109 protein-coding genes, 1 pseudogene and 1 riboswitch (2 of these 111 only partly in view) are annotated in these 113,508 nt (G+C 61.3%); of the genes and pseudogenes, 58 read left to right on the plus strand and 52 right to left on the minus strand.

The window, feature by feature from the left end:
• A protein-coding gene (locus FHT75_RS23460) for a sensor histidine kinase (RefSeq protein ID WP_063475041.1) crosses the window boundary here: on the minus strand, positions 1-450 show its 5' portion. 1,086 nt of this gene lie to the left of the window's left edge; the window shows 450 of its 1,536 coding nt (coding positions 1-450); its start codon is at positions 448-450; its stop codon lies beyond the left edge, outside the window.
• A gap of 106 nt (positions 451-556) precedes the next feature.
• Here FHT75_RS23460 and FHT75_RS23465 point away from each other — a divergent pair, with 106 nt between their 5' ends.
• From FHT75_RS23465 to FHT75_RS23485, 5 genes are all read left to right on the plus strand, one after another.
• The gene (locus FHT75_RS23465; protein ID WP_097543688.1) at positions 557-1,114 is read left to right on the plus strand and encodes a thermonuclease family protein; all 558 of its coding nucleotides are present in this window, start codon (positions 557-559) and stop codon (positions 1,112-1,114) included.
• Between the two features lie 4 nt (positions 1,115-1,118).
• Positions 1,119-1,751: a uracil-DNA glycosylase family protein gene (locus FHT75_RS23470; RefSeq protein WP_047610204.1), complete on the plus strand. Its 633-nt coding sequence runs from the start codon at positions 1,119-1,121 to the stop codon at positions 1,749-1,751.
• A gap of 69 nt (positions 1,752-1,820) precedes the next feature.
• The gene (locus FHT75_RS23475) at positions 1,821-2,309 is read left to right on the plus strand and encodes an Lrp/AsnC family transcriptional regulator (protein ID WP_004678404.1); all 489 of its coding nucleotides are present in this window, start codon (positions 1,821-1,823) and stop codon (positions 2,307-2,309) included.
• 731 nt (positions 2,310-3,040) lie between these two features.
• Complete coding sequence (locus tag FHT75_RS23480) at positions 3,041-4,063, plus strand: porin (protein ID WP_047610200.1); 1,023 nt, start codon at positions 3,041-3,043, stop codon at positions 4,061-4,063.
• Positions 4,064-4,512: 449 nt separating this feature from the next.
• A complete protein-coding gene (locus FHT75_RS23485; RefSeq protein ID WP_047610198.1) occupies positions 4,513-5,409 on the plus strand; it encodes a LysR substrate-binding domain-containing protein in 897 nt (298 codons plus the stop codon).
• Between the two features lie 35 nt (positions 5,410-5,444).
• On the opposite strand, the gene FHT75_RS23490 is transcribed toward FHT75_RS23485, so the two are convergent.
• Both FHT75_RS23490 and FHT75_RS23495 read right to left on the minus strand, forming a co-directional pair.
• Positions 5,445-6,128: a DNA alkylation repair protein gene (locus tag FHT75_RS23490; RefSeq protein ID WP_047610196.1), complete on the minus strand. Its 684-nt coding sequence runs from the start codon at positions 6,126-6,128 to the stop codon at positions 5,445-5,447.
• Positions 6,125-6,994: an NAD(P)-dependent oxidoreductase gene (locus tag FHT75_RS23495; protein WP_047610195.1), complete on the minus strand. Its 870-nt coding sequence runs from the start codon at positions 6,992-6,994 to the stop codon at positions 6,125-6,127. The genes FHT75_RS23490 and FHT75_RS23495 overlap by 4 nt, the downstream gene beginning before the upstream one ends.
• Positions 6,995-7,156: 162 nt before the next feature.
• Here FHT75_RS23495 and FHT75_RS23500 point away from each other — a divergent pair, with 162 nt between their 5' ends.
• The 10 genes from FHT75_RS23500 (at position 7,157) to FHT75_RS23545 (ending at position 14,214) form a co-directional block, all read left to right on the plus strand.
• Positions 7,157-7,534 (plus strand): hypothetical protein, encoded by a 378-nt coding sequence (locus FHT75_RS23500; protein WP_047610193.1) that lies wholly within the window; start codon positions 7,157-7,159, stop codon positions 7,532-7,534.
• A gap of 188 nt (positions 7,535-7,722) precedes the next feature.
• A complete protein-coding gene (locus tag FHT75_RS23505; RefSeq protein ID WP_063475039.1) occupies positions 7,723-8,688 on the plus strand; it encodes an aliphatic sulfonate ABC transporter substrate-binding protein in 966 nt (321 codons plus the stop codon).
• A 362-nt stretch (positions 8,689-9,050) separates the two neighbouring features.
• Positions 9,051-10,226 carry an FMNH2-dependent alkanesulfonate monooxygenase gene (ssuD, locus tag FHT75_RS23510; RefSeq protein WP_047610189.1) on the plus strand — a complete coding sequence of 392 codons (1,176 nt, stop codon included), beginning with the start codon at positions 9,051-9,053 and terminating at the stop codon, positions 10,224-10,226.
• A gap of 85 nt (positions 10,227-10,311) precedes the next feature.
• Positions 10,312-11,148 (plus strand): ABC transporter permease subunit, encoded by an 837-nt coding sequence (locus FHT75_RS23515; RefSeq protein ID WP_047610188.1) that lies wholly within the window; start codon positions 10,312-10,314, stop codon positions 11,146-11,148.
• A gap of 10 nt (positions 11,149-11,158) precedes the next feature.
• Complete coding sequence (locus FHT75_RS23520; protein ID WP_063475038.1) at positions 11,159-11,983, plus strand: ATP-binding cassette domain-containing protein; 825 nt, start codon at positions 11,159-11,161, stop codon at positions 11,981-11,983.
• A gap of 247 nt (positions 11,984-12,230) precedes the next feature.
• Positions 12,231-12,554: an ArsR/SmtB family transcription factor gene (locus FHT75_RS23525; protein ID WP_047610184.1), complete on the plus strand. Its 324-nt coding sequence runs from the start codon at positions 12,231-12,233 to the stop codon at positions 12,552-12,554.
• Entirely contained in the window at positions 12,551-12,961 is a 411-nt protein-coding gene (locus FHT75_RS23530) for an SRPBCC domain-containing protein (RefSeq protein ID WP_047610183.1), read from the plus strand. Before FHT75_RS23525 ends, FHT75_RS23530 begins: the two co-directional genes overlap by 4 nt.
• Before the next feature lie 59 nt (positions 12,962-13,020).
• Positions 13,021-13,242 carry a hypothetical protein gene (locus FHT75_RS23535; protein ID WP_047610181.1) on the plus strand — a complete coding sequence of 74 codons (222 nt, stop codon included), beginning with the start codon at positions 13,021-13,023 and terminating at the stop codon, positions 13,240-13,242.
• Between the two features lie 11 nt (positions 13,243-13,253).
• Positions 13,254-13,724 (plus strand): DUF1801 domain-containing protein, encoded by a 471-nt coding sequence (locus FHT75_RS23540; protein WP_047611631.1) that lies wholly within the window; start codon positions 13,254-13,256, stop codon positions 13,722-13,724.
• A gap of 34 nt (positions 13,725-13,758) precedes the next feature.
• On the plus strand, positions 13,759-14,214 hold the full coding sequence (locus tag FHT75_RS23545; RefSeq protein WP_063475037.1) for a DUF1801 domain-containing protein: 456 nt from the start codon (positions 13,759-13,761) through the stop codon (positions 14,212-14,214).
• Positions 14,215-14,242: 28 nt separating this feature from the next.
• Here FHT75_RS23545 and FHT75_RS23550 read toward each other — a convergent pair whose 3' ends face one another.
• From FHT75_RS23550 to FHT75_RS23565, 4 genes are all read right to left on the minus strand, one after another.
• Positions 14,243-14,719, minus strand: a complete 477-nt coding sequence (locus FHT75_RS23550) for an SRPBCC family protein (protein WP_047610179.1) — start codon at positions 14,717-14,719, stop codon at positions 14,243-14,245.
• Positions 14,716-15,057: an ArsR/SmtB family transcription factor gene (locus tag FHT75_RS23555; protein ID WP_047610177.1), complete on the minus strand. Its 342-nt coding sequence runs from the start codon at positions 15,055-15,057 to the stop codon at positions 14,716-14,718. Before FHT75_RS23555 ends, FHT75_RS23550 begins: the two co-directional genes overlap by 4 nt.
• Entirely contained in the window at positions 15,054-15,740 is a 687-nt protein-coding gene (locus FHT75_RS23560) for a glutathione S-transferase family protein (RefSeq protein WP_047610174.1), read from the minus strand. The genes FHT75_RS23555 and FHT75_RS23560 overlap by 4 nt, the downstream gene beginning before the upstream one ends.
• A gap of 102 nt (positions 15,741-15,842) precedes the next feature.
• Entirely contained in the window at positions 15,843-16,661 is an 819-nt protein-coding gene (locus FHT75_RS23565; RefSeq protein WP_047610172.1) for a class I SAM-dependent DNA methyltransferase, read from the minus strand.
• Positions 16,662-16,776: 115 nt separating this feature from the next.
• Between FHT75_RS23565 and FHT75_RS23570 the strand changes: the two genes are divergently transcribed.
• Complete coding sequence (locus FHT75_RS23570; protein ID WP_063475036.1) at positions 16,777-17,499, plus strand: DUF2270 domain-containing protein; 723 nt, start codon at positions 16,777-16,779, stop codon at positions 17,497-17,499.
• Between the two features lie 60 nt (positions 17,500-17,559).
• Here FHT75_RS23570 and FHT75_RS23575 read toward each other — a convergent pair whose 3' ends face one another.
• From FHT75_RS23575 to FHT75_RS23590, 4 genes are all read right to left on the minus strand, one after another.
• Positions 17,560-17,826, minus strand: a complete 267-nt coding sequence (locus FHT75_RS23575) for an usg protein (protein ID WP_063475035.1) — start codon at positions 17,824-17,826, stop codon at positions 17,560-17,562.
• Positions 17,827-18,046: 220 nt separating this feature from the next.
• On the minus strand, positions 18,047-18,877 hold the full coding sequence (locus FHT75_RS23580) for an ABC transporter permease (protein ID WP_063475034.1): 831 nt from the start codon (positions 18,875-18,877) through the stop codon (positions 18,047-18,049).
• Positions 18,874-19,680 (minus strand): ABC transporter permease, encoded by an 807-nt coding sequence (locus tag FHT75_RS23585; protein WP_063475033.1) that lies wholly within the window; start codon positions 19,678-19,680, stop codon positions 18,874-18,876. The genes FHT75_RS23580 and FHT75_RS23585 overlap by 4 nt, the downstream gene beginning before the upstream one ends.
• Positions 19,681-19,793: 113 nt before the next feature.
• Complete coding sequence (locus FHT75_RS23590) at positions 19,794-20,567, minus strand: transporter substrate-binding domain-containing protein (protein ID WP_047610166.1); 774 nt, start codon at positions 20,565-20,567, stop codon at positions 19,794-19,796.
• Positions 20,568-20,898: 331 nt separating this feature from the next.
• Here FHT75_RS23590 and FHT75_RS23595 point away from each other — a divergent pair, with 331 nt between their 5' ends.
• On the plus strand, positions 20,899-23,091 hold the full coding sequence (locus tag FHT75_RS23595; RefSeq protein WP_063475032.1) for an OmpA family protein: 2,193 nt from the start codon (positions 20,899-20,901) through the stop codon (positions 23,089-23,091).
• A 166-nt stretch (positions 23,092-23,257) separates the two neighbouring features.
• On the opposite strand, the gene FHT75_RS23600 is transcribed toward FHT75_RS23595, so the two are convergent.
• The 11 genes from FHT75_RS23600 to FHT75_RS23650 form a co-directional block, all read right to left on the minus strand.
• Positions 23,258-24,346 (minus strand): ABC transporter ATP-binding protein, encoded by a 1,089-nt coding sequence (locus FHT75_RS23600; RefSeq protein ID WP_063475031.1) that lies wholly within the window; start codon positions 24,344-24,346, stop codon positions 23,258-23,260.
• Positions 24,347-24,463: 117 nt separating this feature from the next.
• Positions 24,464-25,918: an ABC transporter substrate-binding protein gene (locus FHT75_RS23605; protein ID WP_063475030.1), complete on the minus strand. Its 1,455-nt coding sequence runs from the start codon at positions 25,916-25,918 to the stop codon at positions 24,464-24,466.
• A 44-nt stretch (positions 25,919-25,962) separates the two neighbouring features.
• The gene (locus FHT75_RS23610; RefSeq protein WP_018480741.1) at positions 25,963-26,991 is read right to left on the minus strand and encodes a carbohydrate ABC transporter permease; all 1,029 of its coding nucleotides are present in this window, start codon (positions 26,989-26,991) and stop codon (positions 25,963-25,965) included.
• Complete coding sequence (locus FHT75_RS23615; protein ID WP_028758823.1) at positions 26,988-27,863, minus strand: carbohydrate ABC transporter permease; 876 nt, start codon at positions 27,861-27,863, stop codon at positions 26,988-26,990. The genes FHT75_RS23610 and FHT75_RS23615 overlap by 4 nt, the downstream gene beginning before the upstream one ends.
• Positions 27,860-28,792 carry a ribokinase gene (gene rbsK, locus FHT75_RS23620; protein ID WP_063475029.1) on the minus strand — a complete coding sequence of 311 codons (933 nt, stop codon included), beginning with the start codon at positions 28,790-28,792 and terminating at the stop codon, positions 27,860-27,862. The genes FHT75_RS23615 and rbsK overlap by 4 nt, the downstream gene beginning before the upstream one ends.
• A 12-nt stretch (positions 28,793-28,804) precedes the next feature.
• A complete protein-coding gene (locus tag FHT75_RS23625; RefSeq protein ID WP_063475028.1) occupies positions 28,805-29,260 on the minus strand; it encodes an RbsD/FucU family protein in 456 nt (151 codons plus the stop codon).
• A gap of 158 nt (positions 29,261-29,418) precedes the next feature.
• Positions 29,419-31,806: an aldehyde dehydrogenase family protein gene (locus FHT75_RS23630; RefSeq protein ID WP_063475027.1), complete on the minus strand. Its 2,388-nt coding sequence runs from the start codon at positions 31,804-31,806 to the stop codon at positions 29,419-29,421.
• Positions 31,807-31,811: 5 nt separating this feature from the next.
• The gene (gene deoC / locus FHT75_RS23635; protein WP_063475026.1) at positions 31,812-32,825 is read right to left on the minus strand and encodes a deoxyribose-phosphate aldolase; all 1,014 of its coding nucleotides are present in this window, start codon (positions 32,823-32,825) and stop codon (positions 31,812-31,814) included.
• A 179-nt stretch (positions 32,826-33,004) separates the two neighbouring features.
• Positions 33,005-33,727: a DeoR family transcriptional regulator gene (locus FHT75_RS23640; protein WP_028758701.1), complete on the minus strand. Its 723-nt coding sequence runs from the start codon at positions 33,725-33,727 to the stop codon at positions 33,005-33,007.
• Positions 33,728-34,096: 369 nt separating this feature from the next.
• Positions 34,097-34,855 (minus strand): alpha/beta fold hydrolase, encoded by a 759-nt coding sequence (locus FHT75_RS23645; RefSeq protein ID WP_183845003.1) that lies wholly within the window; start codon positions 34,853-34,855, stop codon positions 34,097-34,099.
• Positions 34,856-34,910: 55 nt separating this feature from the next.
• Positions 34,911-36,686, minus strand: a complete 1,776-nt coding sequence (locus FHT75_RS23650; RefSeq protein ID WP_063475024.1) for a cytochrome c biogenesis protein DipZ — start codon at positions 36,684-36,686, stop codon at positions 34,911-34,913.
• A gap of 357 nt (positions 36,687-37,043) precedes the next feature.
• Here FHT75_RS23650 and FHT75_RS23655 point away from each other — a divergent pair, with 357 nt between their 5' ends.
• From FHT75_RS23655 to maiA, 6 genes are all read left to right on the plus strand, one after another.
• Positions 37,044-38,090 carry an alpha/beta fold hydrolase gene (locus FHT75_RS23655; RefSeq protein WP_063475023.1) on the plus strand — a complete coding sequence of 349 codons (1,047 nt, stop codon included), beginning with the start codon at positions 37,044-37,046 and terminating at the stop codon, positions 38,088-38,090.
• A 123-nt stretch (positions 38,091-38,213) separates the two neighbouring features.
• Positions 38,214-38,954, plus strand: a complete 741-nt coding sequence (locus FHT75_RS23660; RefSeq protein WP_028758697.1) for a response regulator — start codon at positions 38,214-38,216, stop codon at positions 38,952-38,954.
• A complete protein-coding gene (locus tag FHT75_RS23665) occupies positions 38,951-40,273 on the plus strand; it encodes an ATP-binding protein (protein ID WP_097630993.1) in 1,323 nt (440 codons plus the stop codon). Before FHT75_RS23660 ends, FHT75_RS23665 begins: the two co-directional genes overlap by 4 nt.
• 191 nt (positions 40,274-40,464) lie before the next feature.
• Positions 40,465-40,881, plus strand: a complete 417-nt coding sequence (locus FHT75_RS23670) for an organic hydroperoxide resistance protein (RefSeq protein WP_028758695.1) — start codon at positions 40,465-40,467, stop codon at positions 40,879-40,881.
• 102 nt (positions 40,882-40,983) lie between these two features.
• A complete protein-coding gene (locus FHT75_RS23675) occupies positions 40,984-41,145 on the plus strand; it encodes a hypothetical protein (protein ID WP_179869523.1) in 162 nt (53 codons plus the stop codon).
• Positions 41,146-41,164: 19 nt separating this feature from the next.
• Positions 41,165-41,800, plus strand: a complete 636-nt coding sequence (gene maiA / locus FHT75_RS23680) for a maleylacetoacetate isomerase (protein WP_097543675.1) — start codon at positions 41,165-41,167, stop codon at positions 41,798-41,800.
• Positions 41,801-41,863: 63 nt separating this feature from the next.
• Here maiA and FHT75_RS23685 read toward each other — a convergent pair whose 3' ends face one another.
• Together FHT75_RS23685 and FHT75_RS23690 are read right to left on the minus strand one after the other, a co-directional pair.
• Entirely contained in the window at positions 41,864-42,853 is a 990-nt protein-coding gene (locus FHT75_RS23685) for an aldo/keto reductase (protein ID WP_097630992.1), read from the minus strand.
• A 14-nt stretch (positions 42,854-42,867) separates the two neighbouring features.
• Positions 42,868-43,263 carry a cupin domain-containing protein gene (locus FHT75_RS23690; RefSeq protein ID WP_097630991.1) on the minus strand — a complete coding sequence of 132 codons (396 nt, stop codon included), beginning with the start codon at positions 43,261-43,263 and terminating at the stop codon, positions 42,868-42,870.
• Positions 43,264-43,396: 133 nt separating this feature from the next.
• Here FHT75_RS23690 and FHT75_RS23695 point away from each other — a divergent pair, with 133 nt between their 5' ends.
• From FHT75_RS23695 to FHT75_RS23705, 3 genes are all read left to right on the plus strand, one after another.
• The gene (locus FHT75_RS23695) at positions 43,397-44,290 is read left to right on the plus strand and encodes a LysR family transcriptional regulator (protein WP_028758691.1); all 894 of its coding nucleotides are present in this window, start codon (positions 43,397-43,399) and stop codon (positions 44,288-44,290) included.
• A 153-nt stretch (positions 44,291-44,443) separates the two neighbouring features.
• Positions 44,444-45,955 (plus strand): ATPase domain-containing protein, encoded by a 1,512-nt coding sequence (locus FHT75_RS23700; protein WP_097630990.1) that lies wholly within the window; start codon positions 44,444-44,446, stop codon positions 45,953-45,955.
• Entirely contained in the window at positions 45,930-48,095 is a 2,166-nt protein-coding gene (locus FHT75_RS23705) for a hybrid sensor histidine kinase/response regulator (RefSeq protein WP_097630989.1), read from the plus strand. Before FHT75_RS23700 ends, FHT75_RS23705 begins: the two co-directional genes overlap by 26 nt.
• On the opposite strand, the gene mobB is transcribed toward FHT75_RS23705, so the two are convergent.
• The 3 genes from mobB to FHT75_RS23720 are packed head-to-tail and all read right to left on the minus strand — an operon-like array spanning position 48,027 to position 50,124.
• Complete coding sequence (mobB, locus tag FHT75_RS23710) at positions 48,027-48,548, minus strand: molybdopterin-guanine dinucleotide biosynthesis protein B (RefSeq protein ID WP_063475018.1); 522 nt, start codon at positions 48,546-48,548, stop codon at positions 48,027-48,029. The genes FHT75_RS23705 and mobB overlap by 69 nt on opposite strands.
• Complete coding sequence (gene mobA, locus FHT75_RS23715; RefSeq protein ID WP_097594426.1) at positions 48,545-49,174, minus strand: molybdenum cofactor guanylyltransferase MobA; 630 nt, start codon at positions 49,172-49,174, stop codon at positions 48,545-48,547. The genes mobB and mobA overlap by 4 nt, the downstream gene beginning before the upstream one ends.
• Before the next feature lie 41 nt (positions 49,175-49,215).
• Entirely contained in the window at positions 49,216-50,124 is a 909-nt protein-coding gene (locus tag FHT75_RS23720; RefSeq protein WP_097630988.1) for a DMT family transporter, read from the minus strand.
• A gap of 329 nt (positions 50,125-50,453) precedes the next feature.
• On the opposite strand from FHT75_RS23720, the gene FHT75_RS23725 reads away from it, so the two are divergent.
• Positions 50,454-51,221, plus strand: coding sequence for an SDR family oxidoreductase (locus FHT75_RS23725; protein WP_047611616.1), 768 nt, complete (start codon positions 50,454-50,456; stop codon positions 51,219-51,221).
• A gap of 97 nt (positions 51,222-51,318) precedes the next feature.
• Here the strand turns inward: FHT75_RS23725 and FHT75_RS23730 are convergent, their stop codons facing one another.
• The 6 genes from FHT75_RS23730 to FHT75_RS23755 form a co-directional block, all read right to left on the minus strand.
• Positions 51,319-52,101, minus strand: a complete 783-nt coding sequence (locus FHT75_RS23730; RefSeq protein WP_063475015.1) for an SDR family NAD(P)-dependent oxidoreductase — start codon at positions 52,099-52,101, stop codon at positions 51,319-51,321.
• Positions 52,102-52,174: 73 nt separating this feature from the next.
• Positions 52,175-52,357, minus strand: coding sequence for a hypothetical protein (locus FHT75_RS23735; protein WP_063475014.1), 183 nt, complete (start codon positions 52,355-52,357; stop codon positions 52,175-52,177).
• Between the two features lie 32 nt (positions 52,358-52,389).
• Positions 52,390-53,178: an SDR family oxidoreductase gene (locus FHT75_RS23740; RefSeq protein WP_183845004.1), complete on the minus strand. Its 789-nt coding sequence runs from the start codon at positions 53,176-53,178 to the stop codon at positions 52,390-52,392.
• Between the two features lie 78 nt (positions 53,179-53,256).
• Complete coding sequence (locus FHT75_RS23745) at positions 53,257-54,735, minus strand: sugar ABC transporter ATP-binding protein (RefSeq protein ID WP_047610121.1); 1,479 nt, start codon at positions 54,733-54,735, stop codon at positions 53,257-53,259.
• A gap of 28 nt (positions 54,736-54,763) precedes the next feature.
• The gene (locus FHT75_RS23750; RefSeq protein ID WP_003579719.1) at positions 54,764-55,693 is read right to left on the minus strand and encodes a sugar ABC transporter substrate-binding protein; all 930 of its coding nucleotides are present in this window, start codon (positions 55,691-55,693) and stop codon (positions 54,764-54,766) included.
• A gap of 116 nt (positions 55,694-55,809) precedes the next feature.
• The gene (locus tag FHT75_RS23755; RefSeq protein ID WP_097630987.1) at positions 55,810-56,790 is read right to left on the minus strand and encodes an ABC transporter permease; all 981 of its coding nucleotides are present in this window, start codon (positions 56,788-56,790) and stop codon (positions 55,810-55,812) included.
• 205 nt (positions 56,791-56,995) lie between these two features.
• Here FHT75_RS23755 and FHT75_RS23760 point away from each other — a divergent pair, with 205 nt between their 5' ends.
• The 4 genes from FHT75_RS23760 (at position 56,996) to FHT75_RS23775 (ending at position 61,269) form a co-directional block, all read left to right on the plus strand.
• Positions 56,996-57,805 carry a transketolase gene (locus FHT75_RS23760; protein ID WP_047611614.1) on the plus strand — a complete coding sequence of 270 codons (810 nt, stop codon included), beginning with the start codon at positions 56,996-56,998 and terminating at the stop codon, positions 57,803-57,805.
• Positions 57,805-58,761 carry a transketolase family protein gene (locus tag FHT75_RS23765; protein WP_047610117.1) on the plus strand — a complete coding sequence of 319 codons (957 nt, stop codon included), beginning with the start codon at positions 57,805-57,807 and terminating at the stop codon, positions 58,759-58,761. Before FHT75_RS23760 ends, FHT75_RS23765 begins: the two co-directional genes overlap by 1 nt.
• Before the next feature lie 69 nt (positions 58,762-58,830).
• Positions 58,831-60,297 carry an FGGY family carbohydrate kinase gene (locus FHT75_RS23770; RefSeq protein ID WP_183845005.1) on the plus strand — a complete coding sequence of 489 codons (1,467 nt, stop codon included), beginning with the start codon at positions 58,831-58,833 and terminating at the stop codon, positions 60,295-60,297.
• Between the two features lie 21 nt (positions 60,298-60,318).
• A complete protein-coding gene (locus FHT75_RS23775) occupies positions 60,319-61,269 on the plus strand; it encodes a sugar-binding transcriptional regulator (protein WP_047610113.1) in 951 nt (316 codons plus the stop codon).
• 266 nt (positions 61,270-61,535) lie between these two features.
• On the opposite strand, the gene moaA is transcribed toward FHT75_RS23775, so the two are convergent.
• The gene (gene moaA, locus FHT75_RS23780) at positions 61,536-62,582 is read right to left on the minus strand and encodes a GTP 3',8-cyclase MoaA (RefSeq protein WP_183845006.1); all 1,047 of its coding nucleotides are present in this window, start codon (positions 62,580-62,582) and stop codon (positions 61,536-61,538) included.
• A 136-nt stretch (positions 62,583-62,718) separates the two neighbouring features.
• Here moaA and FHT75_RS23785 point away from each other — a divergent pair, with 136 nt between their 5' ends.
• Both FHT75_RS23785 and FHT75_RS23790 read left to right on the plus strand, forming a co-directional pair.
• Positions 62,719-63,093: a gamma-butyrobetaine hydroxylase-like domain-containing protein gene (locus FHT75_RS23785; RefSeq protein ID WP_047611612.1), complete on the plus strand. Its 375-nt coding sequence runs from the start codon at positions 62,719-62,721 to the stop codon at positions 63,091-63,093.
• A 54-nt stretch (positions 63,094-63,147) separates the two neighbouring features.
• Entirely contained in the window at positions 63,148-64,338 is a 1,191-nt protein-coding gene (locus FHT75_RS23790) for a low temperature requirement protein A (protein ID WP_097630984.1), read from the plus strand.
• A gap of 109 nt (positions 64,339-64,447) precedes the next feature.
• On the opposite strand, the gene FHT75_RS23795 is transcribed toward FHT75_RS23790, so the two are convergent.
• On the minus strand, positions 64,448-64,915 hold the full coding sequence (locus FHT75_RS23795) for a MarR family winged helix-turn-helix transcriptional regulator (protein WP_028759204.1): 468 nt from the start codon (positions 64,913-64,915) through the stop codon (positions 64,448-64,450).
• Between the two features lie 47 nt (positions 64,916-64,962).
• Between FHT75_RS23795 and FHT75_RS23800 the strand changes: the two genes are divergently transcribed.
• Entirely contained in the window at positions 64,963-65,943 is a 981-nt protein-coding gene (locus FHT75_RS23800; protein WP_097630983.1) for an alpha/beta hydrolase, read from the plus strand.
• A gap of 36 nt (positions 65,944-65,979) precedes the next feature.
• Positions 65,980-66,591, plus strand: coding sequence for a pyridoxamine 5'-phosphate oxidase family protein (locus tag FHT75_RS23805; protein WP_097594337.1), 612 nt, complete (start codon positions 65,980-65,982; stop codon positions 66,589-66,591).
• 49 nt (positions 66,592-66,640) lie between these two features.
• Here FHT75_RS23805 and FHT75_RS23810 read toward each other — a convergent pair whose 3' ends face one another.
• A complete protein-coding gene (locus FHT75_RS23810; RefSeq protein ID WP_063475007.1) occupies positions 66,641-67,708 on the minus strand; it encodes a GGDEF domain-containing protein in 1,068 nt (355 codons plus the stop codon).
• Between the two features lie 347 nt (positions 67,709-68,055).
• Between FHT75_RS23810 and FHT75_RS36415 the strand changes: the two are divergent.
• Positions 68,056-68,260, plus strand: a pseudogene (locus tag FHT75_RS36415) (hypothetical protein).
• Positions 68,261-68,286: 26 nt separating this feature from the next.
• Here FHT75_RS36415 and FHT75_RS23820 read toward each other — a convergent pair.
• Complete coding sequence (locus FHT75_RS23820; RefSeq protein WP_097622377.1) at positions 68,287-69,894, minus strand: fumarate hydratase; 1,608 nt, start codon at positions 69,892-69,894, stop codon at positions 68,287-68,289.
• A gap of 246 nt (positions 69,895-70,140) precedes the next feature.
• On the opposite strand from FHT75_RS23820, the gene FHT75_RS23825 reads away from it, so the two are divergent.
• On the plus strand, positions 70,141-70,968 hold the full coding sequence (locus tag FHT75_RS23825) for an Ig-like domain-containing protein (protein WP_028758852.1): 828 nt from the start codon (positions 70,141-70,143) through the stop codon (positions 70,966-70,968).
• Positions 70,969-71,155: 187 nt separating this feature from the next.
• On the opposite strand, the gene fumC is transcribed toward FHT75_RS23825, so the two are convergent.
• Positions 71,156-72,547 (minus strand): class II fumarate hydratase, encoded by a 1,392-nt coding sequence (gene fumC, locus FHT75_RS23830; RefSeq protein ID WP_097594339.1) that lies wholly within the window; start codon positions 72,545-72,547, stop codon positions 71,156-71,158.
• A gap of 61 nt (positions 72,548-72,608) precedes the next feature.
• On the opposite strand from fumC, the gene FHT75_RS23835 reads away from it, so the two are divergent.
• Positions 72,609-72,875, plus strand: a complete 267-nt coding sequence (locus FHT75_RS23835) for a hypothetical protein (RefSeq protein WP_141677033.1) — start codon at positions 72,609-72,611, stop codon at positions 72,873-72,875.
• Positions 72,876-72,948: 73 nt separating this feature from the next.
• Positions 72,949-74,859, plus strand: a complete 1,911-nt coding sequence (locus tag FHT75_RS23840) for a murein L,D-transpeptidase (protein ID WP_097622378.1) — start codon at positions 72,949-72,951, stop codon at positions 74,857-74,859.
• Between the two features lie 143 nt (positions 74,860-75,002).
• On the opposite strand, the gene FHT75_RS23845 is transcribed toward FHT75_RS23840, so the two are convergent.
• Positions 75,003-75,719 carry an HAD family hydrolase gene (locus FHT75_RS23845; protein WP_176707370.1) on the minus strand — a complete coding sequence of 239 codons (717 nt, stop codon included), beginning with the start codon at positions 75,717-75,719 and terminating at the stop codon, positions 75,003-75,005.
• 246 nt (positions 75,720-75,965) lie between these two features.
• Here FHT75_RS23845 and rpiA point away from each other — a divergent pair, with 246 nt between their 5' ends.
• The 3 genes from rpiA to FHT75_RS23860 all read left to right on the plus strand — a co-directional run bounded on the left by rpiA (position 75,966) and on the right by FHT75_RS23860 (position 77,623).
• Positions 75,966-76,664, plus strand: a complete 699-nt coding sequence (gene rpiA, locus FHT75_RS23850) for a ribose-5-phosphate isomerase RpiA (RefSeq protein ID WP_028758547.1) — start codon at positions 75,966-75,968, stop codon at positions 76,662-76,664.
• 15 nt (positions 76,665-76,679) lie between these two features.
• Complete coding sequence (locus tag FHT75_RS23855; RefSeq protein ID WP_028758548.1) at positions 76,680-77,243, plus strand: DUF2059 domain-containing protein; 564 nt, start codon at positions 76,680-76,682, stop codon at positions 77,241-77,243.
• A 95-nt stretch (positions 77,244-77,338) separates the two neighbouring features.
• On the plus strand, positions 77,339-77,623 hold the full coding sequence (locus tag FHT75_RS23860) for an acylphosphatase (protein ID WP_028758549.1): 285 nt from the start codon (positions 77,339-77,341) through the stop codon (positions 77,621-77,623).
• Between the two features lie 34 nt (positions 77,624-77,657).
• Here the strand turns inward: FHT75_RS23860 and FHT75_RS23865 are convergent, their stop codons facing one another.
• Entirely contained in the window at positions 77,658-77,876 is a 219-nt protein-coding gene (locus FHT75_RS23865; RefSeq protein WP_047611608.1) for a hypothetical protein, read from the minus strand.
• A 248-nt stretch (positions 77,877-78,124) separates the two neighbouring features.
• Here FHT75_RS23865 and gor point away from each other — a divergent pair, with 248 nt between their 5' ends.
• Positions 78,125-79,513: a glutathione-disulfide reductase gene (gene gor / locus FHT75_RS23870; protein ID WP_063475002.1), complete on the plus strand. Its 1,389-nt coding sequence runs from the start codon at positions 78,125-78,127 to the stop codon at positions 79,511-79,513.
• A 67-nt stretch (positions 79,514-79,580) separates the two neighbouring features.
• Here the strand turns inward: gor and FHT75_RS23875 are convergent, their stop codons facing one another.
• The gene (locus tag FHT75_RS23875; protein WP_063475001.1) at positions 79,581-80,864 is read right to left on the minus strand and encodes a pilus assembly protein TadG-related protein; all 1,284 of its coding nucleotides are present in this window, start codon (positions 80,862-80,864) and stop codon (positions 79,581-79,583) included.
• A 218-nt stretch (positions 80,865-81,082) separates the two neighbouring features.
• Here FHT75_RS23875 and FHT75_RS23880 point away from each other — a divergent pair, with 218 nt between their 5' ends.
• Positions 81,083-82,456 (plus strand): class II 3-deoxy-7-phosphoheptulonate synthase, encoded by a 1,374-nt coding sequence (locus FHT75_RS23880; RefSeq protein ID WP_063475000.1) that lies wholly within the window; start codon positions 81,083-81,085, stop codon positions 82,454-82,456.
• Positions 82,457-82,530: 74 nt separating this feature from the next.
• Here the strand turns inward: FHT75_RS23880 and FHT75_RS23885 are convergent, their stop codons facing one another.
• Complete coding sequence (locus tag FHT75_RS23885; RefSeq protein WP_063474999.1) at positions 82,531-84,369, minus strand: ABC transporter ATP-binding protein; 1,839 nt, start codon at positions 84,367-84,369, stop codon at positions 82,531-82,533.
• A 295-nt stretch (positions 84,370-84,664) separates the two neighbouring features.
• Between FHT75_RS23885 and FHT75_RS23890 the strand changes: the two genes are divergently transcribed.
• Complete coding sequence (locus tag FHT75_RS23890; protein WP_063474998.1) at positions 84,665-85,087, plus strand: GFA family protein; 423 nt, start codon at positions 84,665-84,667, stop codon at positions 85,085-85,087.
• 101 nt (positions 85,088-85,188) lie between these two features.
• The gene (locus tag FHT75_RS23895; RefSeq protein WP_063475202.1) at positions 85,189-85,836 is read left to right on the plus strand and encodes a VOC family protein; all 648 of its coding nucleotides are present in this window, start codon (positions 85,189-85,191) and stop codon (positions 85,834-85,836) included.
• A gap of 22 nt (positions 85,837-85,858) precedes the next feature.
• Here the strand turns inward: FHT75_RS23895 and FHT75_RS23900 are convergent, their stop codons facing one another.
• Positions 85,859-86,389: a DUF1003 domain-containing protein gene (locus FHT75_RS23900; protein WP_028758558.1), complete on the minus strand. Its 531-nt coding sequence runs from the start codon at positions 86,387-86,389 to the stop codon at positions 85,859-85,861.
• Between the two features lie 192 nt (positions 86,390-86,581).
• On the opposite strand from FHT75_RS23900, the gene FHT75_RS23905 reads away from it, so the two are divergent.
• Together FHT75_RS23905 and FHT75_RS23910 are read left to right on the plus strand one after the other, a co-directional pair.
• Positions 86,582-88,261 carry an NAD+ synthase gene (locus tag FHT75_RS23905; protein WP_063474997.1) on the plus strand — a complete coding sequence of 560 codons (1,680 nt, stop codon included), beginning with the start codon at positions 86,582-86,584 and terminating at the stop codon, positions 88,259-88,261.
• Positions 88,262-88,323: 62 nt separating this feature from the next.
• Entirely contained in the window at positions 88,324-89,151 is an 828-nt protein-coding gene (locus FHT75_RS23910) for a TolB family protein (protein WP_047613965.1), read from the plus strand.
• Here the strand turns inward: FHT75_RS23910 and FHT75_RS23915 are convergent.
• From FHT75_RS23915 to FHT75_RS23930, 4 genes are all read right to left on the minus strand, one after another.
• Positions 89,148-90,212, minus strand: coding sequence for a 3-deoxy-7-phosphoheptulonate synthase (locus FHT75_RS23915; RefSeq protein ID WP_063474996.1), 1,065 nt, complete (start codon positions 90,210-90,212; stop codon positions 89,148-89,150). The two genes, FHT75_RS23910 and FHT75_RS23915, sit on opposite strands and share 4 nt — an antisense overlap.
• A 326-nt stretch (positions 90,213-90,538) precedes the next feature.
• A complete protein-coding gene (locus tag FHT75_RS23920; RefSeq protein WP_028758678.1) occupies positions 90,539-91,120 on the minus strand; it encodes a hypothetical protein in 582 nt (193 codons plus the stop codon).
• 60 nt (positions 91,121-91,180) lie between these two features.
• Entirely contained in the window at positions 91,181-93,055 is a 1,875-nt protein-coding gene (locus FHT75_RS23925) for a methyl-accepting chemotaxis protein (RefSeq protein ID WP_028758679.1), read from the minus strand.
• 231 nt (positions 93,056-93,286) lie between these two features.
• The gene (locus tag FHT75_RS23930) at positions 93,287-94,690 is read right to left on the minus strand and encodes an MFS transporter (RefSeq protein ID WP_063474995.1); all 1,404 of its coding nucleotides are present in this window, start codon (positions 94,688-94,690) and stop codon (positions 93,287-93,289) included.
• Between the two features lie 196 nt (positions 94,691-94,886).
• A riboswitch (cobalamin riboswitch) is annotated at positions 94,887-95,075 on the plus strand.
• A 40-nt stretch (positions 95,076-95,115) separates the two neighbouring features.
• Between FHT75_RS23930 and bluB the strand changes: the two genes are divergently transcribed.
• Positions 95,116-95,805: a 5,6-dimethylbenzimidazole synthase gene (gene bluB, locus FHT75_RS23935; RefSeq protein ID WP_063474994.1), complete on the plus strand. Its 690-nt coding sequence runs from the start codon at positions 95,116-95,118 to the stop codon at positions 95,803-95,805.
• Positions 95,806-95,808: 3 nt separating this feature from the next.
• On the opposite strand, the gene FHT75_RS23940 is transcribed toward bluB, so the two are convergent.
• Positions 95,809-96,900, minus strand: coding sequence for a DUF2865 domain-containing protein (locus tag FHT75_RS23940; protein WP_063475201.1), 1,092 nt, complete (start codon positions 96,898-96,900; stop codon positions 95,809-95,811).
• Positions 96,901-97,239: 339 nt separating this feature from the next.
• On the opposite strand from FHT75_RS23940, the gene FHT75_RS23945 reads away from it, so the two are divergent.
• Positions 97,240-97,776: a ribonuclease H gene (locus tag FHT75_RS23945; RefSeq protein ID WP_063474993.1), complete on the plus strand. Its 537-nt coding sequence runs from the start codon at positions 97,240-97,242 to the stop codon at positions 97,774-97,776.
• A 66-nt stretch (positions 97,777-97,842) separates the two neighbouring features.
• Here the strand turns inward: FHT75_RS23945 and FHT75_RS23950 are convergent, their stop codons facing one another.
• Positions 97,843-100,155: an NADP-dependent malic enzyme gene (locus FHT75_RS23950; RefSeq protein WP_063474992.1), complete on the minus strand. Its 2,313-nt coding sequence runs from the start codon at positions 100,153-100,155 to the stop codon at positions 97,843-97,845.
• A 222-nt stretch (positions 100,156-100,377) separates the two neighbouring features.
• On the opposite strand from FHT75_RS23950, the gene FHT75_RS23955 reads away from it, so the two are divergent.
• Positions 100,378-101,817, plus strand: coding sequence for an FAD-binding oxidoreductase (locus FHT75_RS23955; RefSeq protein WP_063475200.1), 1,440 nt, complete (start codon positions 100,378-100,380; stop codon positions 101,815-101,817).
• Between the two features lie 119 nt (positions 101,818-101,936).
• Here the strand turns inward: FHT75_RS23955 and FHT75_RS23960 are convergent, their stop codons facing one another.
• Positions 101,937-102,497 (minus strand): TetR/AcrR family transcriptional regulator, encoded by a 561-nt coding sequence (locus FHT75_RS23960; protein ID WP_047611603.1) that lies wholly within the window; start codon positions 102,495-102,497, stop codon positions 101,937-101,939.
• Between the two features lie 232 nt (positions 102,498-102,729).
• Between FHT75_RS23960 and FHT75_RS23965 the strand changes: the two genes are divergently transcribed.
• Positions 102,730-103,908 (plus strand): efflux RND transporter periplasmic adaptor subunit, encoded by a 1,179-nt coding sequence (locus FHT75_RS23965; protein WP_176707368.1) that lies wholly within the window; start codon positions 102,730-102,732, stop codon positions 103,906-103,908.
• Between the two features lie 5 nt (positions 103,909-103,913).
• The gene (locus FHT75_RS23970; RefSeq protein WP_183845008.1) at positions 103,914-107,066 is read left to right on the plus strand and encodes an efflux RND transporter permease subunit; all 3,153 of its coding nucleotides are present in this window, start codon (positions 103,914-103,916) and stop codon (positions 107,064-107,066) included.
• A gap of 95 nt (positions 107,067-107,161) precedes the next feature.
• Here the strand turns inward: FHT75_RS23970 and FHT75_RS23975 are convergent, their stop codons facing one another.
• Complete coding sequence (locus tag FHT75_RS23975) at positions 107,162-107,911, minus strand: histidine phosphatase family protein (protein ID WP_063474990.1); 750 nt, start codon at positions 107,909-107,911, stop codon at positions 107,162-107,164.
• A 287-nt stretch (positions 107,912-108,198) separates the two neighbouring features.
• On the opposite strand from FHT75_RS23975, the gene FHT75_RS23980 reads away from it, so the two are divergent.
• Together FHT75_RS23980 and FHT75_RS23985 are read left to right on the plus strand one after the other, a co-directional pair.
• Entirely contained in the window at positions 108,199-109,011 is an 813-nt protein-coding gene (locus FHT75_RS23980) for a UDP-2,3-diacylglucosamine diphosphatase (RefSeq protein WP_063474988.1), read from the plus strand.
• 179 nt (positions 109,012-109,190) lie between these two features.
• Positions 109,191-110,411, plus strand: coding sequence for an MFS transporter (locus FHT75_RS23985; RefSeq protein WP_063474987.1), 1,221 nt, complete (start codon positions 109,191-109,193; stop codon positions 110,409-110,411).
• Here FHT75_RS23985 and dgcA read toward each other — a convergent pair.
• Positions 110,363-111,346: an N-acetyl-D-Glu racemase DgcA gene (gene dgcA / locus FHT75_RS23990; RefSeq protein ID WP_047610067.1), complete on the minus strand. Its 984-nt coding sequence runs from the start codon at positions 111,344-111,346 to the stop codon at positions 110,363-110,365. The genes FHT75_RS23985 and dgcA overlap by 49 nt on opposite strands.
• 102 nt (positions 111,347-111,448) lie before the next feature.
• Between dgcA and FHT75_RS23995 the strand changes: the two genes are divergently transcribed.
• The 3 genes in view from FHT75_RS23995 to FHT75_RS24005 are tightly spaced (at most 9 nt apart) and all read left to right on the plus strand, a layout consistent with a single transcriptional unit that may run on beyond the window.
• Entirely contained in the window at positions 111,449-112,618 is a 1,170-nt protein-coding gene (locus tag FHT75_RS23995) for an ABC transporter permease (RefSeq protein ID WP_174824470.1), read from the plus strand.
• Position 112,619: 1 nt separating this feature from the next.
• Positions 112,620-113,459, plus strand: coding sequence for an ABC transporter ATP-binding protein (locus FHT75_RS24000; protein WP_063474986.1), 840 nt, complete (start codon positions 112,620-112,622; stop codon positions 113,457-113,459).
• A gap of 9 nt (positions 113,460-113,468) precedes the next feature.
• On the plus strand, positions 113,469-113,508 hold the 5' end (the start) of the coding sequence (locus tag FHT75_RS24005; protein ID WP_047613957.1) for an MlaD family protein. The gene runs 1,331 nt beyond the window's last position; 40 of the gene's 1,371 nt are visible here — the first part of the coding sequence; its start codon is at positions 113,469-113,471; its stop codon lies beyond the right edge, outside the window.

Raw genomic sequence — 113,508 nt, forward strand, 5'->3', positions numbered from 1 at the left:
GAAGCTCGACGGCTCGCAAGTGTCGCAGCCCTGCAGGGCGAAGACGGCCCAGCAGCAGCCGAGAAGGAACTGGCCGAGCAGCAGCATGCGGCGCCATTTGCGGGCGCTCTCGGGGGTGATTTCCTGCCGGCGCGCGCGCCGTGCGAGCAGGATATTGCCGGTGTGACAGGTGAGCGTCAGCAGCGCCCAGAAGAGCAATTGGGTGTTCTGGGTGAAATAGACGCCAAGCGCGGTGATGATGACAACAAACAGCGGCATGATCGTCGCGCCCTGCAGCATCGACGTCACATACATCTTGAGCACGTCACGGTCGAAGGAGGAATTGGACGCATGACCGGACTGAAGACGTTCGCGCGTTTGCCGCACGGCCTTGGAAACGGCCTTGTTGCGGTGGCTGCGCGACCTGTCGACGATGATCTTGTCGGTCGATGTGCTTACGCCGGTACTCATGTGCACGTTGAAACTTCATCCCAGGGTGGATAAGAGCTTAACCGGCAATTCTTAAGAAGATGTTTGCCATCTTTGCCAAGGATTTGTTTTTTAAGGAGGCAAAAGCGTGACACGGGGTCTGCGCCTGATTCGCGACGGCGTGACCGCTTTTGCCCTGCTGGTGCTCGTGGCGCTGATCGCCGCCAAGCTCAACGACGCAGCAAAGATCGAGCATATGGGTGCTTTCCACGCGGCCGACGGTGACAGTCTGACATTGGGAGCCGAACGTTTGCGCCTCGAAGGCATCGATGCGCCGGAACTCAATCAGAGCTGCCAGCGGGCAGGGAAGGCTTGGGCCTGCGGCCGGTCGGCGCGCGAGGCGCTGCAGGACATGATGCTGGCATCCGGAACGCTGTGCCAGGGCAGCCGGCGCGACCGCTACGACAGGCTGCTCGTCGTCTGCCGGAGCGAAGCGGACGGTGACATCAATGCCGCCATGGTGCGGCGGGGCATGGCCATCTCCTATGGCGGTTATGCTAAAGAAGAGGCCGAGGCGAAGGCTCGGAAGGCGGGCCTCTGGGCCGGGACCTTCGAGCGGCCGCGCGATGTGCGCGACCATGCGCGCCACAGTTCCGGTTTCGACGGCGTCCTGCGCTTCATCGGGCAGATTTCCGGATGGGAGTGAAGCCATGAACGATGAAGCCACGCTGGAGACGTTGCGGCGGGAGATCGCGTCCTGCCGAATCTGTCGTGACACGCCGGCGAAGGGGCCCGAATACCGGCTGCCGCACGAGCCGCGGCCGGTGGCGGTGATTTCGTCGAGCGCGCGCATCCTGATCGCCGGACAGGCGCCGGGACTTCGGGTGCATGAGAGCGGCCTGCCGTTCGACGATGCTTCCGGCGACCGGCTGCGGTCATGGCTCGGCGTTGACAGGGCAAGCTTCTACGACTGCGACCGATTCGCCATCGTTGGTATGGGCTTCTGTTTTCCTGGCTACGACGATAAGGGTGCCGATCTGCCGCCGCGGCGCGAATGCGCGCCGTTCTGGCGGCAAAGAGTGATCTCGGCCATGCCGCAGATCGAACTGGTGCTGGTCATCGGCCAATATGCGCAGGCCTGGCATATGACCGGTGAAAAGCGGGGCAATATGACCGAGACGGTGCGGGCGTGGCGTGACGGTCTTCTGTCCGGCCGATCGCCGACGGTGCTGCCGCTGCCGCATCCGAGCTGGCGTAACAGCGGGTGGCTGAAGCGCAATCCCTGGTTCGAGAAAGAATTGCTCCCGGTCTTGCAGGATCGGACGAAAAAGCTGCTTTCCTGAAACAAAATTCTTTTCGTCGCGCGGAATCGAGTTATACAAAGAAAATAATTCGAAAGGACTGTTGTGCGCATGGACCGCCTCGACCGAAAAATACTGCGTCTTCTGCAAGAAGATTCGACTCTTGCCGTTGCCGATCTCGCCAAGAAAGTGGGGCTCTCGACGACGCCATGCTGGCGGCGCATCCAGAAGATGGAAGAAGACGGCGTCATCAAGCGCCGAGTCGCCATCCTCGATCCGGAGAAGGTCAACACCAAGGTCACCGTCTTCGTGTCGATTCGCACTGCCACCCATTCGATCGAATGGTTGCGGCGCTTTTCCGAGGTGGTCGCCGAATTCCCCGAAGTGGTCGAATTCTACCGGATGAGCGGCGATGTCGACTATCTCCTGCGAGTCGTCGTGCCCGATATCGCCGCCTATGACGCCTTTTATAAGCGGATGATCGCCAAGATCGAGATTCGCGACGTCTCATCGGCCTTCGCGATGGAGCAGATCAAGTATTCGACGCAACTGCCGCTCGACTACATGATTCTCGAGAATGCCAAGTCCAACGAGGATTGAGTCTCCCGGCGCGATCGCCGATCGCGTGGGAAAGCGATAAGTTGCAACAAAGCGAGTCGTGCGGTCCGAGACCGCACGCGACATGCTCGATCGCACGCCGATTGCGGCCTGCTTGAGGCAGGCCCCGCCACATTTAAGTATACTCGCTCGGTAAGAGCTAAGAGTAAGACAATGTGGCTTCGGACTGCACAAAACCCCCAAAAATAGCAAAAAACGCCCAAATCGTGCTGGAATCCGCAAAATATATATAGCCTGGTAAGGATTGCGGAGTTATTATCCATCTCATCAGTGGGCGTTATGTCATTATTTCGTCGCATTGGTATCGAATTCAGAACACCATGTTCTAAGCCGCTGCCTTGTATGTGTTCATTGGCCGGCGGTAGAGTTTATGCGCTTCACCAGTGTGTTCGACGGGGGTCGAACGGTGGAGAATTTGACAAATGGGGCGTAGCGTTTGCGGCTTGCGATGGAGGATTTCCGTCGCGGAGCCGTTTGGTGTGTTTTCTTCCTAGTTAATTGAAATTGTTGTATAAAAATCACGTCCTCAGGGAAAGTTGCTCAACGGAACCCATCTGGCGTGTATCGAGAATTGCTTGATCAAGCCTTGTATGTGATGACGGTTTGGCGGTTCGATCGATCCGCACGCCGAGATGGCTGTTCAAACTGGGCCGGCTTCAAATCGACTACCCGATTGGAAGCCAGCCCCGATCGACAAAGGAATGGATTGGTAAATGAACATCAGAATGGTTTTGCTTGCATCAGCAGCAGCATTTGCTGCATCGACGCCGGTTCTTGCAGCTGACGCTATTGTTGCTGCTGAGCCGGAACCGGTTGAATATGTTCGCGTCTGCGACGCTTACGGCACCGGCTACTTCTACATCCCGGGCACCGAAACCTGCCTCAAGATCGAAGGCTACATCCGTTTCCAGGTCAACGTTGGCGAAGATGTCGGCGGCGATTCGGACTGGGATGCCGTCACCCGCGGTCAGGTTCAGTTCACGGCCAAGAGCGACACCGAGTATGGTCCGCTGACCGGCGTCATCGTCATGCAGTTCAATGCTGACAACGCCACCGATCAGGAAGCTATTCTCGACTCCGCTTACCTCGACGTCGCGGGCTTCCGCGCCGGTCTCTTCTACAGCTGGTGGGACGATGGTCTCTCCGGCGAAACCGACGACATCGGTTCGGTTGTAACGCTCCACAACTCCATCCGCTATCAGTATGAAAGCGGCACCTTCTACGCCGGCATCAGCGTCGACGAACTGGAAGATGGCGTTTACAAGGTTGGTGAAGAAGCCAACAACGTTGGCGTTGCTGTTGGTCTCGGCGGCACTGCCGGTGCGTTCAGCTACCAGATCACTGCCGGCTACGACGTCGACAATGAAGACGGTGCTGTCCGTGCAATGGGTACGGTTGACATCGGTCCCGGCACGCTCGGCCTCGCCGGCGTATACTCCACCGGCCCGAACTCCTACTACTCGACGGCTGAATGGGCTGTTGCTGCCGAATACGCAATCAAGGCAACCGACAAGCTCAAGATCACCCCGGCCGTTCAGTACTACGGCAACTACTTTGGCGGTTCCAAGGTTGTTCCGGATGACTTCGACGGTCTCGGCGATGCATGGAAGGTCGGTCTGACGGTTGATTACCAGATCGTCGACAACTTCTACGCCAAGGCTTCGGTTCAGTACCTCGATCCGGATGATGGCGACGACTCCACGACGGGCTACTTCCGTCTGCAGCGTTCGTTCTAATCCACTTGGTGGATGCTCCCGGTCTTCGGACCGGGAGCACTTAAATCAGTTTCTGATCCGAGTGACCTCCGATCAGCTACGGGGACGTGTCCGGTCTTCCCTGCCGGACCGTCCTTGCATTGTTTTTGGCGTGCAGTCTTCAACGCCGTCGATCACGATGGCCTTTCAGGTGAGCCGAACCGGCGCGTTGCGTATCGCAGGTCGGCATCCTGCCAGCCTTGTTTCCCGAGGCCCCCGTTTTTCCAATTTTTGAAATGAGCTGGTTCAGCCGATAGAAATACCGCACAGACGGCTGTCGATTGCTGTCCTGCTCGGCGTTGGTTGGCTTTGCCGCAACATGTCGTGAAAAGAAAGTCCAATGCCGACAATGTGATCACAGCTTTTTTGGAGAGAGGGTACAACCTTTGCAGGGGCTGGCCTTCATTCCTACTCTCGGATAGCTTGTGCTTATGGATGATCTCAACGATTATTATTATTTCGCCGCTGTCGTCTCCAGCGGCGGTTTTGCTTCTGCAAGTCGCGATCTCAAGATACCGCGTTCGAAACTGAGCAGGCGGGTCAGCCGGCTTGAGGACGGTCTTGGCGCAAGGCTTATAGAACGCTCGACCCGTCACTTCCGGGTGACAGAGATCGGCCAAGCTTTCTACGAAAGATGCCAGACCATCCTGCAGGAGGCCGATCGCGCCAAATCGCTCGTCAGCGAGGCTCAGTCCGACCCGCAAGGTGTGGTGCGGATGGCCTGTCCGCTCGGTCTCGTCGACATTTCGGTCGGGGGGATCCTGCCCGAATTCCTGGAACGTTATCCGAAGATCAAGCTGCAGATCATCGGCTCCGACCGGCGCGCCGACCTCATCAACGAACGGATCGACCTTGAGGTGAGGGCGACCAACGAGCCGGAGACGCAGACGAGCCTGACGATGCGCAAGCTCGACCGTATCAGGCGTATCCTGGTGGCAAGTCCCGCGCTCGTCGAGCGTACCGGTAGCTTGAATGGTGTGGATGATCTCGCCGATCTGCCGACGTTGGCGATGACGTCATGGGTGTCGTTCCATACCTGGGAATTGATCGGTCCAAATGACGTCAAACGAGTGATTCGGCATCAGCCGCGGCTTACCTGCCGCAGCATGACAGCCATCCTCGACGCGGCCCGTGCCGGCCTCGGCTTCGGGCTTTTGCTCGAGAGTGCCTGCGAGGCCGATCTCCGGGCGGGCAAACTGGTGCGGGTGCTGCCGGAATGGCAGTCGGAGGAGAGCCAGTTCTACATCGTCTTCACGACCGCCAAGGGCATGCCGCCGGCAGTCCGCGTGCTGATCGATTTCCTGGTCGAGAAATCCAGGCAGCATTGACGAAGAGGCGCGGCACCTTGGAGCCGGCCTCTGCCTTATTTCAGCCGCGCCAGCAGCTTTTCGCCGGCCAATTCCCTGACGGCATCCTTGCCGATCCAGCGGGCGGTCTTATCAGAGCTCTCCGCCAGGGTCGTTGCGAGCGCCAACGCCGGCGCATGGCAGGCGAGATTACGCTTGCCGATGCTGCGCAGCGCCCAATTCACCGCCTTGCGCACGAAGTTTCGTGGATCGCCGGAATGGACCTCGATCAGCGGCAACCAGGCAAGGATGGCCGCATCGGGCTCCTTCTTTCGATGGACGGCGGCACCTGATATCATGGCGAAGGCGGTGCGTCGGACGAATTCGCGCTCGTCGTCTGCGAAGTCCCGGACGAGGTCATCCAGCCGAGCCTCGACGAAGAGATCGGCGGCGCAATCGACGATTTCCCATGAGTCGAAATCATTGGCCCAATTTCGAGCCTCTTCCATCGTCAAGCGTTTCGGCTCGGCGGTGTAGAGGGCGAGCAGGCGGGCTTCGCGGATATCGCTTCGCCAGAGCTGCATCGCCCTGACGTGATCCTTCTTCGCCAGTCTGGCGACCGCCCTGATATCGGGATTGGAGATACCAAGGGCGCGGCCGGTGACGATACCAAAGCGCGCCATGGCGGCGACATTCTCCTCCGAGCGCAGCGTTTCGAGATGCGCGATCAATCCGGCCGCATCGGAGGAGGGGCCGATCATTTCTCGAGGCGGGCGAGCAGCGAGGATGTGTCCCAGCGATTGCCGCCCATCGCCTGAACGTCGCCATAAAACTGGTCGACGACGGCGGTGACAGGCAGCTTGGCGCCGTTGCGGCGAGCTTCGGTGAGCACGATGCCGAGATCCTTGCGCATCCAGTCGACCGCAAAGCCGAAATCATATTTGCCGGCGTTCATGGTCTTGTGGCGGTTTTCCATCTGCCAGGAGCCGGCTGCGCCCTTGGAGATCACCTCGACGACCTTTTCGATATCGAGGCCGGCGCGCTTGCCGAAATGCAGCGCTTCGGCAAGCCCCTGGACGAGGCCGGCGATGCAGATCTGGTTGACCATCTTGGTCAGCTGGCCCGAGCCTGCCGGCCCCATCAGACCGACCATGCGGGCATAGGCGTCGATCACAGGCCTGGCGCGTTCGAAGACGGCTTCGTCGCCGCCGCACATGACGGTCAGGACGCCGTTTTCAGCGCCGGCCTGGCCGCCGGAGACGGGAGCATCGATGAAATCGACGCCTCGTTCCTTTGCCGCCGCATAAAGTTCGCGGGCGACCTCGGCGCTGGCGGTGGTGTTGTCGATCAGCACCGAGCCTGGCTTCATACCGTGCAAGGCGCCGTTCTCGCCCGATGTCACCGATCGGAGATCTTCGTCATTGCCGACGCAAACGAAGACGAAATCGGCCCCAGTGGCAGCTTCTGCCGGGGTAGGGGCGGATTTTCCGGAGAATTTCTCGGCCCAGGCGGCGGCTTTTTCGGCAGTGCGATTGTAGACGGTAACATCGTGGCCGCCCTTCGTCTTCAGATGGCCTGCCATGGGAAACCCCATGACGCCGAGACCGATGAACGCGACTTTAGCCATATGTCCTATCCTTTTCCTCAAGTGCAGGCTTGAGGATTAACCGAAACGGTGGGAGCAGAAAAGCCCGTGAAGAAGGACTTGTTTCCGATTGGTGCATAGGAGGCTGGCCACCGTTCGGCCGAGCCCTAGATTGGGAAGAAGGCATTATGTTCCGAGGGTGACATGAGCGAAATTCCGACGATCAAGCCGCGGCGCAAAGGCCGCAGCGGAACGCAGGCGATGCTCATTCCATCGCAGCAGATGGTCGTAGAGCAGATTCGATCAGCGCCGGAAGGTGTGCTTACCGACATCGGCGTCCTCCGCCGCCGTCTCGCTGTCCAATACGGGGCGGATGCCTGTTGCCCGGTGACCGTGCAGCGGCATTTGCGTGCGATCGCCGAACTGTCCTTCGGTGCGCTGGAAAAGGACGAACCGGTTTCGACGCTCACGCCCTATTGGCGCATGGTCGATCCCGCAAGCCTGCTTGCCAAGCGCCTTGCCGGCGGCCCAACCTTCATCCGTGAGCGTCTGGCCGCCGAAGGCTGGGACGGGGTGGAATAGCAGCCGGCAAAGCGGACGCGCGAAAAAAATCCGCTTAACCGCGATATCCGGGCCGCAAAATTTCAGCAATGGCCGAATCTTGCAAATAAAATTGTCGATATAAATTATAGATTTCATCATCATGACACTCATCGCTGAAAGGTCGACCAGCCGAAAACAGGCTCGGCGCCATCAAAAAGGGGAAAGTCATGATTTCACGTCGACAAACTCTCGGGCTTTTCGCAGCAGCCGCGGCCACGGCAATTCTGCCAGCTGTCAGGCCGGCACGCGCTGCCGCCAGCGAGTTCCGTATCGGCTGGCAGAAGAACGGCGTGTTGGCGCTCGCCAAGCGTCGCAGCGCACTTGAGAAGCGGCTTGCCGATCGCGGCATTACCGTCGGCTGGTCGGAATTCACCTCCGGCCCGCCGCTGCTCGAAGCACTGGGCGCCGGCGCCCTCGATTTCGGCGCGACCGGCGATGTGCCGCCGCTCTTTGCCCAAGCGGCCGGCGGGCAGCTCTATTATGTCGGTCTCTACAAGGGTAGCCCGGCAGCCTCGGCCATCGTCGTGCGCAAGGATTCGCCGATCAAGACGCTTGAGGACCTCAAGGGTAAGAAGGTCGCCTTCAAGCGCGGCTCTAGCGCCCATAACGTAACCGTCAAGGTTTTGCGTAAGGCGGGCCTGAAGCCCGAAGATGTCGAGCAGCTCGACCTTTCGCCGCCGGATGCCGCCGCCGCCTTCAAGAATGGTAGCATCGATGCCTGGTCGATCTGGGATCCTTATCTGGCGATTGCCGAAGCCGATCCGGAGACGCGTATCCTGACGACCGCCGAAGGCATCGTCGACTCCTACAGTTTCTTCCTCGCCAACCGTGATTTCACCGACGCCAACGGGCAGGTGATCGTCGACGTGATCGACGAGCTTGCCAAGGTCGGCAAGTCGGCACAAAGCAATCTCGACGCGACGGTGAAGGAGCTTTCCGAGATCACCGGCGTGCCGGTTGAGGTGACGCGCGTGACATTGACGCGCAAGGGCGCCGACCTCGGCAGCGTCTCGACCATCACCGATGCCGCTGCCGCCTATCAGCAGTCGCTCGCCGATGAGTTCTACGGGCTCGGCATCCTGCCGAAGAAGCTTACGACCGGTGATATCGTCTGGCGTCCCAAGGCGAGCTGATTTTTCGCCGGGGGCCAAGTTTTTCGCGCGGCGACATGGAGTGGGCCTCCATGTCGCCGATCCGGAAAAATATTCTCCAAAACGGATTACAATAGCAAATTGATATTGTCGATCTAATTGGTGGTCTATGCCACTATTCTGGCGATCGGTGGGTGGGTGCCGGGAAGGTAGCCAGCCGATCGACAGGAATATTCAGATGCTCACGCACAGTCAGTCACCCGGCCTTCTCACGACCTGCGCCGCCACCGCGATCCTCCCAAGCATCCGTGCGGCGGCGCTGCGTAGGCAGACGGTTTGCGCTTGCCCGGGGGCCATCTCGACCGCGTGTTGATTTTCGAATTCGCAGCAAAGGACCGTCTTCCATGACCACCACCTCAAATCCCATCAATTTCCTCTGGTTCATCCCGACCTCAGGCGACGGCACCTATCTCGGCTCCTCCGAGCTCAACCGCGCGCCCGAGATCGGTTATCTCACGCAGATCGCCCAGGCCGTCGACCGGCTCGGCTATTCCGGCGTGCTGCTGCCGACTGGGGTTGCCTGCGAAGAATCCTTCGTGACGGCGGCAGCTCTTGCCGCCAAGACCGAGAAGCTGCAGTTCCTGGTGGCGATCCGCCCCGGCACGGCGTCTCCTGCCTACTATGCGCGTCTTGCGACGACGCTCGACCGCATCTCCAACGGCCGGCTGCTGCTCAACATCGTCGTCGGCGGCAGCCCGGCGGAGCTTGCCGGCGACGGCATCCATCTCGAGCATGACGAGCGCTATGCCCATGCCGAGGAGTTCTTCACCGTCTTCGAGGAATTGCTGGAAAAGGGAACGGCAAGCTTCGACGGCAAATACATCAAGGCGACCAATGCGCGCCTCGGCTTTCCTTCGGTGCAGAACCCGCGCCCGCCGCTTTATTTCGGCGGCTCGTCGGACGCCGGCATCGATTTCTCCGTCGGCCGTGTCGACAAATACCTGACCTGGGGCGAGCCGCCGGCACAGGTAGCCGAAAAGGTCGCCAAGGTGCGCAAGGCCGCCGGCGAGCGCGGTCGCGAGGTGAGCTTCGGCATCCGCCTGCACTTCATCGTGCGCGAAACCGATGAGGAGGCATGGGAGGCGGCCGAACGGCTGATCCGCCATCTCGACGACGATACGATTCGCGAGGCGCAGGAGCGCTTCGTCCACGAGTCCGACTCGGTCGGCCAGAAACGCATGGCCGCCCTTCATGGCGGGCGCCGCGATAAACTCGAAGTCTCGCCGAACCTCTGGGCCGGCGTCGGCCTGGTGCGCGCTGGTGCAGGCACCGCGCTTGTGGGGTCACCGAAGACGGTGGCCGCGCGCCTTCGCGAATATCAGGAGATCGGAATCGATACGGTGATCGGTTCCGGCTATCCGCATCTCGAAGAGGCCTATCGCGTCGCCGAGCTGCTTTTCCCCGAACTCGGCATCACCCGCGAGCAGCAGCGCCTGGGCTTCAACAATGAGTTCGGGCGCAAGCAGGTTTTCGCCGGCGGTAGCCATGGCGGCAATCTGAAAGTCGTCTCCGGTTCCTGAGTTCGACGAAGACGCAGAGCGCGACACCGTCGCAAGCCGTCTACGGCTTGCGACGTCCTGTTCCCGAAAAGCGTGAGGACATTGCATGTCGACTTTCGATACTCCGTTTGTACGGTCTGTCGCTTCCGAAAAGGCCGCGAAGGCGGGTTTACGCCTGCCGTTGCCCGGCCTGGAGAAGCTGACGCCTTACCTAGTGCCGGTGGTGATCGTGGCCTTCTGGCAGCTTGCCTCCTCTGTCGGCTGGATCTCGTCGCGCATCATGCCGTCGCCGGCCGATGTCGGCCTCGCCTTCTGGTCGACGACGGTTTCCGGCCAGTTGCCGAACGACGTGCTGGTGAGCGCCGGCCGCGCCTTTGCCGGCCTTCTCGTCGGCGGCTCGATCGGTTTCCTGCTCGGCATTGCCAATGGCGTGTCGCGCATTTCCGAACAGCTGACCGATACAACACTGCAGATGCTGCGCACCATTCCGCACCTGGCGATGATCCCGCTCGTCATCCTGTGGTTCGGGATCGGCGAGGAATCGAAGCTCTTTTTGACCTCGCTCGGCGTGCTTTTCCCGGTTTATCTCAACACCTATCATGGAGTGCGCAATGTCGATCGCGACCTGATCGAGATGGGCAAGGTCTATGGCATGGGCAATTGGACGCTGTTCCGCAAGGTGATCTTTCCAGGCGCGCTGCCGTCGATCTTCGTCGGCTTGAGATATGCGCTGGGCATCATGTGGCTGACGCTGATCGTATCGGAATCGATCGCTGCATCGTCCGGCATCGGTCACATGGCCAACAATGCTCGCGAATTCATGATGACTGACGTCGTCGTGCTCGCCCTTGTCATCTATGCCGTGCTCGGCAAGCTTGCCGATGTCATCGCCCGGGCGCTGGAGAAGCGGACGCTCGCCTGGAACCCGGTCTATCAGAAATAGGAGAGACGCCATGACATCGATTGCGCATGAGCGTTTTCACGCTGCCGGCGACGAGCCGGCCTATGAATCTGCGGCGAAACGCATCGCCCCCGCGGGGGCGGCGGCGATCAGCCTGACGGGGCTTGAAAAGAGTTTTGGGACCAACCGCGTGTTGCGCGGCATCAACCTGCATATTCCGGCCGGCCAGTTCGTTGCCGTGATCGGCAAGAGCGGCTGCGGCAAGAGCACGCTGCTGCGCATCCTGATGGGCCTTGACGAGCCGAGCGCCGGCGAATTGCATTTCGAGGATGCCGAGGGCGCACAGGCGAGCCCGAATGCGCGCATCGTTTTCCAGGAGCCGCGGTTGCTGCCCTGGCTCAGCGTCGCCGACAATGTCGTGGTCGGGCTCGGTGACGGCATCGACCGACGGGCGGCGCTGAAGGCGACTGAGGCCGTGCTTGCCGAAGTCCAGCTTGGCGAGAAGACCGGCGAATGGCCGGCGCGGCTCTCCGGCGGTCAGCGGCAGCGTGTGGCGCTGGCACGGGCGCTGGTGAGCCGGCCGGGTGTGCTGGCGCTGGATGAGCCGCTCGGCGCGCTCGATGCGCTGACGCGGATCAGCATGCAGGAACTCATCAATCGCGTGTGGCGCGAACTCGGTTTCACCACTGTGCTCGTCACCCACGATGTCAGCGAAGCGGTGCATCTCGCCGATCGGGTCATCGTGCTCGACGAGGGGCGGATCGCGCTCGATCTTCCCATTCCCTATCCGCATCCGCGCCGGCATGGTAACCCCGACCTTGCCGAGCTCGAAGGCCGGCTGCTCGCCGCGATCCTCGGCACCGGCGGCGGTCATTGATCCCAGCGCTGTTCGCGAAGTTGCATGATCTCGGCATAAGCGAGGCGTGTCGACGCGAGCAGGCATGAGCGATGGCGAAATTGATAGGCGCATGGGTATGAGAAATCACTGTTCTCTGCCGAGGCATGCTGCTGCATGCGCGTAACTCACCAATAATGGCTCCCTCAAGTCGTCTTGCGCCAACTTGACTCACTCATACCTCTATGGCTATACGTATGACTCATAGCTATTGAGGTATGGATCGTAGATGTCGAACGCTCAGGACATGCTCTTCAGAACGCTCGCCGACCCGACCCGGAGGGCGCTTTTCGAGCGGCTGTGCCGTGAAGGAGAAAAGACGGTCGGAGCTCTGACGGCGCGGGCAGGGGTCTCGCAACCAGTCGTTTCAAAACATCTCGGAATCCTGAAGCAGGCCGGATTGGTGCGCGACCGCCACGAAGGTCGCCAGACGCATTATAGTGCCCAGCTCGGTGCGCTGGCGCCACTGGTCGACTGGACAAGTGAGATGGCGGGCTTCTGGCAAAGCCGTTTCGACGCGCTCGAAGATTTGCTGAAGAGGATGGATCAATGACCTATATATCGACCGAAACACGTTCCGTCGTGATCGAACGGGAGATGCCTTTTCCCACGGACAAGATCTGGCGCGCGCTCACCCAGCCGCACCTGATCCAGGAGTGGCTGATGAAGAGTGACTTCAAACCGGTCGTCGACCACCGTTTCAACTTCAATGCCGATTGGGGCTCGGTCGACTGCCGGGTTCTGGAGGTCGAGCCGAACAAGACGCTCGCTTATAGCTGGGGCGCCTATGGCCTCGAAACCGTCGTCACCTGGACGCTCACGCCGACAGGCACGGGCACGCATCTGCGCATGGAACAGTCTGGTTTCCGGCCGGATCAGCGGCAGGCCTATGGAGGCGCCAGGAGCGGCTGGCCGCAGTTCTTCGAAAAGCTGGAGCAGGTTCTCGCGCGGACAGAGTGAGAGGCGCCCGCCCGGCAAGCAGCCCATCGTCAAGGCTCATTTCGAGGAGGAGGTCCCAATTGAACTGGAACAACTGGTTTCGGCAGATCCACCGATGGCTGTCCATTGCCTTTACGGTGGCGGTCATCGCCAATATCATCGCCATGGTGCGGGAGAAATCGTCCGTCTGGGTGGGCCTCTTGGCGCTGTTGCCGCTCACCTTGCTCCTGCTTACCGGTCTCTACTTGTTCGTCCTGCCATATGCCACCCGATGGCGCGGCGCGGGACGCAACGGCGGATAGGAGTGAAGGCGATGGCCGGCAAGACGTCCAAGACCGAAGCGAAGGTCACCAAGAAGGCAGCGGCCAAGCCGGCCACCGGGGAGCCGACGCTTCTCTCCGGCGGCAACCCTCAAATCGCCAAGGGTTACGGCGACGCTCCGGTGCAAGCCTATATCGCCGCCATGCCGGGCTGGAAAAGCGACGTCGGGCACCGCCTGGATGTGTTGATCACGCGCACGGTGCCCGGCGTATACAAGGCCGTCAAATGGAATTCGCCCCTTTACGGCATTGAAGGGCAGGGCTGGTTCCTCGGCGTTCATTGCTTCACGAAATACGTCAAGGTGGCTTTCTTCCGCGGCACGTCGCTGCATCCTCTGCCGCCCGGCCAATCCAAGCAGAAGGAAGTGCGCTACCTCGACATCCGCGAGAGCGACCAAATTGACGAAGCCCGGCTCGCCGCCTGGGTGGAGCAGGCCAGCCAATTGCCCGGCGAACGGATGTGAGCGGATGCCAGGCCGGCGTCCAGCAACGACAACCATGAAGAAAGCGACAGCAGTCATGAAGAAGAGCGATTCCGGGGAAGGAAACGAGGGAGCCTCTCCCTCTCAGCTGATCGATGCGAGGATCGAGGAACTGCACGATTGGCGGGGCGAGATGCTTGCCCGCGTCCGCATGCTCATCCGGCAGGCCGAGCCCGCGGTGGTCGAGGAATGGAAGTGGAGAGGCGTTCCGGTGTGGGAGCGCGCCGGCATCATCTGCACCGGCGAGACCTATAAGAGCGTGGTGAAGCTGACCTTCGCCAAAGGCGCCTCGCTGGCGGATCCCTCAGGCCTCTTCAATTCCAGCCTTGACGGCAACGTCAGGCGCGCCATCGATTTTCATGAGGGCGACGAGATCGACGAGGAGGCGTTGAAGGCGCTCATTCGGAGTGCCGTCACACTCAACACTTCAACTCGCCCCGCCGGCTCGCGGAAGAAATCAAGCAACGCTTGACCCCTGGCAAGATCGCTGACATGCGATTTCAATGAATCGGGCTTTCCTCGCGCTCGAGGAAGAGTTCCAGATTGTCGAGGCCGATTTCGGTGCCCTGGAGGCGGGCACCGTTGTCGGCGTAGCCGTCAAGGAAGACCACCTGCTCAGTGAAGACCATTCTGGTTCCGCCGGGTTCGGCGTCGAAGACGACGGTGGTCAACGACGCGGAGATGCGGGTTTCCCCGAGCTTCATTTCATAGGCATAGATGATGCGGGTATCGGGTACGATATCGATGTAATGGGCGTCATAGGCGTGCAGAAGGCCGTCGGTATCGGCGACGTGGTTTCTTTCCGTGCCGCCGGGGCGGAAATCGAGCCGGTAGTCGAGCGGCACCCAGTCACCATGGCAGGCAAACCATTGGCGCTTGGCCTCCGGCGCCGACCAGGCGCGGAAGACGCGGGCAACCGGCGCTTTCAAATGGCGCTCGATGACGAGGGTGGCATGTTCGGCGGATCGTGTCGTCATTCGGGAAGGCCCTTTGTTTCATCGGCGAGAAATTGATCCAGCCTGTCGAAGGCGGTGGTCCAGCGGACCTTTCGCTGTTCCACCCAGCGTTCGACGGTGGCAAGCGCATCCTGCTGCAGGCGATAGGTTCGCACCCGGCCGGATTTTTCGGAGAGCACGAGGCCGCTCTCCTCCAGCACCTGCAGATGTTTCATCACCGTCGGCAAGGCAACCGCGAGCGGTGCGGCCAGTTCGGTAACGGAGGCCGGGCCGCGGCCGAGGCGATCGATCATGCCGCGGCGGCTGCGATCGGAAAGCGCATGGAACATACGGTCGAGATCCGCCTGGCTTTCGATCATCCCGCCGTATCCTGGAAGCGGACCGGCAGCCTGTCTTTGTAGGGGTAGAACTTGAAGTAGGGGCGGGCCTCTTCCAGAACCCTTGCAAAGGACGGGCGCGCTAGCAGTCGATCATAATAGGCGCGAAGGTTCGGCTGTTGCTGAGTGAAGGGGATCAGCGTCTCGGCATAGAAGAGAGCAGGCGCTGCGGCGCAATCAGCCATGGTGAGGGCGTCGCCTGATATCCATTGCTTGTCGGCGAGCTGCTTTTCGATCATCGCATAGGCGGTGGCGAGCGTCGCCTTGGCGGCGGCCACCTCGATTTCGTCAGCCGCTCCCTCGGGCCGCCGGCGATTGCTGACGAGCGTCTGCATCGGCGCCTGAACATAATGGTCGAAGAAGCGGTCCCAGAGGCGGACCTGGAGCGCCCGGTCGATCTCCGGCGGCAGCAGGCGAACGGGGCCGGGATAATATTGCTCGAGATATTCGATGATGATCGATGTCTCGGGAATGGTGCTGTCGCGCGCCTCGTCCCGGAGCAGCGGCATCTTGCCGATCGGCCAGAAACGGAAAAGATCGGCGCGTGAGGTCTCATCGGAAAGATCGACGATGCGATTTTCGAAGGGGGTGGCGTTTTCATAAAGCGCGATCAGCACTTTGTGGCAGAAGGAGGCGAGCGGATGCCCATAGAGCACGAGCGACATGCGGCAACCTTTCCTATCGTTGCGGTAAACTTTACCGATCGACTAACTATCAGATTGCGACGTCTCAGGCAATAGATACTTCGCCAATCGTGCAAGTATCCGTCAGCCGATATAGCGAGCGATGACCAGATGGCCGGGTGTCGGCTGGCCGTCTTCCATACGCACGTTGATATCCGATATCTCGACGAGTTCGAAACCGGTGGCAGTCAGGCGTTCTCTTACATAGGCGTCGGCATGGGCGAAGCGCTGGTGCGGCCCGACCATGTAGGCGCGGCCGGCGAGGATTTCCTCGGGCAGGGTCTCCGAGGAGAAGATGAACAGGCCGCCCGGCGTCAGGTTCTCGGCGGCGCCGAAGAACAGCGGTTCGAGTGCGCCGAGATAGGGCAGCACGTCGGTGGCGGTGATGATGTCGAAGGCTTCCTCATCGTTGTCGTCGAGGAAATCCTCGACCTCGGCGACGAAGAGCGTCTCGTAAAGATCCTTCTCATGGGCGATCTCGACCATCTTCTCCGATAGATCGATGCCGGTCATGTCAGCGCAGAGATCGCGCAGTGCGCCGCCGGTGAGACCTGTGCCGCAGCCGAGATCGAGCAGTCGCTTGAACGGTCCGAGTTTCAGCGTCTGCAGTCGCTGGCGCACCAGCATCGGCACATGATAACCGAGCTGCTCGACGAGCACGTCCTCGAAAACCTCGGCATGCTGGTCGAACAAGGTCTCGACATAGGCGTCGGGCGCCCTGACCGGCGTCTCGCCGCGGCCCATCGCGGCGATGCGCACGGCCGCACCGCCGTGATCGTCGGGATCGATTGCCAAGACTTCCTCATAGGCTGCAACGGCCGCGTCGACATCGCCGGCCTTTTCCAGCGCCAGCGCCCGGTTATAGGCCTCGCCAAGGGCTTCTTCGTCGATCTTCTTTGCCATAGCAGTCCATCGTCCTTTTGTTTCAAGCATGCGTCTAAGGCTGCTTTCGATGTTTTGCAATGGCGCGCTTGCGGGCGCAGAATGGCTGAAAAGAAGACGAAGGGAGGAACGAGCCATGAAAATGAAGGAAGACAGGACGTCATTGGTACGGGAAGGAGAGGGCGCACGGCCTTTGCTGCCAAGTACACCAGGCGAGGTTACGAACACGCTCATTCATTATTACCGCGGTGAACTCGGACGGATGACAAGTTGGCGCGACCGCATCGACCGAACCTCCAACTGGGCGATCACCGTGGTCGCAGCACTGCTTTCGGTGTCGCTGTCGACGCCGACTTCGCATCATGGAGTGCTGCTGTTCGGGATGATGCTGGTGACGCTGCTGCTGATGATCGAGGCGCGGCGTTACCGCTTCTTCGATATCTACCGTGCCCGCATTCGCCAGATCGAGCGCTGCTATTTCGCCGAGATTCTGGCGCCGGAGGCCGGGGCCGGCGGCGAATGGGCGATGGTGGTCGCCCGTAGCCTGCGCAAACCGCGCTTCCTGCTCAGCTATCAGGAGGCGATGCACCGCCGGCTCAAACGCAATTACGGCTGGATGTATTTCATCCTGTTGCTCGCCTGGTGCCTGAAGATCTCGACGCCGAAACTGCAGACGGAGGGCATGCCGGCGCTGCAGGCGCAGTCATGGGCCTATGTCATCGACAATGCCGTGCTCGGGCCGGTTCCCGGCCTTGCGGTCATTGCCATTGTCGTCGCCTTCTATCTCGGCATGCTCGCTTTCGCGCTTCGCCCGGATCGCGACGAAGGCGAATTCGGCCATGGCGAGGCGCATGTCTGACGCGGTCATAACATGCCGCCCGAACCGCTCACACTTTTCGGCATCCTGCTGCAGAGCCGATCAGTGCAGGATGAACTCGCCCTTCAGCGCCCGCCACTCGGTTGCCGAGATCAGCTTGCGGTGGATGTAGCGCACCGAATGCAGCGGCCCGTCGAGCTTCTCTTCCCAGAATTTCAGGAAGCCGCGCATTTCGGGAAAATCGGGGGCGAGGTCGTAGTCCTGCCAGACATAGGTCTGCAGGATCGCCGGGTGGTCCGGCAGGTGGTAGAGGATCTGGGCGGTCGTCAGACCGTAGCCCTGCAATTGTCTTTCCATGTCCTTGTGCATCGCATTCCACTTCTTCTTGTTCCCACTCGCGCGCTTATTAGCGCTACGTGATATGGAAACATGCGAGTGGTTAATGAAATCTTTACAGATACCTCATAAAAGGACAATTTATTTTTTATATCAATGACTTGGCAGCATCATACCGAGAGTGCTGCCAAATCGGCTTTGTCTCATGCACGCGCTTATCCCAAAACTGCGACATGCGTTTCGGCGTCACGCATCAGCGCTTGAGATGCCGGGTCAGGCGGCGTTCGATCCAGGCCCAGAGATGGCGTAAGGCCTCGACGATGACGAGATAGAAGATCGCCGCCCAGAGATAGGTCTGGTAGTCGAAGGTGCGGGAGAAGGCGTAGCGGGTTTCGCCCATCAGGTCGAGGACGGTAATGATGGCGACGACCGCCGAGCCCTTGATCAGAAGGATGATCTCGTTGCCATAAGGGCGAAGCGCGACGATGAGAGCCTGTGGCAGGATGATTTTCCGGAAAGCGATGAACTTGTGGATTCCGAGTGCGGCGGCCGCCTCGTGCTGGCCATGCGATACGCTTTCGATCGCGCCGCGCAGAATTTCGGCCTGATAGGCCGCGGTATTGATGGTCATGGCAAAGAGGCCGCAGTACCAGGCATCGCGGAAGAACCACCAGATGCCGACGGCCTCAAGCTGCGGCCGGAATATGCCGAGGCCGTAATAGACCAGGAACAGTTGGGCAAGCAGCGGCGTGCCGCGGAAGAAATAGATGTAGCTGTAGGCCAGCGCATTCAGTACCCGGTTCTTCGACATGCGCGCCACGGCAAGCGGCAGCGACAGGATGGCGCCGCAGATGACGGAAATGAAAACGAGGCTCAGCGTTATCCAGAGACCATGGAGGTAGCGCGGACCGTAACGGGTGAATTTTTCCGGATCCCAGCCATTGACGACGGAAAAGACAAGAAGCGCCGCCAGCAGAGCCCAGACGGCGACGAAGATATAGCCGGCCATGCGCGCCGGCGTCATCGGTTTCATCACCTCGCGGGGCGCGGGCTGCGGTGGAATCAGCGTTTCGGCATAGCTCATCGACTGATCTCCGAACGCTTGGCCCAACGCTCGACATAGACGAGCAGGAAGGAGGAGAGGATGGCGAGCACCAGATAGAGGCAACAGGCCAGGCCATAGAAGAAGAAGGGTTCCTTGGTCACGCGCACGGCGACACTCGTCTGGCGGAGGACATCGGCAAGGCTGATGATCGAGACGTAGGAGGTGTCTTTCAGCAGCACCATCCAGAGGTTCGTCAGGCCCGGGAGCGCGATGCGCACGAGTTGCGGCAGGATGACCAGGCGCAGCGTGCGGCCGCGATGCAGGCCGAGCGAATCTCCCGCCTCATATTGTCCCTTGGGAATGGCGCGGAAGGCCGAGAGCAGCACCTCCGAACAGTAGGCGGAGAAGACGACCGAAAGCGCGATGACACCGGCGAGGAAGGCATTGATCTCGACGGGCGGCCCGTCATAGCCGACGAAGGTCAGCAGAGACTGGATGAGCATCTGCATGCCGTAATAGATGATGAAGAGCGTCAGAAGCTCCGGCAGGCCACGGAAGATCGTCGTGTAGATGCCGGCCGCCAGCCGCAGCGACTTTTCCTCCGACTGCTGGCCGAGCGCCACCAGGAAGCCGATGACGAGGCCGATCGGCAGGGTGACGATCGCCACCGAAATCGTGACCTGCAGGCCAAGCGCGATCTCATCGCCCCAGCCGGTATCTCCACAGGCAAGAATCGTCGACTGACCCAACCAGGTAAAGATGCCAACGGGTCCGCATAGCGGATCGAAAATGTGCACAATCCAGCTCCAGAAGGAGCCGAGCGCGGAAAATAATCCGCCCATGCGTAAATTCCCCTCACGGCTTTTGCCGTTTTGATCTTGCCATCTTTGTCAAACAAAAATGGCGGAAGAGCAAGCCTTCCGCCATTACCTTCCTCGGCCAGATACCGAATTTCTTATTCGCCGTAAACGTCGAAGTCGAAGTACTTGTCCTGGATCTTCTTGTATTCACCGCTGGCGCGGATCGCGGCGATCGCCGTGTTCAGCTTTTCCTTGAGCGGATCGCCCTGACGGATGGCGATGCCTGCGCCGTTGCCGTTGATTTCCTTGTCGACCGGCAGGGTCGTCAGGATCTTGCAGCAGGCGCCGGCGTCGGACTTGACCCATTCGGAGAGAACGACGACGTCGTCGATGACGGCATCGACACGGCCGCTCGCAACGTCCAGCTTGTATTCATCAGCCGTCGGGTAGAGCTTCAGCTCGGTGTCGGCGAGATGCTTCTCGGCATAGTTGGCGTGAGTCGTCGAGGTCTGCGCGCCGATCACCTTGCCCTTCAGGCCGGCGACATCCGCTATCGTCGAATCCTTCGGCACGGCGATTGCCGGCGGGGTGTTGTAGTACTTGTTGGAGAAGTCGACGAGCTTCAGACGCTCCGGTGTGATCGACATGGAGGAAACGATCATGTCGAACTTCTTGGCGTTGAGCGCCGGGATGATGCCATCCCAGTCGGTGCTGACGAAGGTACATTCCGCCTTCATCTCGGCGCAGAGCGCCTTGGCAATGTCGATGTCAAAACCCTGGATCGTGCCGCTGGCATCGACGAATTCGAAGGGCGGATAGGTCGAATCGGTGCCGATCACATACTTCTCGCCATCGGCCATGGCCGAGCCGGCAAAAAGGGACATCGCCGCGATCGAGGCTGCCGCGAAAATACGGGTGGAGATATGCATGAGGATCCTCTCTGTTGGTAGCCGTCGCTCCTTTTTCTCTTGGGCTGACGGCCGCAGTTCAACGGTGCTGAGACCGCCTTGCGGCGATAATCAGACTTTTTTTCATGGAATTGCAACACAAATCCCACCGCAATTGGGCGGTGCAAATAGCGGGCGAGATGAACGTCGGCAGACTGCAACATTCACGCGAGGTTAATCCCGACCTCCCTAGAACCGGAACAAATCGGCGGCTGGGCGATTGCCATTCCGCCGTTTCGCCTCAATGCGAAGCTAGGGGCGGAACCAGGGCCTTGCGGCCTTCAAGAAGCTCAAACAGGATCGAGGAAACCCGATGGGCATGAAATCAAGATTGTTCGCGAGCGCGGCTTTTCCGCTGCTTTCTCTTTCGCTGGCGCTGCAGCCGGCATCGGCGATGGCGGCCGTACGCGACGTTGCGACGCAGGCCGCGGCCGTGCGGCAGGTCGAGCCGGGTAGCTTCGAGGTGGCGCAGGATGCGCCGTCCGAGGAGGAGTTGCTGAAGAAGAAAAAGCACAAGGAACAGGGGGAAGCCCCGGCCGAACAGGCGCCGGCCGCCGAGAAGCCGGCGCAGCCGGAAGCGCCCGCCGAAAAGCCGAAGGCCGAGCGGAAGGAAGCACCTGAACCCAAGGCAGAGCCGGAAGCGCCGAAGGCGGAGGCACCGAAGGAGGCACCCGCGGAGCAGCCTGAAAGCAAGCCCGAGCGGAAAGCCAAACAGCAGGCCCAGCCCGAGGCAAAGCCGGAGGCCGCGCCGCAGCAGGAAGAGCAGCCGGTAACGCAGGAAAAGCCGAAGAAGCCGAAGAAGCAGGAGACGCAGCAGGCCGAGCCGGAGGCTCAGCCTCAGCCCGAACAGCAGCCGGCAGCAAAGGAAGCTCAGCCGGAAACGGAACAGGCACAACCTGAAGCCAAGCCGGAAGGCGGCAAGCGGGAGAAGGGGCAGGATAAGGCCCAGGGCAAAGATAAAGGCAAGGGCAAGGCTGAGACTGCCGCTCCCGAGGCGGTGACACCGACCGAAGAACAGGCCAAGCCCGAAGCGAAGCCAGAGATGAAACCCGCAGCCGAGGCGCCTGCCAAGCAGAAGCCGACAAAGGGCGAGACTGCAACACCTGCAGAAAATGCCCCTGCGGCTAAGACGACCGAAGACAAGGCGGCAGCACCGGAAGCCGCGCCCGCCGAGAAGCCGAAGGACGGCACGGCGGCAAAGCCCACCGGTGAACAGCCCGCCGGCGCCCCGCCGACCGCGCCCGCGACTGACACTGCCCAGCCGCAGCCGGACGCCAGCGGTGGCCAGCAGGTGGAGCAGGCTATTCCGGCACCGGAAAAGGTTTCGCCCGAGGAACTGGAGCGCCGCAAGAAGATCGCTGCAGATCCGGCCAAGAGCAATGAGACCGTCGTTCTGCCGGTCGAGAACGGCGCAGCCGTGCTCGACAGCGACAAGGATGCCGACCGCAGCAAGGGCCGCGAAGGCCGCCGCGACCGCGACCGGCAGCGCGCCGACAGCCAGGAAGTGAAGGTGCCGACCTCGGATGCCGATGCGCAGGCTGCCACCGGCGGCCAGGCGACGGCGCCGGTCAAGCTCGAGGCGGTGACCCGCGAGAAGGGCAGGAAGCTCGATGAGCGGCCGCAATTCGTCCGTCCCGACGGCGCGCGCTTCGACGACCGCGGCGACGGCGACAGCCGGGTGATCATCCAGTACGACAACAGGACGATCGTGCGCGGCGACGACGACCGGCGCTTCCTGCGCGACGGCGAGCGGCCGAGCTACGAGGAGCTTTCAGGTGACCGCTACCGTGAGACGATCACGCGGCCGGAAGGCTACCGCATCGTGACGATCCGCAACCGCTACGGCGACATCATCCAGCGGTCGCGCGTCGACGCCCGTGGGCGCGAGGACGTGCTCTATTATTCGCAGGACCTCTATGACGATCCGGACCGCGACTATTTCGAGGATCCGGGCGCCGACCTGCCGCCGATGCGGCTGCGCGTACCGCTCAGCGACTACATCATCGACACGCGCAGCGACCCGAACCGGGACTATTACGAGTTCCTGAGCGAGCCGCCAGTCGAGCCTGTGGAACGCGTCTACTCGCTTGATGAGGTGAAGTATTCGGCCCGTATCCGCGACAAGGTGCGCCGCATCGACCTCGACACGATCACCTTCGCGACCGGTAGCGCCGAGATTCCGATGACCCAGGCGCGCACGTTGCGCAAGGTCGCCGACGCGATCAGCCAGGTGCTCCAGAAGGATCCGAGCGAGACCTTCCTGATCGAGGGGCATACCGATGCTGTTGGCTCAGACCAGAGCAACCTCCTCCTGTCCGACCAGCGGGCGGAATCGGTCGCCAACGTGCTCACCGACGTCTACGGCATCGCGCCGGAGAACCTCGCGACGCAGGGTTATGGTGAGCAGTATCTGAAGGTCAACACGTCGGGCCCCGAGCAGGAAAACCGCCGCGTCACCATCCGCCGCGTCACCCCGCTGGTCCGCCCAGTCGCGGCCAACAGGTAATGATGTCGCCCCTCTCCAGTCTCGGAGAGGGGCATTCTTCCTTTTGCGCGACGCGCTTTCGCGCTTATGCAGCGCTGCCAATGCCACGCATCTTTGAATTCATACCGAGCAGATCGCGATCTCCGCATGTCCTTTGATGGATCGCTGCATAGGGTCGCGGTGGTTCTTAGCCGACCGTGTCTCCGGTACTTTTAAGGAAGAAGTGCATTTTTGGGGGATCAATTGGAACGCTGATCCTGTCATCCGGGCCAACGCGCGAGGATGCGTCGATTTGGGCAGTAAAGGCTGCTGACCCGACCTTGCCGATCGCCAGTGTGTATGGACCGAGGGGCTCGATATCGGCGACATGGAGGCTCACAGTCGAAGCGTTTGGATCCCTGACCATCGTATGTTCCGGTCGGATTCCGAGAACCACGGACTGTCCCACTGCCGCCGAAAGGCGCTCGGCTCTTTGCGCAGGAATCGCAATGTCGACGTCACCCTCGGCTTGGAAGGCAATTCCACCGGAGGTTTGCACAAGTCGGCCCTCGATGAAATTCATGCTGGGCGAGCCGATGAAGGCAGCGACAAAGAGGTTCTTCGGGGATTCATATAGGGTGATCGGATCAGCGGCCTGCTCGATCCGCCCTTGATTCATAACCACGACCCGATCTGCCATCGTCATCGCCTCTACCTGATCGTGCGTAACGTAGACGATCGTGGTTTTAAGTCGGCGGTGTAAGAGCTTGATTTCTGTTCGCATTTCAATGCGCAATTTAGCGTCGAGGTTGGACAATGGTTCGTCGAACAGGAACACATCCGGCTGGCGGACAATCGCCCGGCCAATCGCCACACGTTGGCGTTGACCACCCGAAAGCGCGTTCGGCTTGCGTTTCAAATAGGCACCGAGATTGAGAATGCGCGCCGCATTTGCAACGGCGGCATCGATGTCCTGCTTCGGCGTTCCGCGCACCTTCATGCCGTAGCCGATGTTTTCGGCGACTGTCATATGCGGATAGAGCGCATAATTCTGAAACACCATCGAGCAATTGCGCAGACCCGGGCGCAGCGCCGTAACGTCGCGCTCGCCGATCCGGATTTCCCCTGATGTCGTCTGTTCCAGCCCCGCGATCATCCGCAGGGTGGTTGTCTTCCCGCAGCCGGACGGCCCCACGAGAACCACGAATTCCTTGTCGGCAATTGCCAGATCGAGCGGAGGGATGACCTCAACGCTGCCAAAGGATTTGGTGACCTGATCCAAACGCACCTGGGACATGCTGTAACCTTTTCACGAGAATTCCATCGCCAGTTCTAAGCGGCGATCGTCTCCGTCTTCTTTCAACGATGCCTGATCCCATCCCGGCACTGCCGGGATGGGATGTTGCGGATGGGTTTATTTTGCAGGCAGGCCCATCGACGAACGATAGGCTGCCAGTTGCTTGTCGCGGCCAAACTCGTCCGTCAGCTTGTTCCATCCGGCAGCCACGGTATCCAGCGCCTGCTGCGGCGTCACTTCTCCTGCCAATGCCTTGGAAAGCTCGATCTCAAGAATTTCCGTATAGGAGAAATAGCCCGGCAGGCGCATGTCGAGCGCGGTGTTCTTGGCGGTTACCGCGTCCTTCTGGCTTCCAAGATATTCCTTTGCCTCACGCTCGGTGAATATCTTCGACCACAACGCCGTATTTGTAGTGTGCGATAGACGATAAGGATTGACGCCTGTGCCGCCGGTGATCGCCGCCTGACCGGAAACTGCCGGGCTCGTCAGGAACTGGATATAGTTCCAAGCCGCCTCCTGGTTCTTGGAAGACGACGGTACGGCTGCCTGCCAACCGCCGAAGGCCATGAAAGAGGTCTGGACGACGTGGTCGAACTTATCCCACTTCTTGGTCTTGTAGTTCCAGATTTCGTCCGATCCCGGCAGTGATGCCGAGCCGACGCTACCGGCAACCTTCGACTGCTTCGGATCGGCGGCAATGACGCCGGTATCGCCCCAGCCGATCGACTCGGCGACCTGGCCTCCGGCAAAGGCCGCGTTCACTTCGCCGAACGAGAAGTTCAGCGCATTTGGCGGGGCCAGTTTCGACGCGCGAATATATTCCTCCAGACCGCGCACCCAGCCCGGATTGTTGACCTGCGCATCCATCGTGTCGGGATCGAAGAACATGCCGCCGGGATTGTCGGGATGGCTGGTGTATCCGGCGACGTGACTGAACAGGAACCAGAATTGCTGGCCACCACGGCGAAAGGCTTCCGCGGTGCCCCAGAGGCCCTTGTCCGGCTGCTGGAAGAACTCGGCGATGTCGAGATATTCCTTCCAGGTTTTCGGCGGCGCGAGATCATGACCATACTTTGCCTTGAAGGCCTTCTGGTTGTCGGCGTTCTCGAAAAGGTCGATGCGGTAGGTATAGGTATGCGCGTCACCATCCATGGTCTGTGACAGCACTTTGCCGTTCCAGACCATCAGTTGCTCGCGGTAAACCGGAGCGATGTCGTCCCAATCGGCACCCGATTGCATCGCCTTGGGCATTTCCGAGAGAAAATCGGTGAAGTCTGGCGCCCAGGCTGGCGCGAAGGCGACCACGTCGAACGTGTCTTCGCCCGAGGTCAGCGAGGTGACGATCTTGGGATAGAGTTCCGACCACGGAAATTCCACCACATTAACCTTGCCGCAGGTCTTTTCCTCCCAGCCCTTGGCCGCGAGTTGCAGCGCAGAGGCGATATAAGGTCCCGTCTGCGTCGTGGCAGTCAGCGTGACACCGGTGTAGTCCGGTTCGCATGCGAGCGCGGATGTCGTGCCCGTTCCAGCAAGCAGTACCGCTGCCGTTGAACTCAGTAGTAATCTTCTCATGTTTTCCTCCCCGGAATTAAACAATGACTAGGGTTGTCGGACGGTCACTTTATTGCTCCCAAAAGCAGGCCGGACCGCATCAGCCTGCTCAAAATGCCCGCCATGACGACCATGGGTATGATCGCGACCAGGGCGGCTGCCGATATCGACCACCACTCGTCGCCGCGCTGGCTGTTTTGCCCTGCGACGAGAATGGGAAGGGTCTGCCATTTGGAACTGGTCAGGAAGAGCGCGAACAGGAACTCGTTCCAGACGAAGGCGAGGGTGATCATGAATGTCGCGATCAGGCCCGGCTTGGACATGGGCAGGACGATACCGAAGAAAATTCTCCACGACGGCACATTGTCGACCATCGCCGCCTCTTCGACTTCAACCGGCAGTGCCGCAAAGAAATCGCGCATCAGCCAGATCACGATCGGCAGTGAGAAGGCGACATAGGCGAAGGTGAGGCCTGTATAGGTGTCGACCAGCTTGAACCCCAACTTGCCCATTTCCGTATACATCAGGAACAAGGCAAAGGCGGCGACGATCGGCGGAAACATGCGCTGGCTCACAAACCAGAAGACGATATCATCATTGCCGAGGAGTGGCCCCGGAAGCTTGATACGGCTGGAGCCGATGGCGAGCGCAAGCGCTGCAACAAAAGCAAAGATCAGCGATATAGCCTGCCCGTAGCCCAGCACATGGCGGCCGAGCAGATATCCGCCGAAGGCAACGACGACGAAAATCACGCCGGACAGCAGCTTGACCTCGAAGGTGAAGCGCACCAGCGCATAGGCGGCCATCGATCCGATGAAGGTGGCCAGCACCGATGCGGACAGCCCGACGATCGTCGAGGCGATGAAGGTGTTGTAGAACTGGCCGCGTGCGCCCGACAGAAGCTCGCTCCAGGCTGTCAGCGTTGGGTCGAAGTCGACAAAGGGAATATAGGTCGGCCCGCCGACGACGCCGAGCGGCGACTTGAACGAGGTGATCGCGACCCAGTAAAGCGGAAAGAAGGTGAAGGCCAGCCAGAGCAGGCAGCCTGCAAGCGCCCACCAGCGGCCGGATCCCTTGAGGTCACGCACGCTCATTTGTGCTTCTCCAGATAGGGCTTCAGGATGGCGAGATAGACCAGCCCGATCACGGTGATGACGATCAGGAACAGGAAGGACAGGGCGGAAGTGTAGCCGAGGTTGAACTTCTTGAAGCCCTCCTGATACGCGAACAAGGTGAGCGTTTCTGTGGAAATGCCAGGCCCTCCGCCTGTCATGACGAACACCGTATCGATGATCTTGTAGCTTTCGATGAGGCGGATGAAGACCACAGCCACCGAAATCGGCAGCATCATCGGGAAGGTGATCCCCCAGAACTGCTGCCAGGGGCTGGCATTTTCAAGCGCGGCAGCCTCGTAGACGTCCTCCGGCAGGGTTTGCAGCCCGGCAAGCAGCATCAGGATGACGAAGGGTGTCCACTGCCACACTTCGACGGAAATGATGGCGCCGATAGCCCATCTGGTCTGCGTCAGAAACGGCAGATTGGGAAAGCCGAAGGCGGTCATCAACTCATTGAGCGGGCCCATCGTGGGATTGAGGATCTGGCGGGCGATGAGTGCAACGGCAACGGGCGCCACCAGCATCGGCACCAGGAAGCTCACCCGGAACAAACCTTCGCCAGGCACCCGGCGGTTGAGCGCCAGCGCCACGGAAAATCCGATGACATATTGCAGCGTCACCGCGACAAAAGCGATGATCGTCGTCGTCCAGGCGACATTCCAGAAGCGCGGATTCTGAAGCAGTTCCATATAGTTGCCGAAGCCGACGAAATGCGCGGGGATCGGCGGCACGAGCCGCAGGCTCATGAAGCTGGTGGTCAGCGAATAGATCAGCGGAAAGATCGAGATCACCAGCACGATCAGCAGTGCCGGCCAGATGAAGACGTGCTTGATCGGATCGTTGCGGGTCATGCCGCGCCTCCTTGCCGGAGAAGCGCCTCGATTTCCTCGATCTTCGGCATTGCAGGCGCGGTACCCCGCCGCGTCACCGCGATACCGGCGGTCGCGCAGCCGAAACGCACGGCCTCGACCGGAGTAGCGCCCCGCGAGAGTGCCGCCGAGAAGCCACCGACAAATGCGTCGCCGGCGCCTGTGGTATCAATGACTGCTCCCGACGAGACGGCCGGAACATGAACCGATTGCCCCGCCGTATGGTACAACACGCCGCGACCACCCAGCGTGATCAGCGCGGCTTTCACGCCCTTGGCAAGAAAGGCGTCGCCAGCCCGTCTGGCCTCGTCGAGCGTGTCGAGCGGAAAGCCGACGATAGCGGCTGCCTCGGTTTCGTTTGGCACGATATAGTCGCAGAGCGGATAGATCGTGTCCGGAAACGGCTCTGCCGGCGCCGGATTGAAAACTGTGGTCACGCCGGCCGCATGGGCGATTTCGAGGGCGCGCTGCGCCGCTTCGGCCGGTTGTTCGAGCTGGGTGACGAAAACCGCCGATTGCTCGATGGTTTCGCGTGCCGCCTCGACATCACCAACGCCGATGGTGCCCGCGGCACCTGGATAGACGATAATCGCATTGTCGCCGTTACCGTCATTGACGTAGATGAAGGCAGCGCCGGTCGGCATATCGTCCATCTGGACAAGCTTCGGCGTCACGCCCGCTTCCGCATAGGTCTTCAGCGCCATATCGCCGAACGTGTCGCGGCCGATCTTCGAGATGAAGGAGACTGTTCCCCCGGCGCGGGCTGCGGCGACAGCCTGGTTGGATCCCTTGCCGCCCGGGCCTACTGCAAAACCGGTCCCGGTGATTGTCTCGCCAATGTTTGGCATGCGCTTGGCCAGATAGGCCGTATCGGCGACGAAAATCCCGAGGATCGAAACACCCACCTTCATTATCGTTTCCCTTCAAACGGCTTCCGGCGGAATCACGCCTTTGGTGAACAGGAAGCAGCCGTAGAAGCGGTTTTCGCCCGTGGTGATGACGCAATAAGCCTTTTTGGCTTCCTCATAGAAGGCGAAACGCTCGATGCCATACATCGGCGCCGGCTTGCCCTCGGCGCTGTCGATGACGGCCTGGACTTCCTCCTGCACTGGAGGGATCTCGTCCGGCGCGCCCATGATTTCCATTCGCCCGGCAGACGGCTGCAGCGGCGTATCCAGCGGCATCACCGAAAGAATAGCCTCGACGGCGCGGGCAGCGGACACATTGTCTATCCGCAACAGCTTGCCGAGCACCGTTTGCCGGGCAATCGAATCCGAAGGGAAATTGGTGTCGGAAACAACGACCGTGTCGCCATGCCCCATGGACCGGAGCGCGTGCAGCACATCCGCGTTCAGAGCCGGATCGATATTCTTCAGCATGGAAGTCCTCCCTTAATTGCACTATTTCGCGGCTCGTCGTGCCGCGGAACAGACCCCACAATCGCAGCTCCGTTACAGCTCTGCGATTCCCTCAAATTCCGTTGTTCTCGCCTGCCGGTGCGGTTCTCCTCCCGCCCGGATGACTAGAGCTGGAGCCCTTATTCTCCGTAGGGTATCCAGATATTCTTCACATCCACAGCGCGGCGAAGGTATAGCGCGCCCTCGGCAGCGGCTCGGTCCATCCAGTCCGTCGCCTTGCCATTGTCCACGAAGGTTCGCTTGAGATTGCCCGAAGACAGCTTCTCCACCGTCGTCGACAATTCCGCGGAGCCGAAGGCCCACAACGCATCAACGTCGTTGTGGGCGGCAAGGATCTTTGCCAGTTCCATCGCCGACCCGGTGACGATATTGACGACACCGGCAGGCACATCCGACGTTTCCAGAACGGAATAGAAATCCGTCGCCGAAAGCGGGAAGGGCTCGCTCGGCACCGCGACGACACGATTGCCGGTGGCAATCAACGGCGCAACCAGACTGATAAAGCCGAGCAGCGGCGCTTCCGGCGGGCAAATGACGCCTACGACGCCGATGGCTTCCGGCATGGCCAGGGCAACGCCGCGAAGCGGCGGCTGGTGAATGCCGCCTTCATATTTGTCCGCCCAGGCTGCGTAGGTGAAGAGGCGCGAAATCGCGGCGTCGACCTCGGCATTTGCATTGGCTGCGGACGCTCCGGTCATCGCTGTTATCCGCGAGGCGAACTCATCGGCGCGACCATTGAGGTTTTCGGCGATGTAATAGAGGATCTGAGCGCGGTTATGCGTGGTGGCATTCGACCAGGCGGAGGCGGCCTGTGCGGCAACCACGGCATTGCGGATGTCCTTGCGGTTGCCCTCGCCGACCTCTCCGACCGCCTTGCCTTTGGGGGAGGCGATGACACGGGAATAATTGCCGTCCGGGCGCGCCTGCTTGCCGCCGATGAAGAGCTTTGCCGTCCGGTCGATGGTTGGCAGGGCAAAATCGCCGGCAACCGGCTTCACTTGCGAAAGTGCGGGCATTGCTGCGCGCGCCTTGCGACCGACCCAAGCCTTCGGCTTCAGATATTCGTAGCAACCTTCCCGTCCGCCTTCACGGCCGAACCCGGACTCGCGCTTGCCACCAAAACCGACGGCGGCGTCAAAAAGATTGGTGGCATTCACCCAGACCACGCCGGCTGCGAGCTTTGCCGCAACGTTCAGCGCCAAGCCGATCGTCTCACTCCAGACACTGGCGGCGAGGCCGTAGCGGGTATGATTGGCAAGCTGGACGGCTTCTTCCGGTGTGCGGAAAGTCATGGAGACCGCAACCGGCCCGAAGATTTCCTCGGTCGCGACGATCGATGTCGGCTGCACGCCGCTGAGAAGCGTCGGCGGGTAGAAGCTGCCGCCTTTCGGCAGGTCGATCTTCGCCTGATGCAGCGTCGCGCCTTCTGAAACTCCCTTTTTCACCAGGGTTTCGATACGCGTCAATTGCACGGGTGCGATGATCGCACCCATATCGATGCACTTGTCCAAAGGCTGACCGACCCGCAATGTCTGCATGCGGCGCTTCAGCCGCTCATGGAAAAGATCGGCAATGCCTTCCTGGACCAGAAGCCGCGAACCCGCGCAGCAAACCTGCCCCTGGTTGAACCAGATCGCGTCGACCACGCCTTCCACGGCGCCGTCGATATCGGCGTCGTCAAAAACGACGAAAGGTGACTTGCCGCCGAGTTCCAGCGTCAATGATTTGCCGCTGCCTGCGGTACGCTCGCGAATAACGCGCCCGACTTCGGTCGATCCGGTAAAGGCAATTTTGTCGATATCCTCATGCCCGACGAGCAGCGCGCCGGTTTCGCCTTCTCCCGTCACGATATTGAGCACGCCCGGCGGAAGGCCCGCCGCAGATGCCAGTTCGGCAAAGAGAAGCGCCGTCAGCGACGTGAATTCGGCAGGTTTCAGGATGACGGTATTGCCGAGCGCCAAAGCCGGCGCCACTTTCCAGGCCAGCATAAGGAACGGGAAATTCCAGGGGATAATCTGGCCGACGACGCCCACCGGCACATGGTCGGCGAATTCCGTGTCCTGGATTTGCGCCCATCCGGCGTGATGATAGAAATGACGGGCTGCCAGCGGCACGTCGAGATCGCGGGTTTCGCGGATCGGCTTGCCGTTGTCGATGGCCTCGACCACAGCAATCAGACGTGCATGGCGCTGGATCATCCGGGCAAGTGCATAGAGATGGCGCGCCCGCGCGTGGCCCGGCAATCGCGCCCATGACGCCTGCGCCTTGCGGGCCGCAGCAACCGCGTTGTCCACATCCGCCGCACCGCCGTTGGCGAGCTTCGCCAGGACCTTGCCGGTGGCTGGCTCGAACGTGTCGAAACTCTTGCCCGATACCGAGGGCACGAACGCGCCATTGATGAAGTGACCGAAACCGGAAGCGTGGCGCGCCAGCCAGTCGCGCGCTTCGATATCGGATTCAGGGGCAGGGCCATAGGACATTTCGTCGAAATACTTGGCAACAGTCATCTGGATCATCCAATCGGGTGTCTGTTGAGGGCCGAATAGGCACCGGTGACATGATGCTCCAGCTGCCGTTCGATATCAGCAAGCAAGCTCGATGCACCGATGCGGAAGAGATCGGGCTCCAGCCATTCTCGCCCCAGTTCATCCTTCATCAGGAACTGGTAGTTTAACACGTCCTTCGCCGCGGAAATGCCACCGGCCGGCTTGTAGCCGATCTTGATGCCGGTGCGCTCGTAATAGGCGCGGATCGCCCGCAGCATGGTCAATGTCACGGCCAGCGTCGCATTGACGCCTTCCTTGCCGGTCGAGGTCTTGATGAAATCGGCGCCTGCCATCATGCAGACCAGCGAGGCCCTGGCGACATTGCGCAACGTCTTCAGGTCGCCGGTCGCCAGAATGGCCTTGACATGCGCATCACCGCAGGCGGCGCGGTATTCTTTCATTTCCTCGTAGAGTGCCGTCCAGTTGCCGGTCAGCACATGCTCGCGGGTGATGACGATGTCGATTTCCTTGGCGCCATCGGCAACCGATGCCTCGATTTCCTTGACCTTGAGGTGGTGCGGGCTGAGGCCGGCGGGGAAACCGGTCGAAACCGCTGCGACCGGAATGCCGGAATCGCCGAGCGCCTCGACGGCTGTTGCAACAAAACGATGGTAGACGCAGATGGCGCCGGTCGTGATCGAACGGCCGCTCATGCCAAGCGAATCGAGAAGGTCGGCGCGTACCGGATTCATCGCCTTCGCGCACAACCGCTTGACGCGCTCGGGGGTATCGTCGCCGTTCAACGTCGTCAGATCGATGCAGGTAACCGCCTTCAGGAGCCAAGCCGCCTGTGCGTCTTTTTTGACAGTCCGGCGTCCGGGAAGCGAGGCTATGCGGCGCTCGGTGGCAGACAGGTTGACCCTTGCATCGAGAACCCAAGAGAGATCGAGTTCCATGCCGGCATTGCGCGGCCGGTTATGGGTGCGCTCCGGCGATTGCGAGGGGGCGTTTGCCGCATTGTGAACAGCAACGGTTTCCAAACAGAATCCTCCCGGGCAGAGTGTGAAGATCCTGTTGCTCTCTGTGCAGATGCACGCAGCGAAAGACGGTCTTCACAATCAACGAAAATGTTAGTTTTTTTTCATTGTTTGTGAGAGTTGCATCACCTGGCTGTCGCGTCAAGTTAGATTTCGACAGGCGCAGAAAAAATGCGGATTTGTCAGTCGAAATCGCTCATGCCGTTTTCGGTAATGACCGCATCGAACGCCTTCATCTCGCTGAAAAAGGCTGGCTTCAGCTTGCCGATCTTGCTGCTGTCGGCGAGAAGAATATTCTTCCGTGCGCGGGACATCGCCTTTTTCTTGATCTCCGCTTCGTGGAAATGCGCGCATGTCGCGCCACGCCGGGCATCGATACCGGCTGCAGAAAGGAACGCCACGTTGATCACCAGCGAATCGAGCATTTCCAGCCCCGAGGCACCGGAAAAGCTTGCCGATGCGGGGTGATAGAGACCGCCGAGCATAACAAGGCGAACGTTGGGTTTTCGCGTCAGACGATCGGCGACGTTCAGCGCGTAACAGATCGCCGTTATATGAATCTTGTCTGGGAGAAGATCGACCAGATAGGGCAAGGTGGTGCCGCAATCGAAAAAAACGGTATCGTCATCGTGAATGTAATCAATGGCTTGTGTGCAGATCTGTCGTTTTGCCGCGGCATGGCTGTCGGCTGCCCTGGAAATTTCATAGGCATCGTTCTCCGCTTCGACAGCCGGAACGATATGGCCGCCCAGGAACGCGAACTGGCCTGCATTGGCGCTGACATCACGCCGAACCGTCATTTCCGAGACGCCCAGGATCTCGGCAGCATTCTTGATGTGCAGAATGCGATGTTGTGAAAGGGCCTCGGATAAGACTGCGATGCGCCGGCCCCTGCGACTATCCATATCGCGCGTCTCCCTTATCGTTTACACTGGAATAGTGTTCTGACGAAAATTTAACAAGGACTGCCATTCTCGAGTCTCGTTCGGCCGTGGACCTGCGATTCGGCATTTGCGCCGAGACACAGTTTCTGCACCAGCCGGTTGCGCCCGACATGGCATATCGCTTCAATTTTATAGGGAACCTCCTCAATTTGAAATGAGAATTTGTGATTGATCTTCCATTTTTTGATGGAATAGTCACAAAACTGTATAAATGGCGCCGACTTGGCCGCGGGAGCGGGTCCCGGCCGGCAGGGCGGGCCTCCGGTCGGGCGGACGCCCGACCGGAGGCATCATCCTCGCGACTGCTTAGGAACATTTCCTGGCTGCGCGCTACTTGCCGGCTTGTCTTGCCGCCTTTTCGATCGCATCGGCGACCTTTTCCGCTTGGGAGGCGAAGACGGCGTGGCTGGCCTTGATTTCGGTCACTTCGCCGCCGGCGCGTTTTGCCATGTCACGCTCCAGATCGGGGTTGATGGAGCGATCCTCGGTGGCGACGATCGACCAGCTTTTTTTTGTTCGCCATGCCGGCTGGGTGATCTTGGCCGAGAAAGCCTGCTTCGAGGCGAAGACCTGCGACCTTGCCATGAAATCGGTTTCGGCTTGCGGAAGGTCTGCTGCGAAAGCCGCAGCGAAGGCGCCGGGATCGAGATAGAGATATTTGCCGTCCTTCGTTTCCTTGATATCCATGCTGCCGGCGGGCTTCGAGCTGGCGAGGCTGAGCAGGCTTTCGCCCTTGTCGGGCTGGAAGGCGGCGACATAGACGAGCCCGGCGACATTGGGATCATTGCCCGCTTCGGTGATAACCATGCCGCCATAGCTGTGGCCGATGAGTAGGCTTGGTCCTTGCTGCAAGTCGAGAACGCGCTTGGTCGCCGCCACATCGTCCTCGAGCGAGGTGATGGGCTGCTGGACGATGGTGACGTTGAAGCCGCGTTTTTCGAGAATGTCGGTCGCCCTACGCCATCCCGAGCCGTCGGCCAGCGCGCCGTGGACGATCACGATGTTTTTCACCTCGGCAGCCTCTGCCGCGAATGCGATGACGGTGGTGGCAAATGCAAGCGCTGCGGTGAACATAAGACGTCTATTCATGACTATTACTCCTGTGGGTCAATGTTAAGGGTCGGGATATTGATGCGTCCCGGGTTCAGCCGAATGTGAAAGCGTAGGCTTGCACCCCGGGATCGAGGAAGCTGATTTCGAAATTGCGGGCGACGACCGGGCCGGACTGGCGGACAAGCTGGTAAAGCCTGGTCGCGGTCACCGTGCCGTTGCCGTCGGCATCGATGTCTGCACCGTGGTCAGGCCCCGGCGCCTTGCCGTCGATCTTCACCTGGAAGCGGATCGGCTTGCCACCGGCGCCAGGCCCGAGAACGAGATGCAGATCGCGGGCGCTGAAGCGATAAGTGATGCCGCCGCCCGGCTGATCAAGGGTCACCTGACCCGGGCCGACGATCCAGGCTCCGGAGAGGCCCCATTCGTTGAGGCCCGGTTCGCCGATCGTATAATTTTGCGCCAGGTCGGCCTGCAGCCCTTCCGGAGAGGCGAAGTTCGCCGCCTGTTCGTAGCCGAGATAGGTCTCGCCGGAGCGGATATTGCGGAGATCAGGGCTTGCTTCCACGCCCTTGGCATCCGGCGCGACCGGCGCGCTTGCCGTCGTCTGGCCGCCAGCCTCACGCAACAAGTCCTGAATGGCCTTTTCGGTCCTGTCGTAATTGCCTTCGCCGAAATGGTGGTAACGGATCTGGCCCTTGGCATCGATCAGATAGGCGGCAGGCCAGTAGCTGTTCTGGAAGGCGCGCCAGATTTTGTAATCATTGTCGATCGCAACGGGATAGCCGATCTTGAAATCGTCGATTGCGCTTTTGACGTTGTCGATCTTCTTCTCGAAGGCAAATTCCGGGGCGTGGACGCCGATCACCACGAGGCCCTGGTCCGCATATTTTTCCGCCCAGGCCCTGACATAGGGGATGGTGCGAATGCAGTTGATGCAGGAATAGGTCCAGAAGTCGACGAGAACCACTTTGCCCCGCAACTGCTCTGATGTCAGCGGCTTCGAGTTCAGCCATTCGACCGCGCCGTCGAGCGAAGGCGCGTCACCTTCGACGGGCAGATCGCTGCGGAAGGGCTTCTTCGTGTCGGCGGCGGCGATCACCATGTCTTTGCTCGCCAGCTCGGAGGATGCGCCACTCAGCGGCCTTGCATGCAGCCTGTTGAGCACGGCTTGTTCCAGCGATGCGGTGCTGGCGTAGGAGAGCCGGGCGAGCAGGCTGGTATCGAGGCCGAGCGCGATGACGGCGACACCCGCCAGCACGGCAGCGCCGAGCCCTTGACGAATCCGGTCGCCGAGGCCGAGAGAGCGCTTCATGGCGGTGAATATCCTGCCGCCGACCAGCAGGGCGACGGCAAGGGACGTCGCAGCACCGGCGGCATAGGCGATCAGCAGGAATGTCGTCTGCAGATTGGCGCCCTGCAAGGCCGCCCCCGTCAGAACGAGGCCGAGGATCGGTCCGGCGCAGGGGGCCCAGAGCAGACCGGTGGCGATGCCGAGAATGAGCGCGCTCTTTGCCGTCGGGGCGGCGCGTCCGCCGCCGCTGGCATTTAGCAGGTTGTTTCCAAGGTCGACGACCGGCCGGGCAAGCGTGCTTGCGAAGCGTGGTGAAAGCAGGCTCAGGCCAAAGAGCCCAAGCAGGACGATGGCGGCAAGGCGGCCATATTCATTGGCGCGAATGGCCCAGCTGCCGCCGACTGCGGCAAGCGTGGCGACCAGCGCGAAAGTGGCGGCCATGCCCGCCAGCATGGGCAGTGTGCTCCTGACGAAGGGCTGTCCCGCACGGGCAAAGACGAAGGGGAGGATGGGGAGGATGCAGGGGCTGAGGATCGTCAGCGCGCCTCCGAGATAGGCTATGATCAGAAGTGTCATCATCGTTTCCTTTGAAACCGATTGATCGGGCTCTGGACGGCGATGGGGCCCGAACCAGCAACGGCGGGGATATGGCCGGGCGGACGTATCCTCGATGTGTCCGGTTTCGCGGGGAAATGTACCGAACTATTGCGGTCGCGGCGGGCGATACAAAGCGATACAAACTGCCGCCCAGCGGTGGGCTGTGACGAAAGCGCCGGGGCCGGCGCGAGGCTTTGCTCGGTCGGCGCGATTGTATCAGAATGTATCCCGGCGGCCGAAATCTACATCCGCATGCAAAACCGACGGCTTGCGACATATGAGGGATACAAGCGCAACCTCATTTCAGCACCGTGATCCATTCGACAGGAGAGACCGATGTCAGAGCAAATCAATCATCACCGCCGCCGCTTCTTCGGCATGACGGCCGTCGCCCTTGCGGCGGTCGAGTTCGGCGTGGCCGGCAAGGCCGCCGCTCAATCAGCGCCCGCCGCATCCGTGCCTGACGTCAAGGTGGGAACCCACACGTCCTTCGAAGCGCTGAAGCAGGTGAAAGCCGGCGTGCTCGATATCGGTTATGCCGAGGCGGGGAAGGCGGACGGTCCTGTCGTGCTTCTGCTGCATGGCTGGCCCTATGACATCTATAGTTTCGTCGATGTCGCACCGCTGCTTGCCTCGGCAGGCTACAGGGTGATCGTGCCCTATCTGCGCGGTTACGGCACGACCCGCTTCCTGGACGACCAGACGCCGCGCAACGGCCAGCCGTCAGCACTCGCCGCCGATATGATCGCGCTACTCGATACGCTCGATATCGAGAAGGCGGTCATTGCCGGCTATGACTGGGGCGGGCGGACCGCCAACATCATGGCGGCGCTCTGGCCGGAGCGTTGCAAGGCGATGGTCTCGGTGAGCGGCTACCTGATCGGCAGCCAGGAGGCCAACAAGAAGCCGCTGCCGCCGAAGGCCGAACTTGCCTGGTGGTATCAGTTCTATTTCGCCACCGAACGCGGCCGTCTGGGTTACGAGAGCAACACCCATGATTTCGCAAAGCTTATCTGGCAGACGGCTTCGCCGAAGTGGAACTTCGACGATGCGACATTCGGCAGATCGGCCGCCGCCTTCGACAACCCCGACCACGTCGCCATCGTCATTCACAATTATCGCTGGCGCCTGGGGCTTGTCGAAGGCGAGGCCAAGTACGATGCCTATGAACAGACGCTTGCGGGAGCGCCTGTCATTTCGGTGCCGACGATCACCATGGAGGGCGATGCAAACGGTGCACCGCATCCGGAGCCTTCCGCCTATGCCGGAAAGTTCTCCGGCAGATACGAGCATCGCACGATCGGCGGCGGCATCGGCCATAACCTGCCTCAGGAGGCGCCGCAGGCCTTCGCGCAGGCGGTCATAGACGTCGATCGCTTCTAAGCCGACGGTGTCGTGCCGCAGGGCCTCGTTGCTCCGGCCGGCGGAATATGCGTAGGTCGCGTCAACCGCTTCGATATCTAGGCGGCGGGCGCGGCCGCCTTTACGGGTGAGGAACCGGGAAATATGGATCATGTCGATCACATCCTGATTGTCGATGACGATCGCGAAATCCGCGAGCTGGTCTCGGGCTATCTGCAGAAGAACGGTCTCAGGACGAGCGTTGCCGCCGACGGGCGCCAGATGCGCAGTTTTATCGAGGCCAATGCCGTCGACCTGATCGTGCTCGATGTTATGATGCCGGGCGACGATGGGCTGGTGCTGTGCCGCGAACTGCGTGCCGGCCGGCACAAGGCGATCCCGATCCTGATGCTGACGGCCCGCACCGACGAGATGGACCGGATCCTCGGCCTGGAGATGGGCGCCGACGACTATCTTGCCAAACCGTTTGCAGCGCGCGAGCTGCTCGCCCGCATCAAGGCGGTGCTGCGGCGGACGCGCATGCTGCCGCCCAATCTGCAGATCAGCGAGGCCGGACAGTTGCTGACCTTCGGCGACTGGCGGCTCGATACGGTCGCCCGGCATCTTCTCGACAAGGAGGGGACCGCGATTGCGCTCAGCGGCGCCGAATACCGTCTGCTTCGCGTCTTCATCGACCATCCGCAGCGGGTGCTCAATCGCGACCAGCTTCTGAGTCTGACACAGGGCCGCGACGCCGATCTTTTCGATCGCTCGATCGATCTCCTGGTCAGCCGACTGCGTCAGCGGCTGGGCGACGACGCACGCGAGCCGACCTATATCAAGACGGTGCGCAGCGAAGGTTATGTGTTTTCAGTTCCGGTCGAAATCTCGGAGCTGCGCCAATGAAGTCGGTGGTCCCTTTGCGCCCGGGTTTGGCCTGGCCGAGCACGTTGCGCTCGCGGATATTTCTGATCCTGCTGATTGGCTTGGCTGTGGCCTACGGGCTGTCCTTCAGCGTTCTTTATATGGAGCGCTATATGTCGGCAAAGGCCGTGATGCTCGGCACGCTGGAAAACGACGTTGCAACGTCGATTGCCGTTCTCGACCGACTTCCGCCAGGCGAACGTGGCGATCTGCTGGACCGGCTGAGCCGTGGCAACTACCGTTTCGTGTTGGGACCCGGCCTTGCCGGCGTGCCTGACACGTCAAGCAAGGGCGCCGAGATATCAGGCAAGATCGAGGAGGCGATCGGGCACCGCTTTCCAATCCGTATCGAACGGATTCCTGGCGATGTGAACCGGTTGCAGGCGCATCTGACGCTCAGCGACGGAAGCCCGTTGACGATCGACGTCACGCCGAAGGGGGTCATGCCGATCGCCGCGTGGCTGCCCTATGTCTTCGTCATCCAGATGGCACTGCTCATTCTTTGTACCTGGTTTGCGGTTCGTCAGGCGATCCGGCCGCTCGGCGCGCTTGCCGCCGCCGCCGATGCCCTCGACCCGAACAGGGATGGTCCGGCCTTGAGCGAGGCGGGGCCGAGCGAGGTCGCGCATGCGGCAAGGGCGTTCAACGCGATGCGGGAGAGGATTGCCCATTACCTCGAAGAGCGCGTCCAGATCCTGGCGGCAATCTCGCATGACCTGCAGACGCCGATCACCCGCATGCGGCTGCGCGCCGACATGGCGGAGGATTCGCCGGAGAAAGACAAGCTGGTGCATGATCTCGGCGAGATCCAGCGTCTCGTCCAGGACGGGATTGCCTATGCGCGCAGCGCGCATGGCGACGGCGAGAAGAACGCCCGCATTGATCTCGCCTCGTTCATCGACAGCATAGCCTATGATTACCAGGATACCGGAAAGGCCGTCACCGTCGTCGGGCTGGTTCACGGCGCCGCCTTCACCAAGCCGCATGCGCTTCGCCGAATCCTGTCGAACTTCATCGACAATGCGCTGAAGTTCGCCGGCGCTGCCGAGATCAGCGTCGAGCGCAGCGCCGAGAACGATATCGTCATCACAGTCATGGATCGCGGGCCGGGAATTCCGGACGATCTGCTGGAAGCCGCCATGCAGCCTTTCTTCCGGTTGGAACAATCCCGCAACCGGGAGACCGGCGGCACCGGTCTCGGACTTGCGATCGCCCAGCAGCTGACGGCCAAGATCGGCGGGTCGCTCCGGCTCTACAATCGCGCCGACGGCGGACTGTCGGCGGAAGTCACCATCCATTGACATCGGCAGCCGCCGCAAAATTTCGCGATGTTTGTATGGAAAGATGTCCTCGATATCGGATGCTACGTTTTGTGACATTTCAGGCGATTTCGGAAACATGGCGGATATATCCGTCGGTCAAAACACACTCCGTCAACCCGGCCGCGCAGCGCGGCCAGTCGCCTGAAGCGACGCAACACAAGGAGTGTTCCATGACAAAGATCGACAAGGTTCTCTATACCGGCAAGACCCATACGACGGGCGGGCGCGACGGCGCTTCGCACAGCGACGACGGCCAGCTGGATATCAAGCTTTCGCCTCCGGGCAGCAACCGGGCCGGCACCAATCCCGAACAGCTTTTCGCCGCCGGCTGGTCTGCCTGCTTCATCGGCGCGATCGGCTTTGCCGCGGCCAATCAAAAGGTCAGGCTCCCCGCCGATCTCGCCGTCGACACCGAGGTCGATTTGGGAACGGCCGATGGCGGCTATTTCCTGCAGGCCCGTCTCAAGGTCAGCCTGCCGGGGATCGAAGCGGATGTGGCAAGAGCGCTCATTGAAGAAGCGCACCAGACCTGCCCTTACTCGAAGGCCACGCGCGGCAATATCCATGTCGAATTGAGCGTTGCCTGACGAATGCATTGCCCGCCGAAGGCCATTGGCCGCGGCGGGCAAAGGACAGCAGCCGAAAGCTAACAGGACGAGGCCGACCGGGCCTCGTCGTTGGAGGATCTGATGAGATTGATGATCATCTGCATTCTGGGAGCGGCGGTCTTCGTCGCGCCCTGCATCTACGACGTAAGCTCGCAGGAGCCTTCGCCGCTTGCGGGCCTCGTGACGGCAGCATCCGCAGCGTCGTCTTCCGGGGCGCCGCGGCCGTTCCAACCCCTCTTTTAGGTCACTAGGGAGAAGACCCGTGAAGCTCTATCAGAATGAAATTTCCTCGGCGACGTCGAGAGTCCGTATCGCGCTCGCCCTCAAGGGATTGACGGCGGAAACACTGCCGGTGACCATCCTCGGCGAAAATGCCGAGAGCCGGCAGGCCGGATATCGCAGCGTCAATCCGCAAGGGCTGGTCCCGGCCTTGCTGACGGATGGCGGCGTCCTCATCACCCAGTCGCTGGCGATCGTCGAATATCTCGACGAGATTCAGCCCGAACCGGCGCTGCTGCCTGGAACGGCGGAGGACAGGGCGCTGGCGCGGTCGATCGCGCTTGCGATCGCCGCCGAGATCCATGCGCTGCTGCCGCCGCGGATCGGCCTGCATCTCGGCAAGACCTTCCAGGCGGATGCCGATGCCGTTGCCGCCTGGAATCGTCATTGGGTCGGCGAGGGAATGGCCGCGATCGAGACGATGATCGCCGGCCGCAGGCAGGGGGCTTTCGCCGTTGGGGATCAGCCGTGTGTTGCCGATATCTTCCTTTTTCCTCAGGCGATCAGCGCCCGGCGTATGGGCTTCGATCTCGCCCAATGGCCAAATATCGCGGAGATTGTCGCTCGGCTGGAAGCGATACCGGCCTTCCAGGAGAACGCGCCGGCACCGAGACGATGATGCGATCGACGAAGAAGCGGCCGCAAATGACTGCGGTCGCTCCTTTTCCATTGTTGGCGGCCCTCAGCGATTGACCCTTGCCTGCAGATGCGCGGGATAACGATCGCCTTCCACCTTGATGGTGGCGAGCGCGTTTTCGATGCTGCCAAGATCCTCGGCCGTCAGTTCGATCTCGGCGGCCTGAATGTTCTCCTCGAGGCGATGCAGCTTGGTGGTGCCGGGGATCGGCACGATCCAGGGTTTTTGTGCCAGCAACCATGCCAGGGCGACCTGGGCGGCGGTTGCCTTCTTGTGGGCGGCGATGTCCGCGAGCAGATCGACGAGTGCCTGGTTGGCCTTGCGCGCTTCCTGGGAAAAGCGCGGCACGATGTTGCGGAAGTCCTTGCTGTCGAAGGTCGTCGTTTCGCTGATCGCGCCGGTGAGGAAGCCCTTGCCGAGCGGGCTGAAGGGCACGAAACCGATGCCGAGCTCTTCGAGCACCGGCAGGATTTCCTGCTCGGGTTCGCGCCACCACAGCGAATATTCACTCTGCAGTGCCGCCACCGGCTGGATCGCATGGGCGCGACGGATCGTCTGGGCGCCTGCTTCCGAGAGGCCGAAATGCCTGACCTTGCCCTCGGCGATCAGCGCCTTGACCGTGCCGGCCACATCTTCGATCGGGACATCGGGGTCGACACGATGCTGATAGAAGAGGTCGATGACATCGGTCTTCAAACGCTTCAGCGCCTGGTCAGCAACCGCGCGGATCTGTTCCGGCCGGCTGTTCATGCCGCTCTGGCCGCCATTGGCATCGAAGTTGAAACCGAATTTCGTGGCGATCACCACTTCGCTGCGGAAAGGCGCCAGGGCCTCTCCCAGAAGCTCTTCGTTCTTATAGGGGCCATAGGCCTCGGCCGTGTCGAAGAAGGTCACGCCGCGTTCGAACGCGCGGCGGATCAGCGCGATCGCCTCCGGAATTGCTGTCGCCGGGCCATACCCATAACTCAGCCCCATGCAGCCGAGACCGATGGCCGAGACTTGAAGCCCGCTCTTTCCGAGTTCACGTTTCTGCATTGCCGTTTCCTTTTCTAACCCTGGTACTGCGTGTCGGTGACATGCTCCATCCAGTCGACGACCTTGCCGTCGAGCTGTTCCTGGATGGCGATATGGGTCATCGCCGTGGTCGGCGATGCGCCGTGCCAATGACGTTCACCCGGGGCGAAGCTGACGACGTCGCCGGCGCGGATCTCCTCGATGGGGCCACCTTCGCGCTGCACACGACCGCAGCCCGATGTGATGATCAGCGTCTGGCCGAGCGGATGGGTGTGCCAAGCGGTGTGGGCGCCGGGCTCGAAGGTGACGCTGGCGCCAGCCGCGCGTGCCGGGCTGGTCACGGCAAACAGCGGGTCGACACGCACATTGCCGGTGAACCAGTCGGCCGGTCCCTTGGCCGAAGGCTGCGAACCGCTTCGCTTTATATCCATCCTTGTCTTCCTTTCGATGTCGGGCTTTCGATGTCGGGTGGACGTGTCCACTCGCGTAACAAGGTATTTAGGGCGTGCGCCTGGTTGCGATTAGATGGTATAAACGGCAAGAACCCATGAGGATTTTTCATAAATGTCACGCCCTGCCGTCAACGATCTCATCGCTTTCCTCGCCGTTGCGCGTGCACAGAGCTTCACCAAGGCGGCGGGCAAGCTGGGTGTGTCGCAGTCGGCGCTCAGCCACACCATCCGCGGGCTTGAGGAGCGGCTTGGATTGCGATTGCTGACACGTACGACACGCAGCGTCTCACCGACGGAGGCTGGTGAACGGCTGCTCGTCTCCATCGGACCGCGGCTCGATGAGATCGAGAGCGAACTGGCTGCCTTGAGCGCGTTCCGGGAGAAGCCGGCGGGCACCATCCGCATCAATGCCGGCGAGCACGCGGCCGATGCCGTCCTTTGGCCCGCCCTGGAAAAGCTGCTGCCCGATTATCCCGATATCAATGTGGAAATCATCGTCGACTACGGCCTCACCGACATCGTCGCGGAGCGTTACGATGCCGGGGTGCGGCTCGGAGAGCAGGTGGCGAAGGACATGATCGCGGTGCGCATCGGCCCAGACATGCGCATGGCCGTGGTCGGCACTCCCGCCTATTTCACCACCAGGCCGAAGCCGCTGACGCCGCAGGATCTTACGGATCACAATTGCATCAATCTGCGTCTGCCGACCTATGGCGGCGTCTATGCATGGGAGTTCGAGAAGGACGGGCGCGAGCTCAGGGTTCGCGTCGAGGGCCAGCTGGTTTTCAACAATATAGCCCTGCGGCTGAGCGCCGTGCTGGCCGGTCTCGGGCTGGCCTACATGCCGGAGAACCTGGTCGAGGGGCATCTTGCCGATGGACGGCTGGTGCGGGTCCTCGAGGACTGGTGCCTGCCGTTTTCCGGCTACCATCTCTACTACCCAAGCCGTCGGCACACGTCACCGGCATTCGCCCTCGTCGTCGATGCGCTTCGCTATCGAGGATAGAGGCCCATCATTCGAGCTGCGCGAACCGGCAGATATCCGAGCCATGGAGACGTTCAATCGATCGGCTCTTGCCCGAAGCGAAGTCATGCCTTCAGCGATTTGACATTCCATCACTCGCCACTAATTCACACTTGATATCGAAGGAAACAGTGAATGAATACTGCGGCACCTGCCACGAAAGCCCGGACCGGTGTGTCCGGTTTGGACACAGTTCTGGCGGGCGGCCTTTCCACGGGCCACGTGTTTCTCCTGGAGGGAAATCCAGGGGCGGGCAAAACGACCATCGCGCTGCAGTTTCTGATCGAAGGTGCGCGGCTCGGCGAGCAGGGGCTCTACATCACCCTTTCAGAAACCGAGAGCGAACTCCGGGCCGGCGCCGCATCGCATGGCATGGTGATCGACGGCAATATCGAGGTCTTCGAGGTCGTGCCTCCGGAAAGCCTGTTGGATGCCGACCAGCAGCAGAGCCTGCTTTATTCATCGGACCTAGAACTTGGAGAGACGACAAAGGAAATCTTTGCCGCTTTCGAGAAGATCAAGCCACGTCGCGTGGTTCTCGACAGCCTGTCGGAGATAAGGCTGCTCGCGCAAAGCTCGCTGCGCTACCGCCGGCAGATCCTCGCGCTCAAACACTATTTTGCCCGACAGGGGGCGACAGTCCTTCTGCTCGACGATCTGACGTCCGACGTGCTCGACAAGACGGTGCACAGCGTCGTGCACGGTGTCATCCATCTTGAGGAACTGGCGCCGAACTATGGCTCCGAACGCCGACGTCTGAGGGTCATGAAATACCGCGGGCAGGCCTTCCGCGGCGGCTATCATGATTTCATCATCCAGACCGGTGGCGTGATCGTGTTTCCGCGTCTCGTCGCTGCCGAACACAGGTCCAGCTATGTCCGCGATCAGATTTCCTGTGATATTGCGGAGCTGGATCTTCTTCTCGGCGGCGGCCTCGAGCGGGGTTCCAGTACCCTGATCCTCGGTCCTGCCGGCACAGGCAAGAGCACCTTCTCGTTTCAATTCCTGATGGCGGCGGTGGCGCGCGGCGAGAAAGTGGCGGCCTTCATTTTCGACGAAGAGCTAGGCCTGCTCTTCACGCGGCTGAAAGCGCTCGGAATGGATCTCGAAGCCATGAGGGATGCGGGTCTTATCCACATCGAACAGCTCGATGCCGCCGAACTGTCGCCCGGCGAATTTGCTGATCGCGTGCGCAAGTGCGTCGACAAGTCGGATGCGAAAACCGTCATCATCGACAGTATCAACGGTTATCAGGCTTCGATGCCGGATGAGAATTCGCTGATCCTTCATATGCATGAGCTGCTGCAATATCTGAACAGGCAAGGCGCCAATACCTTCCTGACCGTTGCGCAGCACGGGCTGGTTGGCGACATGAAGGCTCCCGTCGACGTCACCTATCTCGCCGATACCGTCATTCTGCTGCGCTATTTCGAGGCTGCGGGTAAGGTGCGTCGGGCGGTCTCCGTGATCAAGAAGAGGACCGGCTTTCACGAGGATACCATCCGTGAGTACCGCATCGACGCTTCCGGCTTGAGATTCGGCGATCCTCTCACCGGGTTCCAGGGCGTGCTTCGCGGCGTTCCCGAATTTATCGCGCCCTTGGCGCCGCTCCTGTCGACCAATGGCGGGGATAGCGGCAATTCCTAATTCCAGCAAACCGAAAGCATTGATCTACGCCCCCGCCGGTCGCGATGCCTGGGTGGCGAGATCGCTGGTCGATGAGGCCGGATTGACATCGATTGCCGCCGCCGACCTGTCTATGTTCGCGTCATCGCTCAGCGATGACATCGCGCTTGGCGTGCTGACGGAAGAGGCCGTTCGCTCGAGCGATCTCAAGCCGATCGCCGCCTGGGTCTCGGCCCAGCCGAGCTGGTCAGACCTGCCGTTCATCGTACTCACCATACGTGGCGGCGGGCCTGAACGAAATCCGGCCGCTGCCAGGCTTTCCGAGGTTCTGGGCAACGTCACCTTCCTGGAAAGGCCGTTCCATGCGACCTCCTTCATCAGCGTTGCCCGGACCGCGTTGAAGGGGCGCCTGCGCCAATATGAAGCGCGCGCCCGGCTTGAGGCTCTCAGCGAAGGAGAACGACGGTTGCAGACGGCGCTCGCCGCCGGTCGTCTCGGGGCCTGGGAGCTGGAGCTGTCCTCGATGGCCTTGTTCGCCTCGGCGACCTGCAAAGCGGTCTTCGGTCGAGCGCCGGATGATGAGGTTACGCGTGACGATCTGATTGCGAGCATCCACCCCGACGACCGGGACATTGTGCTGGCACGCCTGCGCCGTACGATTGATACCGGACTCGACTATTCGATCGAGCACAGAACGATCTGGCCGGATGGATCACTGCATTGGACCGAGGTCCATGCGCAGCTCTACACCGACAGATATGGTTCCGCCAGAAAGCTCGTCGGGGTCTGCTCCGATACCACCGCCCGCAAGACCATCGAGGAAAATCTGCGACGGCTCAATGAAAACCTCGAGGAGCGCGTGAGGGAACGGACCAGGGAGGTCAACGCCGCCCACCAAACCCTGCTCGAGGAAGTCGCCCAGCGTGAAAGAGCCGAGGAGCAGCTTCGCCAGTCGCAGAAGATGGAAGCGATCGGTCAGCTGACCGGCGGCGTCGCCCACGACTTCAACAACCTGCTGATGGTCGTTCTCGGAAATCTGGAGCTGCTCGGCAAGCACGCGGCCGGAGATGCCAAAGCGACGCGTCTGATCGACGGGGCGCTTCAGGGTGCGCGGCGCGGGGCGGCGCTGACACAGCGGCTGCTGGCTTTTGCCAGGCAGCAGGATCTGCAGGTCAAGCCCGTCGATCTGGCCGAGCTGGTCTCCGGCATGAAAGACCTGTTGCGGCGCTCGGTCGGATCCTCGATCAGCATCGAAACCATGCTGCCGACGACCCTGCCGCCGGCGCTGGTCGATGCGAACCAGCTCGAATTGGCGCTGCTCAACCTTGCGGTCAACGCCCGTGATGCGATGCCGGATGGGGGGACGCTGTCTATTTCGCTGCGCCAGGAACAGGTTGGCGGCAATAACGGCGATCTCGGCGAGGGGACCTATCTGGTGTTGGCGGTGGCCGACAGCGGCACCGGCATGGACACGGAGACGCTGAAGAAGGCGGTCGATCCGTTTTTCTCGACCAAGGAGATCGGAAAGGGCACGGGCCTCGGCTTATCAATGATCCACGGGCTTGCGGTCCAGCTCAATGGCGCACTTCTTCTGACAAGCGAGCTTGGGGTGGGAACAACAGCCGAATTGTGGCTCCCGGCCACCGAACGACGCCCCGAGCGGCCGGCCGAGGCCGAGCTGCCCGTGGCGCAAGCCGCATCCAGACTGAAGATCCTTCTGGTCGATGACGATGCCTTGATTGCGATGAGTTCGGTCGACATGCTTGAAGATCTCGGCCATGAGGTCATCGAAGCAAATTCAGGCTTGCAGGCGCTGGAGTTGATCAGCAGCGGTCAGCATTTCGACTTGATCATCACCGACTATTCGATGCCTGGTATGACCGGCGCACAGCTCGCTCAGGCCGCGCGGGACATTCATCCGGCGGTGCCGATCGTCCTGGCGACAGGTTACGCCGATCTTCCCGCGGGCACCGATATCGATCTTCCGAGATTGGGAAAGCCCTACAATCAGGCTCAACTTGCCAAGGAAATCGCCAAGGCGATGGCAGGCGAAACGGCTCCGACGCTCAGATCCGGCAGTGACGCAGCTGTCTTAGAGCCTCGCCTGTCCAAGGCCGACGATGTCAGCGATGAAATCGGCGATGGCGCCTGTGTCGTCTAGATCGAAGACCGGCAGGTTCGCATCCGTGACGGCGTGATCGGCGGCGATGGCGCAGATATGGGGATCGCTCGGCGCCAGCGGTTCACGATTGGCGGCCTCCAGGCGGCGGGCCTCGATCTTCGGGATCGGCTCGCGCTTGTAGCCTTCGATCAGCACCAGATCGCAGGGCGCGAGGCGGGCGAGGATTTCCTCGAACTCGGGTTCGGGGGCGCCGCGCAGCTCGTGCATGATGGCGTAGCGGGTGCCGGAGACGATGGTGACTTCATGGGCGCCGGCCTGGCGATGGCGATAACTGTCGGCTCCGACCTTGTCGATGTCGAAATCGTGATGGGCGTGCTTGATCGTCGAGATCCTGTAGCCGCGGCGGGTGAACTCCATCACCAGCCGGACCGCGAGCCCCGTCTTGCCTGAATTCTTCCAGCCGGCGATGCCGAAGATTTTCGGTGCGGTCATGCGTGAAGGGCCTCCAGCCAGCGTTCCGCCTCGACGAGATCGTCAGGCGTATTGATGTTGAAGAAGGGATCGAGCAGGCTGGCGCGGGTCGGATGCAGCGGGAACGCCACTTCCGTAACGTCATGCCGCAACAGGAAGTCGCGCACGCGGCGCTTCTCGTCGGTGGCGATCCAGGCTTCGAGATCAGCGGCCAGCGTCACCGGCCAGAGGCCGAAGACGGGATGGCTGCGGCCCTCGGAGGCGGCAATGGCGATCTGCGACGGGCGTTCGATCGCTGCCGCCAGCCGGGCGACGAGATCGGCCGGGAAGAACGGGCAATCCACCGAGACGGTGACGACATGGCTGATCGAGGGAAGGCCGGCGGCATAGACCATGGCCGCATGGATGCCGGCCATCGGCCCGGCCTTGCCGGGAAAACGGTCGGAAACGACAGGCACATCCTCGGCGGCGGCATCGGCGTTGACGGCAACGAGCAAGGTCTGTTGCGAGAGGCGGGTCAGCGCATGGCGGAGCAGGCTCTCGGTCCCGAGCATCACGCCCGCCTTGTCGCGGCCCATGCGCTGCGAGCGGCCGCCGGCCAGCACGACGCCTGCTATGTCGGATCTGTCCAGCGAGAATTCAGCCATCATCCTTCCTCAGCCATCATTTGTCTCAGCCATCATTTGTCTCAGACTGGCGCGCGCGGGGCGGATTCCTGCGCGATCGGCGATACGCGGCGCTTGGCCTCACGATAGAACGTATAGAGGCCGGAGGCGATGACGATCGCAGCGCCGATAAGCGTCCAGCTATCAGGCACTTCGGCGAAGAAGAAGACGCCGAGCAGGGAGGAGAAGATCAGGCTGGTATAGCGGAACGGCGCCACGAAGGAGATTTCGCCGGTGCGCATGGCAAGGATGACCGACTGGTAGCCGACGAGCACCAGCACCGAGGCGAGCGCCAGATGCCCGAGCGCGGTGGCGCTGACCGGTTGCCAGCCGCCGAGCACCGGGATCAGCAGCGCGCCGAAGAAGGAGGCAGACATGGCGGTGATGACGGTTATCATCAGCGAGGGAATTTCCGGGCTGATGCTCCGGGTGGCGAGATCGCGGCCGGCCGTCGTCAGCACCGCAGCGACGCAGAGGACGGCGGCGGGGGTGAATCCATCGGGGCCGGGACGGATGATGATCATCACGCCAATGAGGCCGACGAGGATCGCCGACCAGCGCCGCCAGCCGACCGGCTCGCCGAAGAAGAGCGCCGCACCGAAGGTGACGACCAAAGGCAGCGACTGCAGGATCGCCGAGGCATTGGCGATCGGCATCATGCCGAGCGCGGTGATATAGGTCACGGCGGAGAGCGTCTCGCAGATGATCCTGAAGATGATCATCGGCTGCAGCATGATGCGCCAGGAGCGCAGCGCGCCCATTTTCCAGGCAATCAGATAGACGAGCAGGCTGGTGAAGAGGCCGCGCAGAAACATGATCTCGCCGGCGTTCATATAGGCGATCACCGATTTGGACAGAGCGTCGCTTGCAGAAAAGCCGGCCATCGCCATGGTCATATAGATGGCGCCCTCAGTATTGCGTGACCGCGGCATGAAGAGATTCCCGTTACCTGTGCGCCCCTTTTAGTCGCGAAGATGCATCAAGGGAATCGGATGAATGTCACACCAGGCATAAATCGATGATGCGGTGCACAATGGCGCTGATGTCAACGCAGGCGTGTGGGCGGAAGTCCCGGCAAATCCGCGTTTTTTAAGTTGAATTCCGATATTTCCGACGCCGCAATCAAGGCGTCGATGGGGAATGCCATCGCGCCTGCCGGTTCGCCTCATTGGCGTTTTTCTCTTCCTGCGCGGGAAACGGGTGGCTGTATCGCCTGATGTTTGAGCATCTCGGTTATCGCAACAATCCAGGAGAAACCGATATGACACTTCTCAACGACAAGATCGCCATCATCACCGGCGCAAGCTCCGGCATCGGCCGCGCGGCGGCGAAACTCTTTGCGCGGGAAGGCGCCAAGCTCGTGGTCACCGGCCGCCGACAGGACGCGCTTGATGCCGTCATCACCGAAATCGAGGCGAAGGGCGGACAGGCGGTCGCCATATCGGGCGATGTCAGGGACGAGGCGCTGCAGGCACGGCTCGTCGAGACGGCAGTCTCGCGTTTCGGCCGGCTCGACATCGCCTTCAACAATGCCGGCATCCTCGGCGAGATGGGACCGGTCGCCGGGCTATCGCTGGAGGGCTGGCGCGAGACGATCGAGACCAATCTGACGGCAGCCTTCCTCGGCGCCAAGCACCAGTCGGCGGCGATGGGAAAAAGCGGCGGATCGCTGATCTTCACCTCGACTTTCGTCGGCCACACCGTCGGCATGCCCGGCATGGCCGCTTATGCGGCGAGCAAGGCGGGACTGATCGGCTTCGTGCAGGTGCTCGCCGCCGAACTCGGCAGGCAGAAGATCCGCGTCAACGCCCTGCTGCCCGGCGGCACTGACACACCCGCCAGCATCACCAACGCACCGGACGCGACACCCGAGGTGCTCGCCTTCGTGGAGGGGCTGCATGCGCTGAAACGCATGGCGCAGCCCGAAGAGATCGCCAAAGCCGCGCTGTTCCTCGCCTCCGACATGTCGAGCTTCGTGACCGGCACGGCGATGCTAGCGGATGGCGGGGTGTCGATCAGCCGGACATAGGTGGGGCGAGGGGCGGGGATCGGCAGTGTATGAGGTCGAGCCACCCGCCCTCGAAGGACGGGGCTGGCCGCCATGGCACCGTCGCCTCCGAGAGGGCTCAGGACATGATCAAACCACCGTCGACATTGATCGTCTGGCCGGTGATGTAGGCGGCGTCGTCGCTGGCGAGGAAGGTGACCAGGCCGGCGACGTCTTCTCCGGAGCCGGCCCGCTTCATCGGGATGCCCTCGACCCATTCCTTCATCAGCTCGCCGGGGGCGTAGTTGCCGAGCAGCTTACCCCAGGCCTGGTCGTTATAGGCCCACATATCGGTTTCGATGATGCCGGGGCAGAAGGCGTTGACGGTGATCTTCTCGGGCGCGACTTCCTTGGCCAGGCTCTGGGTGATGCCGACGACGCCCATTTTCGAGGCTGCATAATGCGGGGTATAGATGAAGCCGTCGCGGGCCTGGCCGGAGGCGGTGTTGATGATGCGGCCGCCGCGCTTGTGCTTGCGCATTCTTGATATCGCCTCCTGGGCGCAGAGGAAGACGCCCTTGGTGTTGACCGCCATCACCTTGTCCCACTCGTTTTCGGTCAGATCCTCGACGCGGGCAATGGTGATGACGCCGGCATTTTGAATTGAAATGTCGACCGTATCGAAGGCGTGTTCGGCGGCGTCATAGAGAGCCTTCACGCTCGCCTTGTCCGTGACATCGCCCACGAAAGAGATCGCCTTGCCGCCTTCGGCTATGATCTGCTCGGCGACTCCATGCACCGAATCTTCGTTTGCGGAGATGACGAGGTTGGCGCCTTCTTTCGCAAACCGCTTGGCGATCGCCGCTCCGATGCCGCGGCTACCCCCGGTAATGACGACAGTCTTTTGCTCAAAGCGTTTCATGCTCTTTCCTTCCCGGTATCCTGACATAAACAGCAAATCTGGGCGCGTTCTACCCTGCGATCATTATTGAAACTCAAGCGGCCGCCCCAGAGAATTTCGGCGAATTCAGGTGGTCTTGAGCGGCGATGGCGACGCCCAAGCCCTCCGCCCGTGCAATCGGCGTGAAGGGCGGGCAGACGACGATATTGCACGCCGTCATGCCCGTTGGTCCCCTCAGCGCCTCGATCTCAGCCAGGGAGGAAGCGAGACCGTTCATTTTCCAGCGGCGGCATTGCGCTTCTCATCGCATCACCAGCAGCAGAAACCGCCGTCGACGAGAAGATCGACGCCGGTCACGTAGCTGGCTGCATTCGACAGCAGGAACACCGCCGGACCCACCATCTCGTCGACCGTGGCCATACGCTGCATCGGCGTCTGCTCTTCAAAGAGCTTGGTCTGATGAACCATCTCGGGACGGGTATTCATGGGCGTTGCCGTGTATCCGGGGGAGATGGTGTTGACGCGGATGCCGCGGTCGACCCATTCCATCGCCATAGACTTCGACATATGGATCACGCCCGCCTTGGAGCCGTTATAATGCGCTTGGCTCAGCCCCCGGTTTACGATCACACCGGACATGGAAGCGATGTTGACGATGGAGCCGCGTCCATTCTTCAGCATGGCGCGGGCCTCCGCCTGGCAGGAAAGGAATACGCCTTTCAGGTTGATATCCATCAACGTCTGATACTGGTCCTCCTCCATCTCTTCCGCCGCGTTGGCGTTAGCAATGCCCGCAGCGTTGACTGCAAGCGTCAATGCGCCGAGATCTGCTTCGGTATGTGCGACTGCCTCTCCAAGGGACGATTTGCTCGTGACGTCAGCCGCGATCTGGATCGAACGGCGGCCGGCGGCGCGAATATATTCGGCCGTCCTGGCCAGTCCATCGTCGGTTCGACGGTCGAGCAGCGCCACGTCGGCGCCGCATTGCGCAAGGCCGATGGCAATGCGCTGCCCAATGCCGCTCCCGGCTCCGGTAACGATGGCAACCTGGCCGCTGAGATCGAAAAGCTTCGGGGCGTTCAGAGTGATGTCGGACACCGCTCTTCCTTTCTCTGTCTGTTTTGTTTTCACGCAATTCCTGACGCAAAACCGCTGCACACTTTTGCTAGAATTGCTTTAGATGGTGGCTAGCTCCATGACCGAAACGTCATTCGCCTCGTCACGATTGAGAATGCCTGCCTGTTTGCCTTGGGCAAGCACGAGAATGCGATTGGACACTCCGAGAACCTCCTCGAGGTCCGAGCTTACGACGATGACCGCCACGCCCCGTTTGGCAAGATTGACGATGATGTCGTAGATGCCCGCTCGGGCGCCGACGTCGATGCCTCTCGTCGGTTCGTCGAGTACGACGACCTTCGGATCGCGCATCAGCCATTTCGCGATGACGACCTTCTGCTGGTTGCCGCCGGACAGGTCCGAGGCATATTGCTCAGCACGGCCTTTTACGCCGAACTTGGTGACTGCCTTCTCCGCAAACGAGCGCTTGACGTGCGGCGTAATCCAACGCCCGCCCAGCTTGTCGAGATTGGCGTAGATAATGTTCTCGCTGATCCGGTGCCCTACAACGAGACCTTGCTCCTTGCGGTCTTCCGGGACCATCACGATGCCCTTGGCGATCGCGTCCGCCGGATCGCGCAGCCTGAGTTCTTCGCCTTCCAGCTTGATCGAACCCGCACTGATTGGGTCCGCGCCCGAAATGGCACGGACAAGTTCCGTGCGGCCGGCGCCGACCAATCCGGCGATCCCGAGAATTTCCCCGGCCCGCACTTCGAAGGTAACGTCACGGAACGAATTATCAGGCGAGCTCAGCCCGGACACCTGGAGTACCGGACGGTCTGTCGGAACCGGCAGGGTAGGGAACAAGCGGTCAAGCGGGCGTCCGACCATGCTCTCGACAATCGTTCGCACCGGGGTCGCGCTATCGGAGAATTCCTGCACGCGCTCGCCATCGCGAAGGACGACGATCCGGTCGGTTATTTTTTTGATCTCTTCCATGCGGTGGGAAATGTAGACAATGCCGACGCCCTCTGACCGAAGCTTTCTAACCTGTTCGAAGAGAGCCTCCGTCTCCGCGCCACCAAGGGCCGCGGTCGGTTCGTCCAGGATCAGGAGCTTTGCATTGAGAGCCAAGGCCTTGGCGATTTCGATGAGTTGTTGATTTGCAGTGGAAAGGCCGGCGACCTTCCGCGTTGCGGGTATGTGAAGGTTCAGGCGGGCGAGCTGCTCCTGGGCGCGGCGAACCATTTGGCCGCGGTCGACGACGCCGTTCTTCATCGGCCAGCGTCCGATGAAGACGTTTTCCGCGATCGACAGCTGCGGCAGCAGCTGCAGCTCCTGATGGATCAGGACAACGCCCTTGTCGATCGCTTCCCTCGGGGAGGCTGGGGCATAAGGCTGCCCCAGCCATGTCATTGATCCTTCGGACGGTGTGCGGGACCCGGCGATGATGCCGGATAGTGTCGACTTGCCCGCTCCGTTTTCACCGAGAAGTGCAACCACTTCACCGGGATAGACGTCCAAACTGACATTCTTCAGAACCTGCAGCGGCCCATACCACTTGGATATGCCCCTCAGGGAAAGAACTGGATCAGTCATGGCACACCTCCTCAAGACCTCGACTTCATTACGGATGGTTGGCAATGAAGCCGGCGACGTTTTCCTTGGTCGTCAGCGTGGCATCCAGGAGCTGGACCGGCGGCACCTTCTCTCCGGCGACAAGCTTGGCGGCGTTTTCAACCGCATCGCGGCCCATCTTCTGCGTCTGCTGGGTCGCAGTGACGTTGAAGACGCCCTTGCTGAGGGCTTCGAGAGCTGCAGTGTCGCCATCAAAGCCGCCAACCACGATCTTCTGGGACGGATTGGCGACCTTGATCGCCTGCGCGGCGCCAAGGGCGAGACCGTCGGCCTGGGCGAACACGATCGAAACGTCCGGATTGGCCTGCAGCATGTTCTGCATGATCTGGAAGCCTTCGTCCTGGCTCCAGATGTTCGAGAACTGCTCGGCGACAACCTTGACATCGGGGTATGCCTTGAGAGATTCAGCGCAGCCCTTCGAACGATCGACTTCCGGCGTCGTGCCCTTCTGGCCGTGGATGATGACCATCTTGCCCTTGCCGCCGGCTTCCTTCAGGATGTAGTCGCAGACCGCCTTGGCAGACGCGACGGAATCCGTTGCAAGGAAGGTGTCGCCGGGTGCTCCCTCGGCGTTGCGGTCAACGTTCACGACCGGAATGCCAGCGCTTTTCGCGAGTTTGACCGGAACGGTCGCAGCGGCCGCACCTGCCGGAATGTAGATCAGCGCGTCGATTTTCTGGGTCAGGAGATCCTGGATCTGATTGACCTGCGTCGGCCCGTCGCCCTTTGCGTCGACGGTGATGACTTCGATGCCGCGCTTCTTGGCTTCGGCTTCGACCGATTGCTTGATCTGGTTGAAGAAGTTTGCCTGAAGGTTGGCAACGGCCAGGCCGAGCTTCTTCAGTTCCGCCGCGTGTACGGGGCCGAGCGTGAGGCCGAGCAGTGCAGCAGACGCGAGCATGGTGCGCGCAATTTTCATTGTATTTCCTCCGTTGTTTGATGGAACCCTCGGGTATGTCCTCCCCCTCGGGGTATTGATCCGCCCCAAACTCTTGGAACGGAATTCCGGGCCGCCGACGCGGCGGACCCCGTTCGTCAGGCGCGACGCCGACGAATGGTCTCCGCGCCGACCGCGAGCACGATGACGATGCCGATGATCACCTGCTGCAGGAACGGCGAAACGTTGAGAAGATTGAGCCCGTTGCGAAGGACGCCGATGATCAGAACACCGATAAGCGTTCCCCCGATACCGCCTGCGCCGCCCGAGAGCGAGGTCCCGCCGATGACGACCGCAGCGATGGTGTCCAACTCATAGCCCAGACCGCTGGACGGCTGGACGGAATCCAGCCTGGCCGCAAGTACGATGCCTGCGAGCCCCGCAAGGACTGAACTTACGACGTAGACGCCAATCGTCACGAGCGGGACGTTGATGCCCGCCAGCCGAGCGACTTCCGGATTTCCGCCCACCGCGTAGAGCATGCGGCCTTCGGACCGGAAGTGCAGGAAAAGCCAGGCCGCAAGAACAACCGCAAGCATGAGAAACACGGTGGCTGTCAACACGCCGAAATGGCGATCTATCGCCAGCATCATGAACCAGTCGGGGAAGCCTACGATCTGCTGGCCGTCCGTGATCATATTTGCGACGCCGCGAGCCGCCGACATCATCGCAAGAGTGGCAATAAACGCTGGAACCCTGAACTGCGTCACCAGAAGTCCGACGATCAGCCCCGAAATTCCCGAAGCGACCAGAGCAAAAACGATCCCGACCGGCAGCGGCAGGCCGGCGACATTCGCGGTCCAGCCCATGACCATCATCGCCAGAGCGAGTGCCGAGCCGACGGAGAGGTCTATGCCGCCGATCAGAATGACGAATGTCATTCCGACGGCCATGATGCCGAGAACAGTGATCTGATCGAGGATGTTGAGGCCATTCCGAACCGAAAGAAACGTGTCGGTGCTGAAGCTCAGAAAGATGCAAAGCGCCAGCAGCCCCACGAGCGGCCCGGTGGCTCCCTTGAGCTTGCTCAACCAGGCGCCGGACGAAAGCCCGTTTTCATTGATATCGAGCGCCACCATTGTTCCTCCCTATGCCTAGGCTACCAGCTAGTTCATTCCAAGAATAAATATTCACTCATGCTGGAAAATTCATTAACAAGTTGCTTTCCTGCTGTCAACAGGGTTTATGGACTTCGGGCGGCCGGTGTGCCGCTTAAAGGGCTTGACTAATCGGCTTCTTGTGCAAGAATATTGATAAATGAATATTTATGCACATGAGGAATCCATGAATACGATAGAACTCGAGCGGGTCGCTCGCGAGATTCGATTGCGCGATCTCCAGGCGGTCTTTGAAGCGGGCGCCGGCCATATTGGCGGGGAAATGTCGGTCATCGACATTTTGACAGCCCTCTATTTTCGTGTGCTGAATGTTTGGCCCGATCAGCCGAAGCACCCCGACCGCGACAGGTTCGTTCTTTCGAAGGGGCATACTGCATGCGCTCTGTATGTGACGCTCGCAAAACGCGGCTTCATTCCGGAGGACGAGATATCCACCTTTCTGCAGCCGCATTCGAGGCTGAACGGACATCCAAATTGCAACAAGGTTCCTGGCGTCGAAACGAATACCGGGCCGCTCGGCCACGGTCTTCCTGTCGCAATAGGAATGGCGAAAGCTGCCAAGCTCTCGGGCGCGAAATATCACACCTACGTCGTCACCGGCGACGGTGAGATGCAGGAGGGCTCCAACTGGGAAGCGATCATGGCGGCCGCGCAGTTCAAGCTCGATAACTTGACGCTGGTCATCGACCACAACAGGTTCCAGCAGGGCGCAGCCCTAGCTGAAACCAACGATCTCGCGCCGCTTCGTCCGAAGCTTGAAGCTTTCGATTGGGAGGTCACCGAGATCGACGGCAACAATATGAGCGAAGTCGTTTCGGCCCTCGAACACCGGGGATCGAGACCGCATTGCATCGTGGCCCATACCAACAAGGGGCATGGAATCTCGTTCATGCAGGACCGGGTCGACTGGCACCACAAGGTGCCGAACAAGGAACAATACGAAATCGCATTGGCAGAATTGTCGGAGGCATTGTAATGAACGCGCCAATACACGCACCCAAGCTCTACGATTGCCGCGACGCATTCGCCTCTACGCTTGAGCGGCTGGCAGCCGAAAACGAAACGATCGTCGCCGTCTGCAACGACTCCGTCGGTTCCTCCAAGCTCGGCGGCTTCAAGGCGAAGTTTGGGGAGCGCCTCGTCAATGTCGGTATCGCCGAGCAGAACATGGTCGGAGTTGGAGCAGGCCTCGCCAACGGCGGACGCCTTCCGTTCGTCTGCGCCGCCGCTCCATTTCTAACGGGACGGTCGCTGGAGCAAATCAAGGCCGATATTTCGTATTCGAACGCCAACGTCAAACTGGTCGGCATTTCTTCCGGGATGGCTTATGGCGAACTCGGCCCGACCCATCACTCGATCGAAGACTTCGCCTGGACGCGGGTTCTGCCTAATCTTCCGGTCATTGCGCCTTGTGACCGCATCGAAACAGCTGCTGCGGTGGAGTGGGCCGCGGCCTACAACGGCCCCTGTTTCCTGCGCCTGTCTCGCGTGGGTGTGCCGGATCTGCTCCCGGAGGGTCACAAGTTCGAACTTGGCAAGGCAAACCTCCTTCGCCAGGGTTCTGACGTCACCCTTATCGCAAACGGTACTTTGACTCATCGAATTCTGAAGGCTGCCGAGATCCTCGCAGAACGCGGCATCAACGCCAGGGTGCTCAACCTTGCAACGGTTCGTCCGATCGACGAGGACGCCATCATCGCTGCGGCGAAGGAAACCGGAGCGATCGTCACAGCCGAAGAGCATTCGATTTTTGGCGGTCTCGGGTCCGCGGTAGCAGAAGTGGTGGTCGACAATGCTCCGGTTCCGATGAAACGTCTCGGCGTTCCCGGCGTCTACGCTCCAACCGGTTCGGCGGAGTTTCTGCTCGACGAATTCGGGATGGCGCCGTCCGCGATCGCCGACGCCGCGCAGTCGCTGATCAGGCGCAAGTAACTGGGATCACGTGATCGGCCGGGACGCTTATTTGTCGTCCCGGCTGCCGTCTGATCCGAGGAGGATAGAATGCGGGCAATTCTGGCAATCGACCAGGGCACCACCAATTCGAAGGCAGTTGTCGTTTCCGAAAAGGGAGAAATTGTCGGCAGAGGTTCGGCTCCAGTCGGCATCGCCTATCCGAAGCCGGGCTGGGTCGAACAAGACCCACGCCGGCTCTACGCATCCGTCTGCGAGGCGATCGACGCCTGCCTGAAGGCCGCTCCCGACGTGGTTATCGAGGCCGTGGCGATTTCCAATCAGCGCGAGTCGGTCACGGCCTGGGACGCCGAAACGGGCGAACCACTTGGACCGGTGGTGAGCTGGCAGTGCCGTCGAACGGCACAGGATTGCGAACGTCTCATTGCCGAAGGCCACCTTGATCGCGTGCAGGCGCTCACAGGCCTGCCACTGGATCCGATGTTCCCGGGTTCGAAATTCCGATGGCTGCTCGACCGTATGCCGGCCGGGCGATCGGTGCGGCTGGGAACGATCGACAGTTGGCTCGTCCACTGCCTGACGGGTGGTCGCCGGCATGTCGGCGATGCTTCCAATGCCGCCAGGAGTCAGTTGTTCGATCTCCAGGAGCAGAGATGGAGCGAGGAACTGGGCGAGATTTTCGGCGTCGATATCGCACTCCTGCCCGAGGTGCTCGACAGTTCCGCCGAATTCGGCAGGACGCAAGGATTGCCAGGCGTGCCGGATGGAACGCCCATAATGGCCGCGATCGGAGACAGCCATGCTGCGCTGTTCGGTCATGGCGCATTCAAGCCGGGTGATGGCAAGGTAACCTTTGGAACCGGCTCTTCGGTGATGACGACGCTTGCGCGATTTATTCCCCCACGCAACGGCGTCACAACGACCGTGGCATGGCGTATCAAGGGAAAGCCGACGTTCGCTTTCGAAGGCAATATTCTCGTTTGCGCTGCCAGTCTCCCCTGGATGGCAGGCATTCTCGGCCTTTCGGACGTGGCGGCCCTTGTCGAACTTGCGGCAAGCGCCGAACCGGGCGGACCGGGCTTCGTGCCAGCATTCGTGGGATTGGGCGCGCCCTATTGGAACTCCGACGCCCGTGCCCTGTTCTCCCAGATCAATTTCAATACGACACGTGCGCAAATGGCGCGGTCGGTAACCGATTCGATCGCCTTCCAGGTGCACGACGTGATCGCAGCCATGCGAGCGCAAAGCGGCGGCGAGCTCGGGGCCCTCTATGTCGATGGCGGACCGAGCCAGAACCGATTCCTAATGCAGTGTGTCTCGAACCTCATCGAACATCCCGTGATCCAATGCGAAGCACCCGAGGCGTCGGCTTTGGGAGCTGCATATCTTGCGGGTCTCTCACTTGGCTTGTGGAGAGATCTCCCTGTTATCGCAGAGCTGCCCCGCAGCTCACAGATCATTGACCCGGAACCCGTGGATCGAGCGGTGCTTCTGGATAGCTGGAATGATGCACTTGCCCGCTCGACGTCACGCATTACAACGGCTAATGATGAATAAAAATTCACTCCAGGATTAGCGATGACTCGCCTCAACGAACTCCGCCTCATCTCAAGGGTCGCCCAGATGTACCACTTGGAGGGACGGCGACAGGCGGAGATCGCACAGCACCTTCGCCTGTCGCAGGCGACGGTGTCGCGCATGCTCAAGCGCGCCGAGGCTGAAGATATTGTGCGAACCAGCGTGACACCCCCCGCTGGCACCTACAGTGAGCTCGAGGGCGCTCTTCGCGAGAAATATGATTTGCCGGAGGCGATCGTCGTCGAGTGCACGGAAGATCGGGACGGAGCCATCATGGCCCGTATCGGAGAGGCAGCGGCTCATCTCCTGGAGGTGACGCTTGCGCCAGGGGAGATCATCGGCGTTTCGAGTTGGAGCCAGACCATCTCCAAGATGGTCGAGAACATTCATCCCCTGAAGAGCGCTCAGGCGAAGTACGTCGTCCAGACCCTTGGAGGCATGGGCGATCCTTCAGTGCAGACGCATGCGACGCAGCTTACCACGCGGCTTGCGCGGCTGACTGGCGCCGAACCGAAACTGCTCCCTGTGCAGGGCGTTACGACGTCCAGAGAGGCAAAGCTTCTTATGCAGGCCGACCCGTTCGTCCGCGAGACGATGGATCTGTTCGGCAGCATAACGCTTGCGATCGTCGGAATCGGGGCAGTCGAACCTTCCGAACTTCTCGCACGGTCCGGCAACATCTTTTCGTCTCGCGAACTGTCCGATCTCGCGGAAGCGGGAGCCGTCGGCGACATCTCGCTTCGCTTCTTCGATAGAAACGGCAAGCCGGTCAAGACACCCCTTGATGATCGGGTCATAGGGCTTCCACTTGAGGATCTCGAACGGGTGGACCGGGTCATTGCACTTGCCGGCGGGACCAAAAAGACGGACGCTATCGCCGGTGCGCTCCGCGTAGGCGTCATCGACATGCTTGTTACGGACAAGTTTACCGCGCAGCGATTGATCGACTGACAGGGCGGAGAGAAGCGCAGCGCCTGGTCGAGGTCGTGGATGGCGACCAGCATGATCATACCTTTGGTGCGGGCCAGACGGTGCCCGGATATCAACCCTTCCTCCCTCATTCCTGTGCTCGTCACAGGAATCCAGCCACAGCGCGTCGGCGCCGTGAATGACTCCCTACAGCAAGTGCGTTTTCCGCGCCCAGGGACTTGGGCGTACTGGATTCCTGTGACGAGCACAGGAATGCGGGCGGGTGGGGTGCGTACTACCCCTATTTTTCACCCACCGGTGACACTCATATGCCGGGCCACGGCCGGGCGGTTATGCGTGCGGTCGATGATGAAGTCGTGGCCTTTGGGTTTGCGGGTGATGGCCTCGTCGATGGCGGCGTGGAGGAGGGCGTCGTCTTCGGTGGCGCGCAGGGCTGCGCGCAGATCGGCGGCGTCGTTCTGGCCGAGGCACATATAGAGCGTACCGGTGCAGGTGAGGCGCACACGGTTGCAGCTCTCGCAGAAATTATGGGTCATCGGCGTGATGAAGCCGAGGCGGCCGCCGGTTTCTTCGACCCGGACATAACGCGCCGGGCCGCCGGTCTGGTAGTCGATGTCGGCAAGGGTGAACTGCTCCTCGAGATCGGCGCGCAGTTTCGAGAGCGGCAGGTACTGGTCGGTGCGGTCTTCTTCGATCTCGCCCATCGGCATGGTTTCGATGACGGTCAAATCCATGCCGCGGCCGTGGGCGAAGCGCAGAAGCTCCGGCATCTCGGCATCGTTGAAATCCTTCAGCGCCACGGCGTTGAGTTTGATCTTCAGCCCTGCCTTTTGAGCTGCGTCGATGCCTTCCATGACTTTGGCGAAATCGCCCCAGCGGGTGATCTTGCGGAACTTGTCGGGATCGAGCGTATCGAGCGAGACGTTGATGCGGCGCACGCCGCAATCATAAAGCTCCTCGGCGTGGCGGGAAAGCTGCGAGCCGTTGGTCGTCAGCGTCAACTCGTCGAGGCCGGAGCCGATCTTCTGGCCGAGCTGGCGCACCAGATACATGATGTTCTTGCGCACCAGGGGCTCGCCGCCGGTCAGCCTGATCTTGCTGACACCCTTGGCGATGAAGGCGGAACAGAGCCGGTCGAGCTCTTCCAGCGTCAGGAGATCCTTCTTCGGCAGGAAGGTCATATTCTCAGCCATGCAATAGGTGCAGCGGAAATCGCAGCGGTCGGTGACGGAGACGCGGAGATAGGTGACCGCCCGCCCGAAGGGGTCGATCATAGGGTGCGCACCTGCCACCAGCGGCGATGCATTGCCTATCGTTCCAACTCTAGTGTTCACCTGTATCTCCGTACTCCAGTCAATGTGGGCATATGCTATTGTCACGTCAAGGGAAACAGGTCGCGTGCGCATGCCAATTTCAGCTTGCGCTGAAAAAGATCAGCGCCTACTCCTCGCATGAGAAGAGGACAAAATGATGAGCGATATCTGGCCAACGGAACTCCGCGTCTCGAAAGACCGGCAGCGGCTGGTGGTGACCTTCAACGACGGTCAGAGTTTCGACCTGTCGGCCGAGCTCCTGCGCGTGCTGTCGCCCTCGGCCGAGGTTCAGGGCCACGGGCCGGGGCAGAAGGTGACGGTATCAGGCAAACGCAATGTCGCGATCATCTCGATGATGCCGACCGGCAATTACGCAGTCCGCATCGGCTTCGACGACATGCACGATACCGGCATCTACACCTGGACCTATCTGCGCGAACTCGGCGAACGGGGCGCTGAGCTGTTTTCGGCCTACGAGGACGAGCTGAAGGAAAAGGGCATGAACCGCGACACGGCCGAAAAGCCGCGCTGACCGGCGCCGTTATCACTCTCAATCCACGCATAATTCCAGCCATCGGGGGGCCATATGGCGAAGACGAACGGAAAGAACTGGCTGCGCGCCAAAGGGAGTGCTGCCGGCAGCAAGGTGACCTTCCTCGAACTGTTCTTCGACCTGGTCTTCGTCTTTTCGATCTCGCAGCTTTCGCATGCGCTCGCCGCCCACTACACGCCGCTCGGCGCCGCCGAGGCAGCGCTGATGACCTTCGCCGTCTGGTGGGTGTGGATCTTCACCGCCTGGGTGACGAACTGGCTCGATCCGGACAAGATGCCGGTGCGCGGCATGCTGGTGGCGCTGATGATGCTCGGTCTGCTGCTGTCTGCCTCGATTCCCGAGGCCTTCGGCGACAAGGGGCTGTTGTTTGCCGGCGCCTATGTGGCCATGCAGGTCGGGCGCTCGCTGTTTACGACCTATGCGATGACGCGCGTCGATCGCGCCAACACATTGAATTTCGTCCGCATCACCACCTGGCTGGTGGTTGCCGGGGTCTTCTGGATCGCCGGCGGGCTGCTCGAGCACGAGGCCCGGCTGATCGCCTGGGTGATCGCGCTTACGATCGAATATATCGGGCCGGCCGCGGGCTTTGCCGTGCCGGGGCTCGGCCGCTCGACGGCGCGGGATTGGGACGTTTCGGGTGCGCATATGGCCGAGCGCTGCGCGCTCTTCGTCATCATCTGCCTCGGCGAAGCGATTCTCGTTTCCGGACGCACCTTTTCGGAGCTGCCGTTTTCGGGGCTGACCAGCATTGTCTTCGTCATCGCCTTCATCGGCACGGTCGCCATGTGGTGGCTGTATTTCCGCTTCGGCCACGGCCGTGCTGCCCACCGCATCGAACATGAAGAGACGCCGGGCAGCTTGGCGCGGCAGGCCTTCACCTATGGGCATATTCCGATCCTTGCCGGCATCATCGTCCATGCGGTGGCCGTCGAGTTCATGTTCTCGCATCCGCATGAGACCGGCGATCTCGGCATCGCCGCGGCGGTGCTTGGCGGCTCCGGCCTGTTCCTGATCGGCAATCTCTGGTTCAAGGGCGCGACCAGCGGGCAGTTGCCGTTGTCGCATCTGGCCGGGCTGGTGCTTGTGATCCTGCTTGCCTTCGCAGCCCCCTTCATCGAGGTCTATTTGCTGGGCATTCTGGCGACGCTGGTGCTGATCATCGTTGCTGCCTGGGAGTACCGCTCGCTGGCCGGCACGACGGCAGCACCGACGCTGCATTGATCATCAAGCGCTCGCATCGAACTTGGTTCATGCGAGGCGCTTTAGGTCTTGGTTTTATGCATGTCGTCTTCCCAAAACCGCTGCACACTTTTGGGCGACATGCATTCGTCTAATCGTCGTCGCGCAACTCCTTGAGCAGCATGGCGATGATACGCTCCATCGAGGTGGCGGTCGCCATGCATTGCTCGATCGGCTCTTCCGAGAGCGTGCGCTCGATGAGATCGGTCTGGATCGCCATCGCTGCCTCAGTCAGCTTCCGGCCCTCCGGCGTCAAATGAAGGCGCAGCACGCGCTTGTCGCGCTCGTCGCCGCGTCGTTCGATCAGCCGGCGGTGTTCCATCTGCGGCAGCAGCATGCTCATGTTCGAGCGGCCGACCAGCAGCTTGCGCGCCAGCTCCTGCTGCGAGATTCCTTCGAAACGATAGATGTTGACCAGGATATCGAGGTGCGGCGGCTTGATGTCGAGATCGGCAAGCGAGCGGGACAGCGTTTGCTGCATCAGCTGACAGGCACGCGCCACCGCGATCCAGCTGCGAAAACGCGGATGATCCCAGGGAAGGGATTGATTTTTGTTCATCGTTGTACTTTATTGTTCAGTGTTGAACAGTCTTTTGGAATCTCACTATGGCAAACTTTGCGCTTGACGTCACCCGCCTCGCGTTTTCGGCCCTTCAGGCAGTTTCGGCTGACCTGGCAGGCAGAGCGGCATTCCAGCTGTTCTGCCGGACGCCATCGCCAATCCCGAAGGGAGCCAAGGCGAAGATGGCGCATGCAGCGGGAGCGGCTAGGCTTGCCGGCGCCGAACACTTCACCCTCAAGCTTGCAGGCGGGCGAGGGGCGCATGCCTATCGGCTGAACGGCGGGGCGAGGGGCAAGCGCAAACGCTATCTGGTGACGCATGGCTGGGGATCGAGCGCCGCCTATATGGCAGAGCTCGTCTCGATGCTTGCGGCATCAGGCGCCGAGGTCGTGGCGCTCGATTTTCCCGGCCACGGCCGTTCGGGCGGACGGTTCCTGCATATGGGGCTGGCGGTCGAGACGATCGCGGCGGCGGAGGCGCGTTTCGGCGCCTTCGATGCGGCAATCGGTCATTCCTTCGGCGGTGCGGCGCTGATGGTGTCGGCGGCAGGCTTGCTGCCTGGCGTGGCGCCTCTAACCGGCGAGCGCCTGGCGCTGATCGGCGCGCCCAGCGAAATGGGCTGGTTGTTTACCGATTTCGGCGGGATGATCGACCTTCGCCCGGCGGCGCAGGCGGCGCTGGGGAATGAGGTTTACCGTGTCACCGGACGGAGACTGGAGGATTTCGACGCCGGGGAGGCGGCCGGCGCGATCGGCCGGCCGGTGCTCGTCATCCATGCCGAGGATGACAAGGAGGTGTCGTCGCTCCATGCCAGGCGCTATGGCGCGGCCGGAAAGAGCGTCCGGCTTTACTGGGCGAACGGCTTCGGTCACCGGCGCATCATCGGCGCCGCGCCGGTTCTTGCGGCGATCGCGGCGTTTCTCGATGGCGATCGGGACGTGGGTGATGCGGCGGACGAAAGCATCAAAAAAGATGCAGAGATCATTCCGTTTTTTGAGCTTCCGGCAAGGCGCGCGGCATTGTAGCGTCCGTCCTGATATCAAGCCGCGGCGGGACGCCTCATGAAAATCATCAGCAGCATCGAAGAGCTCAACACGATCTATGGCGCCGGGCTTTCGCCGGCCTCGGTCAGCAAGGTGACGAAGCAATTGACCCCGCTTTATCGGGAGATGATCGAGATCTCACCTTTCGCGGCGCTTGCGACAGTCGGCCCCGAGGGTCTCGACTGTTCGCCGCGCGGCGATCTCGGTGGCGTCGTGCGCGTCGTCGACGACGAGACGCTGCATTTGCCGGACTGGCGCGGCAACAACCGCGTCGATTCACTTTCCAACATCGTGCGCGATCCACGTCTGGCGTTGATGTTCCTGATTCCCGGCTCCAATACGACGATGCGCATCAACGGCCGCGGTGTCGTCTCCGACGATGGGACGCTGCTTTCGAGCTTCGAAATGGACGGCAAACACCCGCGCACCGTCGTGGTGATTTCGATTGATGAGGTCTATTTCCAATGCGCGCGCGCCGTGATGCGGGCCGAGCTCTGGAATGGAGAGCACTTCGCCGATCCGGCGAAGCTGCCGACGCCCGGGCAGATGCTGAAGGCGGCGGTCGGCGATTTCGATCAGGAAACCTACGACCGGGAATGGCCGGGGCGGGCGGCGAAGACGATGTGGTAAAGCCGCCGTCACCTTATGGTGACAGCGTGCACACGGTGCGGAATTCCCGTCAGGTCTTGTAGATCAGCCAGCTCTTGGTGAAATCCTTCTGCATGCCGTCCTGATAGAGGATGGTGCAGTTGCGGCCGGCATTCTTGGCGCCGTAAAGCGCGATGTCGGTCTTGCTGTAGAGTTCGCCGGCATCGTCGGCGCTTGAGGCCATGCAGATGCCGATCGAGACGGTGACCGGACCGTAATTCACCCGCGTGCGGGAATTCTTGAAGGGCGTCGTCTCCAGGGTGCGGCGAATGCGCTCGGCGATTGCGATGACTTCCTCGGGCGTGTTGCCGTCGATGATGAGGGCGAATTCCTCGCCGCCGGTGCGGGCGACGAAGATGTCGCGGCGGACATTACTGCGGATGACGGAGGCGACGGTGGCGAGCACCTTGTCACCGACCGGATGGCCGTAGGTGTCATTGATCTTCTTGAAATTGTCGATGTCGCAAAGCAACAGCGCCGTCACCGGCCGCATGCCCGGATTGTCGAAGACGGCGGCGAGGCGGTCGTCGAAGGCGCGGCGGTTGGAAAGGCGCGTCAGCGAGTCGGTGTTGGCGATGCGCTTGTATTCGTCGAGTTCCTTGCGGACCTGGTCCATTTCCTGCGAGCGCTGGACGACATCCTCAACGGTGCGTTCGCCATGCGCCATGGTGTCGCCGGTCGCCTGGCTGAGGAGATCGATGGCGTTTTCGATCAGTTCGACGCTGGCATTGCTCTTGGACGTGATGCGCTTGTGGGTCTCGCCGAGCAGCCTGGTATAGCTTTCGAGCGAGTTCTGCTCCTGCCTGAGGATGCGCAACAGGCCGTCGAGTTCGCCAGCAAGACGCGTATGAGCGTCGTCGAAGATGCGGGCGGGACTGTGGGTGAAATGCTGCGCACCGAGCGCATCGAGCTCGGCCTGGGTCACCTGGCTGCCGAGCGCAGCAAGTTCGCGGGTGAGCGCCGGGTTGGACCCGATATAGGCCTCATAGAAGAGTTCGTAATTGCGCGGTATCGGCGCAACGCCCATGGAGCGCATGGCATAGGTGATCTGACCCGCAACATCGGGAACCGGCACCTTGGGCGCGACAGCCGTATTCATCCGGCGAACTCCTCATATATTCAAAGGCAATATTCTGTTTGTTAGCTTAAATTTCTTGGGAAAAGATTAAAGCGATATATACCAAAGATTACATACGACAAATGCCCGATGGGTCAATACTTCGATCAGGCCTATGATTCTCCACGGAAAAACGTATCTTCGGCGGGACAATGCATACCCGCTTTGCGGGAGCGGTGTCTAAAAAACTTACAGTTCTTCTTTGCGTGGAATCGTATTCATCTTGTCGACAGTTGGTTTTGGCCGTTTCGTATTTTGGTCCCGGCATTTCGGGGCGACATTTTCTGGCAGTGGACGCGATCGCAACGCGCAGACCGGGACGTGAGATCATGGAAACGCGCCCTCATGTTTCTTTCGCAATTCTGACCTTCACCGCCGTCGCGGCTGGCGCCCTGCTGCTGGAGCACACCGGCTTCTTCGCCGGTGCTTTCCGCAGGGAGATTTGGCAAGGGTCGATGCCGGGATGTGGTCAGTATCAGCGAGGCGGTGACGGCGCCGAACATCAGGGCATCGAATAAGGCGTCGGCACGATAAAGCAGGCTGCAACGCAGCCCGCCCGGTCAGCCCAAATTCAGTTCCTGGAAAAAGTCATTGCCCTTGTCGTCGATGACGATGAAGGCGGGGAAGTCTTCGACTTCGATCTTCCAGACCGCTTCCATGCCGAGTTCGGGATATTCGAAGACTTCGACCTTGCGGATACAGTCCTGGGCAAGACGGGCGGCGGGGCCGCCGATCGAACCCAGGTAGAATCCGCCGTGTTTCTTGCAGGCCTCGCGCACGGCGCGCGACCGGTTGCCCTTGGCGAGCATCACCATCGAGCCGCCGAAGGACTGGAACTGGTCGACGTAACTGTCCATCCGGCCGGCCGTCGTCGGGCCGAAGGAGCCGGAGGCGTAGCCGGCAGGCGTCTTGGCCGGGCCGGCATAATAGACGGGGTGGTTCTTCAGGTAATCGGGCATGCCTTCGCCCTTTTCCAGCCGTTCGCGGATCTTGGCATGGGCAAGATCGCGGGCAACGATGATGGTGCCGGTCAAGGACAGGCGCGTCTTGACGGGATGCCGGGAGAGTTCGGCAAGCACCTCGGCCATCGGCCGGTTGAGATCGATGCGCACCGTCGATTCCGACAGTTTCGCCTCGTCGATCTCGGGCATGTATTTCGACGGATCGCTTTCCAGCTGCTCGATGAAGATGCCGTCGCGGGTGATGCGACCCTTGGCCTGGCGGTCGGCGGAACAGGAGACACCGAGCCCGATCGGCAGCGACGCGCCGTGGCGGGGCAGGCGGATGACACGCACGTCGTGACAGAAATACTTGCCGCCGAACTGGGCGCCGACGCCCATCTGCTGCGTCAGCTTATGGATTTCCTTCTCCATCTCGATGTCGCGGAAGGCATGGCCGCTCTCGGAACCTTCGGTTGGCAGCGCGTCGAGATAGCGTGTAGAGGCGAGCTTGACGGTTTTCAGGTTCATCTCGGCCGACGTGCCGCCGATGACGATCGCCAGATGGTAGGGGGGACAGGCTGCCGTCCCTAACGTCAGGATCTTCTCCTTAAGGAAGTCGATCATCCGGTCATGCGTCAGCAGCGAGGGCGTGCCTTGGTAGAGAAAGGTCTTGTTGGCCGAGCCGCCGCCCTTGGCGACAAAGAGGAATTCATAGGCGTCGGTGCCTTCCTCATAAATGTCGATCTGGGCCGGGAGGTTATTCCTGGTATTCTTCTCCTCGAACATCTTGATGGGCGCGAGCTGCGAATATCGCAGGTTCTTCTTCTCGTAGGCATCCATGACACCGCGGGCCAACGCTGCACTATCCTCGCCCTCGGTCCAGACCCTGCGGCCCTTCTTGCCCATAATGATCGCCGTGCCGGTATCCTGGCACATAGGCAGCACGCCGCCGGCGGCGATATTGGCGTTCTTCAGCAGATCGTAGGCGACGAAACGATCATTGTCCGTCGCTTCCGGGTCATCGAGAATCGCGGCGAGCTGCTTCAGGTGGCCGGGGCGCAGCAGGTGGTTGATATCTGCAAAGGCGGTTTCGGCCAGCAGGCGGATGCCTTCCGGCTCGACGGTCAGAATCTCCTGGCCCTTGAACGTATCGACCGAGACATGGTCGCCGCTGATCTTGCGGTAGGGGGTGGCATCCTTGCCGAGCGGGAAGAGATCGTCAGCCATCGAAGTGACCTTTCTGGTAGGGCGTCGCTAAATTGGAACCGGTCTAAATCCGCTGCAGCGCAAATGCAATCGGGATACGGTCGCAGTCCCGCCGGTCGAGGCCATGGTCGCATATGTTTTCGCTGCCGGCGCGTAACGAGGTGAAATAGCGAAAAAGGCACGAGCTTCCGTTAAAGACGACTCAAAGTTGCCTTCGGTTCGCAGCCAGTCCATATTCCCGGCCGCGTTAACTTGCTGGAGCTTCCGATGACGAATGCAAAGCCAACTGCTAACGACGACCTCCGCATTTTCTTCGAGCACGACTGGATCCGAGGTGACTTGCTCCCCAATGACAGCGATCCCGAGGGATCGACGCTTTATCTTCGCTTTTTCGACGGTGTGCGCGTCGACGCGAAACATGGGCTCGCCCAGGAAACCATCATAAGAGGGGACTATGGAACCTTCACCGTGCGGCCGGACGGCCATTTCGAGTACGAGCTGGATTTTACGCTCGACGTGGTGAAGAACCTGCGGGCGCACGAACAACTGATCGAAGAAATCCGCTACAAGATCTCCGATGGCGCAGGCGGCACGGATGTCGGGGTTCTGACGCTCGCGATCGACGGCGTCAATGAAGAGGACAAATATCACGAAGTCCTCGATTTCGACGATATGGGCGTCACATCAAGGGCAGATAATTTCTTCCTCCCTGACTATCGGGGCTTTGCGCTCTCTGTGAACGGCAGTCATGAACTGACGCTTCTGAACGGTTATGTCTATGATACCATCCCGGGCGTCGACGCCATCACCGAGGATGGTTTCAGCGACACCGTTCTAGCCCCGGGTTCGGCGCCCGTCGTCTTGAAAATGCTCGATGGCGGTGAGTTCACCTTTCAGAGCGTTTCCATCGCCGAATTGTCGGCATCGCCCTTTCACCTGACGCTCACCGCGCTGAACGACGGCTTGATCGTCTATCAGCAGGAACTTGAGGTCACCGGCCCCAATCTCGAGGTCAATCTCGAAGACATCGAAGAAATCCGGTTCGACTTCATGGGCAATTCTGTCGTGATGGACAATTTTTCGCTGTTGGTTTGACGTTTCCCAGGTTTGCCGTGAGTTGCTCCCCCGGCAGGGCAGGCATGCGAAAGTGGGGTTTTCATCCGCTTTGGCAGGAGATTTCGGAGGGCGCTCCACTCATCCTCACTCAATTCTTGTGACATCGCTCGGGCAAAGCCCGAGGAAGGGAATGAGTGAGGGGAGCGGACAGGCCTTCTCAACCGTCCTACTTCGGCCCAATCATCGTTTCCGGCCGCACGATCGCGTCATACTCCTCCGATGTCACCAAGCCGCTCGCAAGTGCCTCTTCCTTCAGCGTCGTGCCGTTCTTGTGCGCCGTCTTGGCGATCTTGGCCGCCGCGTCGTAGCCGATCTTCGGGGCGAGTGCGGTCACCAGCATCAGCGAGCGTTCGAGGCCGGCCTTGATATTGTCCTCGCGCGCCTCGATGCCGACGACACAATTGTCGGTGAAGGAGACGGCGGCGTCGGCGAGCAATTGCACCGACTGCAGGAAATTATAGGCCATCATCGGATTGTAGACGTTGAGCTCGAAATGGCCCTGGCTGTCGGCGAAGGTCAGCGCCGCGTTGTTGCCGAAGATATGAATGCAGACCTGGGTCAGCGCCTCGCACTGGGTCGGATTGACCTTGCCGGGCATGATCGAGGAACCGGGCTCGTTTTCCGGCAGTGCCAGCTCGCCAAGGCCGGCGCGCGGGCCGGAACCGAGCAGGCGGATGTCGTTGGCGATCTTGAAGAGAGCGGCAGCCGCCGCATTGATGGCGCCATGGGAAAAGACCATGCTGTCATGCGAGGCGAGCGCCTCGAATTTGTTCGGCGCGGTGACGAAGGGCATGCCTGTGATGGCGGCGATCTCTTCGGCGACCTTTTCGGCAAAACCCACCGGCGCGTTGAGGCCGGTACCAACGGCAGTACCGCCCTGGGCCAGTTCGCAGAGGCCGGGCAGGGTCATTTCGATGCGCTTGATGGCGGAGCCGACCTGGGCGGCGTAACCCGAAAACTCCTGGCCGAGCGTCAGCGGCGTCGCGTCCTGGGTGTGGGTGCGTCCGATCTTGATGATGTGGCTGAATTCGGTGACCTTCATGTCGAGGGCGGCATGAAGGTGCTTGAGGGAGGGTAGCAGCTGGTGCGCAATCCGTTCGGCGCAGGCAATGTGCATCGCCGTCGGATAGGTGTCGTTCGACGACTGGCTCATATTGACGTGATCGTTCGGATGCACCGGCTTCTTGGAACCCATGACGCCGCCAAGCATTTCTATTGCGCGATTGGAGATCACTTCATTGGCATTCATATTGGACTGCGTGCCCGAACCGGTCTGCCAGACCACCAGCGGAAAATGCTCGTCGAGCTTGCCGTCGATCACTTCCTGGGCGGCATCGACAATGGCTTGGCCGAGGGCAGGATCGAGCTGGCCGAGCGACATGTTGGCGCGGGCGGCCGCCTGCTTGACGATGCCGAGTGCCCGCACGATCGACAGCGGCTGCTTTTCCCAGCCGATCTTGAAATTGCCGAGCGAACGCTCGGCCTGGGCGCCCCAATATCGGTCGGCGGCGACCTCGATCGGGCCAAAAGTATCGGTTTCGGTGCGGGTTGCGGTCATCGGCCTTGCCTTCCCTTTACATGCTGTTTTCGGGCATCTTCGAAAGATGAGGTCTTATAGGTTGGAAAGTCCGACAAGAAAACCGGATGCCGTGCGAAATATTGAAGATGACAGTCATGTTTGCGCGGGCTTTTCGGCGTGCCTTTTAGGCCACTTCGGAAATTTTATGCGTCCGGGCGTTTTTGCCCCACTGGTCTGTGGCCGAAAATTCGGTAAAAAATTAACTAATAATTTCATAATTTTGTGTGAACTGCTGCACGGCGCCGTGCAGGACCTCCGTCACACAAAATTGAGTCCGCCGGCGCTGGCGGCGCAGGCCGGTTTCTGATCAATGAGGCCCTACGCTGCTTGAGTTTCGCGGGATTTGATCTGAGAACAGCATGACCGGGACTGGAAGATATATGACGTTCGTTTTGAAAAGCGCGGCATCCGCATTGGCAATTTCCTGCGGCATAGCAGTGATGAGTGCCGCACCCGCGCATGCTTACACACTGATGGACATGCTGCGCGGCGACAGGCAGCGGAGCCAGAGCACCATCTTCATGGATCAGGCGCCCGGCCGACCGGTGCCGCGCGGCGCCGTCGGGGGCTCGCTCGGCGGGCTCGACCCGGAAGCGCCGCTGCCGAAGGTGAGCGGTCCGCGTTATTATACTTATAAAACCGAGACGCTGCAGCTCGTCGATACCGGCAAGTTCGCCGATCCCGTCGTCACCGGCGCGGTCGCCGATGTTTCGGCAAGCGGCGATGCCGGCGCCGAACCTGCGGTGCAGCGGCGTTTCCTGGCGCAGGCCAAGGTGCGCGCCAATGCCGACGTCGCAAAAGCGCTCGAAGCCTATTATGGCGACAGCCGCAATCCGCTCGTCTGGGTCGAAGGCAACCAGATCAACGACCGCGCGAAGGCGGCGATGACGGCACTTGCCGATGCGGCCTCCGTCGGTCTCGACCCTGCCGACTACGCCGTCCAGACGCCGGCGATCGACCCGGCCAATCCCGATCCCGCCTTCCGCGACCGGGCGCTGACGCAGTTCGAGCTAGAACTCTCCGCCAAGGTCCTTGCCTTCGTGCAGGACACGGAGCGCGGCCGCATCGATCCGAACAAGATCTCCGGCTATCACGACTTCCAGCGCAAGGTCGTTAACCTGACGCCGGTGCTGAAGCTTGCCCGCATGAGCCCCGATGTCGGTGCCTATATCGGCAACCGCTCTCCCGACAGTCCGCAGTTCCAGGCGTTGAAGACGGAGCTTGCAAAGCTTCGCGCCGCTGACGGCGGCAACGAGGAACAGATCGTCGTTTCGCTCGACAAGCTGCTGAGACCCGGCGACAGCTCGCCCGAGATCGCCAATATCGTCAAGGCGATCGGCAAGCACGGTTCCGAGACGCTCAGGACGGATCACGCGGCAACGCTTGCTGCTTACGCAGGCGGCATCGACTATTCGCCTGACATCGTTGCGCTGGTCGAGGATTTCCAGAAGGAGCGCGGCTTGAAGGCCGATGGCGTCATCGGCCAGGCGACGGTGCGCGCCATGACCGGCGGCGACACCAATGCCTCGAAGATCGACAAGCTGGTCGTCGCCATGGAGCAGGCGCGCTGGCTGCCGGAGGATCTCGGTTCCCGCTACGTCATGATCAACCAGCCGGCCTACATGGCCTACTACCACAATGACGGCAAGGAACAGCTGTCGATGCGCGTGGTGGTCGGCGGCAAGAACAACCAGACCTATTTCTTCGATGACGAGATCGAGACGGTGGAGTTCAACCCGTTCTGGGGCGTGCCGCAATCGATCATCATCAATGAGATGCTGCCGAAGCTGCGCTCGGACCCGAACTATCTCGACCAGCTCGGCTACGAGGTCGAGGTGAACGGCCATGCCGTCGCCTCATCCAGCGTCGACTGGTACGGCTCGACCGACAACGTCTCGGTGCGCCAGCCGCCGAGCAGCGACAATGCGCTCGGCGAACTGAAGATCCTGTTCCCGAACAGCCACGCGATCTACATGCACGACACGCCGTCGAAGAGCTTCTTCAAGCGCGATATGCGGGCTCTCAGCCACGGTTGCGTGCGCCTTGCCAATCCGCGTGCGATGGCGGCCGCCGTGCTCGGCACGACGGTTGACGACGTCGCCAAGCAGATCGCCAGTGGGCAGAACCATGCTGTGCGCGTGCCGCAGAGGATCCCGGTCTACGTCTCCTACTTCACCGCCTGGCCGAACAAGGACGGTGTGGTGGAATATTTTGACGACGTCTACGGCCGCGACGCCTATGTCGACAAGGCCTTCGACGCGACGACCAAGGCGCGTGGGGCGCAGATTTGACCTAGGTTTCTATAGGTATTTTGGCGGGCGGTCTTCGGGCCGCCCGTTTTGTTTTGGCGGTGAGCACGGAAACAAAGTCAAAGTAGAGAGGGCGTGCCGTGTTGCACTCCCCTCTGGAGGAATGGCGGAGGCGAGCGATCGCCTCAGACCGCAACCTTCGCCGCGAAATCGCGGATCAGCATCTCGACCAGTTCCGTCGTCAGCTCATCGAAATGGGTGATGATGTGGTCCGGTCCCAGCGTGTTCACCGGCACGTCGGAATAACCGAACGGCACGGCAATCGACGGAACGCCAGCGTTTCCGGCGACGGCGATGTCGTTGACGCTATCGCCGATCATCACGGCGCGGGCGATGTCGCCGCCGGCGCGGTCGATGGTGCCGGTGAGGTGGCGGGCGTCGGGTTTACGGTATTCGAAGGTGTCGCCGCCGGTGATGGCGTCGAAATATCGGGTGAGCTCAAGCTTGTCGAGCAGACCGAGCGCCAGGCTTTCCATCTTGTTGGTGCAGACGGCGAGTCGGTAACCCTGTGATTTGAGCCGGTCCATGGCGGCGACCAGGCCGGGATAGGGCTGGGTACGGCCGGGCATGTTGCCGGCATAATGGGCGACGAAGCGCTCGACCAGCGGCGGCAGAACATCGCTTTCAAGCGGATGGCCGCGCAGCCGGCAGGCGCGCTCGATCATCACGCGCGCGCCCTGACCGACGAGGTGGGTGAGATCGTCATAGCTGACGGGTTCGAGGTCGAGGGCTGCGATCGTATGGTTCAGACTCTCGACCAGATCCACATGGGTGTCGAGAAGTGTGCCGTCGAGATCGAAGACGACAAGCGCCGGGCGAGTGGGGGCAGGGGTCAAGGGCATGTCTCTTTGAGGGATGGATCGTCCTGAGATACAAAGGATCGTCCCGGGGAGCGACGGGGTCGCCCCGGGAACGACAGCTCGTTCCTGGGGTAGGCGATCGCGCGGCGGAAAGCAACGTCCAGCAATGGTCGGGAGGGCCGCAGGCATCTGTTTCGGCTTTTCATTTTCCGTGATGATTTTGACTTTCGTTTGCCAGGCGAGCCGTGTAAACAGCACATCCAACGCAATAATCGGAGCTGGCGGCGCATGGATGCCCGCGAAATGAAGATCAAGGCCGCCGAGGCCGCACTCGCTCATGTCGAAAGCGGGATGCGTCTCGGGATCGGCACCGGCAGCACGGCGGAGGAATTCGTTCGGCTGCTGGCAGAGAAGGTCGCTGGCGGCTTCAAAGTCGAAGGCGTTCCGACGTCGGAAAGGACCGCGCGGCTTTGCGTCGAACTCGGCGTACCGCTGAAGTCGCTTGACGAACTGCCGGCACTCGACCTGACGATCGATGGCGCCGACGAGGTCGATGCGGGGCTGAGACTGATCAAGGGCGGCGGCGGCGCGCTGCTGCGTGAAAAGATCGTCGCGGCCGCCTCCGAGCGAATGATCGTCATTGCCGACGAGAGCAAGCTGGTCGAGACGCTCGGCGCCTTCGCGCTGCCGATCGAGGTCAATCCGTTTGGGCTCGTCTCGACGCGGATCGCAATTGAGAAGGTCGCGGCCCGGCTTGGTCTTTCTGGTGAACTTAATCTGCGCCAGTCCGGTGACGGAGAGTTTACCACCGATGGCGGCCATCACATCATCGATGCATCTTTTGGCCGCATTCCTGATGCAGAGGCGCTTTCGAGCGAGCTGAATTCCATACCCGGCGTCGTTGAACACGGGCTCTTTATCAATATGGCGGCACTTGCGATCATTGCCGGTCCTGCGGGTGTGCGCACACTGCAGGCAAACAGATAACAGGAGCATATACTCATGATGAACATTGCAGGTCTTGGCCGTTTCGCCGCTGCGACCGTCGTTCTTTCCGGGCTTGCCTTCGGCTCTGCCGTCAAGGCGCAGGAGGTCTCCGAGGAGCAGCTGAAGGCGTCTCGCGCCGCGATCGACGCCATCGGCGCCACTGCCCAGTTCGACAACATCCTGCCTGGTCTCGCCGAGCGCCTGAAGGCCGGGCTGATCCAGGATTCGCCGAACTACCAGGACGTTATTTCCTCGACGGTCGACGCGCAGGCGCTAAAGCTGGCGCCGCGCCGTGGCGATCTGGAGAAGGAAGCAGCACTCACCTATGCCAAGACCTTTACCGTCGACGAGCTGAAGGCGATCGCCGATTTCTATAATTCCGACGTCGGCAAGAAGCTGCTGCGCGACGGCCCTGTCGCCTCGCGCGAGACGGCGAAGGCTGCCGACATCTGGGCGCAGGGCATTTCCCGCGATCTGGAAAAGCAGAGCAACGCCGAGCTTTCCAAGGTCATCAAGGCGCCGCCGCCGGCAACCGACAGCCCGGCCGCTCCGGCTCCCGCACCGGCAGCCCAGCAGTAAAGCCTGTCCCACCAAACTTGCGAAAGCCCGGCATCGTCCGGGCTTTTTTGCTATGATGCGGCAAATGCCGCCGGCGAGGTTTCAGGTGACTGCAGATGTCCGATCATGACAAGGCTGTCCGAGTGCGGATATCCGGCAAGGTCCAGGGTGTCGGTTTTCGCATGTGGACGCGCGATGAGGCGGTGCTCCTCGGTCTGACCGGCTGGGTACGCAATGAACAGGACGGGACCGTCGTCGCGTTGATCGCGGGACCGGATATCGCCATCGCGACAATGATCGAACGTCTCAGGCGGGGACCCGCGGGAGCGTCGGTTTCAGGCGTCGAAACGGAAGCAGCTAAACTCGAGACGACGCTGGCGGATTTCCGGATCACCCGCTGACAACGGCGATATCTGAAGAATACTCCCTGGCCGCTCAGCCCCAAGCATCCGAGTTCTTTGCCAGTTGCCACACACCCGTTTCATCCGGTTCCACGCGCTTGTTGCCGCGATAGAAGATCGGCAGCCCTGTTTTCTTGTCCATCGCGAACCGGCTTGGCGTAAATTTCTCATTCTCGTGGCCCTGGGTGGCGAGCCCGAGCGCTTCCTTGAATTTGCCGGCCTTGCACAGGTTGGCGAAGAGAGTCTGATCCATCTTTTGCTCCGGCATGCTTTCTATATCCCGTGGATTGCCTGCCAGCCCGAGGCGGCCGGGTCAACCGTAAACCGTGGCCGGGTCAACCGCAAACGGTGACGGGATCAACCGTAACGGTGACCGGATTGACCATTTGCCGCGAAGATTCGGCGATGGGAACGGGATGACGCAGGAGCGGGCTTTTGTTTTCGTGACGATCGCCCCTATATCAGGAACATCCTTCCTGCGATTCCCTCCCGGAGCTCCTCATGTCTTCCTACGACTACGACCTTTTCGTCATCGGCGGCGGTTCCGGAGGCGTGCGCGGCGCGCGTGTCGCTGCCTCGCTCGGCAAGAAAGTGGCGATCGCCGAGGAATACCGCTATGGCGGCACCTGCGTCATCCGCGGCTGCGTGCCGAAGAAGCTTTTCGTCTATGCCTCGCAGTTCCACGAGCATTTCGAGGATGCGGCGGGCTTCGGCTGGACGGTCGGCGAGAGCAGCTTCGACTGGAAGAAGCTGGTGGCGGCCAAGGATGTCGAAATCGCCCGGTTGGAAGGTCTCTACAAGAAGGGGCTCGCCGGCGCCAATGCCGAGATCCTGGAAACGCGCGCCGAACTCGTCGATGCCCATACGGTGCGGCTGCTGAAGACTGGACAGACGGTGACCGCAAAGACGATTGTGGTTGCCACCGGCGGACGGCCGAACCCGCATGCGGCCCTTCCCGGTCACGAGCTCTGCATCTCCTCCAACGAGGCCTTTCATCTCGAAGAACTGCCGAAATCGATCGTGATCGCTGGCGGCGGCTATATCGCCGTCGAATTCGCCAATATCTTCCATGGGCTTGGCGTCGAGACGACGCTGATCTATCGCGGTGCCGAGATCCTGTCACGCTTCGACGAGGATCTGAGACGCGGGCTGCACGAGGCAATGGTCGCCAAGGGCATCCGTATCCTCTGCCACGACATGCTGCAGAAGGTTTCGAAGGGTGAGGACGGCGGCCTCATTCTGGAGACACTGAACAGTGGCACGCTGCAGGCCGGCGTCGTCATGTTGGCGCTCGGGCGCGATCCGAATACGGAAGGCCTCGGTCTGGAGGCGGCCGGTGTCGCCGTCGACGAACGCGGCGCCGTTATCGTCGATGAATATTCCCGCACCAATGTCGAAAACATCTATGCGCTCGGTGATGTCACCAATCGGGTACAGCTGACGCCGGTGGCGATCCACGAGGCGATGTGCTTCATCGAAACCGAATACAAGAACAATCCGACCCGGCCGGACTACGAGCTGATCCCGACCGCCGTCTTCTCACAGCCGGAGATCGGTACCGTCGGTCTTTCGGAAGAGGAGGCGGGCAAACGTTATGGCGAACTCGAAGTCTATCGCGCGCAGTTCCGGCCGCTGAAGGCCACACTGTCCGGCCGGGCCGAGCGGATGATCATGAAGCTGATCGTCGATGCGGCGAGCCGCAAGGTCGTCGGCGCCCATATCCTCGGCCACGATGCCGGCGAAATGGCGCAGTTGCTCGGCATCACGCTGAAGGCTGGCTGCACCAAGGACGATTTCGACCGGACGATGGCTCTGCATCCGACGGCCGCCGAAGAGCTCGTCACCATGTATGCGCCGAGCTATCGGATCCACGACGGCAAGCGGCTTTAGGCCGCGAGGGGCTTTAGCCCTGCATGTCGTCGACCCGGAGCCGCGGCTCACTTCCGGGCGGCATGGATTAGCTGGTGATGCGGGGAGCGCGGATGACCTTGAGGAAGAGCGCTTTCATCGCGTCGGCGATACCTTGGGTCGGCGTCACCTCGAAATAGAGGCCGGGCGAGGCACATGCCTGCATCTTCGTCGGAATCTCGCTCTGGAAGGGACTGATCCATTTGTTGTACCAGTCGTTGGTCGGCAGCGGCAAATAGGTGGTGTAGAGCACGGCGATCTTGACGCCGCGATCCTTCAGCGGTTTGCAGAAGGAGGTGTCGATCGGTTCCTGACAGCGGCCGCCGGTGGTCTTCTTGGTGCATGTCGACGGCTTGTAGCTGTCGCCGACGCCATCGGAAACGAAGAAGAGGATCTTTTCAGGGCTGATATTCGACGTGCCGTCACCGGCCGGATCGATGATGGTATTCATCTGCGTCAGGGCGCTGTCGAAGCTGGTGAGCTGGTCCTGGTTGTAGTTCTGGTAAGGAATGGTCATCAGGTCGACGGCGTCGGTGTAATTCTTCACCTTCGTCAGATCGGAGGTTGGGCTGGAGATCGTCGTCAGCTTGGCGTCCTCAGCCTTGGTGCCGAATGTATAGACGCCCATGCGGAATTGGTCGCTGCTGACGCGTTCGGTCTTGGCCGTATCGGTCAGCGCCTGGGTTGCCTGGCGCACGACGTCGATGCGCATGGCGACGCCGAGGCTCTTGGCGATGGTGTAGTTGTTGGTGCTCTGGTCCATCTGATGGCAGGCGAAGGCGCAGCCTGTTTTAGCCTGCAGCTTGGAAACATCGGTCGCGGTGGCGCCGACGCCCATGGACGGCGTGTTGTCGAGCAGGATGTAGAAATCCATGAAAGCGGCGGTTTGATATTCCGCCGTCGCGGCGCCCGAGATCGTGATCGAGTCCCGACCGAGGATGCGCATGAAGGTGGTGGGCACGGTCGCGCTGAAGGAAACCTTCGAATTCAGCTTGTTGGCGGTCTTGGTGACGTCGATGCCGAGATCGACGTGAACGTCGGTCAGCTCCCCGGACATCTGGGACATGAAGATGTTGCGGGCATCGTCCTTGCCGAGCGAGATCGTGCCGTTGCCGCTCATCGTCATGGCGGCGGCGACCGCGCCGGATTTTTCGGCGATCGAACCGACGGCGGCGGCGTCGGCGGCGGCGAAAAGCTGTGTCCTCAGGCTGAGCGCGTGGGCGAAATCAACCGCCATGCCGGCAGCACCGAAGAGCGGCACCGCCAGCAGCGCCGTCATGATGCCGAAATTGCCCGAGCGGTCCGATATGAAACCGGACGGAAGGATCGCCATGCCATTACCCCGATGTTGAAACTCTCACCGGTTCTACATGGAAAGTCTAAAATATGGGGAAATCGACATGGTATATGCTGGTTTAACTGGAGAATGGCGGGCGGCGGCGGCGAGGCGACAACTGTCGGCGAATGGTCTTTGCAAGACTGACCTAAAGGTCTATAAGCCGCCGCATATTGAGGGCATCCTAAGGTATGGATGTGAGTGAGGTGAGTGAGATGGCAGAGAATTGGACCCCGAGCGGCTGGCGGCAGAAACCGATCCTGCAGGTTCCCGAATATCCCGACGCAGCCGCTTTGGCGGCAACGGAGGCCCAGCTCGCCAGCTATCCGCCGCTCGTCTTTGCCGGCGAGGCGCGCCGCCTGAAGAAGCATCTCGCCAATGTCGCCGAAGGCAACGGCTTCCTGCTGCAGGGTGGCGACTGTGCCGAGAGCTTCGCCGAACATGGCGCCGACAATATCCGCGACTTCTTCCGCGCCTTTCTGCAGATGGCTGTCGTGCTGACCTTCGGCGCGCAGCTGCCGGTCGTAAAGGTCGGCCGCATCGCCGGCCAGTTCGCCAAGCCGCGTTCCTCGAATGTCGAGAAGCAGGGCGACGTAACCTTGCCGGCCTATCGCGGTGACATCATCAACGGCATCGAGTTCACCGAGGAGTCGCGCATTCCGAACCCGGAGCGCCAGGCCATGGCCTACCGGCAGTCGGCTGCGACGCTGAACCTTCTGCGCGCCTTCGCGATGGGCGGCTACGCCAATCTCGAAAACGTGCATCAGTGGATGCTCGGCTTCGTCAAGGACAGCCCGCAGGGCGAGCGCTACCGCAAGCTTGCCGACCGCATCAGCGAAACCATGGATTTCATGAAGGCGATCGGCATCACCTCGGAAAACCAGCCGGCGCTGCGCGAAACCGATTTCTTCACCAGCCATGAGGCGCTGCTGCTCGGTTACGAGGAGGCGTTGACCCGCGTCGATTCCACCTCGGGCGACTGGTATGCAACGTCGGGCCACATGATCTGGATCGGTGACCGCACGCGCCAGGCCGACCATGCGCATGTCGAATATTGCCGCGGCATCAAGAACCCGATCGGTCTGAAATGCGGTCCGTCGCTGCAGGCCGACGATCTGTTACAGCTGATCGATATTCTAAATCCGGCTAATGAAGCCGGGCGCCTGACGCTGATTTGCCGCTTCGGCCACGAAAAGGTTGCCGAGAGCTTGCCGAAGCTTATCCGCGCCGTCGAGCGTGAAGGTCGCAAGGTCGTCTGGTCCTGCGACCCGATGCACGGCAACACGATCACGCTCAACAACTACAAGACCCGGCCCTTCGAGCGGATCCTGTCGGAAGTCGAAAGCTTCTTCCAGATCCACCGCGCCGAAGGCTCGCATCCCGGCGGTATCCATGTCGAGATGACCGGCAAGGACGTGACCGAGTGCACCGGCGGCGCCCGCGCCGTCACGGCCGATGATCTGCAGGATCGCTACCACACCCATTGCGACCCGCGTCTCAACTCCGACCAGGCGCTCGAGCTCGCCTTCCTGCTTGCCGAGCGCATGAAGGGCGGCCGCGATGAGAAGCGCCTGGTTGCCAACGGCTGATATCAGCCCGAAACGCTTCAAGAAAAGCCCGGCCGATGCCGGGCTTTTTTATTGCTGTGCTTGGGGATGGCGGCTCAGATGCTGGCCTGGATACTGTGCAGGCCGGCATAGACGCCGCCTTGTGCCATCAAGTCGTCATGGGTGCCCTGTTCGACGATGCCGTCAGCCGTCAGGACCAGGATGCGGTCGGCATGGCGGACGGTCGAAAGACGATGGGCGATGACCAGGGTGGTTCGACCATTTGCCAGGCTGAGCAGCGCCTGCTGCACCGCCCGTTCGCTCTCGTTGTCGAGCGCACTGGTCGCCTCGTCGAAGATCAGGATCTCCGGATCTTTGAGGAAGGCGCGGGCGATGGTAATGCGCTGGCGCTGGCCGCCCGAGAGCTTGACGCCGCGTTGGCCGATATCGGTGTCGTAGCCTTGGGGCAGGGCCATGATGAAGTCGTGCGCATTGGCGGCGCGCGCCGCCGCCTCTAGTTCGGCGTCGGTAGCGTCGGGCCGGCCGTAACGCAGGTTTTCCGCCACGGTACCGGCAAAGAGGTAGACATCCTGCTGCACCACGCCGACATGGCGGCGGAGCGAGGCCAGCGTCACCTCGCGGATATCGGTGCCGTCGATGCGGATCGCCCCGGCCTCGACATCGTAGAAGCGTGGTATGAGCGCACAAAGCGTGCTCTTGCCGACCCCCGAGGGGCCGACCAGGGCAACGAACTCTCCGGGCGCGATGGTCAGCGACAGCCTTTCGAGGACGCGCGGACCATCGGACTCGTAGCCGAAGGCAACATCGGAAAAGCTGATCTCGCCATTTGGCGCCGCCATTGGACGGGCGGCCGGCTGATCCGTGATATCGGGGGCGATCTCCAGGATCTCCATGGCCCTGATGAAGCCGGTGTAACCCTCCTGCCAGAGGCGTACGAAATTGGCGAGCCGCTGCACCGGATCGACCAGTACAGCGACGCAGAGCAGGAAGGTCAGCATATCGGGAACGGTCAGCTCCGCCGCCAAAATGCGCAGGCCGCCGACGATGATCACCAATATGGTGATGAGCTGGGCGAAGGTTTCGGTGCCGACCGAGAACCAGGCCTCGCTGCGGTAGCCTTCGGCGCGGCTTTGCAGGAAGCGCCGGTTCTGCTCGGCGAAGCGTTCGCGCTCCAGCGCCTCGTTGGCGAAGGACTGGACAACGCGGATGCCGGCGAGGGCATCCTCGACGCGCTCGTTGACGGCGGCGATCTGCCGTTTGCTGGCCTCGAGCGCGCGGTTCATGCGCCGGTTGAAATAGAGCGCATAGGCCACCGCCACCGGAGTGAGCAGCAGGATGATGCCTGCCAATGGCGGATCGATGAAGAACAACACCAGCATGGCCCCGCCATATTTGAGCACGGCGATGGAAAGATCCTCAGGACCATGGTGAAAGAGTTCGCCCAGCCACAGGCTATCATTGGTGATGCGGCTCATCAGCTGACCGGTGCGCTGGCGGTCGTAAAAGCTGAACGAGAGCTTCTGGCAATGCTCGAACAGTTCCTGCCGCACCGTGGCCTCGATGCGGGCGCCCATGACGTGGCCGCGATAGTCGACGAAGAAGATCGCAGCGATCTGGACCGCCAGAACCGCCAGCATGATGCCGCCCATCGCCAGGATCTGTGCGAAGGCCTGCGGTGCCTCGGGCAGAGCCAGAAGCCTGCTGGTGACGATGTTGGCGCAGAGCGGCAAGGCGACAGCGGTGCCGGCGACGAGGATGGCGCAAAGCAGATCCGCGAGCAGCAAAGGCAGATGCGGACGGTAGTAAGAGAGGAATTTGCGCATGCGCGACCAACGCCGGCCGCGGTCGGCGGCACTGGAATCGTCACGGAAAAGGTTCAGGAAGGAGTTATGGCGTCGCGAGCTTTTCCTCGCGCGAGAGAACGAAATATTCATGAAGCTGAATGTCCTTGTGGGGGATTTTTCCTTTCTGTTTGGACAGGGTCGCTCTCATGTCAGTCTCCCGGGGGTCGAGTGAATTGGACCTTAAGTATCGCCGACAACAGCCGGCGATTCAATGCCGGGATGAGATGAGGTTGGCGGCTGTTGTCGTCGAGCAACAGGTGCTCGAGCCGACCAAGCATGCATAAGGCCAGCGATTTTCAAGATTTCTGATGATTTCGTTGAACGGAATGGATTTGACGCCGGGGGCGATCGGCGGCAACGTTCCGTCATAAACGGGAGAGCGATCATGACCGGACGGCATACAGGCGGCTGCCTCTGCGGCGCCGTGCGATTTTCAACGATGGCGACGCCAGGACCAGTCGTTGGCTGCCATTGCTCGCAGTGCCGCCGGCAGACGGGATTTTATTACGCCGCGGTCAATGTGGCCCGCGCGGCTCTTTCGGTCGATGGCACTGAGGCGGTCCGTTGGTACCGGTCGAGTGACGAGGCGCAGCGCGGCTTCTGCTCGAATTGCGGCTCCGCGCTGTTCTGGCAGGCGGACGGATCGGCGGAGATTTCGGTGATGGCCGGCGCCTTCGACGCGCCGAGCGGCCTGACCTTCGGCCATCATATCTACTGTGCCGACAAGGGCGATTTCTACGAGATATCGGACGGCCTGCCGCAATACGCCGTGAATCCCCCATCGTCATCCTCGCCGGCCCGTGATTGACAAAGGTTGATCGCCGAGGCTAGGTTTACCGTGCTGCGTAGGGCGCTTCGTCGAATGTCGAAAGGGCAATGCCCGCCTACAATGTATCAACAGTTGCGCCCATGCCGAATCTCGAAAACCTCAAAAAGCAGGCCAAGCAGTATTTGCGATGGCACAGCGAAAGATACTATCCTGTTGCAGCCGAGATCAGAGCTGCGTTGCCGCGCTTCCGTCATCTCGATGACAGCCAGGTGCTGGAGGCGCGCTTCAAGCTTAGCGACGCGCAGGACCTGATCGCACGTCAAATGGGTTTCGAGGGATGGCAGGCGCTCAAGACAGGAGCCGCAGCCATGACAGATCCGAAAGAACAGCCAGCACCACAAGCCATCCTGAGTTCGCTATCCGCGCAGTTGTTCGTCACCGATATCAAAGCGTCGTGCGAATTCTTCACCGGCAAACTCGGCTTCAGGGTCGACTTCGTCTATGGCGACCCGCCGTTTTACGGACAGGTCATCCGCGACAATGCTCAACTCGCTCTGAGGCTGGTATGCGAGCCCGTGTTCGTCGGCGATATCAGGCAACGGGAGCATCTGCTTTCAGCCTCGATCACCGTCGGTACATCAGACGAGATCAAGCGCCTGTTCCTGGATTTCCAGGCCGCAGGCGTATCCTTCCATCAGCCCCTCAGGAAGGAGCCGTGGGGCGCCAGAAACTTCATCGTGCTGGATCCGGACGGAAATCTCATCCTGTTTGCCGGTCCGGGCGGCTGATCATTGCGCAATAAGCGCTGCCTCAGCTTCTGGCGGAAAGTTCGGCGCTGAGGCGGGCCACATCCTCGCGCAGCGCCGTCAGCTCGGTCAGCACGCTCATATCGATCTTCTGGTGCAGGGAGAGCACTTCGAGCTCGGCCTTGAGATTGACCTCATAATCCTTGGCGGCCTCGAAGCGGTCGCGCTCGGCCTGCCGGTTCTGCGACATCATGATGATCGGCGCCTGGATGGCGGCGATCATCGACAGGATCAGATTCAGAAAAATGAAGGGGTATGGGTCGAAGGGATTCGCCACCAGACCGATGGTGTTCAACAGTGTCCAGACGGCGAGAAAGGCGAGGAAGGCGAGTATGAAGGACCACGAGCCGCCGACGCGGGCAATGCCATCGGCGATACGCTCGCCGAAGGATGACTCGGCGGATAGAGCGGCATTGACGTCGGTCGAGATGATCTTGCGCGCGTGCGTTTTCGCCAGCACGCGCTTTTCGATATCGCCGAGTTCATCGGCCGGTTTGTCGAAATGATGGTGCACGAAATTCGAAAGATTAGACATTGCCTGTTTCCGATGCCGGTTATCGATGCGGTCGCTTTCGGCGCCAGTATTCCGCTCCGGAGGCAAATTGCAATGCGTATCGGTGCCGCGCGGAGCCACGCGTGATCCGTTCATAAAAATTTCGTCGTCGCGAGGTGCCGCTTTCGGCCCGAACGTGTTGCGGTCGTGAAAGGTGCAGGCTAAATAAATGACATGACACAGGAAAACGCTCTTTCTGATATCTTCCGCATCGCCATCGGCCAGCTCAATCCAACGGTCGGCGACGTCGCAGCCAATCTCGCCAAAGCGCGTGAGGCGCGCGCCGATGCGGGCAGGGAGGGTGCGCATCTGCTCGTCCTGACCGAGCTTTTCATCTCCGGCTACCCGCCTGAAGATTTGGTGCTGAAGCCCGCCTTCATCCGCGCCTGCTGGAAAGCGGTCGAGAGCCTGGCGGCCGATACCGCCGATGGCGGGCCGGGCGTCCTCATCGGCTTTCCCCGGCAGGACGAGACCGGGCGTTACAATTCAGTCGCCGTGCTCGACGGCGGCAAGGTGATTGCGGTGCGCGACAAGATCGACCTGCCGAATTACGGCGAGTTCGACGAGAAACGCGTGTTCGACCAGGGCGCCATGCCGGGTCCGGTGAATTTCCGCGGCGTGCGCATCGGCATTCCAATCTGCGAGGATATCTGGGGCGATCTCGGCGTCTGCGAGACGCTGGCCGAAAGCGGGGCAGAGATCCTGCTGTCGCCGAACGGTTCGCCCTATTATCGCGGCAAGGTGGATATCCGCCATCAGGTGGTGCTGAAGCAGGTGATCGAGACCGGCCTGCCGCTGATCTATGCCGCCCAGCTCGGCGGCCAGGACGAACTCGTCTTCGACGGTGCGAGTTTCGGCTTCAATGCCGACAAGTCGCTCGCCTTCCAGATGAGCCAGTTCGAAACCGCGCTGGCGGTGACGACATGGAAGCGTGGCGATGGCGGCTGGCATTGCGCCGAAGGGCCAATGGCGCACATTCCCGAGCGCGAGGAGGCCGATTACCGCGCCTGCCTGCTCGGGTTTCGCGACTACGTCAACAAGAACGGCTTTAAAACTGTGGTGCTCGGCCTTTCCGGCGGCATCGATTCGGCGATCTGTGCGGCGATTGCCGTCGATGCGCTCGGCGAGGAGCGGGTGCGCACCGTCATGCTGCCCTACCGCTACACCTCCGAGGATTCGTTGAAGGATGCGGCCGACTGCGCCAGGGCGCTCGGGTGCCGCTACGATATCGTGCCGATCGAACAGCCGGTGACGGGTTTCAGCAGCGCGCTCGCCAGCCTTTTCGAAGGCACGGATAGCGGCATCACCGAAGAGAACCTGCAGAGCCGGGCGCGCGGCGTCATCCTGATGGCGATCTCCAACAAATTCGGCTCGATGGTGGTGACGACTGGTAATAAGTCGGAAATGTCGGTCGGCTATGCGACACTCTACGGTGACATGAACGGCGGCTTCAACCCGATCAAGGACCTCTACAAGATGCAGGTCTATGCGCTTTCCCGCTGGCGCAACGAAAACGTGCCGCCGGGTGCGCTGGGGCCGTCGGGCGAGGTGATCCCGCAGAATATCATCGACAAGGCGCCGTCGGCCGAACTGCGTCCCGACCAGAAAGACCAGGATTCGCTGCCTCCCTATCCCGTGCTCGACGATATTCTCGAATGCCTAGTGGAGAAGGAGATGGCGGTCGAAGAGATCGTCGCGCGCGGCCATGACGTGGCGACCGTTCATCGGGTCGAGCACTTGCTCTATCTCGCCGAATACAAGCGCCGGCAGTCGGCGCCGGGCGTCAAGATCACCAAGAAGAATTTCGGCCGCGACCGGCGCTATCCCATCACCAATCGTTTCAGGGACCGCTGACGCAATCGGGATCGCTGGCGCAATCGAGATTGCTGACGTCATCACGTTTTTCGGGAGGAAACATGCGCAGCTCGGTTGAGATCTACAATGTCAGGACCGGCAGGGCCCGTGAGGTCTGGCAGACGGACAGACTGGTGGAGGCGCCGAACTTCTCGCCCGACGGTTCCTACCTGCTGCTGAACGGCGACGGACTGCTTTACCGGCTGCCGCTCGATGGCGGCGAAGTCACCAAGGTCGATACCGGCTTTGCCGTCAACTGCAACAATGATCATGGCATTTCGCCCGGCGGCACTGAGATCGTCATCTCCGACAAGACCGAATTCGGCAAATCGGCGATCTACATCCTGCCGATCGAAGGCGGCACGCCGCGGCTCGTCACGCAAAATCTGCCATCCTACTGGCACGGCTGGTCGCCGGATGGTCGTCAGCTTGCCTATTGCGGCATCCGCGACGACGTCTTCGATATCTACACGATTTCCGTCGACGGTGGCGCCGAGACGCGGTTGACGCATGGCGAGGGCCGCAACGACGGACCGGACTATTCGGCCGATGGGCAATGGATCTATTTCAATTCCAGCCGTACCGGGCTGATGCAGATCTGGCGCATCCATCCCGATGGCACGGGTCTCCACCAGGTGACATCGGACAATCAGGGTAACTGGTTCGCCCATCCGTCGCCTAAGAACGACAAGGTGCTGATCCTGTCCTACGACCCTTCGGTGTTCGACCATCCGCGCGATCTCGATGTGCGGCTGCGGCTGATGGACATGGATGGCGGCAATCTGAAGACGTTGTTCGAGCTTTTCGGCGGGCAGGGCACGATCAACGTGCCCTGCTGGTCTCCTGATGGCGAGGAATTCGCCTATGTCCGGTACTTTCCGGCGGGTTAGGCCGCCGCTGCCTTGCGACGATCGCGTGCCGATTTCGCCAGGTCTTCGAGCACCGCGACCGACATATCCCAATCGATGCAGCCATCGGTGATCGACTGACCGTAGACCAGCGGCTTGCCGGGCACGAGATCCTGGCGGCCTGCGACGAGGTTGCTTTCGATCATCATGCCCTTGATGTGGCGGTTTCCGGCAGCGATCTGTGCGGCGACGGATTTGGCGACGCGCGGCTGGTTCATCGGATCCTTGCCGCTGTTGGCATGGCTGGCATCGATGAGGATGCGCGGGGCCACGCCGAGCTTGACGGCTTCGGCGGTGACAGCTTCGACGTCGGCCGCCTCATAGTTGGGCCGCTTGCCGCCGCGCAGGATGATGTGGCAGTCCTCATTGCCCGTCGTAGAAGCGATCGCTGCCTGTCCGTCCTTCGTCACGGCCGGGAAGTGGTGCGGTTGCGAGGCGGCGAGGATCGCGTCGAGCGCCACGCGCGCTCCGCCGTCGGTGCCGTTCTTGAAGCCGATCGGGCAGGAGAGGCCGGAGGCAAGCTGCCGGTGGATCTGGCTTTCGGTCGTGCGCGCGCCGATCGCGCCCCAGCTGACGAGGTCGGCGATGTATTGCGGCGTAATCGTGTCGAGGAATTCGACGCCGGCCGGAAGACCCATGGCATTGATATCGAGCAGCAGGCGTCGCGCAATCCTCAACCCTTCCTCGATGCGGTAGCTGCCGTCGAGGTGCGGGTCGTTTATCAGACCCTTCCAGCCGACGGTCGTACGGGGCTTTTCGAAATAGACGCGCATGACGATCTCGAGATCACCGGCAAAGCGCCGCCGCTGTTCCTCCAGCCGCGCGGCGTACTCCCTGGCGGCAACCGGGTCATGGATTGAGCAGGGGCCGATGACGGCGATCAGGCGATCATCCTCGCCCCGGAGAATCTTGTGGATGGCATCACGGTTGCTGGTCACGGTGTCGGTGACGGCAGGATCGCGGTGGATTTCCGCGAGGATATCGGCGGGTTTGGTGAGGGGCGTGATCTCGAGGATACGAAGATCATCAATGGCATCAGACACGGTATGGCTCCTGTTTGGTCATACCGTGCGGAACAAAAAAGCCGCCAGGTAGACTAGCGGCTGTTCGGGTTGTCGTCGCGTCGAATTCAGTTACGCATAGACCCGCATCCGCTGTGAGTAGCGGTACCAATAAAATCGCGAGGCGTTGATTGACGTGATCGACATGCGGCGTGTTTAGCGCCAAGGCCGCGCGTTGTCACGTAGATTTTTCTGCCTAAAACCCGCGTTCCTTGGGAGAGCAACTGGTCTTGCGGGAGCGACACGCACGGGAGGCAGGCAGCACGCCGCACTCGATCTCACTCGTGCGGCGTGCTGGGTCTTTGAGATTAGAGGGCGTCGACGTTCACGCCGACGGTGATGGCGCCGATCGGTGTTCCCTTGTCGTCTGAAATCGTCACGCTTGCCTGCGACTGCAGCGTCTGGGTCGATTCATCCTTTTCGATCTCATCGACGAAGACGGCATCCTTGCCGGCGCCGAAGGACTTCTGGAACTTGCCTTCGTCGCCCTGCCAGTAATCTGACGTGACGTCGCTCTGGCCGACATTCAGGCCCTTTGCATCCATGACGAAGATCTCGGTAATCTTGCCGCCGGAGGCCTCCTTTTTCGCCTGAAGGAATTTCGACAGCGCATTGTTGAGCACGCCGTCGATCATCGAGTGGTCGGAACCATCGACTTCGGCGCGCCACTTCTTGTCGAGGGCGTCGATATCGGCTGCACTCAGGTTGGCGTTGGCGGCGTCCTGCGCCTTGACAGCCTCGATGATCGCGGGGTCGTTCAGCCAGGGCGTTACGTCGCTCTTCACGTAGTCGAAGATCGGGGCAAGCTTCGCATCCTCAGCCATGGATACGTCCATGGGCACGGCAAATGCGGTGCAGGCCAAAAGAAATGCGGGCACGAGTTTCTTCATAACTGTTTCCTTCCTGATTATAGGTTGCTGAGAACTAAGGCTTATCGGACGAAGGCGGCGTCAGAACTCTTCCCAGGCACCGGGAGCGGCGGCAACGGCGGCATTGCCTGCATGACGCTGCACGTAGGCTCGGGGTTCGGGACGAGATTGGCGGGCGGGTTGAACGGGTTTGGTCTGGCTGGCCGCGGCCGCGCCGACGACGAATCTGCCGGCCGAGTCCTGCAGTTGGCGTCCCTGCGACAGCAGTTCCTGGCAGGCCGCATTGGTTTCCTCGACCATTGCCGCGTTCTGTTGCGTCGCCTGATCCATCTGGTTGATCGCGCCATTGATTTCCTGCAGACCGGTCGCCTGTTCGCGATAGGACTGGACGATGGAGGCGATACTGTCGCTGATGCGGTTGATCTGCTCCTCGATCTTCAGGAGAGCGTCGCCGGTTTCGTTCACCAGCCCGACGCCTGCGGCAACCTCTTGGCCGGACACATTGATCAGGTTCTTGATTTCCTTGGCGGCATTTGCCGACCGCTGGGCGAGTTCACGCACCTCCTGCGCGACAACTGCAAAACCCTTGCCGGCTTCGCCCGCACGCGCCGCCTCGACGCCGGCGTTCAGCGCCAGCAGGTTCGTCTGGAAGGCGATTTCGTCGATGACGCCGATAATGCGGCCGATCTGGCTCGACGAGGTCTGAATACGGTCCATCGCGCCGATGGCATCACGCACCACCGTCGCCGAGACGTGAGCGCTGCGCTTCGTCTCCTCGACCAGCTTCCCGGTATTTTCGGCGCGCTGCGACGATGTTCGGACGGTGGTGGTCATCTCATCCAATGCGGCAGCGGTCTGTTCCAATGATGCCGCCTGTTGCTCGGTCCGCTTGGCGAGTTGATCCGCGGAGGAGGCAAGCTCGCTCGAGCCGCCTTCAACCGCCACGGAGGCGGCCTTGATCTCCGTCAGTGCGGCGGCGACGGCCTCGACCATGTTGTTGAAATCCTGCCGCAACTTATCGAATTCCGGACCGAGATCGGCCAGGTGTACGGAGAAGTCGCCTGCGGCGAGCTTTTCCAATGCATTTGCGAGAGCGGTCATGACCAGCCGCTGCGTATTGCTGGCCTCTTCCGTGAACAATGCGTTGCGCGCCCGTTCGGCATCGAGCGAAGCGCTCTGCTCGGCAGCGGCCTGCTCCCTTTCGACCTTCGCAATCGCCTCGTGGCGGAAAACTTCCAACGCACGCGCCAGGAAGCCGATCTCGTCGCCATTTTCCTTGTAGGTGACGGGAGAGGCCAGGTCGCCTTTCTGCAAGGCGCTGATCCGTTCGCTGATGATCCGGATGGGCCGGCCAACGAGGCTGCGCATGGCAAGAAGGAAGGCGATGACGGCCAATGCGGTGATCGCGGACTGCGTGAGCAGCGAAACGAGAACCTTCTGCTTGACTTCAGAAGCGATTTTTTCGACGGACCAGTTGGTGACAATATAACCGGTGACCTTGCCTGACTTATCCAGTGGAAGCGGTGCGGTGATCGTCACCACGCCGGCAGATAACCCGCCGTCATTGATGGTCGTCTTTTCCGGCTTTGCACTCAGGCCCTTCGCCAGATCGACCGCTGCGGGCAGACCGTTGATGCCGTCGCGTGTCCAGGTGTCGACGGCGACCGCCTCCGCATTGAATGCGGCAAACTGCACGAGATCGAGCGAGGGATCGTCGCGGTAGAGCGAATAAGCCTCTCGAACGGCATTCGCCTTGCCCCATTTCACGCCGCCCGCCGCCAGAGAGGCAAACTGCTCCGCATCCTTGGACCAGTTCGCCTTGGCGCCGTCGATCAGCGCTCGGGTTTCGTACATCCATGTGTAGGTAGCAAAGGCGGAAATGCCGCACAGATTGACGGCCACGATAATCGCCGCCAGCTTGGCTGTCAGAGGCATCGTTTTCAAAAATTGGAACATTCCGCGGGGGCCTAGAATTGCGGCTCAGTCGGACATGTTCCCGACCGGCGTATCAATACGGGCATCCACGCTGACGGTCACATCACGAGCGCTCATGCCCATGTCCTGATAGCGACCCAAAACGCGCAAACGCAGTGTGTATTTGATGTGTGAATAAATCATAAAGTAGAAAGGGATGCCGGAGCACACGCGTGTGATTTCGCTATCACGCCCGCTGGTGATCTGCCGCGATCAGCTGTTTTCCGCGATCGCCTCTTCGGGCTCCGTCTGCCGGTGTTTGCGGCGGCGCGTCGTCAGTTCCGCGCCGGCATCGCGCGGCAGCCGCAGGAAGGTGATGCAGGCGAGCGCCGAAATCGCCGAGACGCTGAAGAAGGCGACGTGGAAATCCGAGACCAGCAGCCGGCCGCCATGGAAGCTGCTCGAAATTTCGAGGATGCCGCCGGCGATCGCCACACCCATTGCCATGGAGATACGCTGGGCAACGGCATTGATCGCGGTTGCCTGGCTGCTGTCGGCGGCGTCGACATCGCCGAAGGCCATGGCGTTGACGCCCGAGAAAGCCATGGAGCGGAACAGGCCGCCGATCAGCAGGCAGGCCATGATCAGGAAAAGCGGGGTTTCGGCGGTGAACAGGCCGTTGATGCCGAGGAAGATCGCCGCCAGCAAGGTGGTGATTGATATGACGGTGCGGAAGCCGAAGGCATTGAAGGTGCGCGAGGCGGCGAATTTCGAGCCCATGGAGCCGAGTGCGCTGACGAAGGTGACCGAGCCCGATTGCAGCGGCGTCAGGCCGAAGCCGAGCTGCAGCATCAGCGGCATCAGGAAGGGCAGCGCGCCGAGCCCCATGCGGAAATTCGAGGCGCCGAGGATCGCCGCCCGGAACATCGGGTAGCGGAACATCTTCGGATCGAGAAGCGGATAGGGTGCGCGGCGGGCATGCAGGAGGTAGATGAGACCGGCAAGGATGCCGATCGCAACCGTGACATAACCGTAGATGACGGGCACGGCCGGCAGGCTGATCACCGAGACGCCGAAGACGAAGCCGGAGAAGCCGAGGCCGCACAGGAAGAAGCCCGGGAAATCCATCGGCCGCGGGCTGCGCGGCTCGACCGCCGGCAGGAAACGGGTGACGAGGATGATGCCGAGCACGCCGATTGGGACGTTGATCCAGAAGATCCAGTGCCAGGTGAGATAGGTGGTGAGGAAACCGCCGATCGGCGGCCCCATGATCGGGCCGATCAAGGCGGGAATGGTGAGCCAGGCCATGGCGTCGACGAGTTCGTGGCGCGGCGTTCCCCGGACCAAAAGCAAGCGGCTGACAGGCGTCATCATCGAGCCGCCGGCGCCCTGGATCAGCCGCGAGATGACAAAGGCCGTGATCGAGTTGGAGAAAGCGCAGGCGACCGAGCCGATCATGAAGACGAAGATCGCCATGCGGAAGATGTTGCGCGCACCGAACCGATCGGACATCCAGCCGCTGATCGGGATGAAGATCGCCAGTGCCACGAGATAGCTGGTAACGGCGAGCTTGAGCGCGATCGGCGAGGTGCCGATATCGGCTGCGATCGCCGGCAGGCTGGTGGCGATCACGGTCGAATCCATCTGTTCCATGAACAGGGCGACCGCAAGGATCATGGGCGTGAGGCGGGGCACGGGCAACCGGGATGCTGCGAGGGACTGTATCGTCCATACGCCTTCGGTGGTGATAAGGCCATAGAAACTATGGATGAAGGAGCTTGTCGAGCCGCTTCAAACCGACGCGGGAGGGTGCGTGGCTCAACGTGGTTCCCGACTGCGTCCTCGGGCCGGCTTGCCGTCGCCGCGCTTTCCTGAAATAGATGCGCCGTCAGGTGCCCGCCATCAACGCGGGAGAATCGGGAATCCGGTGCAAGGCCGGAACGTGCCCAACGCTGTAAGGCCGACGCTTGCCGCTTCATCTCGCCACTGGCTTCTCGCCGGGAAGGCTGCGGCAGACGGATGACGCCGAGTCAGAAGACCGGCCTGGCAAGATTGACCGATCCGCGCGGACGGCGGGCGGTTGCGTTGTTGGGGATTTGACGATGCGACCCTTTGATGAGGATGCCCTTTCGGCGGCGTCCGGTTTTTCCTTGGCCGAGCGCGAGGCCGTCTATCACGCGATCAAGACGCGGCGCGACGTTCGCAGCCAGTTCCTGCCCGATCCCTTGCCTGACGATGTCGTGGAGCGGCTGCTGACGGCCGCCCATCATGCGCCCTCCGTCGGCTTCATGCAGCCGTGGAATTTCATTCTGGTGAAAAGTGCCGCGGTCCGGGCGCGCGTCCAGGACGCCTTTGTGAAGGCCAATGAGGAGGCGGCGCTGATGTTTACCGGCGAGCGGCGGCAGGCATACCGCTCCCTCAAGCTCGAAGGCATCACCGAGGCACCGCTCGGCATAGGCGTGACCTGCGACCCCACCCGCAGCGGCAGCGTGGTGCTGGGGCGCACCCACAATCCCAGGATGGATAGCTATTCCACAGTCTGCGCCATCCAGAATCTCTGGCTTGCGGCGCGGGCGGAAGGGGTCGGCATCGGCTGGGTCAGCATTTTTCGCGAAGGCGATCTGAAAAGCATTCTCGGCATACCCGAGCATATCGAGGTGGTCGCTTGGCTCTGTGCCGGTTTCGTCGATCTGCTTTATGACGAGCCGGAACTGTCCGTCAAAGGCTGGCGGCAGCGTCTGCCGCTCCAAGAGCTCGTCTTCCATGACGGGTGGGGACGCAACGACCCGTAGCAATCACTGCTGTTGAGGCTGCGGCCCCGGCGTTGCCGGATTGGCGAGGTCTATCGAGCCTTGATCACCGGCAAGGAATTGCGGGCCGACCTGGCGGACCTTGTTCTGCACGGGATCGTAGGGGCGCTCCGGGACGGATGGTTGCGGTGGGGCTGCGGCAGCATCCTTCGCCGTGGGATTGGTGCGGATGGTGGTGATCGAACCTTGTTGCGGCGGTTCGCTTGACGGCTGCTTGCCGCGCATCTCATCGTAGTAGGCGGTGAGATTGCAGGCGCAGGAGGACTTTTCCCCCGGCGTGCGGTTCTTGTAGGCAAAGGCGTTTTTCATGGCGCTGTAGGGCGTGCCCGTTGCGACCGAGATCATGTTCGAGGCTTCGGTGCTCGTCACGTCACGATAGAACAGCTCGGTCTCGATACCCGGGCACATCTTGGCGCACGTCTGGGCGTCGCGGCCGAAATCGACCGAAGTGGCGTTCGAGCTGATCGGGAAGAAGCCGCCGTCGCAGGTGCGCACGCACATGGTGCTGACCGGCGAGAGCATTTCGGCCCGCGGCAGGCCGTAGCGCGGATCGACCTCTTCACCGCCGCCGAGCGGAATGAAGGTATCGGTGCGCATCGCCTGCTCCTCGATGCTCGGGGCGGGGTCGGCGGCGTTGCGATCGCTCGGGGCATAGAAGTTTTCGCTGTTGCAGCCATTGAGATCGAGCGCGGCGATCAGTTCACGGCGTGTCCCATCATCGCCGCTCTGGCCGGCCAGCTCGTTACGGCGGTCCTGGAGATATTGGATATTGTCGATCATGCGGGCTTCGGACTGCGAGAGTTCACCGCAATAATCGGCATTCTCGCCGCCGATCACGACCATGCTGCCCGAGGTGCAGCCATTGTTGCGCAGCTCGTTGCGAACCTTGCGCAGCTCGAGGTTCTGCTCGGCCATGGCGCTGGCATATTGGCGCGCCTCCCGGCCGTTGCTATTGCCGATCGATCGCGGCAGATCGGCGAGACGGCCGCGCAGGTCCTCGCAGACCGCGCTCGTCTGCGCGGCGGCGGGCGCTGCGAAGGCAAGGAGGAGGGCAAGAGACAGGTTTCGGCGTTTCACGGCGTCGTCCGGGGTGAGCAAAAAGTCGATCGGTCGATTGCGGCCTCGATCGCCGCGCATTGTCTCTTAAGGCGTTTCTCTTAATGAGCTTGGAGAAAATCCTAGCGCATTTTCGCGATCTTATCCAGCAGACGCGGGTAATCTTCCGTAAGGGGAGGTCGGGGCAGATTCATTGTCCATGATCCACATTGCCCTACAGTTCTCGGTCGGGGCGGGCGCTGTTGCCGCCACCATCGTCAATGGTTGACACAACGCAGAGGTACAGTTCGAATGTTCCGCTTCGGGGCGAGCAGGCAGTCGCAAATTGCGCTGGCGCAGCGAAGGCAAAAAGCGGAGAAAATGACGAGCATTTCCAACAAGCTTCACTTCCCTGCAACAACAGTCGGAATATCGGAAGGCCAACATGGCCTCCACCTCTTCGTCGACGGTTGCTACGAACCCGGTTCCGGGCATGGGGGCTGGGCTTTTGTCGCCTATCGCGATGCCGTGGAGATCGCCTCCGGCTTCGGCGGCGTCGAAGATTCCGCCAATAATTCGATGGAATTGGCCGCCGTCCTCAACGCGGCAATATGGATCAATAGCCAAACGACAGGCGAAGCTGCGACCATCTGGTCGGATTCCGTCTACGTCGTCAAAGGCTGCAACAGCCGGCGGCATATCTGGAAGAACAATGGCTGGAAGAAAAGCAGCCCGAATGGCAATGGCCGAAGCCGAACGATCGCCAATGCGGAACTCTGGAAAGCGGTTGACCTTCAGCTGTCCCAGAACGGTCTGGTGGCAATTGCCTGGTGCAAAGGCCATTTCGGCATCGCCGGCAACGAACGTGCGGATGCGCTTGCGGATAGAGGGCGCCTTTCGTTACAAGGCGCCCGATAGCTGTTTCATATCAACCGGTTGCAGATGCCCAGGACAAGCCTGAGCATGACGAAATGAGGAGCCGGCTTAGGCCGGCTGCGATGCTTCGACGACGGCGAGTGCCGCCATGTTGACGACGCCGCGGGAGGTGACCGAAGGGGCAAGGATGTGTGCGGGCAGGGCCGTGCCGAGCAGGATCGGTCCGACATGCAGGCCGTCGGTCATCGACTTGACGACACCAAGCGTGATGTTGGCGGCATCGAGGTTCGGGAAGACCAGAAGGTTCGCTTCGTCGTGCAAGGTCGTGTCCGGCATGACGCGCTTGCGCAGCGCTTCGGTGATGGCGCTTTCGCCGTGCATCTCGCCGTCGACTTCGAGATCGGGAGCGGCGTCGCGCACGAGCTGCAGAGCGCTGCGCATTTTCGTGGCGCTTTCGGATTCGCGCGAGCCGAAGTTCGAATGCGAGACGAGGGCGGCGCGCGGGGTGATGCCGAAACGGCGAATTTCCTCGGCCGCCAGCACCGTCGCCTCGGCAACCTCCTCGGCGGTCGGATTGAAGGTGACGTAGGTGTCGGTGAAGAAGGTGGCGCCGCGCTGCGAGATCATCAGGCTGAGTGCGGAGAAATCACGGACATCCTTGCGCTTGCCGATGATCAGGCGGACGTCGCGCAGATGCTTCTCGTAACGGCCTTCGAGGCCGCAGATCAGCGCATCGGCTTCACCGCGCCGCAGCGCCAGCGCGCCGATGACGGTGGTGTTGGTGCGCACGATGGTGCGGGCGGCTTCGGGAATGACGCCGCGACGGCCGACGAGCGAGAAATAGAGATCGACATATTCACGGAAGCGCGGATCGTCTTCCGGATTGATCACCTCGAAATCCTGCAGCGGGCGGATGCGCAGGCCATAGCGTTTGAGGCGCGTCTCGATGACCTGCGGGCGGCCGATCAGGATCGGTTCGGCGAGGCCTTCCTCGAGCAGCACCTGGGCGGCGCGCAGCACGCGTTCGTCCTCGCCTTCGGAGAAGATGACGCGCTTGCGCTCTGCAGCCTTGGCGGCGGTGAAGATCGGCTTCATGACGAAGCCGGAGCGGAAGACGAAGCGGTTCAGCTGGTCGAGGTAGGCGTCGAAATCCTGGATCGGGCGACGCGCCACGCCGCTCTGTTCTGCTGCCTTGGCGACCGCAGGCGCGATGCGCAGGATGAGGCGCGGATCGAAGGGCGAGGGGATGAGGTAATCCGGACCGAAGACCGGGGTCTCACCGGAATAGGCACGGGCGGCGACGTCGGACGGCTCTTCGCGGGCAAGCGCGGCGATGGCGCGCACCGCCGCCATCTTCATTTCCTCATTGATCGTCTCGGCGCCGCAATCGAGCGCGCCGCGGAAGATATAGGGGAAGCAGAGGACGTTGTTGACCTGGTTGGCGAAATCCGAGCGGCCGGTGCAGATCATCGCATCGGGGCGGGCGGCGCGGGCGAGATCCGGCATGATCTCCGGCGTCGGGTTGGCGAGCGCCATGATCAGCGGCTTGTCGGCCATCTGCGCCAGCAGCTCCGGCTTCAGGACGCCGGCGGCGGACAGGCCGAGGAAGACGTCGGCGCCGCCGATATTTTCGGCCAGCGTGCGCGTGTCGCTCTTCTGGGCATAGACGGATTTCCATTCGTCCATCAGCTCGGTGCGGCCCTCGTAGACGAGGCCTTCGAGATCGTGGACCCAGATGTTTTCGCGCTTCGCCCCGAGAATGACAAGCAGGTTGAGGCAGGCAAGGGCGGCAGCACCCGCGCCGGAGGCGACGATCTTGATGTCGGCGATGTTCTTGCCGGCGAGTTCCAGCCCGTTCAGAATCGCGGCGGCGACGATGATCGCCGTGCCGTGCTGATCGTCGTGGAAGACGGGGATCTTCATCTTCTCGCGCAGGCGCCGCTCGACCTCGAAACATTCCGGCGCCTTGATATCTTCGAGGTTGATGCCGCCGAAGGTCGGTTCCAGCGAGGAGACGGTCGAGACCATCTGCTCGACGCTTGCGGCATCGATCTCGATATCGAAGACGTCGATGCCGGCGAATTTCTTGAAGAGTACGGCCTTGCCCTCCATAACCGGCTTGGAGGCGAGCGGGCCGATATTGCCGAGGCCGAGCACGGCGGTGCCGTTGGAGATGACGGCGACGAGATTGGCGCGCGAGGTGTATTCGGCCGCCATTTCGGGATTGTCGCGGATGGCGAGGCAGGGCGCGGCAACACCCGGCGAATAGGCGAGCGCCAGGTCGCGCTGGTTGCCGAGTGGCTTGGTCGCCTGGATCTCCAACTTGCCCGGACGGGGATAGCGGTGGAAGAAAAGCGCCTGTTCGTCGAGATCGCCGCTCGTCAGGTTCTTTTCCGTCTTGGATTTATCCGGGTGATCCATTGCCGCCTCCGTGCACGTCTTTTTGGAGTTCCCTCCATACATCAATCGGATACGGGCGACAGTATGGAAATGGGGGATGGGAAAAGTTTTCGTGATGGGCGTGCCGTGGGGCCAAGCGGCGGCCCTGGTTAGCTAATCCTTTTGGAAAACTTGTTTGACGACCTCAACAGGCGCAGGATGCCGGCCGCGACGGTGCGGGGCGCCGGTCGCATGGAGGAAATCATGGACAATTTGAACCTGACGACTCTGCAAAGGGGTCAGACGATGGTCAATGACGTAGCCATCGATGCCTTTGCCGCCGGATTTCGCGGCAGTCTGCTGACCAGCAAGGATATGGATTACAACGATGCGCGGGCGATCTGGAATGCGATGATCGATCGCCGGCCCGGGCTTATCGCGCGTTGCGCCGGTGCAGCCGATGTCGTGCGGGCAGTGCGGTTTGCACGCGACAATAATCTGCTCGTTTCAGTGCGTGGCGGCGGGCACGGCATTGCCGGCAACGCCGTCTGCGAGGGTGGTATCGTCATCGACCTGTCGGCGATGAAGTCGGTGCGGGTCGATCCTGAGACCAAGCGCGCCAGGATCGAGCCGGGGGCGACGCTTGCCGATGTCGACAAGGAAACGCTGGCCTTCGGGCTGGTACTGCCGACCGGGATCAATTCCACCACCGGCATCGCCGGCCTGACGCTCGGCGGCGGCTTCGGCTGGCTGACCCGCAAATTCGGGCTAACGCTCGACAATCTGCTTTCGGTCGATGTGGTGACGGCCGACGGTGAGCTGGTCAAGGCGAGCGAGACTGAGAAACCTGACCTGTTCTGGGCGCTGCGCGGCGGCGGCGGCAATTTCGGCGTCGTCACCTCCTTCGAGTTCAAGCTCAACCCGCTCAACACAGAGGTGCTGGCCGGCCTCGTCGTGCATCCCTTCGCCGATGCGGAAAAGGTGCTTAAGGAGTACCGGCAGGCACTGGAAGAAGCACCCGACGAACTGACCTGCTGGGTGGTGATGCGCCAGGCGCCGCCGCTGCCGTTCATTCCCACCGAATGGCACGGCAAGGAGATCGTGGTGCTCGCCATGTGCTATTGCGGAGACATTGCGGCGGGAGAGAAGGCTGCGGCGAGATTGCGCGCGATCGGAAAGCCGATTGCCGACGTCGTCGGCCCGGTGCCGTTCACCGGCTGGCAGCAGGCATTCGACCCGCTGCTGACGCCCGGTGCGCGCAATTACTGGAAGAGCCAGGATTTCGCCGCCCTATCGGATGCGGCAATCGACGTGCTGCTCAAGGCCGTGCGCAAGCTGCCCGGACCGGAATGCGAGATCTTCATCGGCCATGTCGGTGGTGCTGCCGGCCGCGTGCCCACAGAGGCCACCGCATTTCCGCAGCGCAGCTCGCATTTCGTCATGAATGTGCATGCCCGCTGGCGGGAAACGGGAATGGACGGAAATTGCGTCGGTTGGGCGCGGGAACTCTTCGAGGCAACCAAGCCGCATTCGGTCGGCACCGCCTATGTCAACTTCATGCCGGAGGACGAGGCCGATCGGGTCGAAAGCGCTTACGGTGCCAATTACAGCCGCCTTGCCGAAATCAAGCGGCGTTACGATCCGAACAATCTGTTCCGGATGAACCAGAACGTCAAACCCACGGCGGCCGTACGGGCTGCCTGACGGGAATGGCGCGACATCAAGGCATTGAGCCTGCGCCGCGCGTTCGCTTTACGCGCGGCGGCAAAATGATCCGAGTGCTCGACGACTGATGTCCTCGGCCGGTGACAATCTGTTCTTTGTCAGCCTTTGGTGAGTTCGATCAATTCCTGCAACAGCGCCGTGTCGTCGGGAGCCGCCTGGTTGTCAGGCCTCAGAACATGGGCAAGCCATGCTCCGTCCGCCGCCAGGCGAACGATTTCGAGCCGCATTCCAGCGTCGGTTTCGGCGTGTTTGATGAGCCGGTCATTCATCCATTTATGCCAGAGCGACTTGGAGTAGGGGTCGGCAAGCACGGTCATGGTCTGCGCCGACCAAGGGCTTTTGTTAAGGGCGCGGTCGGCAAATAGCGTGCGGACATAGGCGCGGGTGAATGTGCCGTGGCCGCCCTTATCCCTTTCCAGTTCCTGGTCGATCTCGCGGTCGAGATTTTCCATCATGCCGTCGAATACGGCTTCTATGAGCGCCTGCTTATTGGGGAAGTGGTGAAACAGACCTCCCTTGGTCACGCCGGCTGCGCTGGCGACTGCCTGCAGGCTGACGGCGGCGAGACCATGTTCGAGCGCCAGCTTCGTGGCGCAATCCAGAAGAGCCTGCCGCACGACATCCGGCTGTTTCTTTCTGTTGCGGGGGCTATCTACCAATGCATGACCTGTGTTCGGGATAAGCTTCGCGTCGAGACGGTTCGAGAGGATCAGTATCACTCCCGGGATCGCCGGACCATGGGAACTTCAAGTATGAGAATACTATCATACCGACCGGTAGGTATCTTGCAATGCGAAAAAAGATCGACTATCTGTCGGTTCACGAGGCCCGCCGAACGTCATGTCGGCGGGCTGTGCTTTTTTGGACCCCAGCGGACCATCAGGAAGGCTTATGAATATGCTTTTTCGTCCGAAATCATTAGGTTACGCGCTGACGTTGGCGCTGTTGCTCGGCGCCGGCCTGCCGGCTCACGCACAGGAAGGCGGCGCGATGCCGCCTGCAGCCGTCAGCGTCCTGACGCTCAAGGCGCGTCCGGTTCCCGTTGTCAGCGAATTGCCCGGCCGCATTGCCGCAACGCGCGTTTCGGAAGTGCGGGCTAGGGTTTCCGGCATCCTGCAGGAACGGGTGTTCGAGCAGGGCAGTCTCGTTCACCAGGGTGACGTGCTCTACCGCATCGATCCGGCGCTCTTCCGGGTCCGCGTGGCGAGTGCCGAGGCAAGCCTCGAGCGCGCCAAGGCGACGCAGTTGAATGCCCGCCAGCAGTTGGAGCGCCAGAAGTCGCTGCGCGACCGCGATGTCGCAAGCGGTATCGAATATGATGCGGCCGCCGTCGCCCTTGCCCAGGCCGATGCCGATGTCGCGCTGGCGCAGGCAGCGCTCGACGAGGCGAAGATCAATCTCGGCTATACCGAAGTCCGGGCGCCGATCACTGGCATCATCGGCGGCGCGCTGGTGACGGAAGGCGCGCTGGTGACGGCCGACGCCGGGGATGCACTGGCGATGATCCAGCAGATTGACCCGGTCTATGCCGACTTCACGCAATCCTCCGGAGACCTGCTGGCGCTGAAGCGGGCGGTCGAGAACGGCAGCCTGGCATCGACGGAAGCCGGGAAGGCCGATATCAAGCTCGTCTTCGACGACGGCACGGTCTATGGCGAAGCCGGAAAGCTGCTCTTCAGCAGCGCCAGCGTCGATGCGACGACGGGTCAGGTCACGCTCCGCGGTGAATTCCCCAATCCGAAGGGCGACCTGCTGCCGGGGCTTTATGTCCGTGTTCGCATCGAGCAGGCCGTCCGTGTGAAGGCAATCCTCATTCCGCAGCGCGCCGTCATCCGCACGGCCGATGGCAAGGCGCAGGTCTATGTCGTCCAGGAGGGAGACGTGGCGCAACCGCGCGATATCGAGCTCGGTCAATCCTCCGGCAATGAATGGGTCGTCGAAAGCGGCCTGTCGTCGGGCGAACGCCTCGTCGTCGACGGTGTCCAGAAGCTGCAGCCGGGCGCAAAGGTCGCGCCGGAAGAATGGCGGGATGGCCAGCTCGCGTCCGGTGACGCCAAGAAGCCGGAGTAAGCTCGATGGCACGTTTCTTTATCGATCGCCCGATCCTTGCCTGGGTCTTTGCGATCTTCATCTCCATCGCCGGCCTGATCGCGCTGCCCTTCCTGCCGGTCGCCCAATATCCGAAGGTCGCGCCGCCGCAACTCAGCATCACCACCAGCTATCCCGGCGCGTCGCCGCAAGATATCTATCAGGGCGTCACCCGCCAGATCGAGGAAGAGCTGAACGGGGTCGAGCACCTTTCCTATTTCGAGTCGACCTCCGATACATCGGGCGCGATGACGATCACTGCGACTTTTGCGGCAGGCACCGATATCGATCAGGCCTCAGTTGACGTTCAGAACGCCATCCGCCGTGTCGAGCCGCGGTTGCCGCAGTCGGTCAAGGATCAGGGCATCACGGTCGAGGAGGCGTCGTCCGGCTTCCTGATGTTCATCTCGCTGACCTCGACAGACGGCAAGACCGATGAGGTGGCGCTCGGCGACTATCTCAACCGGAACGTCATCGGCGAGCTGCGCCGTCTCGAAGGCGTCGGTCGCGCGCAGTTGTTTGCCTCGCAGCGGGCGATGCGTATCTGGATCGATCCCGACAAGATGGTCGGCCTCAACCTCACCGCCTCCGACATCAGCGCGGCGATTTCGGCGCAGAATGCCCAGGTGGCGGCGGGCCAGATCGGCGCCGCACCCAATCCGATCTCGCAGGACCTGACGGCGACGGTGCTGGTCAAGGGACAGTTGACCGACACCAAGGAGTTCGGAGACATCGTGCTGCGCGCCAATGCCGACGGATCGAACGTCAGGCTGCGCGATGTCGCGCGCATCGAAGAGGGCAGCGAGAGCTACAGCTTTTCCACCCGCTTGAACGGACAGCCGAGTGCGGCGATCGCCATCCAGCTGTCGTCGACAGGCAATGCCGTCAATACCTCCAATCTGGTCAAGGCGAAGATGGAGGAGCTATCGCGCTTCTTCCCGGCGGGCGTCGAATATGCGGTTCCCTACGACACCAACCCGTTCGTCTCGGCATCGATCGAGAAGGTGGCGCATACGCTCGCAGAAGCCGTCGCACTCGTCTTCGTCGTCATGCTCATCTTCCTGCAGAGCTTCCGCTACACCATCATTCCAACGCTCGTCGTGCCGGTCGCGCTGCTTGGGACGCTTGCTGTCATGTATGCCGCCGGCTTCTCGATCAACGTGCTGACGATGTTTGCGATGGTGCTGGCCATCGGCATTCTCGTCGACGACGCCATCGTGGTGGTGGAAAACGTCGAGCGGCTGATGGCGGTGGAAGGGCTGTCGCCAAAGGAGGCGACCAAGAAGGCGATGCGACAGATCACCGGCGCGATCCTCGGCATCACGCTGGTTCTTTCCTGCGTCTTCGTGCCTATGGCGTTCTTCCCGGGCTCGACCGGCATCATCTACCGCCAGTTCAGCCTGACCATGGTTGTCTCCATCCTGTTTTCGGCCTTCCTGGCGCTGTCGCTGACACCGGCGCTCTGCGCCACCTTCCTGAAACCGATCAAGGGCCATCATGAAAAGAAGGGCATCGCCGGCTGGTTCAACCGCAATTTCGACCGGCTGACCGGCCGCTACGCCCGCACCGTCGGGGGATTGGCCAAGCGCTCCTGGCGGGCCATGGCCGTCTATCTCGCGCTGGTCGTGGGCCTCGGCTATCTCTTCGTCAACCTGCCGAGCAGCTTCGTGCCGGATGAGGACCAGGGATTCCTGATCGTTGACGTGCAGGGACCGCCGGAGGCGAGCCGCAACCGCACCGTGGCTTCGCTCGAAAGCATCGAGGCGATCTTCAGGAAGGAACCGGCCGTTGCCAACGTCGTCGCGATCCAGGGCTTCAGCTTCTCCGGGCAGGGACCGAACGCCGCCCTGGTGTTTGTCACGCTCAAGGACTGGGCCGAACGCGGCGCCGGCAATTCGGTGCAGGAGATCTCCAACCGCGCCAATATGCAGCTGTTTGGGCTGAAGGATGCCACGTCCTTCGCGCTGTCGCCGCCGCCGATCGAAGGTTTCGGCACGACCAATGGCTTCACCTTCCGCCTTCAGGATCGTGGGGCGAAGGGCCAGGCGACACTGACCGAGGCGGCGGGCATTCTGATCGGCAAGGCATCTGAGAATCCCATCATCGCCGGTATCCGCCCGGAAGGCATGCCCGACTCGGCCCAACTCGTGCTGGTCATCGACCGCGAAAAGGCAAATACCTTCGGCGTCGCCTTCGCCGACATCAACAGCACGATCACCGCCAATCTCGGTTCGAGCTATGTCAACGACTTCCCGAATTCGGGCCGCATGCAGCGCGTCATAGTGCAGGCGCAGGACAAGAGCAGACTTCAGGCCGAAGACCTGATGAAGCTCAATGTCCGCAATGCGAGCGGCGGCATGGTGCCGCTGTCGTCCTTCGCCATCGCCGAATGGCAGAAGGGACCGGCGCAGATCGTCGGCTATAACGGCTACCCCGCCGTGCGCATTTCCGGCGCTCCGGCGCCGGGATATTCATCGGGCGCGGCGATTGCCGAAATGGAGCGGCTGGCAGCCGAACTTCCCGACGGCTTCGGCTTCGAATGGACCGGCCAGTCGCTGGAGGAGCTCAGATCTGGATCGCAGGCGCCGTTCCTGTTCGGCCTCAGCATTCTTTTCGTCTTCCTGCTGCTGTCGGGGCTTTACGAAAGCTGGTCGATCCCGCTGTCGGTGATGCTGGTCGTGCCGCTCGGCGTCATCGGCTGCGTGCTCGCGGTGATGAGCCGCGACATGTCCAACGACATCTACTTCAAGGTCGGCCTGATCGCGATCATCGGATTGTCGGCGAAGAACGCCATCTTGATCGTCGAATTCGCCAAGGACGGCTTTGCCGAAGGGAAATCGCTGATGGAGGCTGCGATCGAAGGCGCTCGTCTGCGCTTCCGGCCGATCATCATGACTTCGCTCGCCTTCACCTTGGGCGTGGTGCCGCTGGCGATCGCCACCGGGCCAAGTGCGGCCAGCCAGAATGCCATCGGCACCGGCGTGCTTGGCGGCATGATCTCGGCGACGGTGCTGGCGATCTTCTTCGTTCCCGTCTTCTTCGTCTTCGTGCTGCGTCTCCTGAGGACGAAACGGCCGGAGGCGATGAACGAGGAAGCCTCGACCGCGCAGGAGCCGGCAACCATGACGTCACCGAGCTGACGCGACGTCACCGCCTGAACCGACGAGTTGGCAGGTTGCCTTGCGCAAACCGCCACACACCTTCGCACCGGGCCGTTCATTTCTTGGCTGTGTTGCTAGCCGCCGAGCTTCGGCGTGATCGTCACGTCGGTGCCATAGGCATCGCGCAGTTCGCCTTCCTGTCCCGGCTGCCGATCGACCGCCTGATGCAGCAGGATCGACTCGTATCCTTGCGAGCGCGTCCCCTCGATCAAGGTGATATCGGCATTTCCGGGATTGTCGGAGCGCTCGAACCACTCGACGGGGCGGTGCAGGAAGTTCATTTCCACCGCCCGGTTGGTGACGCCATGGCCGACGATCACGACGTTGTGGTCGCTATTTTCGGCGTCGTGCATGACGGTCTGCAGGAACAGGCGCACCCGCTGGGCCACATCCGCCCGGCTCTCGCCATCCGGCGGCCGCGCGTAGAATTTGCCGCTGTTGCTGCGCAGCCTTGCCCATTTTTCGAACTCATCGGGAAACTTCTGCTTCTGTTCGGCATGATCATAGATCTCGGTGAAGAGACCGAAATCTTGCTCGCGCAGCAGATAATCCTCCCTGATGTCACCGACGACGCTTTCCGGCAGGGCTGCAAGCAGCGCATCCTTGCTCTGCCGCGTCCTGAGAAAGGGCGAGTACCAGATGTGCAGCTTGCCGAAACCGGCGCTCGGCAACGCCGTGACATAGGAGGCGATCACGCTGCCTGCCTCCAGCGCCTGCCGATAGCCCCACTGCGTCAGCGGCACGTTATGATCGCCGAATTGGCGATAGGCCTGTTCATTGATGTTGCCGAGGGATTCGCCGTGGCGAACGAGAAAGATACGCATCAGCCATCCCGCATTGTCGGATATGAATCGCTGTCATCATGAACGCCCTGAATGCGCAGGGCAACATGGCTGGCGGGCCGCGCGGCGACGGACACTCTGCCAGCGCAGCGACGGACATTCTGCCAGCGCGGCGGCGGACAATCTGCCCGCGCGGCGACGGGCATTCTGCCCGCGGGGGATGAGCGGTTTGCAGCGCTTTTCCACATCTTGTCATCATCCTGAAACACGAGTCTGGTTTTGGAAGGTTAGATGAAAGATGGGGACATGAGCGGCAGCTCGTGAAAGACATGATGGAACCCAGACATTTCCGCACGCTCTTCATTTCCGATGTCCACCTCGGCTCGAAGGCCGCGAAGGCCGACTTCCTCTTGGATTTCCTGCGCCACCACGAAGCCGATACGATCGTGCTCGTCGGCGACATCGTCGACGGCTGGCGTCTGAAGCGCAGCTGGTATTGGCCACAGGTCTGCAATGACGTCGTTCAGAAACTGCTGCGCAAGGCGCGCAAGGGCACCCGCGTCGTCTATATTCCCGGCAATCACGACGAATTCCTGCGAGACTTCCCGGGCATGCATTTCGGTGGCATCGAGGTCGTCGAGCGCATGATGCATGACGGCGCCGACGGCAAGAAATACCTGATCCTGCACGGCGACGAATTCGACGTCGTCGTCCGCAACGCCCGGCTGCTCGCCTATCTCGGCGACTGGGCTTACGATACGGCGATCCGCATCAACATTCTCCTGGCGGCGGTGCGCCGCCGGCTCGGCATGCCCTACTGGTCGTTCTCGGCCTGGGCCAAGCTGCAGGTCAAGCATGCCGTCAACTTCATCGGTGAATTCGAGCGCGTCGTGGCTGAAGAAGCCCGCAAAAACGGCGCCGACGGCGTGATCTGCGGACATATCCATCATGCCATCATTCAGGACATGGACGGCATCCGCTACATCAACACCGGCGATTGGGTGGAAAGCTGCACGGCGGTCGCCGAGCACGAGGACGGTACGTTCGAACTGATCACCTGGCGGGCGCTCGCCAGCAGCGTGCCGGCGCTTGCCGCCATCGAAATGCATGACGAGGGCGAACTCGCCCCCCAAGCTGCCTGATTTTGGCGGCCTGATTTTTGTGCTGGCACATCCGTGCCCGCGCTCCCAAGAATTTAGCCGTTACCGTCAGGTGACAGGCCCTATTTATTTTCTAAAACGTTTCAGAACGGCTATTTCTCGCAATAGTCGCCTCCAGGGTGGCGTGTTAGGACAACGTCCAGTTTCCTTCAGGTCCGCCCATGATTCCCGCTCAACATTCCCCGACGGGTGAGGGAGCGCCGCCGCGCTTCCGGCTGCTCAGCGCGCTTTCCTATTGTGCGCCGCTGCTCGTCAACGGCATCGTTCTGCCGTTCTTTCCCGTCTGGCTCGCAACCCACAGCTTCAGCGATCACGAGATCGGCATCATCCTTGCCATACCGATGGTGGTTCGCGTGTTGGTGGCGCCTGTCGTCGCCATGATCGCCGATCGCTTGAAGGAACGCGCCGACGTCTTGCTCTGGTCTGGCTGCCTGTCGCTGCTGACGGCGATTGCGCTCTTCTGGACGACGACCTTCTGGCCTGTGACGATCGTCTATGCGCTGCAGGGCGCCACTTTCGCGCCCTATGTACCCGTCGTCGAATCGATCGTCATCTCGGGCGTGCGCCGTTGGGGGCTCGATTACGGATCGATGCGCGTGTGGGGCTCTATCGCCTTCATCGTCTCGACGTTGGTCGGTGGCCAGTTGATCAGCCGGTGGGGCGGCGAGATGGTGCTTGATATCATGGTGTTCGGCTTCATCATGACCGTCGTCATGGCGATCTTCTGTCCGCGCATCGGGCCGACGCGGCGGCGCGGCCAGCCGATCAACATTCCGGCCGCCACCGGCAGCGGGTTGCGCGAGCCGCATCTGCTGCTGCTTCTGATCGGCGTCGCCATCCAGCAGTCGAGCCACGCTGTGCTCAACGCTTTTTCCTCGATCTACTGGCATCAACTCGGCTTCTCCGGCACGCAAGTCGGCCTACTCTGGAGCGCCGGCGTCGCTTCGGAGGTAACGGTGTTTTTCCTGTCGAAACGTCTCAACCGGCGCTTCAACGCCTGGACGCTGATCCGCTTCGGCTGCGCCGTCAGCGTCTGCCGCTGGATCCTGTTTCCGATGAATACGGGCTTTGTCGGTTTCTTTCTGCTGCAGTGTTTCCACGGCTTCACCTATGCCTTCGTGCATACCGGTGTGCAGCGGCGGATCATGGCGACGGTGCAGGAAACACAGGAATCATCGGCGCAGGGCGCCTATTTCTTCTATGTCGGCATGGCGATGGCGCTGATGACGTTGACGTCGGGTTATCTCTATTCCTGGCTCGGTGTCGTCAGCTATTACGTCATGGCGCTGGTCGCGCTCTCCGGCCTCGGCCTCGTCATCTCAGCCTATTATCTTCAGCCCCAGAGGGTGCTTTCCGGCGGAAAGACCAGGGAAGCGGCGTAGCGCAGGCCGGGCTCGCGGTCGCGTGCAAGCAGCAACGGACCATCGAGATCGACGAAATCGGCAGTCTGGGCGAGCAGCACGGCCGGCGCCATGGCAAGCGAGGTGCCGACCATGCAGCCGATCATGATGCCGAATCCAAGCCGTTCGGCCTCGGCCTTCATTGCCAGGGCCTCCGTCAGGCCGCCGGTCTTGTCGAGCTTGATGTTGATCGCGTCATAGCGGTCGGCGAGGCTTGCGAGATCGCCGGTGTGGTGGACGCTCTCGTCGGCGCAGACGAGGAGCGGGCGGCGGATTTCGGCAAGCATCCCATCGCGGCCAGCCGGCAGCGGCTGTTCGACGAGCGCCACCCCCGCTTGCGCCGCGATATTGAGGTGGCGTTCGAGCACCGCTTCCGGCCAGCCCTCATTGGCGTCAAGGATGATTTTGGAATCGGGTGCGGCCGCGCGGACGGCGCGGATGCGGCTTTCATCATCGCCGGTTCCGACCTTGACCTTGAGCAGTGCGCGGCCGGCATGTTCGCGCGCCTGGGCGGCCATCACCTCCGGCTCACCGAGCGAGATGGTGTAGGCGGTGGTGAGCGGCTTCAGATCGGCAAGGCCGAGACGGACGGCGACGCTTTCACCCGTTCGTTTCGCTTCCAGGTCCCAGAGGGCGCAATCGACGGCGTTGCGCGCAGCGCCCGGCGGCATCGCCGACAGCAGGTCGCTGCGCGAAATGCCTGCCTCGACCAGCGGACGCGCGGCCTCGATCTGGGCGAAAACGCTCTCCATGGTCTCGCCATAGCGGCGATAGGGCACGCATTCGCCAAGCCCCCGGGCACCGTCTTCGGCGAGTGTACAGGTGATGACATCGGCCTCGGTCTTGGCGCCGCGCGAGATGGTGAAAGTCCCGGCAATCGGAAAGGAATTCATCTGGATATCGAGGGTGCGCGGCATTATTGCTGTCCTGCGAGCATGGAAATTGCACGTTGCTTCTGTATATTGACGCGCCGGTCGTCGAACGGTCCGTTCGCGATTCGCGGCAAGTTGCTGTAAGCCTTGAAAGACATAAGTATCTTGAACGCCGAGAATCGCAACGCTGCCTCGCTTGACGTGGACGACCAGGCCGATGGTTCGGGGCAGCATGTGCGTCTCAGAGGCAATTGGCGCAGCGCCTATATTCATTTCGTGCTGCGCGACTTCGAAAAGCTCCTTCATCAGAAGGCCGGCGACCTGACTGTCGACCTCTCGCATATTTCGGATATCGATACCGCCGGAATCTGGCTGCTGTGCCGGCTGAAGAAGGAAGAGGAGGCGGCTGGACGGACGGTTCGCTTCGAAGGCACCAATCAGCATATCGACGAAATGCTGGCGATGTTTTCCGAGGAGCCGGCCAAACCCGAGCCGGAGCAGCAGGAGAAGGTCTCGCTCGTCGCGCGCATCTTCGCGCCCGTGGGCAAGATGACCTACGAGGTCTGGGACAATTTCGCCGCCGCCATGTATATCCTCGGCTCGGCGGTGCGTGGTGCGCAGATGAAATTCGGGCGCGGCAGCGGCGTTTCGCCGGCCTCGATCGTCAACCAGATCGACCATATGGGCGTTCGCGCCGTTCCGATCATCCTCCTGATGTCGTTTCTGATCGGGGCGATCATCGCCCAGCAGGGCGCCTTCCAGCTGCGCTACTTCGGCGCCGAGGTTTTCGTCGTCGATCTCGTCGGCATTCTGCAATTGCGCGAAATCGGCGTGCTTCTCACCTCGATCATGATCGCCGGCCGTTCGGGCAGCGCGATCACCGCCGAAATCGGCTCGATGAAGATGCGCGAAGAGATCGACGCGCTGAAGGTGATGGGGCTGAACCCGATCGGTGTGCTGATCTTCCCGCGTCTGGTGGCGCTGACCATCGCGCTGCCGCTTCTGACGGTGCTGGCGAATTTCGCGTCGCTCGCCGGTGCGGCTGCGGTCGCCTGGGGTTATTCCGGCATCACCTTCGCCAATTTCCTGGCGCGTCTGCACGAGGCGGTGACGCTGTCGACGGTGCTCTCAGGCATGATCAAGGCGCCGTTCATGGCACTCGTCATCGGCATTGTCGCCGCCGTCGAAGGGCTGAAGGTCGGCGGCAGCGCGGAATCGCTCGGCCAGCACGTAACGGCCGCGGTGGTGAAGGCGATTTTCGTCGTCATCCTGATGGACGGGTTATTTGCGATGTTCTATGCAGCGATCAACTTCTAGCATGGCGAGCCCCGTGAACGAGCAACCGATCGAAAGCGAAGGACAGGGCAGGGATGTCGTGCTCTCGGCGCGCGAGGTCACCGTCGGCTTCGGCTCCAAAGTGGTGCTCGACAATCTGAACCTCGATATCTATCGCGGCGAGATTCTCGGATTCGTTGGCGCGTCGGGCACCGGCAAATCCGTGCTGATGCGCACCGTGCTCCGGCTGCTGCCGCGCCGCTCCGGCACAATCAAGATCCTTGGCCAGGATTTCGACGAACTCGACGAACCCCAGCGCAACGCGCTCGATATGCGGCTTGGCGTACTATTCCAGCAGGGTGCGCTGTTTTCGTCGCTGACGGTCAAGGAAAATATCCAGGTGCCGATGCGCGAATATCTCGATCTGCCGCGCTCGCTGATGGACGAATTGGCGCATCTGAAGATCCGTATGGTCGGGCTTGCCGCTGACGCCGCCGACAAATACCCGTCCGAACTCTCCGGCGGCATGATTAAGCGCGCCGCCCTTGCCCGCGCGCTGGCGCTCGATCCGGAACTCGTCTTCCTGGACGAACCGACCTCGGGTCTCGACCCGATCGGCGCTGCCGAATTCGATGAACTGATCGCCAACCTGCGCGATAGTCTGGGACTGACCGTATATATGGTAACGCATGACCTCGACAGCCTGTTTTCGGTCTGCGACCGTATTGCCGTGCTCGGAAAGAAGCGGGTAATGGTGGAAGGCACGATCGACGACATGCTGGCCTATGACGATCCGTGGGTGCAGGCCTATTTCAAGGGTAAGCGGGCGCGGTCGATCGTGCCGCGGGACAATGGCGTGCGGCACGGCAGCAGCGGGAAGTGACCGGATAAGATGGAAACCAAAGCCAATTACACGATTGTCGGTTTTTTCA

This window comes from Rhizobium sp. BK112 (assembly GCF_014193215.1).
GTDB classification, from domain to species: domain Bacteria; phylum Pseudomonadota; class Alphaproteobacteria; order Rhizobiales; family Rhizobiaceae; genus Rhizobium; species Rhizobium anhuiense.

Coding starts and splice junctions, on each gene's coding strand:
- FHT75_RS23560 (WP_047610174.1), bottom strand. CDS start 15,740: ATGTCGCTCGTGCTCTATGGGCATCCGCTCGCCTCCTTCTGCCACAAA.
- mobA (WP_097594426.1), bottom strand. CDS start 49,174: ATGGCTGAATTCTCGCTGGACAGATCCGACATAGCAGGCGTCGTGCTG.
- FHT75_RS23920 (WP_028758678.1), bottom strand. CDS start 91,120: ATGAAGAAACTCGTGCCCGCATTTCTTTTGGCCTGCACCGCATTTGCC.
- FHT75_RS23905 (WP_063474997.1), top strand. CDS start 86,582: ATGACACAGGAAAACGCTCTTTCTGATATCTTCCGCATCGCCATCGGC.
- FHT75_RS23475 (WP_004678404.1), top strand. CDS start 1,821: ATGGACCGCCTCGACCGAAAAATACTGCGTCTTCTGCAAGAAGATTCG.
- FHT75_RS23530 (WP_047610183.1), top strand. CDS start 12,551: ATGACCTATATATCGACCGAAACACGTTCCGTCGTGATCGAACGGGAG.
- FHT75_RS23725 (WP_047611616.1), top strand. CDS start 50,454: ATGACACTTCTCAACGACAAGATCGCCATCATCACCGGCGCAAGCTCC.
- FHT75_RS23900 (WP_028758558.1), bottom strand. CDS start 86,389: ATGTCTAATCTTTCGAATTTCGTGCACCATCATTTCGACAAACCGGCC.
- FHT75_RS23845 (WP_176707370.1), bottom strand. CDS start 75,719: ATGCCCTTGACCCCTGCCCCCACTCGCCCGGCGCTTGTCGTCTTCGAT.
- mobB (WP_063475018.1), bottom strand. CDS start 48,548: ATGACCGCACCGAAAATCTTCGGCATCGCCGGCTGGAAGAATTCAGGC.
- FHT75_RS23670 (WP_028758695.1), top strand. CDS start 40,465: ATGACAAAGATCGACAAGGTTCTCTATACCGGCAAGACCCATACGACG.
- FHT75_RS23570 (WP_063475036.1), top strand. CDS start 16,777: ATGAAAATGAAGGAAGACAGGACGTCATTGGTACGGGAAGGAGAGGGC.
- FHT75_RS23555 (WP_047610177.1), bottom strand. CDS start 15,057: ATGATCGAAAGCCAGGCGGATCTCGACCGTATGTTCCATGCGCTTTCC.
- FHT75_RS23490 (WP_047610196.1), bottom strand. CDS start 6,128: ATGATCGGCCCCTCCTCCGATGCGGCCGGATTGATCGCGCATCTCGAA.
- FHT75_RS23820 (WP_097622377.1), bottom strand. CDS start 69,894: ATGGCTGACGATCTCTTCCCGCTCGGCAAGGATGCCACCCCCTACCGC.
- FHT75_RS23720 (WP_097630988.1), bottom strand. CDS start 50,124: ATGCCGCGGTCACGCAATACTGAGGGCGCCATCTATATGACCATGGCG.
- FHT75_RS23590 (WP_047610166.1), bottom strand. CDS start 20,567: ATGCATATCTCCACCCGTATTTTCGCGGCAGCCTCGATCGCGGCGATG.
- FHT75_RS23515 (WP_047610188.1), top strand. CDS start 10,312: ATGTCGACTTTCGATACTCCGTTTGTACGGTCTGTCGCTTCCGAAAAG.
- FHT75_RS23470 (WP_047610204.1), top strand. CDS start 1,119: ATGAACGATGAAGCCACGCTGGAGACGTTGCGGCGGGAGATCGCGTCC.
- FHT75_RS23600 (WP_063475031.1), bottom strand. CDS start 24,346: ATGTCCCAGGTGCGTTTGGATCAGGTCACCAAATCCTTTGGCAGCGTT.
- FHT75_RS23795 (WP_028759204.1), bottom strand. CDS start 64,915: ATGAACAAAAATCAATCCCTTCCCTGGGATCATCCGCGTTTTCGCAGC.
- FHT75_RS23540 (WP_047611631.1), top strand. CDS start 13,254: ATGGCCGGCAAGACGTCCAAGACCGAAGCGAAGGTCACCAAGAAGGCA.
- FHT75_RS24000 (WP_063474986.1), top strand. CDS start 112,620: ATGGCGAGCCCCGTGAACGAGCAACCGATCGAAAGCGAAGGACAGGGC.
- FHT75_RS23965 (WP_176707368.1), top strand. CDS start 102,730: ATGAATATGCTTTTTCGTCCGAAATCATTAGGTTACGCGCTGACGTTG.
- FHT75_RS23895 (WP_063475202.1), top strand. CDS start 85,189: ATGCCGAATCTCGAAAACCTCAAAAAGCAGGCCAAGCAGTATTTGCGA.
- FHT75_RS23730 (WP_063475015.1), bottom strand. CDS start 52,101: ATGAAACGCTTTGAGCAAAAGACTGTCGTCATTACCGGGGGTAGCCGC.
- FHT75_RS23925 (WP_028758679.1), bottom strand. CDS start 93,055: ATGTTCCAATTTTTGAAAACGATGCCTCTGACAGCCAAGCTGGCGGCG.
- FHT75_RS23975 (WP_063474990.1), bottom strand. CDS start 107,911: ATGCGTATCTTTCTCGTTCGCCACGGCGAATCCCTCGGCAACATCAAT.
- FHT75_RS23625 (WP_063475028.1), bottom strand. CDS start 29,260: ATGCTGAAGAATATCGATCCGGCTCTGAACGCGGATGTGCTGCACGCG.
- rpiA (WP_028758547.1), top strand. CDS start 75,966: ATGGATGCCCGCGAAATGAAGATCAAGGCCGCCGAGGCCGCACTCGCT.
- dgcA (WP_047610067.1), bottom strand. CDS start 111,346: ATGCCGCGCACCCTCGATATCCAGATGAATTCCTTTCCGATTGCCGGG.
- rbsK (WP_063475029.1), bottom strand. CDS start 28,792: ATGAAGGTGGGTGTTTCGATCCTCGGGATTTTCGTCGCCGATACGGCC.
- FHT75_RS23750 (WP_003579719.1), bottom strand. CDS start 55,693: ATGAAAATTGCGCGCACCATGCTCGCGTCTGCTGCACTGCTCGGCCTC.
- FHT75_RS23675 (WP_179869523.1), top strand. CDS start 40,984: ATGAGATTGATGATCATCTGCATTCTGGGAGCGGCGGTCTTCGTCGCG.
- FHT75_RS23500 (WP_047610193.1), top strand. CDS start 7,157: ATGAGCGAAATTCCGACGATCAAGCCGCGGCGCAAAGGCCGCAGCGGA.
- FHT75_RS23645 (WP_183845003.1), bottom strand. CDS start 34,855: ATGAATAGACGTCTTATGTTCACCGCAGCGCTTGCATTTGCCACCACC.
- FHT75_RS23865 (WP_047611608.1), bottom strand. CDS start 77,876: ATGGATCAGACTCTCTTCGCCAACCTGTGCAAGGCCGGCAAATTCAAG.
- FHT75_RS23910 (WP_047613965.1), top strand. CDS start 88,324: ATGCGCAGCTCGGTTGAGATCTACAATGTCAGGACCGGCAGGGCCCGT.
- FHT75_RS23840 (WP_097622378.1), top strand. CDS start 72,949: ATGACGTTCGTTTTGAAAAGCGCGGCATCCGCATTGGCAATTTCCTGC.
- FHT75_RS23735 (WP_063475014.1), bottom strand. CDS start 52,357: ATGAACGGTCTCGCTTCCTCCCTGGCTGAGATCGAGGCGCTGAGGGGA.
- FHT75_RS23970 (WP_183845008.1), top strand. CDS start 103,914: ATGGCACGTTTCTTTATCGATCGCCCGATCCTTGCCTGGGTCTTTGCG.
- gor (WP_063475002.1), top strand. CDS start 78,125: ATGTCTTCCTACGACTACGACCTTTTCGTCATCGGCGGCGGTTCCGGA.
- FHT75_RS23875 (WP_063475001.1), bottom strand. CDS start 80,864: ATGGCGATCCTTCCGTCCGGTTTCATATCGGACCGCTCGGGCAATTTC.
- FHT75_RS23775 (WP_047610113.1), top strand. CDS start 60,319: ATGACTCGCCTCAACGAACTCCGCCTCATCTCAAGGGTCGCCCAGATG.
- FHT75_RS23930 (WP_063474995.1), bottom strand. CDS start 94,690: ATGATCCTTGCGGTCGCCCTGTTCATGGAACAGATGGATTCGACCGTG.
- FHT75_RS23505 (WP_063475039.1), top strand. CDS start 7,723: ATGATTTCACGTCGACAAACTCTCGGGCTTTTCGCAGCAGCCGCGGCC.
- FHT75_RS23480 (WP_047610200.1), top strand. CDS start 3,041: ATGAACATCAGAATGGTTTTGCTTGCATCAGCAGCAGCATTTGCTGCA.
- FHT75_RS23885 (WP_063474999.1), bottom strand. CDS start 84,369: ATGAATATTTCGTTCTCTCGCGCGAGGAAAAGCTCGCGACGCCATAAC.
- FHT75_RS23880 (WP_063475000.1), top strand. CDS start 81,083: ATGGCAGAGAATTGGACCCCGAGCGGCTGGCGGCAGAAACCGATCCTG.
- FHT75_RS23700 (WP_097630990.1), top strand. CDS start 44,444: ATGAATACTGCGGCACCTGCCACGAAAGCCCGGACCGGTGTGTCCGGT.
- FHT75_RS23955 (WP_063475200.1), top strand. CDS start 100,378: ATGGACAATTTGAACCTGACGACTCTGCAAAGGGGTCAGACGATGGTC.
- FHT75_RS23765 (WP_047610117.1), top strand. CDS start 57,805: ATGAACGCGCCAATACACGCACCCAAGCTCTACGATTGCCGCGACGCA.
- FHT75_RS23550 (WP_047610179.1), bottom strand. CDS start 14,719: ATGACGACACGATCCGCCGAACATGCCACCCTCGTCATCGAGCGCCAT.
- FHT75_RS23650 (WP_063475024.1), bottom strand. CDS start 36,686: ATGACACTTCTGATCATAGCCTATCTCGGAGGCGCGCTGACGATCCTC.
- FHT75_RS23950 (WP_063474992.1), bottom strand. CDS start 100,155: ATGGATCACCCGGATAAATCCAAGACGGAAAAGAACCTGACGAGCGGC.
- FHT75_RS23615 (WP_028758823.1), bottom strand. CDS start 27,863: ATGACCCGCAACGATCCGATCAAGCACGTCTTCATCTGGCCGGCACTG.
- FHT75_RS23825 (WP_028758852.1), top strand. CDS start 70,141: ATGACGAATGCAAAGCCAACTGCTAACGACGACCTCCGCATTTTCTTC.
- FHT75_RS23585 (WP_063475033.1), bottom strand. CDS start 19,680: ATGGGCGGATTATTTTCCGCGCTCGGCTCCTTCTGGAGCTGGATTGTG.
- FHT75_RS23860 (WP_028758549.1), top strand. CDS start 77,339: ATGTCCGATCATGACAAGGCTGTCCGAGTGCGGATATCCGGCAAGGTC.
- bluB (WP_063474994.1), top strand. CDS start 95,116: ATGCGACCCTTTGATGAGGATGCCCTTTCGGCGGCGTCCGGTTTTTCC.
- FHT75_RS23605 (WP_063475030.1), bottom strand. CDS start 25,918: ATGAGAAGATTACTACTGAGTTCAACGGCAGCGGTACTGCTTGCTGGA.
- FHT75_RS23890 (WP_063474998.1), top strand. CDS start 84,665: ATGACCGGACGGCATACAGGCGGCTGCCTCTGCGGCGCCGTGCGATTT.
- FHT75_RS23695 (WP_028758691.1), top strand. CDS start 43,397: ATGTCACGCCCTGCCGTCAACGATCTCATCGCTTTCCTCGCCGTTGCG.
- FHT75_RS23655 (WP_063475023.1), top strand. CDS start 37,044: ATGTCAGAGCAAATCAATCATCACCGCCGCCGCTTCTTCGGCATGACG.
- FHT75_RS23485 (WP_047610198.1), top strand. CDS start 4,513: ATGGATGATCTCAACGATTATTATTATTTCGCCGCTGTCGTCTCCAGC.
- FHT75_RS23545 (WP_063475037.1), top strand. CDS start 13,759: ATGAAGAAAGCGACAGCAGTCATGAAGAAGAGCGATTCCGGGGAAGGA.
- FHT75_RS23805 (WP_097594337.1), top strand. CDS start 65,980: ATGAAAATCATCAGCAGCATCGAAGAGCTCAACACGATCTATGGCGCC.
- FHT75_RS23580 (WP_063475034.1), bottom strand. CDS start 18,877: ATGAGCTATGCCGAAACGCTGATTCCACCGCAGCCCGCGCCCCGCGAG.
- FHT75_RS23665 (WP_097630993.1), top strand. CDS start 38,951: ATGAAGTCGGTGGTCCCTTTGCGCCCGGGTTTGGCCTGGCCGAGCACG.
- FHT75_RS23810 (WP_063475007.1), bottom strand. CDS start 67,708: ATGAATACGGCTGTCGCGCCCAAGGTGCCGGTTCCCGATGTTGCGGGT.
- FHT75_RS23595 (WP_063475032.1), top strand. CDS start 20,899: ATGGGCATGAAATCAAGATTGTTCGCGAGCGCGGCTTTTCCGCTGCTT.
- FHT75_RS23785 (WP_047611612.1), top strand. CDS start 62,719: ATGAGCGATATCTGGCCAACGGAACTCCGCGTCTCGAAAGACCGGCAG.
- FHT75_RS23660 (WP_028758697.1), top strand. CDS start 38,214: ATGGATCATGTCGATCACATCCTGATTGTCGATGACGATCGCGAAATC.
- ssuD (WP_047610189.1), top strand. CDS start 9,051: ATGACCACCACCTCAAATCCCATCAATTTCCTCTGGTTCATCCCGACC.
- FHT75_RS23770 (WP_183845005.1), top strand. CDS start 58,831: ATGCGGGCAATTCTGGCAATCGACCAGGGCACCACCAATTCGAAGGCA.
- FHT75_RS23575 (WP_063475035.1), bottom strand. CDS start 17,826: ATGCACAAGGACATGGAAAGACAATTGCAGGGCTACGGTCTGACGACC.
- FHT75_RS23800 (WP_097630983.1), top strand. CDS start 64,963: ATGGCAAACTTTGCGCTTGACGTCACCCGCCTCGCGTTTTCGGCCCTT.
- FHT75_RS23565 (WP_047610172.1), bottom strand. CDS start 16,661: ATGGCAAAGAAGATCGACGAAGAAGCCCTTGGCGAGGCCTATAACCGG.
- FHT75_RS23980 (WP_063474988.1), top strand. CDS start 108,199: ATGATGGAACCCAGACATTTCCGCACGCTCTTCATTTCCGATGTCCAC.
- FHT75_RS23610 (WP_018480741.1), bottom strand. CDS start 26,991: ATGAGCGTGCGTGACCTCAAGGGATCCGGCCGCTGGTGGGCGCTTGCA.
- FHT75_RS23630 (WP_063475027.1), bottom strand. CDS start 31,806: ATGACTGTTGCCAAGTATTTCGACGAAATGTCCTATGGCCCTGCCCCT.
- FHT75_RS23525 (WP_047610184.1), top strand. CDS start 12,231: ATGTCGAACGCTCAGGACATGCTCTTCAGAACGCTCGCCGACCCGACC.
- FHT75_RS23790 (WP_097630984.1), top strand. CDS start 63,148: ATGGCGAAGACGAACGGAAAGAACTGGCTGCGCGCCAAAGGGAGTGCT.
- FHT75_RS23755 (WP_097630987.1), bottom strand. CDS start 56,790: ATGGTGGCGCTCGATATCAATGAAAACGGGCTTTCGTCCGGCGCCTGG.
- fumC (WP_097594339.1), bottom strand. CDS start 72,547: ATGACCGCAACCCGCACCGAAACCGATACTTTTGGCCCGATCGAGGTC.
- FHT75_RS23685 (WP_097630992.1), bottom strand. CDS start 42,853: ATGCAGAAACGTGAACTCGGAAAGAGCGGGCTTCAAGTCTCGGCCATC.
- FHT75_RS23640 (WP_028758701.1), bottom strand. CDS start 33,727: ATGGATAGTCGCAGGGGCCGGCGCATCGCAGTCTTATCCGAGGCCCTT.
- FHT75_RS23705 (WP_097630989.1), top strand. CDS start 45,930: ATGGCGGGGATAGCGGCAATTCCTAATTCCAGCAAACCGAAAGCATTG.
- FHT75_RS23760 (WP_047611614.1), top strand. CDS start 56,996: ATGAATACGATAGAACTCGAGCGGGTCGCTCGCGAGATTCGATTGCGC.
- FHT75_RS23495 (WP_047610195.1), bottom strand. CDS start 6,994: ATGGCTAAAGTCGCGTTCATCGGTCTCGGCGTCATGGGGTTTCCCATG.
- FHT75_RS23945 (WP_063474993.1), top strand. CDS start 97,240: ATGACGAGCATTTCCAACAAGCTTCACTTCCCTGCAACAACAGTCGGA.
- FHT75_RS23985 (WP_063474987.1), top strand. CDS start 109,191: ATGATTCCCGCTCAACATTCCCCGACGGGTGAGGGAGCGCCGCCGCGC.
- FHT75_RS23520 (WP_063475038.1), top strand. CDS start 11,159: ATGACATCGATTGCGCATGAGCGTTTTCACGCTGCCGGCGACGAGCCG.
- FHT75_RS23745 (WP_047610121.1), bottom strand. CDS start 54,735: ATGACTGATCCAGTTCTTTCCCTGAGGGGCATATCCAAGTGGTATGGG.
- FHT75_RS23855 (WP_028758548.1), top strand. CDS start 76,680: ATGATGAACATTGCAGGTCTTGGCCGTTTCGCCGCTGCGACCGTCGTT.
- FHT75_RS23690 (WP_097630991.1), bottom strand. CDS start 43,263: ATGGATATAAAGCGAAGCGGTTCGCAGCCTTCGGCCAAGGGACCGGCC.